98 protein-coding genes and 3 tRNA genes (2 of these 101 running past the window's edge) are annotated in these 115,343 nt (G+C 66.7%); 28 read left to right on the top strand and 73 right to left on the bottom strand.

Annotated features, from left to right (window positions below):
- From EYE40_RS00975 to EYE40_RS00925, 11 genes are all read right to left on the bottom strand, one after another.
- Nucleotides 1–263, bottom strand: partial view of an FHA domain-containing protein gene (locus tag EYE40_RS00975; protein WP_130980193.1) — the 5' end (the start) only. The gene continues 412 nt to the left of window position 1, outside the view; the window shows 263 of its 675 coding nt (coding positions 1–263); its start codon is at nucleotides 261–263; its stop codon lies off the left edge, out of view.
- 43 nt (nucleotides 264–306) lie between these two features.
- Nucleotides 307–2,676, bottom strand: a complete 2,370-nt coding sequence (locus EYE40_RS00970) for a transglutaminase TgpA family protein (protein ID WP_130980192.1) — start codon at nucleotides 2,674–2,676, stop codon at nucleotides 307–309.
- A complete protein-coding gene (locus EYE40_RS00965; protein ID WP_130980191.1) occupies nucleotides 2,673–3,938 on the bottom strand; it encodes a DUF58 domain-containing protein in 1,266 nt (421 codons plus the stop codon). The genes EYE40_RS00970 and EYE40_RS00965 overlap by 4 nt, the downstream gene beginning before the upstream one ends.
- Complete coding sequence (locus EYE40_RS00960) at nucleotides 3,935–4,903, bottom strand: AAA family ATPase (RefSeq protein WP_130980190.1); 969 nt, start codon at nucleotides 4,901–4,903, stop codon at nucleotides 3,935–3,937. The genes EYE40_RS00965 and EYE40_RS00960 overlap by 4 nt, the downstream gene beginning before the upstream one ends.
- 36 nt (nucleotides 4,904–4,939) lie before the next feature.
- On the bottom strand, nucleotides 4,940–10,492 hold the full coding sequence (locus EYE40_RS00955) for an Ig-like domain-containing protein (protein WP_130980189.1): 5,553 nt from the start codon (nucleotides 10,490–10,492) through the stop codon (nucleotides 4,940–4,942).
- Nucleotides 10,493–10,601: 109 nt separating this feature from the next.
- On the bottom strand, nucleotides 10,602–12,266 hold the full coding sequence (locus tag EYE40_RS00950) for a serine/threonine-protein kinase (protein WP_130980188.1): 1,665 nt from the start codon (nucleotides 12,264–12,266) through the stop codon (nucleotides 10,602–10,604).
- Nucleotides 12,266–13,354, bottom strand: a complete 1,089-nt coding sequence (locus tag EYE40_RS00945) for an FHA domain-containing protein (protein ID WP_130980187.1) — start codon at nucleotides 13,352–13,354, stop codon at nucleotides 12,266–12,268. Before EYE40_RS00945 ends, EYE40_RS00950 begins: the two co-directional genes overlap by 1 nt.
- Before the next feature lie 90 nt (nucleotides 13,355–13,444).
- Nucleotides 13,445–14,131: a hypothetical protein gene (locus EYE40_RS00940; RefSeq protein ID WP_130980186.1), complete on the bottom strand. Its 687-nt coding sequence runs from the start codon at nucleotides 14,129–14,131 to the stop codon at nucleotides 13,445–13,447.
- Nucleotides 14,131–14,373 carry a hypothetical protein gene (locus EYE40_RS00935; RefSeq protein WP_130980185.1) on the bottom strand — a complete coding sequence of 81 codons (243 nt, stop codon included), beginning with the start codon at nucleotides 14,371–14,373 and terminating at the stop codon, nucleotides 14,131–14,133. The genes EYE40_RS00940 and EYE40_RS00935 overlap by 1 nt, the downstream gene beginning before the upstream one ends.
- A 13-nt stretch (nucleotides 14,374–14,386) precedes the next feature.
- The gene (locus EYE40_RS00930; RefSeq protein WP_130980184.1) at nucleotides 14,387–15,496 is read right to left on the bottom strand and encodes a TerC family protein; all 1,110 of its coding nucleotides are present in this window, start codon (nucleotides 15,494–15,496) and stop codon (nucleotides 14,387–14,389) included.
- 168 nt (nucleotides 15,497–15,664) lie between these two features.
- Nucleotides 15,665–17,125, bottom strand: coding sequence for a protein kinase domain-containing protein (locus EYE40_RS00925; RefSeq protein ID WP_130980183.1), 1,461 nt, complete (start codon nucleotides 17,123–17,125; stop codon nucleotides 15,665–15,667).
- Nucleotides 17,126–17,272: 147 nt separating this feature from the next.
- On the opposite strand from EYE40_RS00925, the gene EYE40_RS00920 reads away from it, so the two are divergent.
- On the top strand, nucleotides 17,273–17,911 hold the full coding sequence (locus EYE40_RS00920) for a TIGR00645 family protein (RefSeq protein ID WP_240034655.1): 639 nt from the start codon (nucleotides 17,273–17,275) through the stop codon (nucleotides 17,909–17,911).
- 99 nt (nucleotides 17,912–18,010) lie between these two features.
- Here the strand turns inward: EYE40_RS00920 and EYE40_RS00915 are convergent.
- A tRNA-Glu gene (locus tag EYE40_RS00915) sits at nucleotides 18,011–18,086 on the bottom strand.
- A gap of 157 nt (nucleotides 18,087–18,243) precedes the next feature.
- Here EYE40_RS00915 and EYE40_RS15355 point away from each other — a divergent pair.
- Nucleotides 18,244–18,756 carry a hypothetical protein gene (locus EYE40_RS15355; RefSeq protein WP_154071835.1) on the top strand — a complete coding sequence of 171 codons (513 nt, stop codon included), beginning with the start codon at nucleotides 18,244–18,246 and terminating at the stop codon, nucleotides 18,754–18,756.
- Here the strand turns inward: EYE40_RS15355 and EYE40_RS00905 are convergent.
- The 3 genes from EYE40_RS00905 to EYE40_RS00895 all read right to left on the bottom strand — a co-directional run bounded on the left by EYE40_RS00905 (nucleotide 18,753) and on the right by EYE40_RS00895 (nucleotide 22,113).
- Entirely contained in the window at nucleotides 18,753–19,700 is a 948-nt protein-coding gene (locus tag EYE40_RS00905; protein WP_130980182.1) for a diacylglycerol kinase family protein, read from the bottom strand. The genes EYE40_RS15355 and EYE40_RS00905 overlap by 4 nt on opposite strands.
- 61 nt (nucleotides 19,701–19,761) lie before the next feature.
- Nucleotides 19,762–21,825, bottom strand: coding sequence for a copper-translocating P-type ATPase (locus EYE40_RS00900; protein ID WP_130980181.1), 2,064 nt, complete (start codon nucleotides 21,823–21,825; stop codon nucleotides 19,762–19,764).
- A gap of 6 nt (nucleotides 21,826–21,831) precedes the next feature.
- Nucleotides 21,832–22,113, bottom strand: a complete 282-nt coding sequence (locus EYE40_RS00895; RefSeq protein ID WP_130980180.1) for a metal-sensitive transcriptional regulator — start codon at nucleotides 22,111–22,113, stop codon at nucleotides 21,832–21,834.
- A gap of 59 nt (nucleotides 22,114–22,172) precedes the next feature.
- Here EYE40_RS00895 and EYE40_RS00890 point away from each other — a divergent pair, with 59 nt between their 5' ends.
- Nucleotides 22,173–22,808, top strand: a complete 636-nt coding sequence (locus EYE40_RS00890; RefSeq protein ID WP_130980179.1) for an MBL fold metallo-hydrolase — start codon at nucleotides 22,173–22,175, stop codon at nucleotides 22,806–22,808.
- Here EYE40_RS00890 and EYE40_RS00885 read toward each other — a convergent pair.
- From EYE40_RS00885 to EYE40_RS00835, 11 genes are all read right to left on the bottom strand, one after another.
- Entirely contained in the window at nucleotides 22,805–23,782 is a 978-nt protein-coding gene (locus tag EYE40_RS00885) for a hypothetical protein (RefSeq protein ID WP_130980178.1), read from the bottom strand. The genes EYE40_RS00890 and EYE40_RS00885 overlap by 4 nt on opposite strands.
- Nucleotides 23,779–24,417: a MerR family transcriptional regulator gene (locus EYE40_RS00880; protein WP_161972328.1), complete on the bottom strand. Its 639-nt coding sequence runs from the start codon at nucleotides 24,415–24,417 to the stop codon at nucleotides 23,779–23,781. Before EYE40_RS00880 ends, EYE40_RS00885 begins: the two co-directional genes overlap by 4 nt.
- A gap of 96 nt (nucleotides 24,418–24,513) precedes the next feature.
- Nucleotides 24,514–24,585 (bottom strand) — tRNA-Gln (locus EYE40_RS00875).
- Between the two features lie 30 nt (nucleotides 24,586–24,615).
- Complete coding sequence (locus EYE40_RS00870; RefSeq protein WP_130980176.1) at nucleotides 24,616–25,818, bottom strand: MFS transporter; 1,203 nt, start codon at nucleotides 25,816–25,818, stop codon at nucleotides 24,616–24,618.
- Nucleotides 25,815–26,696, bottom strand: a complete 882-nt coding sequence (locus tag EYE40_RS00865; RefSeq protein ID WP_130980175.1) for an NAD(P)/FAD-dependent oxidoreductase — start codon at nucleotides 26,694–26,696, stop codon at nucleotides 25,815–25,817. The genes EYE40_RS00870 and EYE40_RS00865 overlap by 4 nt, the downstream gene beginning before the upstream one ends.
- An 11-nt stretch (nucleotides 26,697–26,707) precedes the next feature.
- Nucleotides 26,708–28,195: a glutamate--tRNA ligase gene (gltX, locus tag EYE40_RS00860; RefSeq protein WP_130980174.1), complete on the bottom strand. Its 1,488-nt coding sequence runs from the start codon at nucleotides 28,193–28,195 to the stop codon at nucleotides 26,708–26,710.
- A gap of 40 nt (nucleotides 28,196–28,235) precedes the next feature.
- Nucleotides 28,236–29,216, bottom strand: a complete 981-nt coding sequence (locus EYE40_RS00855; RefSeq protein WP_130980173.1) for a YeiH family protein — start codon at nucleotides 29,214–29,216, stop codon at nucleotides 28,236–28,238.
- Nucleotides 29,213–30,442 carry an MFS transporter gene (locus EYE40_RS00850; RefSeq protein ID WP_130980172.1) on the bottom strand — a complete coding sequence of 410 codons (1,230 nt, stop codon included), beginning with the start codon at nucleotides 30,440–30,442 and terminating at the stop codon, nucleotides 29,213–29,215. The genes EYE40_RS00855 and EYE40_RS00850 overlap by 4 nt, the downstream gene beginning before the upstream one ends.
- Before the next feature lie 2 nt (nucleotides 30,443–30,444).
- Nucleotides 30,445–31,215, bottom strand: coding sequence for a fumarylacetoacetate hydrolase family protein (locus EYE40_RS00845; protein WP_130980171.1), 771 nt, complete (start codon nucleotides 31,213–31,215; stop codon nucleotides 30,445–30,447).
- Nucleotides 31,212–32,324 carry a branched-chain amino acid aminotransferase gene (locus EYE40_RS00840; RefSeq protein WP_130980170.1) on the bottom strand — a complete coding sequence of 371 codons (1,113 nt, stop codon included), beginning with the start codon at nucleotides 32,322–32,324 and terminating at the stop codon, nucleotides 31,212–31,214. The genes EYE40_RS00845 and EYE40_RS00840 overlap by 4 nt, the downstream gene beginning before the upstream one ends.
- A 47-nt stretch (nucleotides 32,325–32,371) precedes the next feature.
- The gene (locus EYE40_RS00835; RefSeq protein WP_130980169.1) at nucleotides 32,372–33,427 is read right to left on the bottom strand and encodes a 3-isopropylmalate dehydrogenase; all 1,056 of its coding nucleotides are present in this window, start codon (nucleotides 33,425–33,427) and stop codon (nucleotides 32,372–32,374) included.
- Nucleotides 33,428–33,532: 105 nt separating this feature from the next.
- Here EYE40_RS00835 and EYE40_RS00830 point away from each other — a divergent pair, with 105 nt between their 5' ends.
- Nucleotides 33,533–33,796 carry a DUF6458 family protein gene (locus EYE40_RS00830; protein WP_130980168.1) on the top strand — a complete coding sequence of 88 codons (264 nt, stop codon included), beginning with the start codon at nucleotides 33,533–33,535 and terminating at the stop codon, nucleotides 33,794–33,796.
- 146 nt (nucleotides 33,797–33,942) lie between these two features.
- Here the strand turns inward: EYE40_RS00830 and serA are convergent, their stop codons facing one another.
- Nucleotides 33,943–35,532, bottom strand: coding sequence for a phosphoglycerate dehydrogenase (gene serA / locus EYE40_RS00825; RefSeq protein ID WP_130980167.1), 1,590 nt, complete (start codon nucleotides 35,530–35,532; stop codon nucleotides 33,943–33,945).
- A 114-nt stretch (nucleotides 35,533–35,646) separates the two neighbouring features.
- Here serA and EYE40_RS00820 point away from each other — a divergent pair, with 114 nt between their 5' ends.
- Nucleotides 35,647–36,036 (top strand): DoxX family protein, encoded by a 390-nt coding sequence (locus EYE40_RS00820; protein ID WP_130980166.1) that lies wholly within the window; start codon nucleotides 35,647–35,649, stop codon nucleotides 36,034–36,036.
- On the opposite strand, the gene EYE40_RS00815 is transcribed toward EYE40_RS00820, so the two are convergent.
- The 3 genes from EYE40_RS00815 to EYE40_RS00805 are packed head-to-tail and all read right to left on the bottom strand — an operon-like array spanning nucleotide 36,033 to nucleotide 37,882.
- Nucleotides 36,033–36,356 carry a hypothetical protein gene (locus tag EYE40_RS00815; protein ID WP_130980165.1) on the bottom strand — a complete coding sequence of 108 codons (324 nt, stop codon included), beginning with the start codon at nucleotides 36,354–36,356 and terminating at the stop codon, nucleotides 36,033–36,035. The two genes, EYE40_RS00820 and EYE40_RS00815, sit on opposite strands and share 4 nt — an antisense overlap.
- Entirely contained in the window at nucleotides 36,353–36,748 is a 396-nt protein-coding gene (locus EYE40_RS00810) for a hypothetical protein (RefSeq protein WP_130980164.1), read from the bottom strand. The genes EYE40_RS00815 and EYE40_RS00810 overlap by 4 nt, the downstream gene beginning before the upstream one ends.
- A gap of 3 nt (nucleotides 36,749–36,751) precedes the next feature.
- Nucleotides 36,752–37,882: a mannitol-1-phosphate 5-dehydrogenase gene (locus EYE40_RS00805; protein ID WP_130980163.1), complete on the bottom strand. Its 1,131-nt coding sequence runs from the start codon at nucleotides 37,880–37,882 to the stop codon at nucleotides 36,752–36,754.
- Nucleotides 37,883–38,000: 118 nt separating this feature from the next.
- Here EYE40_RS00805 and EYE40_RS15350 point away from each other — a divergent pair, with 118 nt between their 5' ends.
- Nucleotides 38,001–38,162: a hypothetical protein gene (locus EYE40_RS15350; RefSeq protein ID WP_154071834.1), complete on the top strand. Its 162-nt coding sequence runs from the start codon at nucleotides 38,001–38,003 to the stop codon at nucleotides 38,160–38,162.
- Nucleotides 38,163–38,177: 15 nt separating this feature from the next.
- Here EYE40_RS15350 and EYE40_RS00800 read toward each other — a convergent pair whose 3' ends face one another.
- The 14 genes from EYE40_RS00800 to EYE40_RS00735 all read right to left on the bottom strand — a co-directional run bounded on the left by EYE40_RS00800 (nucleotide 38,178) and on the right by EYE40_RS00735 (nucleotide 59,910).
- Nucleotides 38,178–42,911, bottom strand: coding sequence for a carboxypeptidase-like regulatory domain-containing protein (locus EYE40_RS00800; RefSeq protein ID WP_130980162.1), 4,734 nt, complete (start codon nucleotides 42,909–42,911; stop codon nucleotides 38,178–38,180).
- 99 nt (nucleotides 42,912–43,010) lie between these two features.
- A complete protein-coding gene (locus tag EYE40_RS00795) occupies nucleotides 43,011–46,241 on the bottom strand; it encodes a lamin tail domain-containing metallophosphoesterase family protein (protein ID WP_130980161.1) in 3,231 nt (1,076 codons plus the stop codon).
- Between the two features lie 56 nt (nucleotides 46,242–46,297).
- Nucleotides 46,298–46,918, bottom strand: a complete 621-nt coding sequence (locus tag EYE40_RS00790; RefSeq protein WP_130980160.1) for a Pr6Pr family membrane protein — start codon at nucleotides 46,916–46,918, stop codon at nucleotides 46,298–46,300.
- 301 nt (nucleotides 46,919–47,219) lie between these two features.
- Nucleotides 47,220–48,245 (bottom strand): ketol-acid reductoisomerase, encoded by a 1,026-nt coding sequence (gene ilvC, locus EYE40_RS00785; RefSeq protein WP_130980159.1) that lies wholly within the window; start codon nucleotides 48,243–48,245, stop codon nucleotides 47,220–47,222.
- 30 nt (nucleotides 48,246–48,275) lie between these two features.
- Nucleotides 48,276–48,782 carry an acetolactate synthase small subunit gene (gene ilvN, locus EYE40_RS00780; protein WP_130980158.1) on the bottom strand — a complete coding sequence of 169 codons (507 nt, stop codon included), beginning with the start codon at nucleotides 48,780–48,782 and terminating at the stop codon, nucleotides 48,276–48,278.
- 4 nt (nucleotides 48,783–48,786) lie between these two features.
- The gene (locus tag EYE40_RS00775; protein WP_130980157.1) at nucleotides 48,787–50,592 is read right to left on the bottom strand and encodes an acetolactate synthase large subunit; all 1,806 of its coding nucleotides are present in this window, start codon (nucleotides 50,590–50,592) and stop codon (nucleotides 48,787–48,789) included.
- A 37-nt stretch (nucleotides 50,593–50,629) separates the two neighbouring features.
- Nucleotides 50,630–52,360, bottom strand: a complete 1,731-nt coding sequence (ilvD, locus tag EYE40_RS00770) for a dihydroxy-acid dehydratase (RefSeq protein WP_130980156.1) — start codon at nucleotides 52,358–52,360, stop codon at nucleotides 50,630–50,632.
- Nucleotides 52,361–52,471: 111 nt separating this feature from the next.
- A complete protein-coding gene (gene mnhG, locus EYE40_RS00765; protein ID WP_130980155.1) occupies nucleotides 52,472–52,885 on the bottom strand; it encodes a monovalent cation/H(+) antiporter subunit G in 414 nt (137 codons plus the stop codon).
- Entirely contained in the window at nucleotides 52,882–53,172 is a 291-nt protein-coding gene (locus EYE40_RS00760; RefSeq protein WP_130980154.1) for an MrpF/PhaF family protein, read from the bottom strand. The genes mnhG and EYE40_RS00760 overlap by 4 nt, the downstream gene beginning before the upstream one ends.
- On the bottom strand, nucleotides 53,169–53,741 hold the full coding sequence (locus EYE40_RS00755) for a Na+/H+ antiporter subunit E (RefSeq protein WP_130980153.1): 573 nt from the start codon (nucleotides 53,739–53,741) through the stop codon (nucleotides 53,169–53,171). Before EYE40_RS00755 ends, EYE40_RS00760 begins: the two co-directional genes overlap by 4 nt.
- Complete coding sequence (locus EYE40_RS00750; protein WP_130980152.1) at nucleotides 53,734–55,296, bottom strand: Na+/H+ antiporter subunit D; 1,563 nt, start codon at nucleotides 55,294–55,296, stop codon at nucleotides 53,734–53,736. Before EYE40_RS00750 ends, EYE40_RS00755 begins: the two co-directional genes overlap by 8 nt.
- Nucleotides 55,293–55,814 carry a Na(+)/H(+) antiporter subunit C gene (locus EYE40_RS00745; RefSeq protein ID WP_130980151.1) on the bottom strand — a complete coding sequence of 174 codons (522 nt, stop codon included), beginning with the start codon at nucleotides 55,812–55,814 and terminating at the stop codon, nucleotides 55,293–55,295. Before EYE40_RS00745 ends, EYE40_RS00750 begins: the two co-directional genes overlap by 4 nt.
- Nucleotides 55,811–58,678, bottom strand: a complete 2,868-nt coding sequence (locus EYE40_RS00740; RefSeq protein WP_130980150.1) for a Na+/H+ antiporter subunit A — start codon at nucleotides 58,676–58,678, stop codon at nucleotides 55,811–55,813. Before EYE40_RS00740 ends, EYE40_RS00745 begins: the two co-directional genes overlap by 4 nt.
- A gap of 53 nt (nucleotides 58,679–58,731) precedes the next feature.
- Nucleotides 58,732–59,910, bottom strand: coding sequence for a RimK family alpha-L-glutamate ligase (locus tag EYE40_RS00735; protein WP_130980149.1), 1,179 nt, complete (start codon nucleotides 59,908–59,910; stop codon nucleotides 58,732–58,734).
- Between the two features lie 23 nt (nucleotides 59,911–59,933).
- On the opposite strand from EYE40_RS00735, the gene EYE40_RS00730 reads away from it, so the two are divergent.
- Entirely contained in the window at nucleotides 59,934–60,398 is a 465-nt protein-coding gene (locus tag EYE40_RS00730; RefSeq protein ID WP_130980148.1) for an ATP-dependent zinc protease family protein, read from the top strand.
- 66 nt (nucleotides 60,399–60,464) lie between these two features.
- On the opposite strand, the gene EYE40_RS00725 is transcribed toward EYE40_RS00730, so the two are convergent.
- From EYE40_RS00725 to EYE40_RS00715, 3 genes are all read right to left on the bottom strand, one after another.
- Entirely contained in the window at nucleotides 60,465–60,746 is a 282-nt protein-coding gene (locus EYE40_RS00725; protein ID WP_240034653.1) for a GIY-YIG nuclease family protein, read from the bottom strand.
- A 149-nt stretch (nucleotides 60,747–60,895) separates the two neighbouring features.
- Nucleotides 60,896–61,711, bottom strand: a complete 816-nt coding sequence (otsB, locus tag EYE40_RS00720) for a trehalose-phosphatase (RefSeq protein ID WP_130980146.1) — start codon at nucleotides 61,709–61,711, stop codon at nucleotides 60,896–60,898.
- The gene (locus EYE40_RS00715) at nucleotides 61,711–63,213 is read right to left on the bottom strand and encodes an alpha,alpha-trehalose-phosphate synthase (UDP-forming) (protein WP_130980145.1); all 1,503 of its coding nucleotides are present in this window, start codon (nucleotides 63,211–63,213) and stop codon (nucleotides 61,711–61,713) included. Before EYE40_RS00715 ends, otsB begins: the two co-directional genes overlap by 1 nt.
- A gap of 92 nt (nucleotides 63,214–63,305) precedes the next feature.
- Between EYE40_RS00715 and EYE40_RS00710 the strand changes: the two genes are divergently transcribed.
- The 3 genes from EYE40_RS00710 (at nucleotide 63,306) to EYE40_RS15465 (ending at nucleotide 66,801) form a co-directional block, all read left to right on the top strand.
- Nucleotides 63,306–64,274, top strand: coding sequence for a magnesium transporter CorA family protein (locus tag EYE40_RS00710; RefSeq protein ID WP_130980144.1), 969 nt, complete (start codon nucleotides 63,306–63,308; stop codon nucleotides 64,272–64,274).
- Nucleotides 64,275–64,452: 178 nt separating this feature from the next.
- On the top strand, nucleotides 64,453–65,466 hold the full coding sequence (locus tag EYE40_RS00705; protein ID WP_130980143.1) for a hypothetical protein: 1,014 nt from the start codon (nucleotides 64,453–64,455) through the stop codon (nucleotides 65,464–65,466).
- Between the two features lie 255 nt (nucleotides 65,467–65,721).
- Nucleotides 65,722–66,801: a hypothetical protein gene (locus EYE40_RS15465; RefSeq protein WP_154071833.1), complete on the top strand. Its 1,080-nt coding sequence runs from the start codon at nucleotides 65,722–65,724 to the stop codon at nucleotides 66,799–66,801.
- 210 nt (nucleotides 66,802–67,011) lie between these two features.
- On the opposite strand, the gene EYE40_RS00695 is transcribed toward EYE40_RS15465, so the two are convergent.
- From EYE40_RS00695 to EYE40_RS00680, 4 genes are all read right to left on the bottom strand, one after another.
- Nucleotides 67,012–68,802, bottom strand: coding sequence for a YhgE/Pip family protein (locus EYE40_RS00695; protein ID WP_130980142.1), 1,791 nt, complete (start codon nucleotides 68,800–68,802; stop codon nucleotides 67,012–67,014).
- On the bottom strand, nucleotides 68,799–71,759 hold the full coding sequence (locus EYE40_RS00690) for an MMPL family transporter (RefSeq protein ID WP_130980141.1): 2,961 nt from the start codon (nucleotides 71,757–71,759) through the stop codon (nucleotides 68,799–68,801). Before EYE40_RS00690 ends, EYE40_RS00695 begins: the two co-directional genes overlap by 4 nt.
- 4 nt (nucleotides 71,760–71,763) lie before the next feature.
- A complete protein-coding gene (locus EYE40_RS00685) occupies nucleotides 71,764–72,345 on the bottom strand; it encodes a TetR/AcrR family transcriptional regulator (protein ID WP_130980140.1) in 582 nt (193 codons plus the stop codon).
- 70 nt (nucleotides 72,346–72,415) lie between these two features.
- Nucleotides 72,416–73,573 (bottom strand): SLC13 family permease, encoded by a 1,158-nt coding sequence (locus tag EYE40_RS00680; RefSeq protein WP_130980139.1) that lies wholly within the window; start codon nucleotides 73,571–73,573, stop codon nucleotides 72,416–72,418.
- A gap of 163 nt (nucleotides 73,574–73,736) precedes the next feature.
- On the opposite strand from EYE40_RS00680, the gene EYE40_RS00675 reads away from it, so the two are divergent.
- The gene (locus EYE40_RS00675) at nucleotides 73,737–73,931 is read left to right on the top strand and encodes a hypothetical protein (protein ID WP_130980138.1); all 195 of its coding nucleotides are present in this window, start codon (nucleotides 73,737–73,739) and stop codon (nucleotides 73,929–73,931) included.
- A 2-nt stretch (nucleotides 73,932–73,933) separates the two neighbouring features.
- A complete protein-coding gene (locus EYE40_RS00670) occupies nucleotides 73,934–74,464 on the top strand; it encodes a hypothetical protein (RefSeq protein WP_130980137.1) in 531 nt (176 codons plus the stop codon).
- Between the two features lie 53 nt (nucleotides 74,465–74,517).
- Here EYE40_RS00670 and EYE40_RS00665 read toward each other — a convergent pair whose 3' ends face one another.
- The 5 genes from EYE40_RS00665 to EYE40_RS00645 are packed head-to-tail and all read right to left on the bottom strand — an operon-like array spanning nucleotide 74,518 to nucleotide 79,543.
- Nucleotides 74,518–75,267 carry a FadR/GntR family transcriptional regulator gene (locus EYE40_RS00665; RefSeq protein ID WP_130980136.1) on the bottom strand — a complete coding sequence of 250 codons (750 nt, stop codon included), beginning with the start codon at nucleotides 75,265–75,267 and terminating at the stop codon, nucleotides 74,518–74,520.
- A gap of 2 nt (nucleotides 75,268–75,269) precedes the next feature.
- Entirely contained in the window at nucleotides 75,270–76,058 is a 789-nt protein-coding gene (locus EYE40_RS00660; protein ID WP_161972327.1) for a 3-oxoacyl-ACP reductase, read from the bottom strand.
- A 14-nt stretch (nucleotides 76,059–76,072) separates the two neighbouring features.
- Complete coding sequence (locus tag EYE40_RS00655) at nucleotides 76,073–77,434, bottom strand: aldehyde dehydrogenase family protein (protein WP_130980135.1); 1,362 nt, start codon at nucleotides 77,432–77,434, stop codon at nucleotides 76,073–76,075.
- Nucleotides 77,431–78,186 (bottom strand): gamma-glutamyl-gamma-aminobutyrate hydrolase family protein, encoded by a 756-nt coding sequence (locus EYE40_RS00650; protein ID WP_130980134.1) that lies wholly within the window; start codon nucleotides 78,184–78,186, stop codon nucleotides 77,431–77,433. The genes EYE40_RS00655 and EYE40_RS00650 overlap by 4 nt, the downstream gene beginning before the upstream one ends.
- Nucleotides 78,167–79,543, bottom strand: coding sequence for a glutamine synthetase family protein (locus tag EYE40_RS00645; protein WP_130980133.1), 1,377 nt, complete (start codon nucleotides 79,541–79,543; stop codon nucleotides 78,167–78,169). The genes EYE40_RS00650 and EYE40_RS00645 overlap by 20 nt, the downstream gene beginning before the upstream one ends.
- Before the next feature lie 124 nt (nucleotides 79,544–79,667).
- Between EYE40_RS00645 and EYE40_RS00640 the strand changes: the two genes are divergently transcribed.
- Nucleotides 79,668–81,179, top strand: coding sequence for an amino acid permease (locus EYE40_RS00640; RefSeq protein WP_130980132.1), 1,512 nt, complete (start codon nucleotides 79,668–79,670; stop codon nucleotides 81,177–81,179).
- A 54-nt stretch (nucleotides 81,180–81,233) separates the two neighbouring features.
- On the opposite strand, the gene EYE40_RS00635 is transcribed toward EYE40_RS00640, so the two are convergent.
- Together EYE40_RS00635 and EYE40_RS00625 are read right to left on the bottom strand one after the other, a co-directional pair.
- The gene (locus EYE40_RS00635; protein ID WP_130982671.1) at nucleotides 81,234–82,397 is read right to left on the bottom strand and encodes an alanine racemase; all 1,164 of its coding nucleotides are present in this window, start codon (nucleotides 82,395–82,397) and stop codon (nucleotides 81,234–81,236) included.
- A gap of 169 nt (nucleotides 82,398–82,566) precedes the next feature.
- Nucleotides 82,567–83,202 carry a LysE family translocator gene (locus EYE40_RS00625; protein ID WP_130980131.1) on the bottom strand — a complete coding sequence of 212 codons (636 nt, stop codon included), beginning with the start codon at nucleotides 83,200–83,202 and terminating at the stop codon, nucleotides 82,567–82,569.
- A gap of 49 nt (nucleotides 83,203–83,251) precedes the next feature.
- On the opposite strand from EYE40_RS00625, the gene galE reads away from it, so the two are divergent.
- Both galE and EYE40_RS00615 read left to right on the top strand, forming a co-directional pair.
- The gene (gene galE / locus EYE40_RS00620; protein WP_130980130.1) at nucleotides 83,252–84,235 is read left to right on the top strand and encodes a UDP-glucose 4-epimerase GalE; all 984 of its coding nucleotides are present in this window, start codon (nucleotides 83,252–83,254) and stop codon (nucleotides 84,233–84,235) included.
- A gap of 36 nt (nucleotides 84,236–84,271) precedes the next feature.
- On the top strand, nucleotides 84,272–84,754 hold the full coding sequence (locus EYE40_RS00615; RefSeq protein WP_130980129.1) for a GNAT family N-acetyltransferase: 483 nt from the start codon (nucleotides 84,272–84,274) through the stop codon (nucleotides 84,752–84,754).
- Nucleotides 84,755–84,840: 86 nt separating this feature from the next.
- Here EYE40_RS00615 and EYE40_RS00610 read toward each other — a convergent pair whose 3' ends face one another.
- Together EYE40_RS00610 and EYE40_RS00605 are read right to left on the bottom strand one after the other, a co-directional pair.
- Nucleotides 84,841–87,255 (bottom strand): hypothetical protein, encoded by a 2,415-nt coding sequence (locus EYE40_RS00610; RefSeq protein WP_130980128.1) that lies wholly within the window; start codon nucleotides 87,253–87,255, stop codon nucleotides 84,841–84,843.
- An 89-nt stretch (nucleotides 87,256–87,344) separates the two neighbouring features.
- Nucleotides 87,345–88,463, bottom strand: coding sequence for an FAD-dependent oxidoreductase (locus EYE40_RS00605; protein WP_130980127.1), 1,119 nt, complete (start codon nucleotides 88,461–88,463; stop codon nucleotides 87,345–87,347).
- Between the two features lie 68 nt (nucleotides 88,464–88,531).
- On the opposite strand from EYE40_RS00605, the gene EYE40_RS00600 reads away from it, so the two are divergent.
- From EYE40_RS00600 to EYE40_RS00590, 3 genes are read left to right on the top strand one after another with little or no spacing between them, the layout of a single operon-like run.
- Nucleotides 88,532–89,572: a GNAT family N-acetyltransferase gene (locus EYE40_RS00600; protein WP_130980126.1), complete on the top strand. Its 1,041-nt coding sequence runs from the start codon at nucleotides 88,532–88,534 to the stop codon at nucleotides 89,570–89,572.
- A 58-nt stretch (nucleotides 89,573–89,630) separates the two neighbouring features.
- Complete coding sequence (locus EYE40_RS00595; RefSeq protein ID WP_130980125.1) at nucleotides 89,631–90,875, top strand: hypothetical protein; 1,245 nt, start codon at nucleotides 89,631–89,633, stop codon at nucleotides 90,873–90,875.
- Nucleotides 90,872–91,237, top strand: a complete 366-nt coding sequence (locus EYE40_RS00590; RefSeq protein ID WP_130980124.1) for a hypothetical protein — start codon at nucleotides 90,872–90,874, stop codon at nucleotides 91,235–91,237. The genes EYE40_RS00595 and EYE40_RS00590 overlap by 4 nt, the downstream gene beginning before the upstream one ends.
- Before the next feature lie 20 nt (nucleotides 91,238–91,257).
- Here the strand turns inward: EYE40_RS00590 and EYE40_RS15715 are convergent, their stop codons facing one another.
- Complete coding sequence (locus EYE40_RS15715; protein WP_275669393.1) at nucleotides 91,258–91,389, bottom strand: hypothetical protein; 132 nt, start codon at nucleotides 91,387–91,389, stop codon at nucleotides 91,258–91,260.
- A 68-nt stretch (nucleotides 91,390–91,457) separates the two neighbouring features.
- Nucleotides 91,458–91,533: transfer RNA gene (locus tag EYE40_RS00585), tRNA-Lys, on the bottom strand.
- Between the two features lie 82 nt (nucleotides 91,534–91,615).
- Between EYE40_RS00585 and bcp the strand changes: the two genes are divergently transcribed.
- On the top strand, nucleotides 91,616–92,095 hold the full coding sequence (gene bcp, locus EYE40_RS00580) for a thioredoxin-dependent thiol peroxidase (RefSeq protein ID WP_130980123.1): 480 nt from the start codon (nucleotides 91,616–91,618) through the stop codon (nucleotides 92,093–92,095).
- On the opposite strand, the gene EYE40_RS00575 is transcribed toward bcp, so the two are convergent.
- A complete protein-coding gene (locus EYE40_RS00575) occupies nucleotides 92,075–92,452 on the bottom strand; it encodes a hypothetical protein (RefSeq protein WP_240034652.1) in 378 nt (125 codons plus the stop codon). The genes bcp and EYE40_RS00575 overlap by 21 nt on opposite strands.
- A gap of 258 nt (nucleotides 92,453–92,710) precedes the next feature.
- Here EYE40_RS00575 and EYE40_RS00570 point away from each other — a divergent pair, with 258 nt between their 5' ends.
- Nucleotides 92,711–92,959: a WhiB family transcriptional regulator gene (locus tag EYE40_RS00570; protein ID WP_130980122.1), complete on the top strand. Its 249-nt coding sequence runs from the start codon at nucleotides 92,711–92,713 to the stop codon at nucleotides 92,957–92,959.
- Nucleotides 92,960–93,069: 110 nt separating this feature from the next.
- Here the strand turns inward: EYE40_RS00570 and EYE40_RS00565 are convergent, their stop codons facing one another.
- On the bottom strand, nucleotides 93,070–94,566 hold the full coding sequence (locus EYE40_RS00565) for a sensor histidine kinase (RefSeq protein ID WP_130980121.1): 1,497 nt from the start codon (nucleotides 94,564–94,566) through the stop codon (nucleotides 93,070–93,072).
- A gap of 187 nt (nucleotides 94,567–94,753) precedes the next feature.
- Here EYE40_RS00565 and EYE40_RS00560 point away from each other — a divergent pair, with 187 nt between their 5' ends.
- The gene (locus EYE40_RS00560) at nucleotides 94,754–96,025 is read left to right on the top strand and encodes a hypothetical protein (RefSeq protein WP_130980120.1); all 1,272 of its coding nucleotides are present in this window, start codon (nucleotides 94,754–94,756) and stop codon (nucleotides 96,023–96,025) included.
- A 23-nt stretch (nucleotides 96,026–96,048) separates the two neighbouring features.
- Here EYE40_RS00560 and EYE40_RS00555 read toward each other — a convergent pair whose 3' ends face one another.
- Nucleotides 96,049–96,729 (bottom strand): DUF2290 domain-containing protein, encoded by a 681-nt coding sequence (locus EYE40_RS00555; RefSeq protein WP_130980119.1) that lies wholly within the window; start codon nucleotides 96,727–96,729, stop codon nucleotides 96,049–96,051.
- Nucleotides 96,716–98,887, bottom strand: a complete 2,172-nt coding sequence (locus EYE40_RS00550) for a DEAD/DEAH box helicase (RefSeq protein WP_130980118.1) — start codon at nucleotides 98,885–98,887, stop codon at nucleotides 96,716–96,718. Before EYE40_RS00550 ends, EYE40_RS00555 begins: the two co-directional genes overlap by 14 nt.
- 104 nt (nucleotides 98,888–98,991) lie before the next feature.
- On the opposite strand from EYE40_RS00550, the gene EYE40_RS00545 reads away from it, so the two are divergent.
- Nucleotides 98,992–99,813 carry a hypothetical protein gene (locus EYE40_RS00545; protein WP_130980117.1) on the top strand — a complete coding sequence of 274 codons (822 nt, stop codon included), beginning with the start codon at nucleotides 98,992–98,994 and terminating at the stop codon, nucleotides 99,811–99,813.
- Here EYE40_RS00545 and EYE40_RS00540 read toward each other — a convergent pair.
- From EYE40_RS00540 to mtrA, 7 genes are all read right to left on the bottom strand, one after another.
- Nucleotides 99,810–100,250 carry a DUF488 domain-containing protein gene (locus EYE40_RS00540; protein ID WP_130980116.1) on the bottom strand — a complete coding sequence of 147 codons (441 nt, stop codon included), beginning with the start codon at nucleotides 100,248–100,250 and terminating at the stop codon, nucleotides 99,810–99,812. The genes EYE40_RS00545 and EYE40_RS00540 overlap by 4 nt on opposite strands.
- 288 nt (nucleotides 100,251–100,538) lie before the next feature.
- The gene (secA, locus tag EYE40_RS00535; protein WP_130980115.1) at nucleotides 100,539–103,328 is read right to left on the bottom strand and encodes a preprotein translocase subunit SecA; all 2,790 of its coding nucleotides are present in this window, start codon (nucleotides 103,326–103,328) and stop codon (nucleotides 100,539–100,541) included.
- Nucleotides 103,329–103,504: 176 nt separating this feature from the next.
- Nucleotides 103,505–104,212: a ribosome hibernation-promoting factor, HPF/YfiA family gene (gene hpf / locus EYE40_RS00530; protein WP_130980114.1), complete on the bottom strand. Its 708-nt coding sequence runs from the start codon at nucleotides 104,210–104,212 to the stop codon at nucleotides 103,505–103,507.
- Nucleotides 104,213–104,306: 94 nt separating this feature from the next.
- Complete coding sequence (locus EYE40_RS00525; protein ID WP_130980113.1) at nucleotides 104,307–104,981, bottom strand: ComF family protein; 675 nt, start codon at nucleotides 104,979–104,981, stop codon at nucleotides 104,307–104,309.
- A 62-nt stretch (nucleotides 104,982–105,043) separates the two neighbouring features.
- Entirely contained in the window at nucleotides 105,044–106,708 is a 1,665-nt protein-coding gene (locus EYE40_RS00520) for an LpqB family beta-propeller domain-containing protein (protein ID WP_161972326.1), read from the bottom strand.
- Nucleotides 106,709–106,721: 13 nt separating this feature from the next.
- Nucleotides 106,722–108,323, bottom strand: a complete 1,602-nt coding sequence (gene mtrB / locus EYE40_RS00515) for an MtrAB system histidine kinase MtrB (RefSeq protein ID WP_130980111.1) — start codon at nucleotides 108,321–108,323, stop codon at nucleotides 106,722–106,724.
- 7 nt (nucleotides 108,324–108,330) lie between these two features.
- Nucleotides 108,331–109,017, bottom strand: a complete 687-nt coding sequence (mtrA, locus tag EYE40_RS00510) for an MtrAB system response regulator MtrA (protein ID WP_130980110.1) — start codon at nucleotides 109,015–109,017, stop codon at nucleotides 108,331–108,333.
- Between the two features lie 164 nt (nucleotides 109,018–109,181).
- On the opposite strand from mtrA, the gene EYE40_RS00505 reads away from it, so the two are divergent.
- The 6 genes in view from EYE40_RS00505 to aqpZ are tightly spaced (at most 43 nt apart) and all read left to right on the top strand, a layout consistent with a single transcriptional unit that may run on beyond the window.
- Nucleotides 109,182–110,432 carry a hypothetical protein gene (locus EYE40_RS00505; protein WP_130980109.1) on the top strand — a complete coding sequence of 417 codons (1,251 nt, stop codon included), beginning with the start codon at nucleotides 109,182–109,184 and terminating at the stop codon, nucleotides 110,430–110,432.
- Nucleotides 110,429–111,082 (top strand): DUF4129 domain-containing protein, encoded by a 654-nt coding sequence (locus EYE40_RS00500; protein ID WP_130980108.1) that lies wholly within the window; start codon nucleotides 110,429–110,431, stop codon nucleotides 111,080–111,082. The genes EYE40_RS00505 and EYE40_RS00500 overlap by 4 nt, the downstream gene beginning before the upstream one ends.
- The gene (locus EYE40_RS00495; RefSeq protein ID WP_130980107.1) at nucleotides 111,079–112,260 is read left to right on the top strand and encodes a DUF4350 domain-containing protein; all 1,182 of its coding nucleotides are present in this window, start codon (nucleotides 111,079–111,081) and stop codon (nucleotides 112,258–112,260) included. Before EYE40_RS00500 ends, EYE40_RS00495 begins: the two co-directional genes overlap by 4 nt.
- A gap of 40 nt (nucleotides 112,261–112,300) precedes the next feature.
- Entirely contained in the window at nucleotides 112,301–113,257 is a 957-nt protein-coding gene (locus EYE40_RS00490; protein WP_130980106.1) for an AAA family ATPase, read from the top strand.
- Nucleotides 113,258–113,260: 3 nt separating this feature from the next.
- A complete protein-coding gene (locus tag EYE40_RS00485; protein ID WP_130980105.1) occupies nucleotides 113,261–114,577 on the top strand; it encodes a DUF58 domain-containing protein in 1,317 nt (438 codons plus the stop codon).
- Between the two features lie 43 nt (nucleotides 114,578–114,620).
- Nucleotides 114,621–115,343 carry the 5' portion of an aquaporin Z gene (aqpZ, locus tag EYE40_RS00480; protein ID WP_130980104.1) on the top strand. Its footprint extends 12 nt past the window's final position, so only the first 723 of its 735 coding nucleotides appear in the window; it begins with the start codon at nucleotides 114,621–114,623; its stop codon lies beyond the right edge, outside the window.

The following is a 115,343-nucleotide window of genomic DNA, read 5'->3' as shown; positions in this document are numbered from 1 at the left end:
GCCTCGGGCTCCTCACCGACCACCTGCGGGACACCGACCGGCAGGATCGCGGCCCCGGGAGTCGGGAACAGGGCGGAGTTGATGAGCGGGGCATCCGACGTCTCGACACCTCGGCTGGGCGCCACCTTGTAGGTGACGGTCTCGAGCCCCGGCGGCAGGTGGATAACCTCGGGCTTCTCCACCTTCTCAGGCTCAGCGGCTGCGGGCGGCGGCGTGATGAATCCGGGCGGGGCGCCGATGAGGAAGGGGTTCTCCTCGCTCATGGTCGTCTCCTTTGCCGTTGCGTAGCGTTTCCCATCGTACCGATTAGGCGCGGCGCTTGCCCCTGCGTGGCAGTCGCTCCGACTCGGCGGCGGCCCGTGCGACGAGCGAGGCGAACCAGGCGCGTGCCGTGCTCACCCGGTAACGGGCGAGCAGTCGCCGACCCTTCGTCACGGTCGCGCGCGCGGCCTCGACCGCGCCCATGGCCTCGGTCCAGATGTCGACGGACCGCTCCGGCTCGATCGTCTCGCCACCGAATACGAGTTCGTCGGTGCGCCGCGCGATCAGCGGAAGCGGTGCGCCGGCCTCGCCGACCTGCGTCACGAGATCCGTAGCGACACCCTTGCGAGTGCGATTAGCCGGGATGACGTAGCCGAGCTCGGAGAACCGGTCGACGAGTTCATCCCACGCGCCGGCCGCCGCGACGTCACCGCTGGCCGCGTTGCGCCGTTGCTTCTCGCGGCGGCTCTTGATGAGCATCACGAGCAGCAGCGGCACGAAGACCAGCAGCGCAGGGATGAGCAGGGAGACGAGCACCACCCAGACCCATCCCGGAATCTGCAGGAACCAGTCGTCCTCCTTTTCGCTGTCGTCGATCTCGACGCCGGCGACCAGGTCGTTCGGGTCCTTCTCGGTGCGCGGGGGCTGGCGCACCTGCGGCTGCGGCTCCGACTGGGGCTTGGGGTTCTGGTCCTGCGGGATATCGGTGTCGTCGGGCGTCGGGTAGAACGGCACCCAGCCGACGCCCTCGAACGCGACCTCGGCCCACGCCGTGACGTGCGCGCCGAGCACCTTCACCTCGCCGCCCGAGGTCTCGATCTTCGGGTCGAAGCCCATGACCACACGGGCCGGATAGTTGAAGCTGCGGGCCATGAGCGCGAACGCGGAGGCGTACTGCTCCTCGTCGCCGATGAAGGGCTCCCGCGTGATGAGGTCGACCATGCGGTCGGCGCCGTGGCCGGCGCGCGAGTTCACGGCGTCGTCGGCCGCGCCATGGCTCAGGTAGCCGGTGGTCTGCAGCGCAGTCTCGATCGCCCGAAGCTGCTCGATGGGGGTCGTCGCGTCGCCCGCGAGCTCCTTCGCCTTGGCCGTGAGCACGTCGGGGATGTTGGACACGGGCGGCAGCGCGAGGCCTGCGACCGGGACATCCAGAAGCTCATCGGTCTCGTAGTCGCGCTGCAGCCTCGCGGTGAGACTGTAGCTGTCGCCCTCGCTCAAGCCCGAGGTGAGTACTGCCGTGCCGGTTGCGGGGTTGTAGCGCAGCGCCTCGGCCGCGGCCTTCGCCTCGGAGCCCGCGAACTCGAGGTTCGAGATGTAGCCGATGTCGGGGATCCAGTAGTCCTCGTAGTCGTCGACGGTGATGGTCAGTTCGCTCGCGCCGTCTATCGTGGCGAGCGGTGCACGAGGGAAGTTGCGCCCGACGAGGCTGAACGCGCCCGAGCCGTCGCTCGCGACCTCGGAGCCGGCGACGCCCCAGATGATGCCGTCGTAGGTGTCGAGGGTGGCGAGGCGCAGCTTCTGCCCCGGCTTCAGCCCCTCGACGGTAAAGAGCGTGGTCTCCTCGAGGGTCTTGGTGTACTTGCGGTACGCCGCGAGCGGGCTCGGGTAGTTGAGCGGCTCGAACGGCGGCTGCACCTCTTCGCGCAGCACAAAACGGTTGTCGGGTGCGGGGGCCAGCAGCGCCCCGCCGAAGATTCCGACGACGATGGATGCCACGACCAGCACGCTCGTGCCGACGATCTTGTTGCGCAGCAGCAGTCGGTTGCCCTGCGCGCCGACCTTCGAGGTGACGGTGTGCCGCCAGCCGAGCCAGACGAGCGCGAGGGCGGCGAAGGTGATGCCGCGGAGGGCGGCGAAGAAAGGCTCCTCGGTGCCGAACAGCACACCGACGATGTAGAGCGCGAGCGGGCCGAGCAGCAGGAGGCCTGCGCGCCAGGCCGTGCGGCGGCGCACGGGGAGCCAGCGCACGGCGAGCGTTGCGGAGACGACACCGACGAACCAGGTCGCGACGTAGGGCACGGCCGTGACGTATTCGGGCAGGCTAACGGGGGCGCGCAGGGTGAGCACGTCGGCCCAGCCGAAGATCGTGCCGATCGAGAGGGAGGCGAGCGACTGCAGGGTCGGCAGGAAGCCGAAGAGCGCGACACCGGGGGCGGCGAACGCGCTGCCGAACAGGAAGAACGCGATGATCGCGAGCAGCATCGTGGTGATCGCGCCGAGCCGCAGGAAGTACGCGCCGATGGCGGCTGCGGTTCCGACGAAGAGTCCGCCGAGGCCGGCGAGGATCCAGCCCTCGTCCTGGTACGCGGTCGCGAAGCCGAGGATGCCGATCGTGGACAGGATGGTCAGGACGACGACGTCGACGATAGCGCGCCCGCCGATGCGGGTTTTCGCGGGGGTGATCGGCTCGCTCATCGCACCCTGCCCATCAGTCGGGGCAGGTCGGAGAGCGCACCCACCGTGACGAGAGTGAGACCGGAGACACGACCGACGCGGGAGGGAGCACCGAACTCGGCCCGGAAGCCGATCGTGTTCACCTCCTTGCCGAAGAGTGACTCGACCGCACGCACCTCGACGGGGGCGACGCGGGAACCGGTGACGAACATCGCGACACTCGGCGGGGGCAGGCGCAGGGTCGCCTCGCGGGCGAAGGCACGCGCCGATGCGTACGGGGAGTGGATGGGAGCCAGGCGGCACATGTCATCCAGAAAGGCCGTTGCGTTCAGCGAGCGCAGCGGAACGGTGTCGCTCACGACACTGAGGCGCGTGCCATCCCGAAGCACCTGTGCACCGATCGAGGCGGTGATCGACACGGCCAGTTCGAACTCCTCATCGGAACCGTAGGCACTGCGATCGGTCGAGTGCATCATCGTCAGCTGCGAACGGCGGGTCTCCTCGAACTGGCGCACCATCAGCTGACCGGTGCGGGCCGACGTGCGCCAGTGCACGTAGCGGCGGTCGTCGCCGGGCTCGTAGGCGCGCAGCGCGTGGAAGGAGATGTCGTTGTTGGTGATCTTCTTGGTGATCTCGCCCTCGAGGTCGCGGATCAGCCCGGCAGCCGACGGCGCGAGACGCGCGGTGACCGGGTGCACGAACAGCTCGACCGGGTCGGTCCAGCGCACCGTGCGGCGCAGCAGCCCTAGCTGGTCGCCGCGCACCGAGACGGCCGGACCCGCGACGATGACCGCCCGCTTGTGGGTGGGCACCGCGAAGAGCTCCTCGTGCGATGCGCCCGCATCGAGAGACGGGATGACGAACTCCGCCACTCCCGCACCCACCGGCAGCTCGAAGCGCGACGGTGACGACTTCTTCGAGCCGCGGTTGGTGACGTCCATCTGCCCGAGCGCCCGCTCCCCCGCGACCACACGGCGCGGGTTCAGCTCGATCTGCACGGCGAAGGCGGAGCGCCCGAAAATGAAGAACACCGAGACCAACAGGCCACCGAGCAGGGTGACGGCGACGTAGACGAACTCCTGCCAGCCGAAGGCGAGGCCGACCCCACCGAGCACGAGAACGACGAGCAGCACGAGCCATCCGGTGCCACTCACGACCGACAGCACTGGCGCGAGAACGGCCCAGACCCGGCGCGCGAGAAGCGCCAGAACGTTGCCGGAGACGCGCGCGACGCGGAGCGCCGTCGTCGAGTATCCCCGGAGTCTCGTGCCGAAGGAGGTCATGCGGCGCGGTAGGCGGGCGGTGCGATCGAGACGAGGATGCGGCTCACGATGTCTTCGGCCTTGACGCCGGCGAACTCCGACTCGGGGTCGACGATGATGCGGTGAGCGAGCACGGGGACCGCGAGGTCGCGAACGTCATCCGGAGTCACGTAGGTACGACCCGCGGAGATGGCCCACGTCTTGACGGCACGGGAGAGCGCCATGGCGCCGCGCATGCTCACGCCGAGGGTGACGTCTTTGTCGGTGCGGGTGGCCGTCACGATCTCGCTCAGGTACTGCATCACGCTCACGTCGACGAAGACCTCGGAGGCCAGCTGCGACATGGTGGGGATTGAGCTCGACGCGATGATCGGGGTGATCTTCGAGGCGCGGGCGCGGTTGCCGGAATCCATCAGCAGGGTCACGGCGGTTGCGTGGTCGGGGTAGCCGAGGCTCGTCTTGATGAGGAAGCGGTCGAGCTGCGCCTCGGGCAGCGAGTAGGTGCCCGCCTGCTCGATCGGGTTCTGGGTCGCGATCACCATAAACGGGCTGCCGACGGAGTGGCCGACACCGTCGACCGTGACGACGCCCTCCTCCATGACCTCGAGCAGCGCGGACTGCGTCTTCGGGCTCGCGCGGTTGATCTCGTCGGCGAGCACGATCGAGGCGAAGATCGGTCCCTTGTGAAACTCGAAGAGACCCTTGCCCTGGTCGTAGATTGTGACGCCGGTGACGTCGGAGGGCAGCAGGTCGGGCGTGAACTGGATGCGCGAGTTGGTGCCGTCGAGCGTGTTGGCGAGCGCCTTCGCGAGCACCGTCTTGCCGGTACCCGGGAAGTCCTCGAGCAGCACGTGCCCGTCACTGAGCAGCGCCGTGACCACGAGGCGGATCACCTGGCTCTTGCCGAGGATGGCCTGGTCGACGTTGCCGACGAGCTTGTCGAACGCGTCGGCGAACCAGGTCGCCTGCTCCTGCGTTACGGGCATTTCTCTCCTTGATCGGGGTGTACAGAAAAACTGGGGTCAGCAGGCGGGAGGGTTGCCGTTGACGGTGATGGTATCGCCCTTGACGAGCCAGCCCTCACCGCGCGTGTAGCCGTCGCCTTCGAATTCGTACCAGGGGCCGCGACCGCTCGACGTGTTGTAGGTCGAGTAGCAGAAGACCGTGATCGCGTTGTTGACGAAGCCGTGCGCCGACGAACAGGTGGGTCCGCTCGGGTTGTAGTGGGATGCGGAGAGCCCACTTCCACTCCGTCTTTCCGGGCACGAACCCGCACCCGCATTGGCACTCCATGACGTGGGGGCGGGAACACCGGGAGTCGTGACCGAGCGGCTCGCAGAATTGCTCACGCCGCCGACCGTCGCGGTGACGGTGAGCGTGTAGCTGCTGCTCGCGCCGCCGGTGAAGCTGAAGGTGTGCGGGGCGTTCTGGTTGCCGCTCGGACCGCCGCTCACGCTCCATGAGTAGGTGGGATTGGCGCCGCGCGCAGTCGCCGCCGTATACCCGCCGTTGACCGTGTAGTCGCCCGGTCCACCGGGTGCCGACAGGGTCACTCCCGGCTGACCCGGCTTGGGCGTCGCGCCACCGGATCGACCCGAGGGGTTTGAGTCACCACCGGTCGCGAGAGCCACCACCGAGAACGTGTAGGCGGTACCGACATTGCCGGCCCAGGTCGCGTTCGCGGCGCCCGCGGTCTGTCCCGTTGCGGCCGCCGTGCTGCCCGCCCAGACCGTCCAGGTGTAGCCCGTGATCTCACCACCGTTGGCCCCCGCACCATTCCACGACATGTTGACCTGGCCGTTGCCCGAGTCGGTCGCCGAGAGGTTGAGCGCTGTCGGCGCCGTCGCCTGCCCCTTGGGGCGTGCTGCATTGCTCTCGTCGGAGATCGTGCTCGGTCCGAGCAAATTGTGCGCGACGACCCGGAAGCGGTAATCGGTGCCGTTGGTCAGGCCGGTCACCGTGTGGCTCGCGGAGTTGCCCGGCACGGTTGCCGTTCCGCCGCCCGCGCCCTGGGCCGGAGTCCAGGTCACCGTGTAGCTGTCGATGGGCTCGCCGTTGGTGTCCGGGGTCCTCCAGGTCACGCTCGCGCGCAGGTCACCCGGGGTCGCAACCGGCGGATCCACCTTGCTCGGCACGTCGCGCACCGTCAGGAGGTAGCGACCCTGAGTGTCGCGGGTCGGGTCGTCCGTCGCATCCCGAACCGTGTAGACCACGCTGACCACACCGATGAAGGTCGGCCCGGGCACGATCGTCACATTGCCGTCGGGCGTGTGGCTGACGGTCGCACCGCTTTGGGCGGCATTGTCGATGCGGGCGTCGGTGAGCCGCAGCGGCTCGTTGGTCGCGGCGAAGGGGTTGTAGTCGTTCGCGAGCACGTTGAGCGCGCCCTGCTGCACGCCGCGCTTTCCCTTGGCGGCGTCCTCGACCGGCTGCGAGAGCGGCTTGGTCGAGCGCACCGTCGACACGGTGACGACGCCCGGCACCTCGAAGTCCTCGTACTTGATCACAAAACGCAGGGTCGTCTTCTGCCCCGGCTGCACACCGCGGTCCGACCTGATGAGCAGATTGCCACCGCTGATGTTCGCCTGGATCGCCGAGGTTGCGCCGCTCAGTCCCTCGTAGCGCAGCTGCCCGATCACCGAAGGATTGGGGTGCGAGCTCGAGGCGCGCAGGTCGACGGTGGTCTCCGGCTCGCCCGCCTCGATCGTCACGTTCTGGGTCGTGAACTCGGGCGGGGTGTCGGTGAAGTTCGGGTCACCGACGCTGAAGCCGAAGACGATGGTCGCCTTGTTGCCGTTGATGTCGTCGGCATCCTTGCCGTCCGTCACCTCGAAGGTGATGGATGCCGCGCCCCGATAGTCCTCGAGAGGAGCGAAGCGAATCGTGCTCTTGTCGACATACGGGCTCGAGCCGTCGCTCCGTGGCGCCTTGACCGTGCTCTTGGCCGTGATCACCGCGGGCCGACCGGAGGGGACGACGAGCAGGTCTTCGAGCTTCCACTCCGTCTCGCTGTTCATGTCGACGACGACATCACCGAGGTCGGTGCGTAGGTACGGCGGTGGTGAATAGCTCGCGCTGACCTTGGGCGGGATCACGATGAACGCCGTGCCGCTGAGGTTGTCCTCTTCGTTGGTCACGCGATAGGCCACTGCCGTGCGCAGCTCCTGCGGCGTGACCGAGACGGTGCGGGTGTCCTGGTCGAAGGTCGCGATATCGGCGTTCGGGCCCTCGAGCGAGATGATCAGGTCTTCGTCGAGACCCGACGGGTTGGCGATGAGACCGTCGAGGTCGACCACCACGGCGTCGCCCTCGAGCACGTCGTCGATCGGCACGTAGTAGTCCTCGGCCGTCGGGTAGATCGGCTTGGCGTCCTTGGTGACCCGAACCTGCAGGAAGGCCTGGTCAACGCCGCCCTTGCCGTTCTCAATCTGGTACCGGATCGAGAAGGTGCCCTCGACGTCGGGCGCCTGCAGTACGACCTTGTTGCTCTTCGAGACCCGGGCGTCGATGCCCTTGTCCACCTCGACGAGCGGGTCGGTCACCGAGAGCGAGGCGCCGTTCGGGTCGGAGTCGTTGAGCAGCACGTCGACGGACGCGGTACGACCCGGACGGATCTCCACACTGTCGTCGACGGCGTTCGGCGGTTCCTTCGACTCACCCTGCGGGATCACACCGATCTGGATCACGCCCTGCGCCTTCGCGCCGAAGGTGTCCTCGACCTCGTAGCGGATGGTGTCCGTGCCGGTGTTCGTGACATCGGCCTTGTAGATGAAGGAGTTCTCGGTCTGCTCGCTGGGCACGCCCTTGGTGGGCGGCTGTACGAAGCGGGTCAGCATGACCGAGTCGCCATCCGGATCGATCGTGTCGAGCGGGATGGTGATGAGCACCTTCTCGCCTGCGAACACGCGCGCGGTCTGCGGTTCGGGCAGCGGCGGCTGGTTGCTCTCGAGATCGGGAGCCTTGACGACGAAGGTGACGGTCGCGGTCGCGGACTCACCGAACTTGTCTGTCACGCGATAGACCGCGGTGTAGTCACCGGGTTCGCGCGGCGCCTGGTAGCGCACGTTCTTGCCGTTGACGAAGGCGAGGCCGCCACCGGTGTTGCTCACGTCGACGAGGTCGGGGTCGAGGATCAGCTGCGAGTCATCGGGGTGGTAGTCGTTGCTCAGAACGTCCACGCTCACGATGTCGCCGGCGCGCACGCTCACCGCCTCGTCCATCGCGACGGGAGGCTGCCGGTTGACGATCGGAGCGACCGGCACGACGGTGACCCCCGCGAGCGCCGTATTCGCACCGTCGGAGATCGTGTAGGTGAACTGGGTCTGTTCCGTCAAAGCAGAGGATGACGTGATGCGGATGTTCGTGTTGTTCAACACTTCGACCGAGAGTCCGGTCGCCGTGCTGTCGGTGTCGGTGCCCTGGATGGCCAGCACCAGGCCGGTGGGCGAGACGTCGTTGGCGAGCACCTTCACGACGGTCGGCTCGTTGGCCCGCAGGTAGGCGGTGTCCTTCACGGCGATCGGCGGCAGGGGTTCTTTCGGCTCCTCGCGCACGTCGACACGGACGAGCCCGATGCTCGACTTCGCTCCCGCGCCCACCCCGTAGAAGAAGTAGTAGGTGCCCGCCTTGGGGGCGGAGAAGCCCACGGTCTGGCGCTCGAGGTTGGGTGAGACAGTTGCGTTCTTCGGCAGCTTGTCGACGTTCAGCAGCACGAGGTCCTCACCCGAGGGCGTGACGTCGTTGTCGATCGGCTTGATGACCACCGTCTCGTTCACAAAGACCTCGGCGTAATCGGGAGTGCCGATCGGCGGGAGGGTTCCGGGTGCCTTGACGTCGACGAGGAAGGTGCCGGTCATGGTGAGGTCGCCATCGCCGACGACGAGCCGCACCTCCTTCTCACCCAGCTGGGAGGACTTGCTCTCGAAGGTCAGGAAGCCGTCGGGGGTGAAGCGCACGTCGTCGCCGCTCACCGGGGCGGCAGAGATGAGCGTCAGGTCGTCGCCGTCGGGGTCGATCCAGTCGGTGAGCACGTTGTAGTTGATGGTGCCGCGTGCCTCGACGCTGACACTCGTGGTGCGCTTCTCCTCGGGTGCCGTATTGGCGGCGGCATTCGGCACGACCCGAAGGGACACGTAGGCCTCAGCGACGCCGTCCCGCCCGTCGTCGACCGTGTAGCGGAACGAGGCGGTGGAGGTGCCCTCGGCCGGAGTGAACTGCAGTGCGCGGCCACCGTCGATGTAGTCCAGCACCCCAACGCTCTCGTCGAGGGCGCTCGTCGCGGTGATCGTGAGCACATCGCCATCGGGGTCGGTGTCGTTCTCGAGTACCGGCAGGATCGTGGTGCGGCCGGGGCGCAGGCCGAACTGGTCGTCGCGGGCCAGCGGCACGCGGTTCTGGTCGGTGCGCTCCGCGAGGGTGTCTTCGAACGACTGGGTCGACGACTTCTCGTCGCCCTCCTCGGTCTCGTCTTCGAGCGGCGGGGTGACCTCGTCCCAGTTCTCGACGAGACGCATCTCGTTGTCGACCAGCCAGACGTTTCCGTTGTTCAGGTTGTTGAGTGCGATGACCGACTTGTTGACACGGAACTCGACGATCGAACCCTGGGTCGGCTGCGGGATCTTGTCGGATACGGCCTTCTCGTCGTCGCAGGAGAGCAGGTACTGCTGCGCACCGCCCCACGCGCCGTGCGCGCAACCGTCGAGCCAGACCGGCGAGGAGACGCCGTTCGGGTCGACGAGCGGGCTGTCGATCGGCGCCTTGGAGAGCTCGGGGGTTCCGCCGCCGAGCGGCACGCGCAGCAGTCCGTCGCCGGTCGCGACGATCACCTGGTCATTCGGCTTGCCGGGCTGCTGCAGCTTGAGGCCGGTGTTCTCGCCGAGCTCGGTGCGGGTGCCGTCATCCGTCACCAGCACGTTCTCGTCGGTGTCGAGGATCACCGCACGCTCGCCCACCGCGGTGAGCTGGTGGGCGGCCCCGAACTCAAGCTGGCGTTCCGTCGGCTTCGCCCCGACGCCATCGATGGTGAACAGTGTCTGGTCGGTGCTGGATGTCGCGAACACCCGTCCCTCGGGCGACACCGTCACCCGCGCGCCCTTGCCCAGTTCAACGGCCGGCGGATCGCTCGGGCTGAAGTCGAGCCCGTTCGCCACGTCGACGACCCACAGCTCGCCCTTCGCAGGCGAGAGGATCGCGAGGCTCGTGCCGCCCAGCACCACAGTGGAAGAGGCGGGCAGGTCGACGCGCTCGACGAGGCGCGTGAACGCGGGATCGATGCGTTCGAGCGACCCGGAGACGTTGTCGACCAGGAAGACGTTGGTGCCGTTCTGCACCACGTCGAGCCCGTTCGAGGCGGCGGAGACCGCGCCGTTGAGCTCCTCGATCTGGCGATTGAGGCGGCCGGCCAGGAACTGCTCGCCATTGGTGACCCACACGTCACGGGTAGTGAGGTCGACGTCGGTGATCGGGAAACCCTCGTGCAGCACCGCGAAGGTAGTGGGTACACCGATGACGACGAGGATCGCGGTGGTGGACGCTATCGCCTTACGGCTGCGCTTCCACCAGTTCGAGACAGCCACCGCCTAGAGCTCCGAGTTCCGTGTGACCCCTACGGGGGTGAGACCAGTCGTTCTCACCTTAACAGAATCATTCCTTACAGCGGGACAGGAGCGGGCTGTCAGGAAGGCGCTACTCGGGGTAGCAGATCTCTAACGGGACGGCCGAGAGATCGCCCGCACGGGTGATGTACACCTCGATGCACTGGCGCTGCCCGGCCGCGAGTCCGTCGATGGTCACCGACGCCTCGGCGAGTGGCATCAGGCTGCCCGGCTGTTCCGAACGCGCATAGCGGTAGGTGTCACCATCGAGCGGCTCGGGGTTCGACCAGGAGTACGTGACGCTCGTGCCGTTCGCGGACGGGGTGGCCGTGCCATCCACGGGCTGCGGCACGATCTCGCCACCGATCGCAGAACCCGGTCCGCCACCAGGCGGGGTGTTCGACGGCTGGGTCGCCTCGCGCAGGCCGCCGCCCGCGCCGAGGATCGCCGCCGTGACAACGCCACCCACGATCAGCACCGCGGCGGCCGACACAAGCCCGACGACGAGTCCCCGCGTGGATTTAGGTGCACTGGATGCCGCGGGCACAGGTTCCGCGACAACCGGCGCCGGGCGCGGCCGCACGATCGTCTCCTCGTTACCGGTGAGGGAGGCGGAGCCGGTGAGCGAGGGTTGGGCAGGCGCGACCGGAGAGGCGGGCACCGCCGGCGGGGCGATGACCGTGACAGGCCGGATACGAGTCTCCTCGTCCTGCTGCGGGGACGGCGCCTGCGCGTTGATGGTCGACACCGAGCGCACGCGGGTCTCGTTGTCGTCAGCGCCCGGTGCGGGATCGGCGACACGGGGCGCCTGCACGATGTCCAGATTCGGCACCTCGATGCCGGTGGGCGTGTAGCCGAGCTCGAGCTCCACCCGCTGCAGCGCGCGGGCGAATTCGACGGCGCTCGCGAAGCGGTCCTCGCGGCGTGTCGCCATACCTTTCTGCAGCACGGCGAGCAGGGAGCGTGGAACGTCATCCCGATCGATCGGCGTGATCTGGCCGTGCTCGATGCGCGACACGAGGTCGAGAGCGCCGTTCGACTTGCCGAAGACCTCGAACGGCGTGCGGCCGGCGAGCAGGGTGTGGATCGTGGCGGCAAGCGAGAACACGTCGGAGCGCACGTCGGGTTGCGGGTCATCCTCGAACATCTCGGCGGGCGACCACGGGATGCTCATGCCGACCGACTGGCTGCCGGTCTCGCCTGCCGCATTGGAGGTGCCGGTCGAGTCGATGTCGCCGACCGCGGCCCCCACGGTCGGAAGGTCCTCATCGACCGCCGAGGCGATGCCGAAGTCGGTGAGCGCGGGCCAGCCGTAGTCGTTGGTGAGCACGTTCGCGGGCTTGATGTCGCGGTGCAGGATGCCCGCGGAGTGCGCCGTCGCGATTGCGCTCGACAGGCGTACGCCGGTACGGAGCGCGTCGGCCACGCTGAACGGCTCGCGCTTGTACAGCTCGGCGAGACTTGGGCCCGAGCAGTACTCCATCACGAAGTAGGGCCGGCCGTCGCGCGCGACATCCGCGTGGTAGATCGTGACGATATAGGGATGCGCGGACAACTGCGCCATCAGGTTCGCCTCGGCGACGAACGCCGCGCGGCTCGCCTCCCCGAGTTCATCGGAGAGCAACACCTTCACGGCAACCCGCCGCTTCGGGAGACGCTGCTCGTAGAGGAACACGTCGGAGAATCCGCCCGCGCCGAGCAGTCGAACGTGCTCGTAGCCCTCGATTGCCGGAGGCGAGGAGGGCGCGCGGCGCATCAACGCTCCTGCACGGTGATCGTGATGCCGCCGCCGAGATCGACGACCGTGCCAACGAGCACGGTGGTCGGCTCGCCCTGGCGCAGGCGCTGCGGCGGGCGTCCCGGAATCGCGATGGAAGTGCCGTTGCGCGAGTGCAGGTCGGTGACGGTGACCGAGTCGCCCTCGACGGCGAAACGTGCGTGATTGCGCGAGATGTCCTCATCGCCCGGGATCGGCACGAGCAGCGGGGACTCCCCCGCACCGCCCGGCATCACACTCGGCGCGCGTCCGACGACGATCGGGATCTCGAGATTCTCGGTGAAACCGGTCGAGAACTGCAGGCTGTAGCGCGGCACGCTCGGAGCCGCGGGTGCGACCGGAGCCGTGGTGCGGCGCGAGCGCAGCTGGGCACGGTCGACGCTCATGATGGTGGCGCCGTCGTGGTCGGGATCCTCGACGGGAACCGGCGCGACGTGCGTGCCGTTCGCGGGCGCGATGCGCGGCCGCACGATGGTGGCGTCGAACGGGTCGTCGGTCGGCGCCTCGGCGGCAGCGCGCTCGGCGCGGCTCGGCATCACAACCGTGTGGTCGTCGAGCTCCTCGGGATCCTCGGGCTCGGGGGCTGGCAGCGCGGCCTCCACGACCGGCACGGCGACAGCGCCGGCGACCTCGAGCGTCACCGAGGTCGCCCACGCCGCACCCGTGCCCAGCGGAAGCGGGGCGCCCGTGGCATCCCCGGTCGTCGTCACGGTGAATCGGCTGGCGGCCGCAATGCTGCGTTCGACCCAGGTGCTCGCGCTCGAACCGTCGATCACCACCGCGCCCGCGGGCGTCTCGACGCCGAGTGATGCCGCCCCGCGCACGATGCAGAGCAGGGCGAGTGTGTCTGGCGCCACACCGGGCGTCCAGGAGACGAGGGCGAACGACGGCGTCGCACCGAGGCCGCTCGCGGTCAGCTCGTCGAGCACGGCCTGCGTGCCATCGACGGCGAGCTGCGTCCAGATGCGGTCGGCGGATGTCGCGGCGCCCGCCTCGACGAGCAGCACACGGTCGGCCGTGGCAAACGCCAGCCAAGTCCGCTCGGCGGTCGGAGCGTAGTGGAGCATGGTCCAAAGCTCCTCAGCCTGGCTGGTGGAAAGGGATCGTACAAAACGGGTTCCAGACTAAGGGAACAGCGGGGTGCGACCCAAGTTGCCTCAGGCGAACACCCGTTTCACCATGTCGGACGTGTAGCCGTACGGGCCCTGGCCGTACCAGCGGGTCGCGAACCAGAGCCCGTCGCGCAGGAAGTGCGACTCGCCGGTCTTCGTTCCGTCGGCGTCCGTGCCCTCGGTCACCCAGCGCTGTCCACCGTTCTCGCTGAGCCGGGTGAGCCCGAGCTGGCTCGCCCGCTGTTCGACTGCGGCAGCGAGCTGCGGCGTCGCCTCGGCCACAACCGTGAGCACACCGCTCTGCTTGCCTCCGGCCGAGTCCAGCCAGACGCACTCGATGAGCGGCCGCTGGAGCATCAGCTCGCGCAGGGTCTGGTCACCCGAACCACTGTCGACGATGTCGGCCGGGGTCGCCTCGAGCTGCAGGCGCAGACCGGCGTCGATGAGCGTGCCGACCATGGCGGCGCTGTACAGCCCACTGCACTCATTCGGCACCCGGCTGTCCCGTTCAGGAACTACTGCGGTCGAGGTGGGTCGCGGCGGCGGCGGAGAACTCGCCGACCCGCCAGGGCTGGCCACCGGCGTGGAGTGACTCACCCGGAACTCGACGATCTGCGTGGCTCCCAGGAGCGCGAGGCCGTCCACAATGACGGCCGCACAAACGGACACGATCCAGGCGACGACGACGCGGCCGCGGCTGGGCCGGGCGTGCGCCACGGCGACGTCGGCCATCAGCCCCTCCCGCCCAGCTGGAGCGGCCAGAGCAGCGACGCGATCAGCATGACCGCAGCGATCACCAGACTCCCGACGAAGATCGCCGTCGGCCACGGGTAGCGGGCGAACAGCCGATCCGATCGGCCGAGCACCCGCCCGCGGTGTTTGTCGCCCTCGGCGGCGTCGAAATCGGTGAGCCAGTCCAGATCCCCGGGCGGCACCGGCGGCTCGTCGTGCTGGACGTCGGTCGGCGGTGCCATGGGCTGCTCCTTGCTATTCGGGGGTGGTCGACTTGTCGGGAGAAGTGGATGAAGCAGTGGCGTCGGTAACGGCGGTCGCGGAGGTGCTGCCGTCGCCGGGGGTCGGCTCGTCGGCTGCTGTGGCCTGCACGGGCGCGGGCGCGCGCCGGGCATCCACTCGCAGCTTGACGAGGCTCGCGATCGTCGCGATGGCCATCGAGGCGAGGATGACGCCGAGCGAGGTCCAGGTGTCGATCTCGGGCGCCCACTCGATGTGCTGGCCGTTGTTGATGAACGGCAGCTCGTTCTCGTGCATCGCGTGCAGCACGAGCTTCACACCGATGAAGGCGAGGATGAACGCGATGCCGTACTTGAGGTACACGAGCTTGTCGATGAGGTCGCCGAGCAGGAAGTACAGCTGTCGCAGGCCCATCAACGCGAAGACGTTGGCCGTGAAGACGATGAACGGGCTCTGGGTGATGCCGAAGATTGCCGGGATCGAGTCGAGCGCGAAGACGAGGTCGGTGGTGCCGAGGGCGATGAACACCACGATGATCGGCGTGAACACCTTCTTACCGTCGATGACGGTGCGCAACTTGCCGCCGTCGTAGACGTCGGTGATCGCGATGCGGCGACGCAGGAACGCGATGAGCTTGTTCTCGGTCTCCGCCTCGTCATCGTGGTTGGTGAACGCCTGGTTCGCGGCGGTGTAGAGCAGGAACGCGCCGAAGATGTAGAAGACGAAGCTGAACTGCTCGATGACGACGGCACCAAGGATGATGAAGATGCCGCGGAAGATCAGGGCGAGGATGATGCCTACCATGAGCACCTCCTGCTGGTACTTCCTCGGCACCGAGAAGCGCGCCATGATGATGACGAACACGAAGAGGTTGTCGATCGACAGGCTGTACTCGGTCACCCAGCCGGCGATGAACTGCCCGGCGTGCTCCGCATCGCCGATCACGAGCATCAGGCCCGCGAAGATCAGGGCCAGCAGCACGTAGAAGCCAACCCACAGCGCAGACTCACGGGTCGAGGGGATGTGCGGGCGCTTGTAGGCGAGGATGAGGTCCGCGGCGAGGATCAGCAGGAGAACGACGAACGAGCCGATCTCGAACCATGCGGGCAGGGCGAGGGTTTCCATGAAATCCGTTTCGGGGAGGAGTGGGCGTGCAACAGCTCGAAAGTCTCTCCCGCAACCACAGAAGTGATTGCCGCCGTGTCCGGGGCCGCTGCGCTGCAACCCGTGTTGACGTTCACGGCGAGGTGGGATACTCCCCTTCGCCCTTCCAGCTTACCGGCTCCGCGGCCGCTATCCGGTGCGTCCGGCCAACTGTGCGTCAAGCCTCAGCTCGAGGTCGTTCATGACGAGAGCCGCGAGGTCCTCGAGGGTGGCGATGTCGTCGGCAGAGAAGGTGCGCGGAGTGGCATCCAGAACACAGAGCGTGCCTAGCGCGAAGCCCTCGCGGGTTCGCAACGGAGCGCCGGCGTAGAACCGCATGCCTGAGTCGAGAGTCAGCTGGTTGTCGCGCGAGCGCGGGTCGAGGTGGGTGTCCTCGATGACGAGCGGGGTGCTGCGTTCTATCGCGGTCGAGCACAGCCCGGGCTGGCGCGGCACCTCGTCGAGGTCAAGGCCCAGATTGGTGCGAAAACGGATGACGTCGCGCTCCACCGAGCTCACGAGCGCGACCGGGGTGCCGAGAAGGCGTGCGGCAAGGCCGGCGACCCGCTCGATCGTCGAGTCGGCGACACCGTCGAGGGAGCCGTAGCGCTTCACCGCGGCGAGCCGCGCCTCCTCCCGCTCCTCCGCGGTCGGGAACTGGCTCACCGAGACCTGCTCGGTGGTGAGGATGGCTGGCACGGTCAGCTGCGTCGCGGACGAGACGACCACCGGCATCGGCTGGGTGTTCGCGGCACGGTGCTTGCCGAGCTCCTCGACCACGAGACTGCGCAGGGACACGATCACATCGCGCACCCGCGGACGGTCGGCGGGCTCGCGGGCGGTCATGGCGGAGAGCAGCACGTCCCAGCCGAACGGGAGAGTGTCGGGGATGCGGGGATCGCGGGCCAGGCGCTCTGAGACCGACTCCAGCGGCTGGCCGGGGAAGGCGAGCTCGCCGGTGAGCGCCTCGAGCAGCACGAGACCGAGCGAGTACACGTCGCTCGCCGGGGTCACCGGCTCACCCCGCGCCTGTTCGGGACTGAGGTATGCGGCCGTGCCCACCGTGCGCCCGTTGATGATCGCCTCCTGCGCCCCGCTGAACACGGCGATGCCGAAATCGGTGAGCTTGGCGCGCGGTCGAACGTCATCGTCGCTGTACTCGACCAGCAGCACGTTCGCCGGCTTCACGTCGCGATGCACCACGTCACGCGAATGGATGTACTCGAGCCCCTCGGCGAGGTCGAACCCGAAGTAGGCGACCTGGCGCGGAGACAGCGGGCCTTCGAGCAACTTGCGGCGCAGGTCCGTGCCCTGCACGTACTCCATCACCAGGAAGATGTGCGGGTCATCGGGCGTGGAGTGGTCGACGCCCGCGTCGAGCAGGGGGACGAGCGCATGGTGGGTGAGGCTCGCGAGCACCTTGAGCTCCTGCTTGCCCACCTCGATCTGGCCCGGCGCGGTGGCCTGGAAGATCTTCACCGCGACGTCGCGGTCGAGCTGTTCATCCCGCGCTCGGAAGACGGAGGCCATGCCGCCTCGCGCGATCAGCTCGGTCGGTCGGTAGCGCTCGCGGAGGAGGATGCTGCCGGGGCCGCTGGTGGGTGTGTCCATCGGGCGGTCCCTTCTCGCTGAGACTGGTCGGTCTTGTATATCCTTCATCCTGCTGGGTGAATAGTGCAAACCCTTGCGTTTGGATGCGCTGCATGTCGTAATAGTCGGTCAGCCGAACCCCCAGACAGCGCACTCTAAGATCGCTGTGTGAGCGAGATCCCTACACCCAGCCCCCGCCAGTTCCGCGACCAGTCACCGTGGGTGGCCGGCGTCGGCTACCTCATCTTCTTCAGCCGGTGGCTGCAGGCGCCCCTCTACCTCGGCCTCATCGCCGCCCAGGTCATCTACGTCGTGGTCTTTATGACCGAGCTGTGGCACCTCGGCGAAGAGGTCTTTGGCGGCCTGTTCACCGGCGAGGGCATCCATATCGACGAGGCGGACATCATGCTCGCCGTGCTCGGCCTGATCGACGTGGTCATGATCGCGAACCTGCTGATCATGGTCATCATCGGCGGTTACGAGACCTTCGTCTCCAAGATCAAGATCGACGGACACCCCGACCAGCCCGAGTGGCTCTCCCACGTCAACGCGAACGTGCTCAAGGTCAAGCTCGCCATGGCAATCATCGGCATCTCGTCGATCCACCTGCTCAAGACGTTCATCGCGGTACACGACCTCTCCGACAGCAACCCCGCGACCGAGGACGGCACCACCTATACGTCGGACGGCGTGTTTTGGCAGGTCATGATCCACCTCGTGTTCATCCTGTCGGCCGTGGCCCTCGCCTGGATCGATAAGATCTCGCAGTCCGGCCCGCACCCGCGCGCCATCCCCGCGAGCTCGTAGCGCGCAGAACGTCACGAAAAGCAAAAAGCCCGTTCTCGGACAATCGAGAACGGGCTTTTGCTGTGTTTGTGACAAACAGGTTTGTGACAAACACGGTGTTGGTGACCCCAACCGGATTCGAACCGGTGTTACCGCCGTGAGAGGGCAGCGTACTAGGCCGCTATACGATGGGGCCGTCAGAGCAACTAGACGAGTATGCCATATGACTGGCGCCCTCACCAAAACGAGCGTGGGTTTCCCGATCGACACCCCAGAACGCGGGGACGATATCCGCTCGCGCTCCGGTTACGATGACAATTACACAGCTCTGTTACGTCATCCGAAGAGGAACCATGCGATCCGCCCTGCGCCACTCAGTCATCGTCAGCACGCTCGCCGCAGCGGCAGTGCTCCTCTCCGGGTGCTCCCTCCTCGGACTCGGCGAGATCGAGCGCGACGCGAGCGGCCAGGTGCTCGAGAGCACGGTCATCGACTCCCCCGACCTGCTGCCGGGCGACTGCTTCTCGTACATCGGTGACGGCACGGATCTCGCGACGGTCACCGTCATCCCCTGCACCGACGATCACACCTCGAAGGTGCTGGCCGAGGGCCAGCTCACGACCGCGCAGGTCGAGGCGGCCGGTGGACTGCAGAACGCGGTCTCGGGCGCGTGTGACGAGCCGTTCACGACCTTCAAGACCGCCCTCACCGAGAGCGGGCTGAAGACCAAGCAGCAGTTCTTCGTGAGCAAGCAGACCGTCGACGAGGTCGAGGTGCAGGCCTACTCCTGCGTCGCGCTCGACCCGAAGGCCCCCGAGGCGGCTCCCACCGATGTCGAGACCGGCGAGGCCGAGACCACCGACTAGACGGTCGACTCCGTGCTCTCGGCGGCCAGCACCCTCAGCGCCCCGGGCATCATCTCGATGTCGATAGGCAGGGGTCCGACCCTCTCGCCATCCGCGTAGGCGACGACACCCTCCGCCTCGATCACGACGCGCCTGGCCCGGTGCACGGCGACCCGCGGGTCGCTCAGGTGCTCGCCCTTGAACACGCGCGGGAAGACCCTGAGGAACGCCGTTCGGGACAACGGCTGGACGACGAGCACGTCGAACAGGCCGTCATCCAGAATCGCGTTCGGGGTGACCTTCATGCCGCCGCCGAGCGAGATGTTGTTGCCGACCGAGACGAGCGCGGCCTCGGTCACCGTCTCGACACCGTCGAGCACCAGGCGGTAGCGGATCGGCCGCAGCTTCACGAGCTCGATGCCGAGGGCGAGCAGGTAGCGGCTCGGTCCCTTGGGGTGGCGCAGGATGTTTGCGCGCTCGTTCACGATCGCGTCGAACCCGGCCGAGAGCACACACGCGAACCAGGTCGTGGTCGGCTCGCCCGTCTCGTCGTTCTCGTGGTGCACGAGCCCCGCGTCGATGATGCGCGGCGGCCTGCCGAGCGCGTCGACGAGGTACTCGATCGCAGCCTCGGTGTTGCCGATCGGGATGCCCAGCCCTCGCGCCATGTCATTGCCCGTGCCCGACGGCACGATGCCGAGAGGCACGCGCGTCTTCGCGACGAGATTGGTTCCGAGGCTCACCATGCCATCGCCACCGACCACGACGAGGGCATCGGGTTTGGCGGCAACCGCCCGGCGGCCCGCCGCGACGAGCTGTTCGAAGTCGGGCTCGGTCAGGCTCGTCACCTCGTGGCCCAGTGCGCGGAGCGTTGCCACGACGGCCGGCCCGACCTCGCGCCCCTTGCCGAACGACGCTGTGGGATTGATCGCCACCACAATGGACAGGGGCTTCTTCGCGGGCATGGGGATCATTATGCCGCTGTCGCGGAACCCGGGCGCGCGGCTCGGGTGCGGCTGCCGTTCACTAGAGCTTGAGCCTCCGCAGCAACTGGGCATTGAGCGCCACCACGACTGTCGACGCCGACATGAGCACCGCGCCGAGCGCGGGCGACAGCAGCACCCCTGCACCGAACAGCACGCCCGCAGCGAGCGGAATGCCGATCGCGTTGTACCCCGTCGCCCAGAACAGGTTCTGCTGCATCTTGCGGTAGGTGGACCGACTCAGCGTGATCGCCGCGAGCACACCGCGCGGGTCGCTCGACGCGAGCACGATGCCGGCCGATTCGATCGCGACATCCGTGCCCGCACCGATCGCGATGCCGACGTCGGCCTGTGCCAGGGCCGGAGCGTCATTGACACCGTCGCCCACCATAGCCACCCGGGTACCGTCCGACTGCAGCTTCTTCACCACGTCGGCCTTCTGGCCCGGGAGCACCTCGGCGAAGATCTCGGTGATGCCGAGCTTCGCGGCGACAAACGCTGCGACCGCGTGCGAATCGCCCGTGAGCATCGCAACGCGGATGCCGCTCTTGCGCAGCTTCGACACCGCCTCGACCGACTCCGGGCGGATCACGTCGGCGAGCGCGATCGAGCCGAGCACGCCCGACTCGTCCACGACGAACACCACGGTCTTGCCCTCGCCGGTCGCGGCGCGCGTCGAGTGCACGAGATCGACCCCGATGCTGAGACCTCGCTCGGTCACGAGGCGCTGGCTCGCGACGGTGACGCGACGATCGCCGAGGTTCGCCTCGGCGCCACGGCCCGCCAGGTTCGCGAACTGTGTTGTGCGCTCGATCCTCAGCTTCCGCTCCTTCGCCTCAGCGACGATCGCCCGTGCAATCGGGTGTTCCGACTTTGCTTCGATGGATGCCGCGAGCGCGAGCACCTCGTCCACCTCGAGCCCGGCTGCCGCTGTGACCTGCGCCACGCCCTGGCGACCCTCGGTCAGCGTTCCGGTCTTGTCGAACAGCACCACCTGCACGGTGCGGGCGTCCTCGAGGGCTGAACGGCTGCGCACGAGGAGGCCGTTCTTCGCCCCGATCGCGGTGGAAAGCTGCGCGACCAGCGGGATCGCGAGTCCGAGTGCGTGCGGGCAGGCGATGATGAGCACGGTTACGACGCGCTCGATGACGAACGCCGGGTCATCGGGAGAGATGAGCGCCCAGGCGATCAGGGTCAGCACGGCGGCGCCGAGCGCGATGTAGAAGAGCCAGGCGGCTGCCCGGTCGGCGAGCACCTGCGCGCCGGACTTGCTCGCCTGCGCCTCGGCGACCAGCTTCATCACGCCCGCGATCGCCGTGTCCCCGCCGGTCTTCGTGACCCGCACAGTGAGCGAGCCGTCGCCGTTGATGCTGCCCGCGATGACCGATGCGCCGACGGTCTTGCCGACCAGCGTCGACTCGCCCGTGAGCAGCGCCTCGTTGACCTCGGATTCGCCGTCGGTCACCTCGCCGTCCGCGGGGATCGCCGAACCCGGTCGTACGAGCACGAGGTCGCCGACCTTGAGCTCCGAGACCTTCACGGTCATCTGGTGGTCCCCGTGCATCATCGTCGCTTCGTCGGGGATGAGTTTTGCCAGTTCACCCAGCGCGTTCTGCGCGCCCATGATCGCCGACATCTCGATCCAGTGGCCGAGCAGCATGATGGTGATGAGGGTGGCCAGCTCCCACCAGAAGTCCATGCCTGGGAAGCCCAGGGTAACCGCGAGGCTGTAGCCGAAGGCGACCACGATCGCGAGCGAGATGAGGGTCATCATCCCGGGCTGCTTCGCCCGCAGTTCCTGCAGGCCGCCTTTCAGGAAGACGAGTCCGCCGTAGAAGAACAGCACGATGCCGAAGACGGCCGGGATGTACTCGCTGAACGGGAAACGCGGCCCGCTGAGACCGAGGATGTCCTGCAGCCCGTGCGAGAAGACCATCGTGGGAATCGTGAGCACGAGGCTCAGCCAGAACTTGCGCTTGAACTGAGCGGGGTCGTGGTGCGAGTGGTCGCCGTGCCCCGCATGCTCGTCGTGGTCGTGGTGCTCGTGCCCGGTCGCTGAGCCTGTCGAAGCGTGGTCGTGCTCCATCGTGGAATGGTCGTGTGACATGGGTGCTTACTCTCCGCGGTTGTTGTTGAGTTCGTAGACCTTGAGCAGCTCATCCACCGCGTGCTCCTGCTGTTCGCCGCCAGCCGCGAACATGTCGCTCACGTGCGTGCGCAGGTGGTTCTCGACGAGCAGCTTGTTGAGGCTGCGCAGCGACTTCTGGATGGCGAGCGACTGCGTGATGATGTCCATGCAGTAGTCCTCGTTATCGATCATCTTCTCGAGGCCTCGCATCTGGCCCTCGAGGATGCGAGTGCGGTGGAGTGCGCGCTTCTTGATATCTGCGATCATGCCCAACAGCATACCCCCCGGGGGTATTCCGCGCCAGCGCTCGTCGATAGGCTTCGACCATGAAGCTCACCAAGCACGAACACGCCTGCCTTGTCCTCGAGAAGAGCGGCGACGTGCTCGTCGTCGATCCGGGCAGCTTCACGATGCCCCTTGACGACCTGCGTGGCGTCGTTGCAATCGTCATCACCCACGAGCACCCCGACCACTGGACCCCGGAGCAGCTCGACCGCATCCTCGAGGTGAACACTGATGCGAGGATCTTCGGCCCGGCCGGAGTTGCGGCCGCGGCATCCACCTACAACATCACGGTGGTCGCAGACGGCGACACCCACGAGGTCGGCGCCTTCACGCTCGCCTTCTACGGGGCCAAGCACGCGATCATCCACTCGAGCATCCCGGTCATCGACAACGTGGGCGTGCTCGTCGACGACACGCTCTGGTACGGCGGCGACTCCTTTACGATCCCGCCCGTGCCGGTCGACACCCTCGCGGTTCCCGCCGGCGCGCCGTGGCTGAAGATCGCCGAGAGCATCGACTACACGATCGCCGTCGCCCCGAAGCGCTCGTTCCCGACCCACGAGATGGTGCTCTCGGTCGCTGGAAAGACCATGTCGAACGGTCGCATCGAGGCGGCAACGCGCCAGGGTGGCGGGGAGTTCTTCCCGCTCGAGCCCGGCGAAACGCTGGACCTCTAAGCGGGGTCGGCCACGGCTGGCGCCGACCGAGTCGGCGCGAACAGCACTGCAATAGCTGCGACGAGGGATGCAACAGCCACCGCGACCCCCGCGACGAGCACGGCGCCCGAGGGCTGCACGATGGACTGCCCGCTAAGCGCCTGCCAGGTCAGCACAGCCAGCGTGGAGCTGAAGCTCACGATCGCGACGAGCACCAGCCGCGCGCGCACCCGGCCGTCGGCGAGCCGGGGGACCCGGCTCGCGAGCAGCTCGAGCCCCACGACGAGCAGCGGGAATACCTGCAGCGCGTGCATCCCGACGAAGTGCGGGATGCGGAGGTCACCGGCGACCGTGCTCCAGCCGAGGAGGAAGAGGCCGGGTCCACCGTCGGCCACACCCACGGCATGAGCTCCGGCGATGCCCTGGAAGCTGGCCAGCTGCTGGGCGCTCGGCGAGGTCATCAGGAATGCGAGGCCCATCCCGATCACGGCCAGAACGGCGCCGGCTCGAATAGCGAGGCTTCTCGCGGGATCACCGAGGTCGGTGCGGAGCAGCGCGATTGCGGCGACGAGCGTCATCGCCCAGACGACGACGATCGATACCGCCATCGTCGACCACAGGGCGGCATGGAAGGGGGTCGAGACGTTGAAGTGGCTCGTGAGGCCCGCGGCCGCAGCGCCCACGATGATGACCATCTCGATGACGAGCCCGATCACGCTGACCGTGCCGATGATGCGGCCGAGGCGGGCGCGTTTCTGCAACAGGCCGATCACCCACGACAGGGAGACCGCATATATGCCGACCGAGATCGCGAATTTAAGCGGCTTGATCCAGAGGTTCACGCCGAGTACCTCGCGAGTGTCGACGAGCGAGCCGACCAGTGCGATAACCGCGAGCACCCCCATTGCGGCGGCGAGCCACAGCAGGGGTCGGTGCCAGGTGCTGGTGGCCGGGATGATGGTGGGTGAACGAGTGATGGTGGCGGTGGTGGTCATTGCGCTTCCTCGCATTCTGAACCGGTGGGGTCGAAGAGGGTGTGTGATCGCTGCTCCTGGGCGATGCGGCGGAGTCCGGCAAAAAGAGAATCGCCGAGCACGGTGCCGACGACGACGGTCTCGACCTGGGTCGAGCGATCGGGTGACGCGATGACCGAGTCGAGGTCGGCGGCCGCGACTATCTCGGCTGCGCGCAGGTACTCCCCCGCCGTCTGGCGCAGGTGGCCGAGGCCGAGGCTCTCATAGCGGGAGAGCACGCGGGCAGCGGTTGCACGTCCGGGATTGTTGGGGTCGATGCGCCAGCCGCGCTCGGCGATCAGGTCATCGATGGCTCGGGCGGAGGCCGCGTCATCCTCGTCGGGAAGAACAGCGGGGAGCGCCTGCTGGGCGATGCCGAAGGCCCAGTCGAGCGGAAGCTCCGTGTTGTCGATGGCGGCGAGTACTGCCCGCACGGCGGTGACGCTCAGGCCGCCGACGTCGAGCAGGGCGCGCACGAGCCGCAGCCGATCGACGTGACTCTCGTCGTAGGCGGCCTGGTTGGGGCTGGTGCGCTCCCCCGAAGCGAGCAGTTGCTCACGCAGGTAGAACTTGATGGTCGGTACAGCGACGCCGCTGCGCTCGCTCAACTCTGCCATTCTCATAATCGATAGTGTAACTATCGATAGCGGTTGTGTCTATAAGTAGGCGGACAACAAAAAAGCCCGCTCGATGAGCGGGCCTTGTCAGGAAAGCTGGGGTACCTGGACTCGAACCAAGAACAAAAGAATCAGAATCTTCCGTGTTGCCAATTACACCATACCCCACCGGTTCCGGGCTAAGCCCGGGCCGACTGTCTACTTTAGCGCATCTATCGGCACTCGCGAAACGCGCCCCGGCAGTACCGCGAGCGAGCACGCTGCGGTGACCGTGACCGCCGTCAGAACCATCCAGAGAATGGATGTCCCGCCCGCGACTTCCGCGATCAGTCCCGCAGCGACCGTGCCGCCCGCCGCGCCCACGTTGATGGCGGACACCGCCCACGCGTTCGCCTCAGTGAGCTCCTGCGGCCGCGTGATCTTCTGCACGAACTCGAAGACCTGGGCGAGGGTGGGCGGCAGCATGACCCCGGCGAGCACAGCGAGCAGCACCCAGACGATCTCCGGCGCCCCGAATAGGGCGAGTGGCAGGTAGCCGAGCGCGAGCAGCGCGCCGTAGCCGGCCAGCAGGCGGTACGGCGGCAGTGCCGAGGGGCGCAGCGCTGAGACCGTGGCCCCGATGAGCGCACCAACGGCGTTCGCAGAGAGCGCCCAGCCCGCCAGTTCCGGCAGTCCGCGCTGTTCCCCGTAGGCCGTGACGGCGATGGTGATCATGCCGAGCGGAAAGCCGACCCCGAATTGGAACAGCACCACCCGGCGGAAGACGCCGTCGCGAACGGGCGACCGGCGCGGTCCCGACTCCACAGCCACCGGCTCCATCGTGCGGGAGAACCGGTCGAGGGCGAACGCGAGCGTGCCGCCGAGCCCGAGGGCTGCGGCGAAGAGCAGGTTGCCCGTGGCGCCGAAGGCGGTGATACCCAGCACGGTGAGCAGGGGGCCGGCGATGAAGACGAGCTCCTGGGCTCCGGCGTCGAGGCTGAAGGCGGCCTTGAGTTGCGGGCCATCCGGCACCAGCCTCGGCCAGAGGGATCGCAGCGCGGGCTCGAGCGGTGCCGTGGCGAGCCCGGACAGCAGGGCGCCGGCGAGGCCGAGAGCCGGGGCATCCGCTGTGCTGGCGGCCATAACGACGAAGCCCGCGGCACCCGCCACGCCGGAAACGACCAGCACGAGGGTCTGCCCAGCCGAGTCGATCCAGCGGCCGAGCAGCGGCTGGCCGATCGCCCCCGCGACCACGTAGACCGCGGTCATGGAGCCTGCGAGCGCGAAGTCGCCGCCCTGAAGGCGCACGAGCTGCACGATGGCGAGCGCCGCCATCGCCGTAGGCAGGCGACCGACGAGCGAGGTGACGAGCAGGTAGACCGTGTGCGGCGTGCGGAGAACGCTGCCCAGCGGTGACGTCACGCGAGCAGGTCGCGATTGACCGCGGACGCCACGCGCGCGCCGGCACCGGCCGCGACGATGAGCTGCTGCGGTCCGGGCGCGGTCGAGTCGCCCGCGGCGTACACGCCGGGCACACTCGTGCGTCCGGAGTCGTCGATCTCGAGCCAGCCCTCGGCCGTCGTCGCGAGCCCGAGGGATGCCGCGTAACCCAGGTTGGTCGAGTACATCGGCCGCACGAATGCCGCGCTGCGAGGGATGACGTCCCCGTCGGCCAACACGATCCCGCTGAGGCCGTCCCGGTCTCCCGCGACATCGGCCACTGCACGTCGATCGACGCTCACGCCCCGTTCAGCGAGCCGGGTCTCCTCGTCGGCGGTTATCCGACCCACAGCGTTGGTGAAGACGATGAGGTCGCGGCTCCACTGGGAGATCAGCAGCGCGCGCTCGGCCAGGTCGTCCGTCTCGCCGATGAGGGCTATGGGGGCGTCGGCGTACTCGTAGGCGTCGCATTCCACGCAGCTGTGGATGCTGGTGCCGTAGAACGTGCGCAGGCTCGGCAGGGCGGGGAACTTCTCGGTGAGACCCGTCGCGATGACCACGGCGCTGGCTTGGTACGAGGCCCCGGCGGTCACCACGAAGCCGGGCTCGATGGCGCTCACCACGGCCTTCGCGAAGGTGGCACCCTCGTAGGCCTCGAGCTCCTCGCGGCCGAGGCGGCGCAGCTCGAGCGGCGAGATGCCGTCCCGCGTGACAAAGCCGTGCGAGGCGAACGTCGCCGCATTGCGCGGACGGTTGCTGTCGAGCACAAGCACCTTCCGGCGGGCGCGCACGAGGTTGAGCGCGGCGCTCAGCCCCGCGGGGCCGGCGCCGATGACGACGACGTCGAACTGCTCGGTCACAGGCCGCTCCGTCACAGCACGGCGCGCAGTCTCGCGAGTCGCGCGAGCGACGACTCCTTGCCCAGCAGCTCCATCGACTCGAACAGCGGCGGGCTGATGCGCTTTCCGGAGATGCCGGTGCGCAGCGGGCCGAACGCGTTGCGGGGCTTGAGGCCGAGCCCGTCGATGAGCGCGGCGCGCAGGGTTGCCTCGATCTCGTCGTGCCCCCACTCCGCGAGCTGCTCGAGCGCTGCGATCGAGGCGTCGAGCACGTCGACTGCTCCATTACCGGGGAGGGCGTCGGCGTCAAACTCGAGAGCGTCATCCGACGTGAACAGGAAGGCCAGCAGGCCGCCCGCCTCACCGAGCAGCTGCATGCGCTCCTGCACGTAGGGCGCGATGCCTGCCAGCAGGTGCTCGTGCTGGGCGTTGCCCGCCTCGAAGCCCGAGTCACTCAGGTACGGCACCAGGCGGGCCGTGAACTCCTCGACCGGCAGCAGTCGGATGTGGTCGCCGTTCAGCGACTCGGCCTTCTTCTGGTCGAAGCGCGCGGGATTCGGGTTGACGTCGACCACGTCGAACGCGGCGACCATCTCGTCGATCGAGAACACGTCGCGGTCGTGCGTGAGCGACCAGCCGAGCAGGGCGAGGTAGTTGATGAGACCCTCGGGGATGAACCCGCGGTCGCGGTGGTGGAACAGGTTCGCCTCGGGGTCACGCTTCGAGAGCTTCTTGTTGCCCTCCCCCATCACGTACGGCAGATGTCCGAAGCGCGGGATGACGTTCGCCACCCCGACCTCGATGAGTGCCGTGTACAGCGCGATCTGTCGCGGCGTCGACGAGAGCAGGTCCTCGCCGCGGAGCACGTGGGTGACACCCATGAGCGCGTCGTCGACCGGGTTCACGAAGGTGTACAGCGGGGCGCCGTTGGGGCGAACGACGACGAAGTCGGTGAACGATCCCGCGGGGAAGGTGATCTCGCCGCGCACGAGGTCGTCGAAGCTGAGGTCGGTATCCGGCACGCGCAGGCGCAGGGCGGGCTCGCGGCCGTCGGCCTTGTAGGCGGCAACCTGCTCGGCGGTCAGCTCGCGCTCGAAGTTGTCGTAGCCCTGCTTGGGATCGCGACCGTTGGCCACGTTACGGGCCTCGATCTCTTCGCCGGTCGCGAAGCTCTCGTACAGGTGGCCCGAGGCCTTGAGCTGCTCGATGACGCCGAGGTAGATGTCGGTGCGCTGCGACTGGCGGTACGGGCCGTGCGGGCCGCCGACGTCCACGCCCTCGTCCCAGTCGATGTTCAGCCAGCGGAGCGCGTCGAGCAGCTGCTCGTAGCTCTCCTCGCTGTCGCGTGCGGCGTCGGTGTCCTCTATGCGGAACACGAGCTTGCCACCCGTGTGACGCGCGTAGGCCCAGTTGAACAGGGCGGTGCGGATGAGCCCGACGTGCGGGGTTCCGGTCGGCGAGGGGCAGAAGCGCACGCGCACGTCGGCGCCGGTCGCGGTGCTGAAGGTAGGAGTAGACATCGCGAGCAATCTTACCGGCGACGACCCGCGCATCCCGAGTTCAGCTGAGGTGCACGAGGGCGAGCGCGAGGCCGAGGATGAGCAGCCACGAGACCACGCCCGCACCCACCGTGCGGGCACCGCTTCGGGCGAGGGTCTCGAGGCGCAGCGATGCACCGATCGCGAACAGCGCGGCAGCGAGCAGCACCGACTGCAGCAGGTCGGCGATCGCCAACACGGCTTCCGGCACTGGCAGGACGCTGCGCACGAGCACCATCGCGATGAAGCCCACGATGAACAGCGGCACGATCGGCGGTCGCTTCGTGCCGTCTTGCCGCGCCGGTGCCGTGAGGGCGGCTACGGCAACGATCGGGGCGAGCATCAGCACGCGGGTCAGCTTGATGACGACAGCCGCGGCGAGCGCGGCCGCGCCCGCGACCTGCGCCGTCGCGACGACCTGCCCGACGTCGTGCACACTCGCGCCCGTCCAGCGGCCGAAGTCGACCGCGTCCAGCCCGAGCAGCGGTGCGAGGGCCGGCAGCACAACGATCGCCGCGGTTCCGAGCAGCGTGACGAGGGCGATGGGCGGCCCGGTGTCCTTCTCCGAGGATCCACGCGCCGCCGCCATCGCGCCCACCGCGGAGACCCCGCAGATGCTGAAGCCCGCCGCGAGCAGCAGCGGCTGGTCGCCGCCCAGCCGGAACGCTTTGGCGACGAGCCAGGTCAGGCCGAACGAGAGCAGCACGAGCACCACGATGCCGAGAATCGCGACCCAGCCGAGGGCGGCGATCGCCTCAAGGCTGAGCTTCAGCCCGAGCAGCACGATACCCACCCGCAGCGGGCGCCGGGATGCCACGGCAAGCCCCGGCCTGAGCGCACCGTCGAGGGCGACTCGCGCGCGCGGAACGCATCCCGTGATCACACCGAGGACAAGAGCCACGGTGAGCCACGGCACGACGGGGACGACGAGATGAACGATGTAGCCCGCGCCCGCTGCGGCAAGCGCGACCGCGAGGCCGGGAAGCCAGGCGGCGCGGGTCATGCGAGGTCGCGGCGAGAGCGCAGCACCAGGCTCGCCACGACCACCACGGCGACGAGCACGCCGCCCGCGATCGAGAGACCCGGGTATCCGGATGCCGCGAGCACCGGGCCCGCGAGCGCTCCACCGGTCGCGCCCGCAAGACTCATCACGAGATCGTTGCGGCCCTGGTTGCGCGTGCGCAGTGCGGAGGGAGTGGACTCGGTCACGAGCGCGGATCCCGCGATGGTCGCCGCGCTCCATCCGAGCCCCACGAGCGCGAGCCCCACCGTCACCCACAGGTGCGAGTCGGAGCCGAGCGCGGTGGCCAGCACACCGAGGGCGAGCAGCCCCTGGCCGATGAGCACGGTCTGCACCTTGCCCAGGCGGTCGGCGAGGATTCCGAAGACCGGGGAGAGAGCGAACATGCCGGCGACATGCAGGCTGATCGTGATGCCGACGAGGGTGAGCGACGCCCCGTGCTCGGTGAGGTGCACGGGCGTCATCGCCATGATCGCCACCATGACCGCGTGACTGCACGAGACGGCGACCACCGCGAAGATGTAGAACCGGCGCGGCTTGCCGTCCGACTCGGCCGTCGTCTTCGTCGCGGTGAGGCTCAGCTCGTTCGCGAGCAGTAGCGGGTCGGGGCGCAGCACCGTGAGGTACACGACCACGGCGACCAACTGGGTGAGCAGCGTGAGCACAAACGGACCGGTGAGGTGCGGAAGGCCGAGGGCGAAGCCGAGCGCCTCCCCCGGCTCGAGCAGGTTCGGACCCACCACGGCGCCGATCGTCGTCGACCAGACCACGACGGAGAGGTCGCGGCCGCGGTGCTCGGGAGCCGCGAGGTCCGTCGCCGCAAAACGCGCCTGCAGGTTGGCGGCGTTACCCATGCCGATGAACGCGATGCCCACGAACAACAGGGGAAGCGAGGGGACCGCCGCCGCGAGCACCGTGAGAGTCGCCCCGACCGCAGCCAGGGCCGCGCCCGTGCTGAGCGAGAGGCGGCGTCCCGAACGCTGCGCGAGGCGGGCCAGCGGGATCGCGGCCAGCGCTGCACCCAGCGTGCTCATGGTCGAGGCCATGCCCGAGAGCGCAGGTGTGCCCGACAGCTCGGCGAAGAGCAAGGATCCCATCGACACCGTCGCACCGAACCCCAGTCCGCCCAGGATCTGGCACGCGACCAGCGCGAGCAGGGTTCGACGGTGCACGGCCCGAACCCGGGCGCGGGCATCCAGTGCCGACATTGCTATGCGCGGTCGCGCGCGGGATTGCTGAGCGTGCCGATGCCCTCGATCGTGATCTCGACGGTCTGACCGTCGAGGAAGCCGCCGAGACCCGCGGGCGTACCGGTCATGATGATGTCGCCGGGCAGGAGCGTCCAGACGTCGGAGACGAACTCGATGATCTCGGGGATGCTGTGGATCATCTCGCTCGTGTTGCCCTTGCGGCGCGGTTCACCGTCGACGAAGGTCGTGATCTCGACGTTCTGCGCGTCGAGCTCCGTCTCGATGTACGGGCCGATCGGGGCGAACGTGTCGAAGCCCTTGGCCCGCGCCCACTGCCCGTCGGTCGCCATCAGGTCGCGCGCCGAGACGTCGTTGCCGATCGTGTAGCCGAAGACGTAGTCCGCGTAGTCCGCGGCCTTCACCTGCTTCGCGATCTTGCCGATCACTACGACCAGCTCGCCCTCGTGCACGATCTTGCCAACGCCGACCGGAAGCTGGATCGCGTCACCGGGGCCGACCACCGCGGTGTTCGGCTTGAGGAAGATCAGCGGGGCCTTGTGTCCCTGGTCGCCCATGTCGGCGGCGTGCGCCGAATAGTTGAGGCCGACGCAGACCACCTTCGAGCGCGGGATGACGGGCGCCAACAGCTTGACGTCCGCGATCGGAACACGCTCCTCGAGCGGTTGAAAGCCCGCGAACATCGGGTCGCCGGCGAGCACCACGAGGTCGTCGCCGTCGACGATGCCGAAGCGGGGGTCGCCGCCCTGCTGGGAAAAACGCGCTACCTTCATGCGTCTAGCCGAACCATCCAGCCGCGGGTGTCTTCGCGACGCCCGTACTGGATATCGGTCAGCTCCTCGCGCAGCGACATGGTGAGCGGTCCGGCCTCGGCATCCGCCGATCCGATCGTGAACTCGGCACCCTTGATCTGGCTGATCGGCGTGACCACCGCTGCGGTGCCGCAGGCGAACATCTCGACGATGTCGCCGGATGCCACACCCTCGCGCCACTCGTCGATGCTCACTCGTCGCTCCTCGACCTTGTGCCCCCTGTCGCGGGCGAGATCGAGGATCGAGTCACGCGTGATGCCCTCGAGGATCGAATCGGACTTCGGGGTGACGAGTGTGCCGTCCTTGTAGACGAGCACCACGTTCATGCCGCCGAGCTCCTCCACGTACTTGCCCTCGGCCGAGTCGAGGAACAGCACCTGGGCGCAGCCGTTCTCGGCTGCCTCCTGCTGGGCGAGCAGCGAGGACGCGTAGTTGCCGCCCGTCTTCGCGGCACCCGTTCCGCCCTTGCCCGCACGCGCGTAGTCGGTCGACAGCCAGATCGACACGGGGGCAACACCACCGGTGAAGTAGGCGCCCGCCGGGCTGGCGATCACGTAGTAGTTGACCTTCTTCGCGGCGCGCACCCCGAGGAACGCCTCCTTCGCGAACATAAAGGGTCGTAGGTAGAGGCTCGTCTCGGGTGCGGACGGCACCCAGTCGGCATCCACCGCGAGAAGCTGCTTGAGCGAGTCGATGAAGTACTCGGTCGGAAGCTCGGGCAGCGCGAGGCGCTTCGCGGAGCGCTGCATACGCGCGGCGTTCGCCTCGGGGCGGAACGACCAGACCGAGCCGTCGGCGTGACGGTAGGCCTTCAGACCCTCGAAGATCTCCTGCGCGTAGTGCAGCACGGCAGCGGCCGGGTCGAGCGCGATCGGGCCGTAGGGCTGCACGCGGGGGCGGTGCCAGCCGCCGTGCTCCGACCAGCAGATGTCGACCATGTGGTCGGTGAAGTTCTTGCCGAACCCGGGGTCGGCGAGGATCGCGTTGCGCTCCTCCTCGCTCTTCGGGTTCTCGTTGCGGGCCACGCTGAAGGTGAGGTCGCGCTGGGCCATCTGGAGGAGGTTCGTCATGGTGCGGCTTTCTATCGAGGCTGCTGTCAAGCTTACGTGTGGGGCGGTTACAGGGCTCCGGCAATGGCATCGCCGATGGCGGCGGTGCTGCGTGCGCTGTCTCCTCGGGCGGCAAGGTCGACTGACACCGCCGCACGAACCCGCGCCGCTGCATCCGCCAGTCCGAGGTGATCGAACAGGAGTGCAACAGACAGGATCGCCGCGGTGGGGTCGGCGAGCTGCTGGCCGGCGATGTCGGGCGCGGATCCGTGGACCGGCTCGAACATGCTCGGGAAGGTTCCGTCCGGGTTGATGTTGCCGGAGGCCGCCAGTCCGATGCCGCCGCTGATTGCGGCAGCGAGATCGGTGAGGATGTCGCCGAAGAGGTTGTCCGTGACGATGGTGTCAAACCTACTCGGATTTGTGACCAGGTGGATAGTCGCGGCGTCGACGTGCTGGTAGTCGACGGCGACATCCGGGAACTCAAGGGCGACGCGGTTGACGATGCGCTGCCACAGGCCGCCCGCGTGCACGAGCACGTTCGTCTTGTGCACGAGGGTGAGCTTCTTCGCCGGGCGCGACTGGGCCGTTGCGAAACCGAAGCGCACAAGACGCTCAACACCGAACGCCGTATTCACCGAGACCTCGTTCGCGACCTCCGCCGGCGTATCGATCCGGATGCCCCCACCGTTGCCCACGTAGGGACCCTCCGTGCCTTCCCGCACGACGACGAAGTCCACGAGTCCGGGCTCCCGCAGCGGTGACTGGATACCGGGGAACAGCGCCGTCGGACGCAGGTTCACGTAATGGTCGAGCGCGAAACGGAGCTTGAGCAGCAGGCCTCGTTCGATGATCCCACCCGTGAGGCGGGCATCCCGAGGATCGCCACCGACAGCGCCGAGCAGGATCGCGTCGTGCTGCTTGAGCGAGTCGATGTTCTCATCGGACAGGATCTCCCCCGTCGCGATGAAGTGTGCGGCGCCGAACGGGTACTCGGTGGTGTCGAAGGTCACGCCCTCGGGAGCAGCTGCGCGGACGACCTTGAGCGCTTCGGCGATGACCTCGGGGCCGATCCCGTCGCCGGGAATGACTGCGAGGGAGACTGTGCGGGGGCTGCTGGGCATGGCTCCAGATTACTGGGTTGCCGCCCTCGGCTCTTTCTGAGTGCTGCCTGTGAGCCTGCTGGCGGACACCCCCTTTCGAGGGTGCCCCGTGCCACGATGTTTCCCATGAGTATAGGAACCGGAATAGTCCTGCTGGTCATCGGCGCGATCCTAACCTTCGCCACGAGTTTCCAGGTCCCAGGCGTGAACCTCGTTCTGATCGGCCAGATCCTGATGGCCGCCGGAGCGATCGTGACAGTCATCGGCATCATCCTCGCAACGCGCAAGCGCCAGTCGGTCACGACCGTCCGCTCGGCCGTTGACCCCGCCAGCGGCGAGAACGTCGCCCAGCGCTCCACCAGCACCACCAACGACGGCCCCGTCGCCTAGCGACGACCCCCATGCTCGCGGGGATATCGGGCAGATAATTTCCCCGCGAACGAAGAAGCCAGGCTCTCTCGAGAGCCTGGCTTCTTTATTGTGTTCGTCACCAGCGCGTTCGGGATGCCCGCGCTCCCCGAACCAGCGCGAAAGGGCTACTGCGTGATGTCGATCTCGCGCAGGAGGTCGGCATCGATCGCAAGGCGCACCTTCTCGAGAAGACCCTCGGGAACGGGCTGGTCGACGGTCAGCACGCTGAGCGCCTGGCCACCCGCCTCGCGGCGGGCGATCTGCATTCCGGCGATGTTGATCGACGCGTCGCCGAACTCCTTGCCATAGACCGCGACGATGCCGGGTCGGTCGGTGTAGACCATGACGATGAGGTGCTGTGGGATCGGCAGCTCCACGTCGTAGCCGTTGATCTCGACGATCTTCTCGATCTGCTTGGTGCCGGTGAGCGTGCCGGACACCGAAATCTGCGATCCGTCGCTCAGGGCGCCCGAGATGGTGAGCAGGTTGCGGTATTCCTCGCTGGCCGACTCGGTGAGCAGGCGCACCGTGACACCGCGCTGCTCGGCGAGCAGGGGCGCGTTGACGTAGCTGACCGACTCGCTGACCGTGTTCGAGAACAGGCCTTTGAGCGCGGCCAGCTTGAGCACGCTGACGTCGAGTTCGGCGATCTCGCCGCGCACCTCGACGTCGACGCTCGTGACGGGGCTGTCGGCGAGGCCGGCGAACACCTGGCCGAGCTTCTCCATGAGCGGGATGCCGGGGCGCACGAGCGGGTCGATGACGCCTCCGGCGACGTTGACGGCGTCGGGCACGAGCTCGCCGCCGAGGGCGAGGCGCACCGAGCGGGCGACGGAGACGCCGGCCTTCTCCTGGGCCTCGTCCGTGGAGGCGCCGAGGTGGGGCGTGAGTACCACGTTGTCGAGCTCGAGCAGGGGGGATCCCAGCGGCGGTTCGTTGACGAACACGTCGAGGCCCGCGCCCGCGATCCGGCCGGATTTGACTGCCGCGTAGAGCGCATCCTCATCGATCAGTCCACCGCGAGCCACGTTGACGATGAACGCCGTGGGCTTCATGAGCGAGAACTGGGCCGTGGAGATCATGCCGGTCGTCTCGGGTGTCTTGGGCATATGGATCGAGATGAAGTCGGACTGCGCGAGCAGCTCCTCGAGGCTGAGCAGGGTGACGCCGAGCTGCTGCGCGCGAGCGCTCGTGATGTAGGGGTCGTAGGCGACGACGTTCACGCCGAAGGCCTGCAGGCGTGCGGTGATCAGCGCGCCGATGCGGCCGAGGCCGATGATGCCGACCGTCTTCTCGTACAGCTCGACACCGGTGTACTTGGAGCGCTTCCAGGTGCCGGCGGCGAGCGACGCGTGGGCGGCCGGAATGTGACGCGCGAGGCTCAGGATGTGGCCGACCGTCAGCTCGGCCGCGGAGATGATGTTGGAGGTCGGCGCGTTGACGACCATGACTCCGGCATTGGTCGCGGCCGGGATGTCGACGTTGTCGAGGCCCACTCCCGCGCGCGCGATGACCTTGAGGTTCTTCGCGACGGCGATCGCCTCTGCATCCACGTTGGTCGCGGAGCGGATCAGGATCGCGCTCGCCTCCGGCAGCTCCGCGAGCAGCACGGCACGGTCGGTGCCGTCGATGTTGCGGATGTCGAAGTCTGGGCCGAGGGCCTCGACTGTCGCGGGTGAGAGTTCTTCTGCGATGAGCACGATCGGCTTGGCCACGAATCGTTCCTTCTGTGTGAGGCGGGGGTTCGCCGCGCGTGACGCGACCCTGCGAGTTTAGTCCAGTGGTGAGGCGCGGCCCGCCGGGTTACGTCCCGCTGCGAGAATGATGCGATGGATGCACCGGCGCTCGCCCAACTGATCCTCACCATCGCGCTCGCCGCGGTCTTCATCGGGATGGGGATCAACCACTTCCGCCCGGGTCCCGCGAAGATCATGGCGAAGATGATCCCGCCCTACCTGCGGCGTGAGGGCTTGCTCCGCCCCCTGAACCTCGTTTACTTCACGGGCGTGTGCGAGGTGCTGGGCGGCATCGGACTTCTGGTGCCGCAGACCCGGCTCGCGGCGGTCATCGCGCTGATCGTGTTCCTCGTGGCGGTATTTCCGGCAAACGTCTACGCCTCGCAGCACAAGGAGACGTTCCGCTCGCTCGCCATCCCGTTCTGGCCGCGGCTCGCAGGGCAGGTCGCGCTGATCGCGGCGCTCGTAGTGACGGTGCTTTAGACGAACAGGATGAACCGGTAGATGTCGAAGGTCAGCACGGCGACGACGGACAGTCCTACGAAGAAGAGCAGCACCTTGTCGATGAACGAGCGCTTCCATCCGAGCCACAGCGCAAGCCCGAACAACAGCACGGGCAGCGCCAGGTTCGCGATGAGGAGCCACCACGGCACATCCGCCTGATCGACGTACACCTGTGGGAATTGCAGGAGATTGCCGATGGCCTCCCACACGTCATAGGCGTAGAGCAGGCCGAACAGCACGATCACGGCTATCGTCAGCCAGCCGAAGCGCTTCTTCGCTTCCACGGTCTCGTCGGTCATACCGCGCCTCCCAGCAGGAAAGGCCAGGGCACGAGAACTATCGCGCCCACCAGCAGCAGTATGAGTCTTACGGCCGGCCGAACACCTCGGGCGAGCACGAACACCGCAGCAAACCAGAGAGGGGCCGCCGCGATGGCGAGGAACTCGCCGAACTGGTACATGACCTCGTCGAGCACGGTCTGGGCCGGGGATGGGCTGCGCGCGACGGCGATCGCCCAGCCGATGGTGAAGAGCAGGTAGGCGCCCGCGAGGATTCCGTAGCTCACCAGCAGGAACGAGCTGGTCGGTGCGTTGGTCGACTCAGCCGCTACCGCGCCGCGGGGAGCCTTCTCCACGGGATCAGGCTCGTCGCCGTCCCAGCGGAAGGCCGCCTCGTCGTCATCCACAGCCATGGGTCAGCGGGCGAGACGCAGTTCGACGACCTCGACGAGGTGCGGGAAAAGAGGATGCTGCGGCTCGAGCCCCGAGATGGTGGCAGCGATCTCGACCGCGGGTGTGCCGCTCGCGAGCAGGGCCTGCAGTTCGACGCTCTCCGTGTCGTCGGGAACATCGAAGCGAAGGGCTGCGCCCATCGCGTTGAGCAGGTCCCAGGCCGGCAGCCCGAGCTCCGCCAACTGGGCGGCGGGCCCGATGAACCGCTCGTTGCGGCTGAGCTTGCGCAGAGGGTTGCGTCCGACGCGCTCGCAGGTGTCGGGCAGGTGCGGGTTGGAGATGCGCACGAGGGTCTTCTCGATGTATTTCTGTTGCTCGTCGGGCAGGAATCCGTGCTTCTTCACGAGCAGGGTCTTGGTCTCCTCGAGCACGGCGCGCACTTCAGCCTGCAGCTCGGGGGTCGCAAGCGCCTCGCGGATCGACACCCAGCCGCGGTCGATGCCGTGGTAGGCGGCAGCGGCGTGGGCCGTGTTGACGGTGAACAGCTTGCGCTCGATGAACGGTGCGAGGTCGTCGACCCAGGTCACGCCGAAGATGTCGGGGGTTTCACCCTTGAACGGCGTGCGGTCCACGACCCACTCGAAGAACGACTCGATCGTGACATCCAGCCCACCGTGCTGTTCGGGCACGATGCGGTCGATGGCGCAGTTCGCGAAGACGGCGTGGTCGACCGGGCCGAGCGCGCGCACCTCAGTGGCCAGTAGGTCGGTGCCGTTGATGGCGTTCTCGCACGCGATGATCACGAGCGGTGCGGCGTCAGCGGCACGGGCGGCGAGGCCGGCCGCGATGACGGGGGCGACGAAGCGGAGGATGCGGGCACCGACGGCGGTTGTGACGATGTCCGCTTTGGCGATCTCGGCGATGACGTCGGCCTCGTGCGACTTGGAGTTGATGGCGCGGTAGCCGTCGACGACGTGCGTCTTCGCGTTCTCGCCGACCTCGATGACCTCGTAGCTCGACTGCGACTGGAGCGCGCCGATCAGCTCCTCGCTGACATCGGCGAAGACCACTTCGTAGCCGCTCGCGTGCAGGAACTGCGCGACAAAGCCGCGCCCGATGTTGCCGGCACCGAAGTGCACTGCCGTCTTCGTCATGCCTGAATTCTAAGCGCGGATGGGTCACCCCAGCGCCGTGTACCACGCCGAACGCAGGAATGCCTGCCACCCGAAGAGGGGCATGGAACGTTTTATGCCGCACCCGCACAATGGGAGGATGACGACAGACCTGCGCGAGGGCACCACCGCCGGCATCCGTGCCGACTACGCACCCCGCGCCAACGCCCACCGCCTGCGCGCCTTCGCCGTCGCCGTGGTGCTGTCCCTCGCACTGTGGGCCGCGATCGGCTGGGCCATTCTGCAGCTTCTCGACCGCTAGCCAGCGGCACCTCCGCTAGTTCAACAGCACGTCCGCCGTCGCGAAGGTCGCCGGCCGGTATCCGATCCGCGTCGCCGTGAACACCGCACGGTAGGTCGTTCCCAGGTCTACGGCTGTCGTTGTGTGGGTCACTCCCGTCGCACCGGTGATCGGGCTGGCCGCTCCCCCGCTCACCGTGAACCACCGCACGGAGACGGTGAACCCGGGCGGAAGCGCGCCGAGACCCGCGGTGAAGGTGCCACCCAGGCGCGAGATGCTCGCCAGCTTCGCGGGCGTCGGAGCGGTTCCGTAGTCGATGGCCACACGGTTGCTCTCGGCTACAACCGGCGTGAAGTAGGGCTTCGACGCGGTCACCCGCACAAAGACGCTTGCGCCGGCGAGCTCGGGGGTGGGAGAGAAGGTGGAGCCCGTCGCACCCGCGATGGCGAGAGCCCCGCCATCCGCTGTGAACCACTGGTAGGAGTGGCTGGTGCCCGGGCTGTTCCAGCTGCCCGTGGTCGCGGACAGCTTGCCGTCGACCACGGCCGTTCCCGATACAACGGGCCGAGCGGTCGCCACCAGTGGTGTGATCGACGGGATGCGGTACGGCAGCGCGAAGGACCGGCTGGTCGTCGCGTAACCCGGGGAGCCCTTGGTGATCTGCACGGCAACCGTGGCTCCCGTGTCAGCCACGGTGAAGGGGTAGAGGACACCGGTGGCGCCGGGGATGGCCTTGCCATTGCGGGTCCACTGATAACCGGTGGTGACGGCGTCGAGGTCCCAGAACATCGGGTTCGCGACGGTGGCCGCCGAGGCGACTGCTGCATCGGCGATGAGCTCGGCTCCGATGCCCGACAGGAACGCGGCTCCCCTGCCGGTCTGCGCGGCGACCGTCTTCGTCGCTGCGGCATAGCCCGCCAATTGCGCCGTGAGGGTGACGGTGATGCGTTTGCCCGCGTGCGCGGCCACGTTGAGCTTCGGTGCCGTCACCACCGTCGCGATGCCGGTGGCTCGGTCGTAGATGTTCCACGAGGTGACGACGGCTGTCGGCTTCTTCGACCAGGTCGGCGCGGAGACGGAGAGAACCGTGCCCTTCTTGCTGACGACGGGTTTTTTGGTGGCGACGAAGGTACCGGGCTGCACAACGGTCGAACCACCGCGCAGCGCGCTCGCGAGACCCGGCACGGATCCCGTCACGGTGACCGTGAGCGTCTGGCCCTGATCGGACGGCACAGGGGTGTAGGTGGCCTTGCTGCTGATGACCGTCGAGCCGCGCTTCCACTCATAGGCGAAGCTGGCGGGTTCCGACCACGTGCCGCCCGGGGTGGCTGTGATCGGCACACCGACCACGGCGTCGACGCCCAGAACCGGATCGAGTCCGGGGTTGAGCCCGAAGCCCGGAGCTACGACATCCGTTTCGACAATGGAACCCGAGCTGTTGTAGCCCTCACGGTGCCCGTACACGTACACGGCGAGGGTGCGACCGACGTAGGCGCGCGCCGGGGTGTAGGTCGGGTTGACCGCGCCGGGGATGTTCTTGTACGAGCCGGCGTCGCTGTATGCCCACTGGTAGCTGACGGCGGCGGGCTGCACACCCGTGAAGGTCGCACCGCCGACGCTGAGCGCCTGGCCGACGCGGATAGCACCGCCGGGAACGGTGAGAGTTCCGGGGCTCGACATCGAGAGCCAGGCCGGCGAGGTGCCGACGACCCAGGTCTGGTCGTTGCCGTACTTCGGTCGACTCATTGTGACGAAGGCGAGAACCTGGCGGCTCTCGAGTCCGGCGGCAGGCACGGTCAGCCCCGTTCCGGGAACGGCAATCGTGGATCCCCCAGGCTGGTTCGCAGACCACTGCACCGAGGTCAGGGTCGCCGCGCCCTCGACGAAGGTCGGCAGGGTCAACCGGTAGACGTCACCCTCAGTGCTGATCTCGCCCGGCACCTTGATGTGCAGGCTGCCGTTGCCGACGACGCCAGCTCCACCGACGACGCTCGCCGGGGCGTAGTTCAGTTTTGTGCCGTGCACGATCACGCGCAGCTCCCGACCGAAGTCGACTTCGGTGGGGGTATAGCTCGCGGATTTCGCCGCGGCAATGGTCGTCCACACACCGCCGGTCGCGCGCGACTGCCAGCTGTAGGTCGTGGCGACACCGGGCACCGTCCACGATCCGGGGGCTGCCGTGAGCGGCTTTCCGACGGCCGCCGAGCCGGCGCCCGTCACATTCAGAGGTACATCAGGTGCGGGATGACGCACCACGACGCTCGCGTTCGTGGTGAGAACCCGGGGCGCGAAACCCGCGGTGCGCGCGGTGACGACCACTCGAAGCGAGCGACCGATGTACGAGTCGGGTACCACGAGCGTCGCCGCGGTCCTGCCCGCGAGCGCCAACCATTTCTTGCCCTTCAGGTACTGCCACTGCCAGTTGACGGTGGTGTCGCTCGAGTTGGTGTCCGACGACCAGACCGGCACGGGTGCGGTGAGCGTCGACGGGGACACGGTCGCGGGCAGGGTGGTGGCTCCGGTCGGAGCACCCGCCGTACCGACCTGCGCGGTGACCTGTGATGTTCCCGAAACGAAGCCGCCCTGCGTCGCCGTCACGAGCACCCGCAGCGCACGTCCCGCGTACGGCTTGACGTTGAGCGAGGAGGCGCTCACGCCCAGTCCGACCCAGGCCTGCGCCGCCGGGTCGAAGATGCTCCATGCGTACGAGAAGTTCGAGCCGAGGGCCGACCACGTTCCGGGGCTGGCCGTCAACACCGTGCCCTTCCTGGTCACCGAGGGCAGCTTCACCACGGTCAGCGTGCCCTGCCCGATGACGCCGATATAGTACGAGCCGATCGTCGATGTGTACCCGGCGCGCGACGCCGTGACGCGAACCAGCATTTCGGCTCCCTGCTGGGCCGAGGAGGGCGTGTACGACGTCCCGGTGCCGAGAATGGCCCCGTCGCAGTCCCCGTTGTCGTTGGTGTCGACGCACCACTCGTATCCCACGGTGGTTCCGGGCAGGGAGTAAGTGCCGGCGGTGGCGACGATCGGCGTGCCGACCTTCCTCGCCGTGGTAAAGGCCGGCGGTGTGATCACCGCGGGCGCTGCGCCGGTCGCCACCGTGACCGGCGCCGAGTCCGAGCTCTGCCAGGGCCGAGTCGTGAAGAAGTGGTGGATGCGGGCCGAGACCTGCGCCCCCGCGTCCGCGCCGGTGAGCGTGTAGCTGGTGCCGATCGCCCCGGGGATGGCCCGACCGTTGCGCAGCCATACGGCGAGGGTCGGCGCGCTGAAGAACTCCGTGTCGCTGACCGGTTCCTTGTAGACGGGCGGCACAGCCGTGAGGGTCTGGCCGACCTGTGCGGTGCCGGTGACGGTTGTCGGCGTGAACAGGGCGGGCTCGTTGCCTGCGTTGACCGCCGTGGCGAAAAGACTGCTGCCGAGCGGCGTCGACTGCCCCGCGACAACGGTGACGGTGGTGATCGCCGGATACCGGTTGCCGTTGAGCGTCGTCGAGAGCCGAACCTCCTCCGCCGAGGAGCCGGCCTGGATCGCCCAGATGCCTTCACCGAGCCCACCGACCGTGAAGGTGCCATCGGCGGCGGTGCGGGTGAGTTCGGTACCGGGAAGCTGGGCGGAATTTCCGTCGTAGGTTCTGCGGGCGAAGATGGGAACGTTCGCCGCGGGAAGGAATCCCGGGTACTCGAGAACCGTGCCCGTGACGCTGCCGGCCTCGGTCAGGGTCTGTGTGCCCACGGACTGCACAGCTCCGGCCGTGACCGTGAAATGGTTCGCCTCCCACAGGAGGTTGGTTCCCCCGAGAAGCGTGGTTCCGTAGCGGGGGTCGAGGGGAACCCCCGCTACGGTCTTCTGCGGCGGATCGAATCGCAGGGTGTAGTCGACACCGGGCAGAAGTCCTGTCGCCGTGAAAACGCCGGTCGGTCCCGTCACCGTCGAAGTGACGGAGGTCGCGAAGTTGTAGTTGCCCGGGGTGCCGACGAGGCGCAGCACGGTCACCGGGATCCCGGCGAGTTTCGGCACGGCAACGCCGTCGTGCAGCCCGGCAACGGTGCCGCTGACCCCGCCCGTCGTCGGTGCGGTGAAGGCAAAGCTCGTAGCGAGGCCACGGGTGACGCGAACCTCCGTCGCCTGCAGCAGGGTCTGCACACCACCCGAGTAGACGGGCGGGAAGGCCGCACCTCTCGCATACAACCGGTATTGGCCGGGGGTGAGAGCGAGGCCCGCGACGCCGGTCTTGCCCGTCACCGCTGAGCCGCGTGCCGTCCACTCGTCGCGGTCATTGCGCGCGAAGGCCGTGACGCTCACACCCGCGACTGCCGTGTTGGTGAGCCCCTTCACCGACACGGAGAGGGTGCCCGGCGCGACCAGTCCGGCGCGCAGGTAGCTCGTCCGGTTCTCGCTGACGGTGAACGTGTCGGCCGCCGCGATTGTTGTGGCTCCCCCAAGAAACTGCATCCCGTGCCCCGAAAGAGCCCCGAACTCGAGGGTGTACTCGCCCGGCGCGACGCCCGGAATACTGAAGGCTCCAGACGCGGTGGTCACCCTTTGAGAAACATGGCGGGCGAGATCGCTGCCGTCTCCCGCGATTGCAACAAGCTGCACACTCACGCCTTTTCCGACGGCGCCGGTGCTTAGCGTCACGACCCCGGCAACACTTCCCGAAACTGCGGCACTCGCCGCGACGGGGCTCAGCAGCGCGGCCAGCAGCGCGAGCACAACGGCGATGGCACCCGCGCCGAGGGCGCGGGCCGGCAGCAACTTCGTCATAACTACAACCCCCAGGGCCACCGGTCACGCGCCGGTTGCCACATTCGAGGGCAAATCTATTCCTCGGCGGGTTCTGGTAGGGAGGGGGTTATTCGTTAACTACCGCGAGCTGGCGGCCGCCACCGCGCCGACCTCGAGTGCTGCGGTGTGCACCCGCTTCGGGTGCTGGAAGGTGACGCGTGCCTGGAACTCGTCATCCGTGGCTGAATAGCGACCCTGCAGGCCGGACTCGATGATGCGCCACGGACGCGCATTGGACGCGGAGAGCGGGGTGCCGTTGTCGGCCACGAACTGCTTGTAGTCGTACTCGTGGCTCGCATTCGCGGCGAGGCGCACCGAGAAGGTGTCGACCGCGATGGTGCCCGCGTCGAGGTCGAGCTGCAGCAGGCGCTGGAAGCCGGTCGCCCGCTCCCCCGTGTGCGTGCGGAACTCCTGGTAGTCGGCGAGCAGCTCGACGACCGTGTGGCCCTCGATGTCGCCGGCGTTCTCGGTGACGAGGGATCCGATGCCGTGGAAGTGGCCGGAAAGCACGACCGTCACGTTGCGGTTGGGGGCGATCACACGGTCCCACAGCTCCTGCCCGCGCGATACCCAGCGCGAGGTCGACGAGCGGTGCGCCTTCTCAAACTCGGTCTTCGGCGTGACGTGCTCGTGCGTGGAGATCACGACATTGTGGCCGGGATGCGAGGTCACCACCTGCTCGGCCCAGGCGATCTCCCGCTCGCCGTAGGCGTAGGGCAGCGACAGCATCAGGAACCGTGCGCCACCGCGCTCGAAGGTGGAGAAGTTGGCCGAGTTATCGTCCGGCGCGATGGATCCGCCGTACCACTCAGTGCCCGCGTAGCGCTCCGGGCCGAAGTACTCGTTGAACAGGCTGTCGTCGACACCCCGCTTGTTGTCGTGGTTGCCGGGGAGCACGCTGTTGGGAACGCGAGCGGCATCCAGAACCGCTTGCATCTTCGATGCGGTCTCGAACTCGCGACGTGCGCGCACCTCGTTCTGGTCGGGGTCCACCCAGTTCTGCACGAGGTCGCCGGTGTGGGTCGCGAAGGCGATCTTGCGGTCGTCGGCATTCTGGGCGATCCAGCCAACGACGCCCGCGTAGACCTCGGGATAGCTCTCCGAGAGGTACTGGGTGTCGGTGAGGTGCGAGATCGCGAAGTCGTAGTCCTCGGGGGCGGCGAGCGCGCCATCGCGGCCATCGAGAAGGGTCGCTTCGATGCGTGGCCCGTCCTGCACAAGCAGCGTCACCCTCTGAGCCCGGATGTCCCCGCTCCCCAGAACCCCGCCGAGCGACAGTCCCGCGCCCGAGCCGGCATCGAGGAGGCGCCAGGTCGAAGCACTCCAGTCCCACACCGACAGCTGCAGCTCGTTGCGCGCGACGCTCGAGCCGCGCCACACCACTGACGAGCCCATTCTCAGTTTCGTCGCGTCGATGACGAGGCGCTGGTAGGGCGAGAGCCAGCCGTCGTCGATCGCGTCGACCGGCTTGCTCGCGTCGAGCCGACGTTCGCCCGGGCCGGTGCGCTTCACCAGGGGCCCGTCTGACGCGCCGGCCCACGCCTCGATCACGCGGGCGGCGCCGTCGGTCGCGGGCAGCGGCTTCTGCTCGGCCACCGAGACGGGGCGAACCGTCGCACCCTCGATCTCGAGCGGCTGGGCGGCGGTGATGGGCTCGGCGGCTTCGACGAGCGCGGCGCTGCCCGGGGTGGACTTCGCCGCCACGAAGTCCGTAGCGTCATCGCCCGTGAACGCGGTGCGTTGGAACGTCTCGCCGAGCATACGGTCGACCCCGTAGGTGGTCAGCGCGACGCCCTTCGTGCACGGGCTGTCGGTGACGTTGCTCGAGTCCATCTCGTTCGCCGCGTAGATGCCCGCACTGTCGACCCGGATGCCGCGAGCGTCCTCCACCCAGATACCCGCTCCGAGAAAGTTGAGCGCAGTGTCGTAGGTCGCGTCGGCGTTGCCCGCTTCGTCGGTACCGGCGCGCGCGGCGAGCCAGGTCTTGCCGGGCTCGAGCACGGTGCCTGCAGGGACGGTCGCCTGCAGGTCGGGACTCCGCGAGCCGGTCAGCTCGCAGCGCCTCAGCGTCCAGCCTCCGATATCGACGCGAGTCGCCCCGAAGTTGGACAGTTCGATGAAGTTGCGCTGGCGCATCCCGGGCAACTGTCCGGCGGGGGCCGGATCGGTCCCGATCTCGCTCAGGGCGACCCCGCGGGTGGCCGGGTAGCGCAGGTGTCGCGCGAGAATACTGTTCGCGATCGTGGCGTTGGCGCGGCCGGGTGTGCGCGGCGCGATGATGAAACCGTCGGCGGTGCGCTGGTGCGACTCCCCCGCGACCGCGTCGAGCACCGCGGGGAGCTTGTCGTCGCCGTCCTGGCACGCGCTGTCCGCCTGGGTGGCAACACTCACGCGGTCGACCAGCCGGTCGTCGGACGTCCGCAGCAGCACGCCGAACTCGATGTTCGCGAGGGGCGTACGGTACGTGGCATCCACCCGGCCCCGATAGCTTTGTGATGCAGCAACCCAGCGCTCCCCCGGCCGAAGCACGGTGCCGTTCTCGACGACCAGCTGCCGCGTGTTCTCGCGCAGCCGCCCCTCGGCCGTACAGCGGAACAGCTGCCAGCCGGAGATGTTCTCGTCGACCGTTCCGGTGTTCTGCAGCTCGACGAAGTCGTCGTTCGGGCCGTCGGGGCCGGCACCGGTCAGCTCGGAGATGACCACGTTGGAGCTCGCCCGCGGCTGCCCTCGTGTTGCATTCCTCCCGGCGATCGTCGCGGGAGCCTTCACGAAGTCCGCAGCCTGGTCGCCGGTCGCGGCCACCCGCTGCCAACTCTCGCCGAGCGAGAAGTCGAGGCTGTTCGGAAGGTTGCGGCCGAAGGTGCACTCGGTCTGGGTCTGCCACGGCTCGTTCGGGTAGACGGCGACGGCGTCGACGCGCTCCCCCTCGGGGTTTTCGAGCCACAGGCCCACGCCCTCGCTCGAGAACGGCTGCGTGGTGTGTTGGTCGCCGGCCATGCCGACCTTGCTGAACGTGAAGATCTCACCCGGCTTCAGGATGACGCCAGCCAGCTCACCCTCGGTGCGTCCCGTGTTCGCCCGCAGCCCCATCGCGCTGCAGCGGTAGACGCTCCAGCCGGTCAGGTCGACGGCGTCGTCGCCCCAGTTGCGCAGCTCGAAGAACGAGTCGGAATCTGACCGCTGCCCGCCGTTGGCTATCTCGTTGATGAGCACGGTGCCGTGTCCGCCCCCGCCCGTCGCCTGAGCCGGCGGACCTCCCGACAGGACGGTGGTTCCAACCAACAGGGCGACGAGCGCGGTGCGGATCACGCGTCAAGCGTGCGGGGGCCGCGTGAACCGAGTGTGGCCGTGAGTCACACGGGGGGTTAATTGCTGGCTCTACCCCGCCGCGAGTACGCGATGGCGAGCGACGCGATGCCCACCACCAGGGCGGCGATCGCGAGCACGTAGATCGCGATGCTCAGGATGCCGGTCGCGGGCTCGAGGAACGGGTACGGAAACCACCCCGTCGCCGCCCCCTTGAGGAACGTGTAGACGAGCCAGGCGATCGGGTACACGATCACGATCCGCAGCGCCTTCCACCGCAGCGGCAAGCGGCCCGGCGAGAGCAACCAGTCCACAAGAATCGCGATCGGCACCCACACGTGCATGAGCTCTCCGGGCCACGGGAGCCCCACGTACCCCTCGGCGGGGATGCCACGCAGCAGGCCGTTATAGACACCGGCCGTGACGATCGCGTAGGTGAGCACGGACATCCGCACACTCGTCAAAAATGGCCCGTCGAGTGGATGACGCAGCGCGACCACCCCGCCCCACACCAGCACGGCGGCAGCAAGAAAACTCGACTGGATGGTGAAGAAGCTGTAGTACTCGCTCGCCACCATGTCGTTGTGCGTGATCTTGTCGACGATCTGGTAGCCGAGGGCGATGAGAAGGGTCGCGGCGATGGCCAGGCGGAACAGGCCGGCGAGGGTTCGGGATGTCACGTGTTCACGCTACCCGCGAGTTGCCGCAAGTGGCCCGTGCTCGTGTGCGCCCACGGGCACTTTGCGGCAACTCACGCGAGGTTCGGGATGCCCCTGCCACGAGTTGCCCAAAAACGTCCCCTGACTCGGGGTTTGGGCAGCAGAAGTGGGCAACTCGGCGGGTCAGACGCACAACGGCCGCCCCGCGCGATGCGGGACGGCCGTGTAGTGGTGCGGAGCCGTCGGCGTGGCGGAGCGAAGCGGAGACACTGACAAGCACAGTGTCGGCTTGCCGACTGCGCCGACGGCGCACCAGCGAGCTCTAGCGAGCTGCGGAGCCGTCGGTGTAGTCGGCGTCCTGCTGCTTCCACGCGAAGAGCGAGCGCAGCTTCTGGCCGGTAGCCTCGATCGGGTGCGCGGCACCCTTCTCGCGGAGGGCGAGGAACTCGGGGGCTCCGGCGTCCTGGTCGGCGATGAAGCGCTCGGCGAAGGCACCCGACTGGATGTCCTTGAGCACTGCCTGCATGTTGGTCTTGACCGAGGGGTCGATGACGCGCGGGCCGGAGACGTAGTCGCCGTACTCTGCGGTGTCGGAGACGGACCAGCGCTGCTTGGCGATGCCGCCCTCCCACATGAGGTCGACGATGAGCTTGAGCTCGTGCAGCACCTCGAAGTAGGCGATCTCGGGCTGGTAGCCGGCTTCGATCAGGGTCTCGAAGCCGTACTGAACGAGCTGCGAGGTTCCGCCGCAGAGAACGGCCTGCTCACCGAACAGGTCGGTCTCGGTCTCTTCGGTGAAGGTGGTCTTGATGCCGCCGGCACGCAGGCCGCCGATCGCCTTGGAGTACGACCAGGCGAGGTCCCAGGCGGAGCCCGAGGCGTCCTGCTCGATGGCGACGATGACGGGAACGCCACGGCCGGCCTCGTACTCGCGGCGCACGGTGTGACCCGGTCCCTTGGGGGCGACAAGGAGCACGTCGACACCGGCGGGGGCGGTGATGTAGCCGAAGCGAATGTTGAAGCCGTGGCCGAAGACGAGCGCCTTGCCCTCGGAGAGGTTCGCGGCGATGTCGTCGGCGTACAGGTGACGCTGGCTCTGATCCGGTGCGAGGATGACGATCACGTCGGCCCAGGCCGCCGCCTCAGCCGAGGTGAGCACCGTGAAGCCGGCCTCCTCGGCCTTGGGCTTCGACTTCGAGTCGGCCTTCAGGCCGATGACGACCTCGACACCCGAGTCGCGGAGGTTCTGCGCGTGAGCGTGGCCCTGCGAGCCGTAGCCGATGACGGCGACCTTCTTGCCCTGGATGAGCGCGAGGTCGGCATCTTTGTCGTAGAAAATCTCGGTCACTTTTTTATCTCTCTGTTCGTTGGTTGATCGTTAGTTCTTGAAGACGCGCTCGGTGATGGACTTGCCACCGCGACCGATCGCAAGCAGGCCACTCTGCGCGAGTTCCTTGATGCCGAAGGGCTCCAGGATGCGCAGGAGGGCCTGGGTCTTGCCCGAGTCGCCGGTCGTCTCGATGACGAGGGCGTCGGGTGCGACATCCACAATGTTGGCCCGGAAGAGCGACACCGCCTCGAGCACCTGCGAGCGCGTGGTGTTGTCGACCCGCACCTTGATGAGCAGGTGCTCACGGGTGACGGACTGGGCGGGATCGAGCTCGACGATCTTGATCACGTTGATCAGCTTGTTGAGCTGCTTGGTGACCTGCTCGAGCGGCAGCTCCTCGACGTCAACGACGACGGTGATGCGCGAGAGTCCGGGGATCTCGGACGCACCGACGGCGAGTGACTCGATGTTGAAGCCGCGGCGGGCGAAGAGCCCGGCGACGCGGGTCAGCAGACCCGGTTTGTCCTCGACGAGGAGGGAAAGTACATGACTCATGTGATTACTCCTCTTCCCACTCGGGGGCGTGGTCGCGGGCGTACTGCACCTGGCTCATGCCGACGCCCTGCGGCACCATCGGCCAGACCATGGAGTCGCGCGAGACGATGAAGTCGATGACGACGGGTCGGTCGTTTGTGTCGAGCGCGAGCTGGATGGCCGCGTCGATCTCCTCGGGTTTGGTGACGCGGATGCCGAGGGCACCGTACGCGTCGGCCAGCTTCACGAAGTCGGGGATCATCGCCGTGCCGTGCCCGGTATTGAGGTCGGTGAAGGAGTGGCGCCCGTCGTAGAACAGCGTCTGCCACTGGCGCACCATGCCGAGCGAGGAGTTGTTGATGATCGCGACCTTGATCGGGATGTTGTTGATGACGCAGGTCGCGAGCTCCTGGTTGGTCATCTGGAAGCAGCCGTCGCCGTCGATGGCCCACACCACGCGGTCGGGCTGGGCTACCTTCGCACCCATGGCCGCAGGCACGCCGTAGCCCATGGTTCCGGCGCCGCCGGAGTTGAGCCACGAGTTGGGGCGCTCGTACTTGATGAACTGCGCCGCCCACATCTGGTGCTGCCCGACGCCCGCGGCGTAGACGCCCTCCGGCCCGGTCATTTCACCGATGCGCTGGATGACGGCCTGCGGGGAGAGCAGTCCATCGTCGGGGAGGGTGTACCCGAGCGGGAACTCCTTCTTGAGCTTGGTGAGGCGCGCCCACCACTCGGTGATGTCCTGGTCGCCGGACGCGGAGACGTCTGCCCACGCGGCCGTGAGGTCAACGATCACATCCCGAGCGTCACCCACGATCGGCACGTCGGCGGCGCGGATCTTGCCGATCTCTGCCGGGTCGATGTCGACGTGCACGATCTTGGCGTTCGGGGCGAACTCGCTCGTCTTGCCGGTGACCCGGTCGTCGAAGCGCGAGCCGAGGGCGATGATGAGGTCGCTCTCCTGAAGTCCGAGCACCGCGGGCACCGTGCCGTGCATGCCGGGCATGCCGAGGTGCTGCGGGTGCGAGTCGGGGAATGCACCGCGGGCCATAAGCGTCGTGACGACCGGCACACCGGTCTTCTCGGCGAGCTCCAGCAGCTCGGCGGATGCCTGCGAGCGGATCACGCCCCCGCCCACATAGAACACGGGACGCTCAGCCTGGAGCAGCAGCTCGGCCGCGGCCAGGATCTGCTTGCCGTGCGCCTTCGTGACGGGGCGGTAGCCGGGCAGGTCGAGCTTCGGCGGCCAGATGAACGGCGCCGAGTTCTGCTGGGCGTCCTTCGTGATGTCGACGAGCACGGGTCCGGGGCGGCCGGTCGAGGCGATGTGGTACGCGCTCGCGATGGCCGCGGGCACGTCGGCCGCGTTCTTCACGAGGATCGAGTGCTTGGTGATCGGCATCGTGATGCCGATGATGTCGACCTCCTGGAACGCGTCGGTTCCCATGAGGGTCGAGAAGACCTGGCCGGTGATGGCGAGCAGCGGCACCGAGTCCATGTAGGCGTCGGCGATGGCGGTGACGAGGTTGGTCGCACCGGGGCCGGACGTCGCGATCGCGACACCCACCCGGTTGGACGAGGCCGCGTAGCCCTCGGCCGCGTGACCGGCACCCTGCTCGTGGCGCACAAGGATGTGACGGATGTCGGTGTCAGCCATCAGCTCGTCGTAGAACGGGATGATGGCACCGCCCGGCAGTCCGAAGACGTCGGTGATGCCCAGGTTCTTGAGCGAGCGCAGCACGGCACCGGATCCGGTGAGGATCTCCGGCTCCGGGCTCTTCGGCGCTCGGGCCTTCGCTGTGGGCACGGGGATGAATTCCGTGGACATGGATGAATCCTTCTGGACGATGGTGGAAAACCCGGGTCTAACCCGTGACTGCGCCCTCCGCAGCGGAGCGCACGAGCTTCGAGTACTTGGCGAGAACGCCACGGGTGTAGCGGGGAGGAAGGGGAGCCCAGCCGTTTCGGCGAGCTTCGAGCTCAGCCGGATCGACAAGTAGGTCGAGCGAGCGAGCTGCGATATCGACCCTTATTAGATCACCATCGCGCACGAATGCGATTGGACCTGCGTCCACCGCTTCGGGAGCTATATGGCCGATACACAGTCCGGTTGTGCCGCCTGAGAACCTGCCGTCCGTCAACAGTAGTACATCTTTTCCGAGGCCCGCACCCTTGATGGCGGCGGTGATGGCGAGCATCTCGCGCATTCCGGGGCCGCCCTTGGGGCCTTCGTAGCGGATGACGACCACCTCGCCCGCCTTGATCGTTCCCTCGGTGAGGGCGTCGAGTGCCCCGCGCTCGCGCTCGAACACGCGGGCCGGACCCTCGAAGGTCTCGGCGTCGAAGCCCGCGGTCTTCACCACGGCACCCTCGGGCGCGAACGAGCCCTTGAGGATGGTGAGGCCGCCGGTCGCGTGGATCGGGTTGTCGAGCGTGCGCAGCACTTCGCCGTCCAGCGGTTCCGGGCCCAGGTCGGCCAGGTTCTCGGCGAGCGTCTTTCCGGTGACGGTCAGCGCGTCGCCGTGCATGAGCCCCGCATCCAGAAGCGCCTTCATCAACACGGGGATGCCACCGTGGCGGTCGACGTCGTTCATCACGTACTTGCCGAAGGGCTTGAGGTCTCCGATGTGCGGGATCTTGTCGCCGATGCGGTTGAAGTCGTCGAGGGTGAGCTCGACCTCGGCCTCGTGTGCGATTGCGAGCAGGTGCAGCACGATGTTGGTCGAGCCGCCGAGCGCCATGCCCACGGCGATGGCATTCTCAAAAGCCTTCTTGGTAAGGATGTCGCGAGTCGTGATCCCGAGGCGGAGCAGGTTGACCACGGCCTCGCCGGAGCGGTGCGCGTAGTAGTCGCGTCGGCGGTCGGCGGCTGCGGGGCTCGCGGATCCGGGGAGCGACAGGCCCAGCGCCTCGGCGACGGATGCCATCGTGTTGGCGGTGTACATGCCACCACAGGCGCCCTCGCCCGGGGCGAACGCGCACTCGATGCGCTTGGCGTCCTCCATGCTCATCTTGCCGGCCTTGACCGCACCGACCGCCTCGAAGGAGTCGATGATGGTGATGTCCTTCTCGGTGCCGTCGCTGAGCTTGACCCAGCCCGGAGCGATCGAGCCCGCGTAGAGGAACACGCTCGACAGGTTGAGCCGCGCGGATGCCATGAGCATTCCGGGGATCGACTTGTCGCAGCCGGCGAGCAGCACGGAGCCGTCCAGGCGCTCGGCCTGCATCACGACCTCGACGGAGTCGGCGATGACTTCGCGGGAGACGAGCGAGAAGTGCATGCCCTCGTGGCCCATGCTGATTCCGTCGGAGACGGAGATGGTGCCGAACTGGAGCGGGTAGCCGCCGCCGCCGTGCACGCCCTCCTTGGCCGCCTGCGCGAGGCGGTCGAGGCTGAGGTTGCAGGGAGTGATCTCGTTCCACGAGCTCGCGATGCCGATCTGGGGCTTGTCCCAGTCCGCGTCGCCCATGCCGACGGCGCGGAGCATTCCGCGGGAGGTCAGCGCCTCGATGCCGTCGGTGACGGTGCGGGAGCGGGGCTTGATGTCGATCGTGTTCTTCTCGACAGCGGTGTTCTGGGCAGGCGTTTCCGACATGTTACGAGTCTAGAACTCTCGGGCGCTTCGGGATGACGCGCGGTGGAGCCATGACAATCGCGCCAGCGATTGCGCGACCCCAGCGCCGACTGAGCCTGCGAAGGAGGGTAGCTACTTCCCCGTCTTCTTCCGCACGCTCTTCTTCACGGCGAGACCGCCCTCGGCCTTCTCGTCCTCGGAGGCGCGATCCACGGCCTCCTCGAGTTCATCGACGAGCAGGGTGCCGGGCTTGAAGTTGCTGGTGCGGTAGCCGGCGCGTCCCACCATGTGTGCGGAGATCGGCGCCGTGAACATCTGGAACAGCAGCACCGGGATCAGCGCGAGCAGCGTCGTCCAGCTGCGGGAGTCGAGAGCTACGGCCGTCACCACGAACAGGAGTCCGAGGATCTGCGGCTTCGTGGCGGCATGCAGGCGGCTCAGGGCATCCGGGAAGCGGAGCAGGCCGATACCGGCGGCGAGAGTGAGGAAGGCGCCGAGCAGGAGGCAGACGGCTGCGGCGAGGTCGAGGGCGTCATCCAGAGTCATTTGGGCTGGTCCTCCGGCTTGTCCTGCTTGCTCACGTAGCGGGCTACGGCGATCGTGCCGAAGACCGCCGTCGCGGCGATGACCACAAGGATCGGGATAGTGCGCGTGTGGTGGTTGTAGACCATCTCAGCGCCCAGCACGAGGATCGTTGTGGTGACCAGCACATCGGAGGCGATGACCCGGTCGAGAATGGACGGGCCGGTCACCATGCGGTAGAGCGCGAGCAACGCTCCCGCGGCAAACAGCACGGTCGTGAGCACGGTGATCACCGTGAGGGCTATCGTCATGGCTTCACCCGATCCATGTCGTCGCGCGACCCGAACGCCTGCACGAGGCGCGCCTCGGTCAGCAGGGCGTTATCCCGCGCCTTCTCGACCTCGGCGGCCGAGGTGACGCCGAGGGTGTGCAGGTACAGGATGCCGCGCGCGCGATCCGCCTCGACCACGATCGAGCCCGGTATGAGGCTGAGCGCAATCGCCGTGATCGTCATGATGAAGTCGGAGCGCGTCGCGAGCTGCACCCCGATGACCGCGTTCGATGTCACGCCGCGCGGCGCGAAGGCCTGGGCCGCGACCTGGAACGACGCCACCACCAGCTCGCCGAAGAAACGACCGAGAAAGACCAGGAACCAGAACGGGTGAAACCGCCCCGAGAGCTCGACGGCCGGCAGGTAGAACACCCGCGTCACACCGAAGGCGAGCACGATGCCGGTCACGATGGTGAGCGGGGTGAGTGAGCCCCACAGCAGCATCCAGAGCACTACGAGCACCACGAGCAGCGGTGTCTGCTGCAGCAGGGTGATGCGGTGCGCCTTTGTGTCGATGGCCTTCGTCTCGGTCGCCTTCTGGTCAGTCATTGCTGCCCTCCCCGAAGATCAGGTCGACGTAGAAGCCGGGGCCCTCGAGGTTCTCCCCTGCGCGGGCGGCAATGCCGTAGAGCGGTCCGGCGAAGATCGTGAGGGCGAGGCTCACCGCGACCATGCCGCCGGTCGCCGCGATCATCAGCTTCGGAGTGGTGCGGGTCTCGACGACGGCCTTCTCGTTCGGCGCCTCCGACACGTTGGCGAGCAGGTCGGACTCGTAGTCGGCAACGTCGGCGGCCGGCCGCCAGAACGCCATGTTCCAGACCCGGATCAGCGCGTACAGGGTCAGCAGCGAGACGAGCGCACCCGCCGCGATGAGCGTGTACGACAGCACCGTGCCCTGCTCGGCGGCCGCCTCGAAGAGCGCGAGCTTGCCGACGAAGCCCGAGAACGGCGGGATCCCACCCAGATTCAGGGCCGGAATGAAGAAGAGGATGCCGATCGCGGGCGCGGCTGCGAGCAGTCCGCCGAGCTTGCTGATCGAGGTCGTTCCGCCCTGGCGTTCGATGAGTCCGGTGGCGAGGAACAGGGTCGTCTGCACGACGATGTGATGCACGATGTAGTAGATCGCCGCAGCGGTACCGGCGGCCGTGCCGAGCGCCACCCCGAGGATCATGTAGCCGATGTGGCTCACGAGGGTGAAGGACAGCATCCTCTTGATATCGGCCTGGGCGACCGCGCCCAGCACACCGACCACCATCGTCAGCAGGGCAAGCACCATCAGGTAGGGGTTCAGCTCCGAGCCCGGGAAGATCACCGTCTCGGTACGGATGATCGAGTAGACGCCCACCTTGGTGAGCAGGCCCGCGAAGACGGCGGTCACGGGAGCCGGCGCGGTCGGGTAGGAGTCGGGCAGCCAGAACGACAGCGGGAACACCGCCGCCTTGATGCCGAAGCCGACAAGCAGCATCACGTGCAGCAGGATCTGCACGTCGACCGGGATCTCGGCCATGCGCTGCGAGATCTGCGCGATGTTGACCGTGCCGACGGCCCCGTAGATCATCGCGATCGATGCGAGGAAGAACATCGACGAGACGAGGCTCACGACGATGTAGGTCACACCCGCGCGGATGCGCGCCTCGGTACCGCCGAGCGTGATGAGCACGTAGCTCGAGACGAGCAGGATCTCGAAGCCCACGTAGAGGTTGAACAGGTCGCCGGCGATGAACGCGTTGAAGACGCCGGTCGCGAGGATCAGGTAGGTCGGGTAGTAGATCGACACCGGTGTCTCGTCGTGGCCGTCGGCCAGGCCCTGCCCGAAGGAGAACAGCAGCACGGCGAGCAGCACGATCACCGAGACGACGACCATCAGCGCACTCAGTCGGTCGACGACGAGCACGATGCCCCACGGTGCCTCCCAGCCACCGACCTCGACGACGAGGGGCGAACCGCCGTCGACGACGATGAGCAGCACGATGCCGACGATGAGCACACCGACCAGGGCCACCAGGGTGACGAGTCGCTGCAGGCGGGGACGCTTCGCGAGGATCAGCGCGGCCGCGGCCCCGATGAGCGGCAACAGCACCACGAGGGGAACGAGGGCGGTCATTTCTTCGCCCCCTTCGTCTTCTCGCGTGGCGGTTCGAGGTGGTGCTCGAGCTCGGCGGCCTCGCTGATCGCTGCCTGCGCACGGGTTCCGAATTCGGTGTCGCCCTCGGTGCCGTCATCCCGCTCCTCGAACAGCAGGCTCTCGCTGCCGACCCGCATCGCCACGTCGTCCTCGTCGTCGTCGAGGTCGTCCTCCTTGGCGAGTCGCCACGAGCGGTAGATGAGGGCGAGCAGGAACGCGGAGACCGCGAAGGTGATGACGATGGCGGTGAGGATGAGCGCCTGCGGCAGCGGGTCGGTCATCTCCTCGGCGCCGTATTTGCTATCAGCACCGACCCCGTCCTCGACGATCGGGGCGACTCCAGCCGCGCCCGCCATGATCAAGATCAGCAGGTTGGTGGCGTTGCCGACGAGCAGGAAGCCGAGCAGCACACGCGTCATGCTGCGTTCGAGCATGAGGTAGATGCCGCACGCGTAGAGCACGGCCATCACGACGAGGAGCACCAGGGAGACACTCATGACTTCACCGCCTCCGCTTCCTCTTCCTGCTGGCGGTCGACCTCAGCGCCCAGGCTGCGCAGCACGTCGAGCGTCAGGCCGATGACCACGAGGTAGACGCCGACATCGAAGATGGTGGATGTCACGAACTCGACGTGACCGAACAACCAGATCTCGGCCTCGAAGAACGTCGAGGTGAGCGCTTCTACCCCGAAGAACAGCGGAACGAGCGCCGTGCCGACAGCGAGTGCGAGCCCCGTGCCCAGCAGCTTGCCCGCGTCGATGGGCGCAGCGGCGCCCAGCTCGAAGCGTCCACCGGCGAGGTAGCGCGCCACGAGTGCAAGCCCCGCGACGAGCCCGCCCGCGAAGCCGCCGCCGGGGGCGTTGTGCCCCGCGAACAGCAGGTACACGGAGACCACGATCATCGAGTGGAACAGGAGCCGCGCGACCACCTCGAGCAGGATGGAGCGGTTGCGGGGGGCGAGGGTGCGTCCGGCGAAGAGCCACGAGGAACGGCCGTCGGGGCCGGACTCGGCCGACGCGCGCAGCCGTACGGCGATGTCTTCGCGAGCCTTGCGCCGCGGCATCCGGGGCAGGTTGTTCGCACGGCCGCTGATGAAGATGAGGCTCGCGACACCGGTTGCCGCGGCGATGATCACGGACAGCTCGCCCATGGTGTCCCACGCGCGCATGTCGACGATCGCGACGTTGACCACGTTCCGTCCGTGGCCGCCCTCGTAGGCGAGTTCCGGCCACTCGAGCGAGATCGGCAGGCCGGTGCGGGCACCCAGGGCGACGACAGCGATGACGGCGATGAGGATTCCGACCGCGGAGCCGAGCAGCGCGCGGCGCACCCGGTGAACGCTGCCGTGCTTCTCGCCGAGACGGGCGGGGAGGCGACGCAGCACGAGCACAAAGGCCACGAGTGTGACGACCTCGACGAGGATCTGGGTCAGGGCGAGGTCGGGTGCACCCTGCAGGGCGAACAGCACCGCCATGCCCGAGCCGGTCACGCCGACCAGCACAACGGCCTGGTAGCGCTTGCCCGCGCGGGTGGCGGCGAACGCGGCGATGATCATGACGAGTCCGATGGCGGCCTGCGCGGGGTAGTCCCACGGGCGGATCTCGGTCGGCCAGCTGCGATTGAGGGCGAGGGCGACGCCGGTGACAGCGACGAAGACGAGGAAGATCACGCCGAGGTAGAACGGCAACGAGCCGCGCTGGGTCAGGCTCGTGGTGCGCGCTGCGAGCCGGTCGATGAAGCGCATCGATGCCCAGTAAGAGTTCGCGGCAGACACACCGCCACTGAACCGGGACTGGAACGCCTCCACGCGCGAGCGCTGCCAGAACAGCGCGCCACCCGCCAGGATCGTGAACGCCGAGATCGCGAGTGCCGGCTCGAGGCCGTGCCAGAGAGCAAGATGGTAGGGATGCGCCACGGGCTCGAACTGCTCCGCGTAGCCCGCGAGCCAGCCGTCCACGAGAGGGGCAAGCAGGCCGAGCACCAGGCCGCTCGCACCGAGGATCGCCGGAGCCACGAGGAAGCCCGGGCTCTCTGTGACGGGTCGCACCTGCTCGACGTCCTTCTTGCGGCAGAACGCACCCCAGAAGAATCGGCAGCTGTAGGCGACGGTCAGCACGGAGCCGATGACGATGCCGCCGAGCGCGACCCACGCGAGCGGCGATTCGGTGGTCGCCTCGAGCAGGGCCGTGAGCACTCCCTCCTTGGCGACGAAGCCGAGCAGCGGCGGCAGGCCCGCCATCGAGGCGAGGGCGAGTGCGGTGATCACGGCGAGGATAGGCGCCTCGCGGCCGAGGCCGGAGAGGCGGCGCAGGTCGCGGGTGCCGGCGCGGTGGTCGACGATGCCGACCACGAGGAACAGCGTGGACTTGAAGAGCGCATGCGCGAGCAGCAGGGCGAGACCGACGAGAGCGGCGTCGCGTGTGCCCCAGCCGACGACGATGGTGAGGAAGCCGAGCTGGCTGACGGTGCCATAGGCGAGCATCAGCTTGAGATCGCTCTGGCGCAGCGCCGTCCAGCCGCCGATGAGCATGGTGATCACACCGAGCACAACGAGGGTCTCGCGCCAGCCGGGTGAGTCCGCGAAGCCGGGCGCCATCCTCGCGATCAGATAGATGCCGGCCTTCACCATGGCGGCCGCGTGCAGGTACGCGCTCACCGGGGTGGGAGCTGCCATCGCGGCGGGGAGCCAGAAGTGGAAGGGGAAGATCGCCGACTTGGAGAGGGCGCCGACGAGGATCAGGAGTACCCCGGCCACGACGAGTCCGCCCTCGGGCGGAGCGTCGAGCAGGGCCGAGATCGAGGATGTGCCGGCGGTGACCGCGAGGATCACGAGACCGACGAGCATCACGAGTCCGCCCAGCGTGGTCACGAGCAGGGCCTGCAGGGCTGCGCCGCGACTCGTCTTGCGCGCGGTGTAGTGGCCGATCAGCAGGTAGGAGAGCACGCTCGTGGCCTCCCAGAACACGAACAGCAGGTAGACGTCATCCGCCAGCACGAGTCCGTACATGGCTCCGGCGAAGGCGAGCAGGATGCCGGAGAAGCGGCCGAGGCCCTCCTCATCGCGACGGAAGTAGCGCGAGCAGTAGACGAACACAAGGGCGCCAACACCGGTGACGACGAGGGTCAGCACCCACGACAGCACGTCCATGCGGAAGGCGAGAGCGAGATCCAGCTCGGGAACCCACGGCAGCGATTCGGTGACGTCCCCGCCTGCGAGCACCGCGGGCGCGACCATCAGTGCATGCACGAATGCCCCTGCGGGCACGAGGGCACCCACAAGGAAGACGCCACGGCCTGCGAATCTCGTGACAAGGGGAAGCGCCACCGCAACGACGCCGAACAGAAGAAGGAGGGTGATCACTGATTACCTCCTTGCCCCAGTCTACCAAAAGCGGTCAGACCAACGACTGACGGTTAGCCCGCGTCTTTCGGCAGCTTCCGAACGCGAGCGCGGCTGCGTCGGTTGGGGATCATCGAGCGCATCTCCTCGAGCTTTCCGAAGCAGAGCAAGCGGTCGCCCGCCTCCAGCACCTCGCCGCGACGCGGGTTCGGGATGACGTTCGCGCCGCGATGCAGCGTCAGCACGGTGATGTCCTTCTCGCCCAGTCCCGACTCGCCAAGCTTCATCCCGACCAGGTCCGCGCCCGAGTTCACGACGATCTCGGCGACCCCGTAGCCGGTGGACACGGCGAGACGCTGCCGCACGTCGATGTCGGGGAACGCGACCTCATTGGCGATGTAGTCGATGATCGCCCCGGCCACGTCGAGCTTCGTCGCCGCCTCGATACCCTCGAGCCCGGGCGAGGAGTTGACCTCCATCACGAGCGGGCCGTCCGCGCCCTCGAGCATGTCGACACCGGCCACGCGCAGGCCCATGATCTGGGCCGAGCGAACGGCGACCCGCTCGTACTCCGGGGGCAGGTCGATCGCCTCGACCGTTCCGCCGCGGTGCACGTTAGAGCGGAACTCGTCACCGATCGCCGAGCGGCGCATGGCAGCGACGACGCGGTCGCCGACGACGAGGGCCCGGATGTCCCGGCCGCGGCTCTCCGCGATGAAACGCTGGATCAGCACGTTCTGGTTGGTGGAGTGCAGTGTCTCGATGATCGCCTCGGCCACCTTCGCCTGCGGGGCGAGGATCACGCCGATGCCCTGAGTGCCCTCGAGCAGCTTGATGACGACGGGCGCGCCGCCCACCCGGTCGATCGCCGGCCGCACGTCGGCGCGGTTGCGCACAAACGCCGTCGCCGGCATCGCGATGTTGTGGCGGGACAGGATCTGCGTCGCCCGCAGCTTGTCGCGTGCGTTGCTGATGCCGTTGGCGGTGTTGGGCGTGTAGACGTCCATCTGCTCGAACTGGCGCACAACGGCGGTGCCGAAGTAGGTGATCGAGTTGCCGATGCGCGGCAGGATCGCGTCGTACGACGACAGCGGACGACCACGGAAGTGCAGGTCGGGCAGGTCGCCGGTGAGGTCGATCGCGAACCGCAGCGTATTCAGTACCTTGACGTCATGCCCGCGCTGCACTGCCGCCGCCCGGAGACGAGTTGTGGAGTACGAGTGCGGGGCACGCGACAGAATAGCGATTTTCATGGGGCCCCTGCGATGATGGTGGAATGGCGAAGCCCTCCCATTCAAACACCATTGCGGGGTGGCGAGAGTGGATCGCTCTTCCCGAGGCCGGTGTGCCGTGGATCAAGGCCAAAATCGATACCGGCGCCAAGACGTCATCCCTTCACGCATTCGACGTCGAGGATGCCGGCAAGTCGGTCGCGTTCTGGGTTCACCCCTGGCAGGAGTCGGTCCAGGACGCCGCCCGGATCGAACTGCCCGTGCACGACCGCCGGGTAGTGCGCAGTTCGTCGGGCCACGAGGAGGAGCGCATCGTTGTGCTGATGCCGGTGACGTTGGTCGGTCGCACCATCGACGCGGAGCTCACCCTCACCAACCGCGACTCGATGGGGTTCCGGATGCTGATCGGCCGAGAAGCGCTGCGCCAGGGGTTCGTCGTCGACCCGTCGGAATCCTTCCTCGGCGGCAGGGCTCCCCGCGAGATCCGCCTCGCTAACCGAGGTCGCTGAGCGCTCTCGCGGGCCGCCCGCGGCCAACCGAGCTGATTGAGTAGGCCGCCCGCGGCCGTATCGAAATCACGCCTTGGGGAACACCTTGCGACTGAGGCCGATCAACGCGTCGTACTCCCCGGCGATGAGCGCCTCGCGCTTGCGCCTCGACCAGCCCTGCACCTGCTTCTCGCGGGCGTATGCGTCGGAGACACGGTCGTACTCTTCGGCGTAGACGAGCTCGATCGGCAATCGAGTGCTTGTGTACTTGCAGCCATTGCCTGTGGAGTGCTGCCAGAGCCGGTGGTCCAGGGAGTTACGGGTGCTCCCCACGTAATAGCTGCCGTCGGCGCAACGAAGGATGTACATGAACGCCATCGGAGAAGGGTGCCCGGTTGGGCGTGGGCGCGGCTCACGTCATCCACAGGGCGGGGTTTCGATACGGCGCTGGAGCGCCTACTCAACCTGCTAGCGCAGTTTCGATACGGCGCTGGAGCGCCTACTCAACCAGCCAAGCGTTACTGCTCGTGGACGTCGCCCTCGCGGAGGTCGGCGAGCAGGCTGAGGGCGCGCGCGATCTCGGTCGGCCCCTTGACCCGGTAGTTGGCGAGCGTCGAACCCTCGCCCGCCTTGAGGCCGAGGTCGTCTGCACCGAGGGCCGCGAAGCCGTCCTCGTCGGTCACGTCGTCGCCCGCGAAGAACACGGCGGAGGCACGGGTGTACTCGCGCAGGTGCTCGATCGCCTCGCCCTTGGTCGTCGAGCGCACGGAGAACTCGAGCACGTTCTTGCCGTTGCGCACCGTGAGGTCGTCGAGCTCGGCGGCCGCCTCGCTGCGCGCCACGAGGTGGGCGACGCGGGAGTTGTGCTCCGTCGCGAGGCGCGTGTGCAGCGCGAAACCCGCAGGCTTCGGCTCGAGCCAGACCTGGTCGATCGAGTCGGCAACCTCCGCGAGCACCTCGTGCAGGAGATCCACGCGCTTGAGCTCGGCGGTGTTCAGGGACAGGTGATCGGCGGGATCGTCGAGCCGGATCTCGATACCGTGCGAGCCGATCAACAACGCGTGGTCCGGCAACTGCGACACGTGTTCGAGGCTTGCGAGGGAGCGACCCGAGACGAGGGCGACGCGGGTGCGGGGCATCCCGAGCAGGCGCAGCACGGCGGCTCGCGCCTCGGGCAGAGCGCGTGCGCGGTCCGGTTCATCCACCTCGGGCGCGAGGGTGCCGTCGAAGTCGAGGGCGACGAGCAGGCGCGGGGTGCGCGCGAGTTCGCGCAGCGCACCGACGAGCGGCTCGGGCAGTCGCGAGAAGCGCGGAGGCGTGTCGACGTCGACCATCAGCGCGCCGCCCGGGGGCGTTCGATGGTCCACTCGAGTTCGCCGAGCGGGCTGTCGGCGTAGTCGTCTTGCGCGGCACGCGATTGGGCGAGGGTGGTGAGGAAGGTGGACGACCAGCGGGACACGTCGTACTCGAGCACACGTTTGCGCAGCGAGCGCATCCTCGTCGCACGCTCCTGCTTGGGCATCTGGATCGCCTGCAGGATGCTCTCCTTGAGGCCGTCGATGTCATGCGGGTTGATGCGCAGCGCGCGCTTCAGCTCGTCGGAGGCGCCGGCGAATTCGCTGATGATCAGCACACCGTCGTTGTCGAAGCGGGCGGCGCAGTATTCCTTGGCGACCAGGTTCATGCCGTCGCGCAGGGCGGTGACGAGCATGACGTCAGCGGCGAGGTAGAGCGCGACCATCTCGTCGCGCGGGTAGCCGTGGTGGTGGTAGCTGATCGCGGTGTGGCTCATGGTGGCGAAGTCGCCGTTGATGCGGCCGACCGTCAGCTCGATCTCGTCGCGCAGGTCCATGTAGGCCTTCACGCGCTCGCGGCTCGGGCTCGCGACCTGCACGAGGGTGACGTCTTCGACGCTAACGCGGCCCTCGGTGAGCAGTTCGCCGAAGGCCTTCAGACGGTGGCCGATGCCCTTTGTGTAGTCGAGTCGGTCGACGCCGAGCATGATCGTCTTCGGGTTGCCGAGGCCCTCGCGGATCTCCTGCGCGCGAGCCTGGATGTGCGGCTGGCGGGCCAGCTCCTCATAGCTCGAGGCATCGATCGAGATCGGGAACGCCTTCGCGATGACGCGACGAGTCGCCTGCCCCTCGGTGACGACCTCGATAACGGGATTACGCGTCACGTTGGTGGTGAGTCTTCGCACTGCGCGGGAGAAGTTGGACGCATCCGCCACCCGCTGGAAACCGATCACATCGGCACCGAGCAGCCCCTCGATGATCTGCGCGCGCCACGGAAGCTGCGAGTAGATGCCGTAGGGCGGGAAGGGGATGTGGTTGAAGAACCCGATGGTCAGGTCGGGGCGCTGCTCGCGCAGCATCTTCGGCACGAGCTGCAGCTGGTAGTCCTGCACCCAGACGGTTGCGCCTTGCGCGCTGATCGCGGCGGTCGCATCGGCGAAGCGCTGGTTGACGGCGACGTACGACTCCCACCACTCGCGGTGGTAGCTGGGGGCCGCGATCACGTCGTGGTACAGCGGCCAGAGCGTGTCGTTGCTGAAGCCCTCGTAGTAGTTGGCGATCTCCTCGACGGTAAGCGGCACCGGCACGATGCGGATGCCCTCGTTGTCGAAGGGGTCGAGGGCGACGTCGGGCTGTCCGGCCCAGCCGACCCAGGCGCCGTCCTTCTCGCGCATGACCGGCTCGAGCGCGGTGACGAGGCCACCGGGCGAGCGGGTCCAGCCGGGGGTCCCATCGGGCGCGGTCACCCTGTCGACGGGAAGGCGATTGGAGACGACAACGAAGTCGTAGTCGTGGTCTTCGGAGGTTTTCGAGGCAGTCATGGAGTTGCGTTGTTTCGTCTCGGTCGTGCAGCACAGCCGGGTCGGTAAGCCGTGTCAACTTTATCAGTCGCCGCGCGGCTAGCATTTCCCCCATGGCGACTACTCGGCTGTACAAGAACGGCGTGCTCGCCCTCGACGACTTTCCGGTCGCCGACATCTCCGACCACATCGCGCAGAAGGGTTGCGCGGTCTGGGCGGACTTCATCTCCCCGACCGAAGAGGACCTTGCCGCGATCAGGGAGGAGCTCGGCCTGCACGAGCTCGCTGTCGAAGACGCCGTGCACGACCACCAGCGCCCGAAGCTCGACCACTACGACTCGCACCTGTTTCTCGCCGCCTACTCGGTAAAGCTCGATCCCGATACCGGCGAGCTGCACCGCACCGAGGTCAAGGCCTTCATCACCCCTACCGCCCTCGTCACCGTGCACGACGGCAGCTTCGACATCGCCGACGTGGTCCGCCGGTGGGACGATGACAGGGAGCTCGCGAAGAACGGCGTCTCCTACCTGCTGTGGGGCCTCCTCGATTCGATAGTGGATGGGCACTTCGATGCCGTGCAGCAGCTCGACGCCGAGATCGAGTCCCTCGAAGACGCCCTCTTCGACGAGCGCCCGCGCGATGGCGAGGTGCAGCGCCGGTCGTTCGAGCTGCGCAAGAGCCTCGTGCTGCTGCGACGCGTGGTGCTTCCGATGCGGGAGGTGGTGAACACCATCCTGCGCCGCGACCTCGAAGTCATGTCCCCCGCGATGCAGCCGTACTTCCAGGACATCTACGACCACGTGCTGCGGGCGACGGAGTGGACCGAGTCGCTGCGCGACCTCGTCACAACGATCCTCGAGACGAACATCTCCATCCAAGGCAACCGGATGAACCTCATCATGAAGAAGGTCACGAGCTGGGCGGCGATCATCGCCGTTCCGACCGCCATCACGGGGTTCTTCGGACAGAACCTGCAGTTCCTCGGATACGGCACGGGATGGGGTACCTGGCTGTCGCTCGGGCTCATCGCCGTGACATCCCTGTCCCTGTATCTGTCGTTCAAGAAGCGGGACTGGCTCTGAGCGCTGGCTGGACGAAAGCTGAGTGATTCGCCGAACCGTTCGGTACACCCCCCCTTCCGGGGGGTAGGTTCTTTCTTGGCCGTCGCTTACCTAGCTATCCGGCCATAAAAAAACCCGCTCGTACGACCCATCTCCGTGCGAATAACCGCGCCCGAACGCGCGCTGAGGAGATTCACCCGTGAAGATCACCCGGGCCACTTTGGCCAGCCTTTTTATCGCCACCCTTGCGGTGGGAGCGCTTGCCCTACCGGCAAGCGCGCACACCCCTTCGGCGAGCGCCGACTGTGAGAACGTCACCGTCCACCTCGTGTCATACCAGACCACCAACGAAGACCCGACGCCGAATGTCGTGAAGGTCAGCGTTGGTGGAACCGAGGTCGCCAACACCCGCTTCGGCGGCTCGTTCGACGCGAAGTACTCGCTCGGCGACAAGACCGTCGCTCACGAGTGGGTCGTGCAGATCGATGCGCTCGGCACCCAGTACGACCGCAACTTCTACGGCACCAGCACACCGTGCACGCCGCCGCCCGTGCAGCTCACGGCGAGCGCCGCGGTGAACGTCAAGGCCGCCACCTGCGATCTGGGCGAGCAGCTCGAACTCGGCGCGATCGAGAACGCCTCGTGGAGCGAGCCGGTTCTGACCGGCACCACCTACTCGGTGACCGCGACGGCCACCGAAAACGCGCTCTTCGAGGACGGCAAGAACACGCACCTCTTCGAGGGATCCCTCGCCGAGAAACTGCCCGAGAGCGAGTGCGTCACCACTCCCCCGCCGACGACACCGATCAAGCCGGCCGACACCGTGACGTCGAGCTTCGTCGATGACGTCGACTGCGACACGGACACCGTGACCCGCACCACCACAACGGTCACCACCGGCACCGTACTGAACACCGCGGGTGACGCCTGGGTGCCCACCGCACCGGTCAGCGCAGTCACGACAGCCGTGACCCCCGCGACCGCCGTGCAGTGCCCGAACGTGGTCACCACACCCGTCGACCCGCCCACGACGCCGACCGACCCGCCCGTCACACCGGTCGACACTCCCGTCGTTCCGACGGCTACCGGAGTCACCGGCGGACTCGTCACCACGGGTGTCGACCTGCAGGCCGGACTGATCGCCGCGGGCGCTCTTCTCGCAGCGGGAATCGCGCTGCTGATCGTGCGAGCACGCCGCCGCATTACCGTCTAACCGGCAAAACATGAGGGGGGTGGGTTCTACCCACCCCTCCTCCACAGATCAAGCAGTTGAGCGAGTTTTAGTTTCATATTGACGCGTCCCCCGAATAGGGGATATGTTCATCTCGCTTGCCGTCGCTCTACCTACAATCCCCGTTCCGGCACGCACCCGATCACGAGCCTCCCCCGGGCTCTGGTCACCGCGTAGTCCCCCGGCTGCGTGATTGCTCGCGCCCTGAAACGGCGCTATCCCCTGGAGCACACACAAGTGAAGACCCGTCCCCTGATAGCGGCTGCCCTAACGGCCGTTATCGCCTTCAGCATGACCCTGCTCGCCTCCCCCATCACAGCATCAGCACACACCCCCAGCGTCAGCTCCACCTGTTCGACCCTCTCGGTCAAACTCGAAAGCTACCAGTCGAGTCGCGATAAGCCGACCCCCAACTCCGTGCGCGTCACCATCGACAACACCGTCATTGCACAGGACTGGTTCGGCAAGTCCTACAACCGCCAGTTCACGTTCTCCAACCAGGCAACCGCCCACCGCTGGGAGGTCGTGGTCGACGCGGTCGATCACGGCTTCGACCGCACCTTCACCGGCACGAGCACCCCGTGTACTCCGCCACCGCCTCCTCCTGCGGTTCGGGATGCAGCGGCAGCCGTCACCACGACGCCCTCGGCCTGTGGCACGCCGAGCACCCTCGTGCTCGGAGCCATCGCCAACGCGACCTGGGGCACGCCGACCGCGACCACCGGGCTGGCCAACTACTCGGTGACCGCGACGGCCACCAGGAACCATCTGTTCGCCGACGGCAACCCGACCCTCGTGCTCACCGGAATGCTCGCCGGTCCGCTGGATCCGAAGAAGGCGCCGTGCGTCACGCCGCCGCCGACCCCACCGACTCCACCCACCCCGCCGACTCCACCCACTCCCCCGACTCCACCCACCCCGCCGGTGCCGCCCGTGCCTCCGGTACCGCCGACCCCTCCGGTGCGGCCGCTCGCGACCACGGTCTCCGTGCCGACGTCGACGGTGAGCTGCTCGACGTCCACGGTGCAGGTGCGCACCGTAACGACGACGACCGACTGGGAGCTCGATGTGCCCAGCAACACCTGGGTCAAGGCGAAGCCGATCACTATCGTCACCGTCGCATCCCACGCCGCGAGCGTGCGTGAGTGCCCGGTGCTCAGAACCCCCGTGGGCGGTGGTGGAGGCGGCGCAGCATCGGCTGCCACAGGCCTCGCGCACACGGGCTTCGACCCGACGCTGCCGCTGCTAGGTGCGGCACTGCTCGTCCTCCTCGGCCTTGGCGCCGGGGTATGGGCAAGGCGTCGAGTGCAGCCGTAACACCCAACGGCTGCATCCAGCAGCGGCCGGCCCCGTCCACGTGGTGATCTCCGTGGGCGGGGCCGGCCGTCGCTGTGCGGTGTGCGGTGCCCGACGCGCCGCTCGCCCGGGTTACTGTCGCCCGCCCGGGTCACAACCCGGGCGAGCGTCTGCACACCGGGCGACGAACAGCCCCACGGTCAACGCCGTTTGCCGCTCAGGTCCGGCGCGTTACGCCGTGACCGGAACCAGCCCGAGCGAGACGGCCCGTCGCGTGCGGCGCATCGCGAACAGTGCGACAGCGACCGAACCCGCGCCGAATGCGAACAGTGCTACCGCAGCGAGGATGACGCTTCCCGTGTCTCCACCCGAGATGATGCCCTGCATGCCCGAGACGCCATAGCTGAGCGGAAGGAATGGGCTGATCACCTGGAACGGTTTCGCGAGCAGCTCGATCGGGTAGAAGCTTCCCGTCGAGGTGATCTGGATCGCGAGCAGGAACAGCGAGATCACGAGACCCGCGCGGCCGAATCCGATCGTGAGCAGGTAGTGGAACGCCGTGAACGCGAGCGCCATGAGCAGTGAGAAGCCGAGAGTCGCGGGCAACAGCGACCAGCTCACGCCCAGGCTTACATGCAGCAGCACGACCAGCAGCAGGGCCTGCGCGACAGTCACAATGCCGGCGCGCACGAGCGAGGCGAGCACGAGCCGGCCATTGTTCGCCGTGGAGGCGAGCAGACGGTTCGTGGTCGGGCGCAGCACGAGGAATACGGCGAGGGCGCCGATCCAGAGTCCGAGAGGCACGAAGAACGTCGCGATGCCCTGGCCCACATCCGTCACGGCGTTGTCGGTCGTGACGTCCACGGCCACCGGATCAGAGGCGACTTCTGCGGCAGTCTTCGACGTGTCTTCATCGAACACGGGAACCGCCTCGGCGCCGTCCGCAAGACCGGTCGAGAGTTCGCCGGCTCCGTCCGCGAGCTTGGCTGCACCCGACTCGAGCTGGGTGGCACCGCTGCGCAGGGCGGCCGATCCACCGGAGATTTGCGCTGCACCGGACGCGCTCTTCGAGATGCCGCCCTGGATGCCGTAAACCGCAGTGCCGACGCCGGCGACGAATTTCTTGCCGCTGGCGCCCTGCGCCGAAACGCCCTGCAGCCCCTGTGTTGCGAGATTCAGGGTATAGACCTCGGTCGGGGTGAGGGGGGTTCCGGCCTGGATCTTGGCGTTTATGGGCTGAATGATCGCGTAGAGCTGGCTGATCCCCGACGTGTACTGGCGCGCCCCGGCGGTGAGCTTGTCGAGCCCCGCGGCTCCCGTGTTCAACGTGCCCAGTCCCCCAGCAAGCGAGTCGACGCCACCGGTGTATTTGTCGACGCCTTCAGAGTAGGAGCCGATGCCGTCGGTGAGACCCTCGGCACCGTCCGCTAGCTCCCCCGCACCGTCCGCTGCCGTTTGCAGCGCCTTGCCGACGTCGCCGAGGCCCGAGTACAGCCCCGTGATGTACTGCGCGGTGATGGCGTTGCCGAAGGTGGCCGCCATGGTCGAGCCGACCTGCTCGGCGACCGCACCACCCAGGTAGGAGTGCGCGTCGTCGGTGCGGATCGCGATGTCCGCCTTTACCGGGTCGTCGCCCGAGATCGACAGGATCGATTTCGAGAAGTTCGACGGCACGGTGAGGATCGCGTACACCTCGCCGTTGGCGAGCGCCTCCTCGGCGTCGTCGGCGTTGGTGATCTTCCAGTCGAAGCCCTCGGCGTCGCTTGCGGTGAGCTCGGTGACGAGCTGGCGACCGGCGAACACGTTCTGCTCGGTGCCGTCCGCCGCGGTGGTCGTCACAAGGGAGTCCTCGTTGACGATCGCGGCCGGAATGTTCTCGAGCGCGTTGTCAGAACCGGAGAGCGCTCCGACGAACAGACCGGCGAAGGCGAGCGGCACGAGCACCACCGCGCCGAGTGCGCCCCAGCGCAGCCACTGCCTGCGGCGGGCCGGGGGGTTGGTGGTGAGAGCGAGCTGGCTCATCGGGCGTCGCCTTTCGTGAGGACTTCAGATTCGAGGGCGAGGTGTCGCGCAGACGCCTCCAGTTGGTGTGATTCGTCGAGATCGAGCACGGCAACCTCGCGACGGGCCATCGACACGTCGAGTGCGCGGGCCGGCACCGGAGTGCCGATCACGACGGTCGTCGTGGCAGGGGCGAGCAGGTCGATCGCCGTGATGAAGGCCCGCTCGTCCTCGGTCGACGCGAAGGCGTCGAGCTGGTCGAGCATGACCACCGGAGTCCGCTCGCACAGGGCGAGGGCCGCCAGCGTGATCGCGCGCTCGAGCTGCGGGAGTTCGAGGAGCGTGCTCTGGGCCGTGATGCGCGAGTTCGTGGCATCCGTCACCTGCTCGATCGCCGAGTTGATGCGCTCGAGCCAGCGCTCACTGCCGCGCCCGGTTCGGAACATGCTGTACCAGGGCTGCGTGAGTTCGATGCGCTCGGCCAGCAGTTCGCCGACGGTGACCGAGGCCTCGGTGCGTTCGGTTCCCCCGAGGTCGGCGAGGGCGACGAGCCCTGCGACGCTCGCGGCTTCTGAGGGCAGCGGATGTCCCGCCACCTGCGCCAACCCGGCAACCGGGTCGAGGCGTCCCCCGAGCGTCGCGGCGAGAAGCCGTCGCTCGCCGGGCTCGCCCGACGCGACCACGAGGGACCCAGGGCTCACGCGGAAGGTGAGCGGCCCGATCGGGTTGGCACGCGACCCGACGACGAGGTTCTCTGCGCTGATGACGGCCCCGTCCTGGCCGCGCGCCCACTCGACGGCGTCGCGGTGCTCGCGCAGCTGCTCGCCCTCGACGTCGACGTTGGGCAGCAGGTTGGAGAGCCAGCGCGGCATCCACCAGGCGGCTTTGCCGAGCAGGGTCATGATCGCGGGCACGAGGGTCATGCGCACAAGGAACGCGTCGACGGCGATGCCGACGGCGAGGCCCAGGGCGATCGGCTTGATCGCGCCGGAGCCCTCGGGCACGAAGGCGAAGAACACGAAGAACATGATGAGCGCGGCGGCGGTGACCACTCGGGCGCCGTTGGCGAATCCGTGGGCGACGGCGTAGCGCGCGTCGCCGGTCTTGACGAACTCCTCGCGCATCCCGGAGACCAGGAACAGCTCGTAGTCCATCGCCAAACCGAAGAGTACCGCCATGAGAAGGATGGGCAGGAAGCTGAGGATCGGGCCGGGCACGTCGATGTGCAGCAGGTCGGCGAACCAGCCCCACTGGAAGATCGCGACGACGACACCGAAGGAGGCGCCGACCGAGAGCAGGAAGCCGAGCGCGGCCTTGATCGGCACGAGCACCGAGCGGAAAACCATCATGAGCAGCAGGATCGACAACCCGACGACGATCGTGCCGAACGGGATGAGCGCGTCACTCAGGCGGTTGGAGATGTCGATGCCGATGGCCGTCGCACCGGTGACGGTGATGGGGGTGTCGTATTCGTTCGCGATGGTGGGGCCGAGGTCGCGGATCTCCTGGACGAGCGCCTTCGTCTCCTCGGAGTTCGGCGCGTTCTCGGAGACGACCTGGCAGATGGCCGTGTCGAGCGTCTCGTCGGGGAGGCACTGGCCGACGTAGGCGACGCCGTCGAGTCCCTCGAGGTCGGAGCGCACGCCCTCGAGGTCGTCGAGGATATCGATGGTCTGGGTGATGTCGACAGACACGATGAGCGGGCCGTTGAACCCGGCACCGAAGCCGTCGGCGATGAGGTCGTAGGCCTCGCGCTGCGTGGACGCGGCGGGCTCCGAACCGTTGTCGGGAAGGCTGAGCTGCAGGCTGAACGCGGGGATCGCGACCACTCCGAGAAGGGCGACGACACCGATCGTGGCGAGCACGGGAACCTTCATCACGCCCTTGACCCAGCGCATGCCCATGGTGGTGGTGCCGGTCTCGCCATCATGCGCGACCGCGCGCTTGTACGCCCGGCTACCGGGCTTCGGCGCGAGCCGGCCCTTGGCGAGTCCAAGCAGAGCGGGCAGCAGGGTCGTGGCGATGCAGATCGCGACGAGCACGGCGAACGCCGCGCCGACACCCATCGTGCTGAGGAAAGGGATGCCAACCACGAGCAGACCGAGCAGCGCGATGATGACGGTGATGCCTGCGAAGACGACGGCGCTTCCGGCCGTGCCGACCGCCATGGCGGCGGACTCCTCGGGATCCTCGCCGCGGGCGAGTTGCGTTCGATGCCTCGAGAGGATGAACAGCGCGTAGTCGATGCCGACCGCGAGGCCGATCATGAGCGCGAGGAGTGGTGCCGTGCTGGACACGCTCGTGAAGGCGGCGACGGTGGTAATGCCGCCGACGACGATGCCGACTCCGATGAGGGCGGAGAGCAGTGGCATCCCGGCTGACACCAGCGAACCGAAGGTGATGAACAGCACAACGCCCGCGAACACCACGCCGAAGACCTCGATGATCGTGATGCCGAAGGTATTGTCCTGGAAGACCTGGCCACCGAAGGCGACCTCCATGCCTGCGTCCTCCGTTATGGAGCGGGTGTCCTGCAGATCTGTGAGCATCTCGTCGGTGACGTCGGTTGCCGCACCGTCGAACTGCACGCGGATGAAGCTCATGTTTTCGTCGTCGGAGATCGCCTTGCCGGCGTACTCGCTGAACGGGCTGACCACGGCCTCGACGCCGTCGAGCTTCTCAATCGCGTCGGCCTGGTCCTCGATCGCGTCCTTGTACTTGTCGTCGTTGACGGACGCGCCCTCGGGTGCCACGGTCACGACCTGTACGGCGGTGCCGGCGACGGCGGGGAAGACGGCACTCAGCTTGTCGAGGGCGTCCTGCGACTCCGTGCCGGGAATCGCGAAAGACTCCTGGGTCGAGCCGCCGAGGGCTATCGACCCGCCGAGTATGCCGACGAGCACCACGAACCAGACGGCGATGATCGTCCAGGCGCGGCGGTAGGAGAACCGACCGAGACGGTAGAGGAGAGTGGCCACGGGATTACTCCAGAGATGTGGGTGGACGGACGGGAACGGGTGCGAGCAGCTCGGTGAGGATGGTGATGAGAGCAGCTCTGATCTCGTCGTCCGGAATCTCGGTCTTGTGTTCGGTGCCCGGCTGCGAGCCGAGGATGTACGCGGATCCACCGAGGGCGATGCCAAAACGCAGTCGTGCCTCGACGGTCGGTGCGGCGCGGAAGAAGTAGTCGGCGAGGCGTTCGACAAGGGCGTTGGCGCGGTCGATCACCGGCACGTCGACGAGGGACGGCCCCTGGCTGAGGAAGGTGCTGATCTCGAGCCGGTGGCGCAGCAGGAAGTCGACGAAGTCGCTCACGAAGGCCGCGCGCCGGGAGTCGGTGAGTTCGGTGTCGGAGATCGAGTCGAGGATGTCGCTCATGAGGTCGATAGCGGGGCCCACCGCGGCCTCGAGCAGGGCCTCCTTCGACGCGAAGTGGTACAGCACACTCGACTTCGACATTCCGGCGATCTCCGCGATGCGCTGCAGCGATGTGCCCGCGTAGCCGGCGCGGGCGAACTCGGCGAGGGCGATGAGGCGCAGCTCTTCGTGGGTGGTGATCGACATAGAAGTCGATGGTAGCTGACCGATCGGTCAGCTCCTGTCCGATCGGTCAGTTTCCCAGACTATTTTGTGATTAGGGATGCACCAGCGTTAGCCCTACGGTCGCCGCCGCCACCGTGACCGGAGCCACGACGAGGCCGAGCAGCGCATATCTGCGCCAGGAGATCTCCACCCCGAGTGCTTTGAGGCGCTCGTGCCAGAGCAGGGTCGCGAGCGACGCCCACGGCGTGATGAGCGGGCCGACGTTCACCCCGATGAGCAGCGCGGCGATCCGCAGCGGCGAACCGGCCACCGGCTCGAGCGCGAGATAGGCGGGGAGATTGTTGACCAGGTTCGCGCCCACTGCACCCGTGCCCGCGAGCCGCAGCAGCTCGACGGGCCCCTCGCCGTCACCCGAGACGGCGGCGAGCACCGTGGCCAGGCCGAGCGCGTGCCCGGCCTCGACGACGAGGAAGAGCCCCGCGGCGAGCAGCAGGAGCTGCCACGGCAGCAGCGAGAAACGCAGCACGCTCGGGCGCCGCACGAGGAAGAAGCCACCGAGTACAACCGCGGCGGCAACGGCCGGCAGCCAGACCGGCAGCCCCGAGACGAGGAGCGGGATCACGAGCACCACGACGATTCCGCTCGCCCAGAGCAGCACGCGGTCCTCCCGCACCTCCTTCTCCGCGAGTTCGTAGCGCACCAGCAGGTCACGCCGGTAGATGAGGAAGAGCGCGAGTGCGGGAACGACCACGGCGATCGCGGCAGGCACGGCCATGAGCGCGGCGAATCCGGCCGGGCCCAGCCCGTTCAGTTCGTGCTCGGCGAGCAGGTTCGTGAGATTGGAAACGGGGAGCAGCAGTGACGCGGTGTTCGCCATCCAGACACTGGTCAGCGCAAAGGGCAGGGGCGACAGTCCGACGTGACGTGCGAGCAGCACGACCACCGGTGTGAGCAGCACCGCCGTAGTGTCGAGCGAGAGGAACACGGTGCTGAGCACGGACAGCGCGAGCACCAGCAGCCAGAGCAGCCAGCCCCGACCGCGTCCCCAGCTCGCGGTGCGCTCGGCAACCAGACCGAACAGCCCGGCTTCTGCGGCAAGCTCGGTGACCACGGTGATGGCGACCACGAACAGCAGGATCGGCCAGACGCGGTCCGCCACGGCGGCCGCCTCGGCGAGGGGCAGGATCCCGACGGCAACGGCAACCAGACCGAGCACAAGGAGGATGCCTCCGAGAATTGCTGAGCGCACGACATCCTCTCTTCGCATGTCAGAGTAGACCTTCGCACGGCTGATTGCGGCCTGAACGCGACCTGTGAACAGTTCGGGCGAATGGATGCCACGCACTAGCGTTAAATAGTTGGCCCGGCCCGGTTGCCGTGCCCGTTACAACAAGCAACATCGTGGAGGCGACATGCGCAGGTTCATTTTCAGCGGTACGGTTCTCAGCGCACTCTTCGGTGGCCTGAGCACCGTACAGGCATCCCGCAAGGGCCCGCGTGACTGGCGACTCGCCCTCATGTGGATCAGCTGGGGTCTCACAGTGGCGATCGCCGTCGGCACCGTCATCAAGGACAGTGAGAACGCCCCGCTCGACGAATTGGAGTAACAATGAATGGCTTCGGAAACTACGGCGGACACATCGCCCAGTTCATCGGAACGGCCGTCTGGGGCATTGTGATGCTCGCCCTTCTCGTCGTCGGGCTGGGGCTCGCGTTCCTGCTCGCACGCTTCCTGCTCGTCGCCACCAAGGCCGCGCAGCACTACCTCGACAAGAACGGCGTGGCCTCGACAAAGCCCGCCAAGCCCGCGCCGACCGGCCTGTACAGCCCGGGACGTCCCGCGGAGGAACCAGCCTCGAGCGTCGTTCCGCCCTCGACCACGCCGTCCGGTGGGCCGGAGACCGTTGTTCCGCCAGCAGCTCCTTCGGTGGCACCCGAGACCGCGACCACCGCGGTCCTCCCGCCCAAGGCCGCCAGGCCGAAGGCCGCAGCCCCGACCACTGGCGCACCCAAGCCGGCCACCACGCGCAAGTCGCCCACGGCCACGACCCCGATTCCTCCGGTCGAGCCGCCCACCGTGGTCTCGCCGAAGCCGGTCACCAAGCCGCGCACGCCGAAGACGCCTCCGCCCGCGGTCTAGGTTCTCCGGTTCACGGACGCCGTCCCAACTTCGGTCGGGGCGGGGTTTCGCGCTCAGCCCAGGAACCCGCGCAACAGCGCAGCCGAGCCCGCGAGGTGCTCGAGGGTCGCGGCCGCGGCACGATTCTCGTCGCCGGTAAGGATCGCGACGATGATCGCCTCGTGCTGCTCGTTCGAGTGCTCGATATTGCGCGTGATGAGCGGGATGTGGTCGAGCAGGTCGTTGACCGCCGTGCGGTTGTCCGCGATGAGGGTCACGAGCGAGGGTGTGCCGACGACCTCCGCGATGGCCAGGTGCAGGCGGGAGTCGAGCCGGCGGTAGTCCGTCGCGGAGGCTCCGGCGGTCTCGCGCAACCGTGTCCAGAGCATGTCGCGCTCGGCGGCGCTGAGCGAGCGGTTCGCCGCAGCCCTCGCGGCGCCCATCTCGAGAATCTCGCGCAGCCCCAGCACATCGTCGATCTCGGCCGGGGTGGGGGCGGGTGCAGCGACATCCCCTCGCTCGAAATCACCGGGAACAGGGATGGGGTCGCTTACGAATGTTCCGCCGTACCGACCACGACGGGACGCGAGAAAACCCGCTTCGGACAGTGACCGGATGGCCTCCCGCACGGTATCGCGCGACACCGAGAAGCGGCTCGCGAGGTCGCGCTCGGGCGGGAGGGCTTCGCCCGGCGCCACGAGCCCGAGTCGGATCGTCTGCAGCAGTCGCGCAACCGTGTCTTCGAAGGCGTTGCCATTACGCAGGGGTCGGTACAGCGACTCACTGACCAGACCCTCGTAACTGACTTCCTCCGCCGCGGCCATGGTTACAGCGGTGTCACGTAGGCGGAGCTGATGCCGCCGTCGACCAGGAAGGTGGAGGCGGTGATGAACGAGGCGTCGTCGCTCGCGAGGAAGGCGACGGCAGCGGCGAGCTCCTCCGCCTGCGCGAACCTGCCGACCGGGATGTGCACGAGGCGGCGCTGGGCGCGCTCGGGGTCCTTGGCGAACAGCTCCTGCAGCAGCGGGGTGTTGACCGGCCCCGGGCAGAGCGCGTTGACACGGATGCCCTGGCGCGCGAACTGCACACCCAGCTCTTTGGTCATGGCGAGCACGCCTCCCTTCGACGCCGTGTAGGAGATCTGTGACGTGGCCGAGCCCATGACCGCGACGAACGAGGCGGTGTTGATGATCGACCCGGACTGCTGCTTGACCATGTGTCGCAGTGCCGCGCGCGAGCAGAGGTAGACGCTCTTGAGGTTGACGTCCTGCACCCGATCCCAGGCCGGCAGCTCGGTGGTCTCGATCGAGTCGTCCTCGGGCGGCGAGATGCCGGCGTTGTTGAAGGCGATGTCGAGCGAGCCGTAAGTGGCGACGGCGGTGTCGAAGAGGTTGTTGACCTGGGCCTCGTCGGTCACGTCGACCTTGATGAACAGTCCGCCCACGGCGTCGGCCGCGGCCTGCCCGGATTCCTCGAATAGGTCGCCGATCACGACGGTCGCGCCTTCGGCGGCAAAACGCTGGGCGGTCGCGAAGCCGATTCCGCCCGCGCCGCCGGTGATCACCGCCACCTTGCCGGCGAGGCGCTGCGTGAGGTCGATCTTCGTGATGGTCATTCGGTTCCCCCTGGTCAATCGGTGCTGATGAAGACGTTTTTGGTCTCGGTGAAGGCCGAGGCGGCGTCCGGCCCGAGCTCGCGACCGAGGCCGCTCTGCTTGAACCCGCCGAAGGGCGTCGAGTAGCGCACACTCGAGTTCGAGTTGACCGACAGGTTGCCGCTGTCGATGGCGCGTGACATCCGGATGCCGCGACTCAGGTCCCGCGTCCACACCGAGCCACTCAGGCCGTAGATGGAGTCGTTCGCCAGCGCGATCGCGTCGGCCTCGTCGTCGAACGCCAGCACGCTCACCACGGGACCGAAGATCTCGTCGGTGACGACCCGATCGGTGCGGGATCCGGGCAGCAGTACGGTCGGCGCGAACCAGTACCCGTCACCGGTCGGGGCACTCCCCCGGAACGCGACCTGCGCGTCGTCGGGCACGTAGGAGGCGACCTTGTCGTAGTGGGCCTTTGCGACGAGCGGCCCCATCTCGGTGGCCTCATCGCCGGGGGCGCCGACCACGACACCCTTGACCGCGGGTTCGAGCAGTTCCATAAAGCGGTCGAGGGCGCTTCGTTCGACGAGGATGCGGCTGCGCGCGCAGCAATCCTGCCCGGCGTTCTCGAAGACGGCATAGGGCGCGGATGCCGCTGCCTTCTCAAGGTCGGCGTCGGCGAAGATCACGTTGGCGCTCTTGCCGCCGAGTTCGAGGGTGACGGCCTTCACCTGTTCGGCGCAGCCCGCCATCACCTTCTTCCCGACCGCGGTGGATCCGGTGAAGACGACCTTGCGCACGTTCTCGTGGGTGACGAAGCGGGTGCCGACCACGTCTCCGCGACCGGGCAGCACCTGGAACAGGCCTTCGGGAAGCCCCGCCTCGAGGGCGAGTTCGCCGAGGCGGATCGCGGTGAGCGGCGTCCACTCCGCGGGCTTCAGCAGCACCGCGTTGCCTGCGGCGAGCGCGGGCGCGAAGCCCCAGCTCGCTATCGTCATCGGATAGTTCCACGGCACGATGATGCCGACGACGCCGAGAGGTTCGAGAAAGGTGAGGTCGATGCCGCCGGCGACGGGGATCTGCTTGCCGATCATCCGCTCGGGCGCCGCGGAGTAGTAGTTCAGCACGTCTCGAACGTGGCCGGCTTCCCAGCGCGCCTGGCCGATGGGGTGGCCCGAGTTGAGCACCTCGAGCAGCGCAAGCTCCTCGATCGCTCCCTCGACAGCGAGCGCAAAACGGCGCAGCCCTGCGGCGCGTTCCGCCGGGGCGAGCGCCGCCCAGGCCTTCTGCGCGCTGAGCGCGTGCAGCACGGCGTCGTCGACCTCGGCGAGCGAGCGGTGCTCGACATCGCGGATCACCGACTCGTCAGCGGGGTTGATGAGTGTGGTCGAGGTCATGCGACGGTCACTGCCCGGTGCGCGCGGGCCGCTTCCACGAGTCCCGCGAACAGTCGCAGGTCTTCGGGCGTGTGCTCGGGATGCCACTGCACGGCGATCCCGAAGGGCATCCCGTCCACCTCCACGGCCTGCACCGTTCCATCGTCGGATCGCGCGGTCACGGTGAGGCCGTCCCCCACCGCATCGATGGCCTGGTGGTGGTACGACTTGCCGATCAGCGTCTCGCCGCCCCCGAGGAGGTCGCCGACCTGGGTTCCCGAGTCGACGAAGACCTCGTTGTCGGCGAAGACTCCGCCGCCGAGGCTGTACCGCTCGCTGCCGACGACGTCGGGCAGGTGCTGGTGGAGGGTTCCGCCGCGGTTCACGTTGAGCATCTGCAGCCCGCGGCAGATGCCGAGGAACGGCACCTCGTCTTCGATGGCGGCGGCCAGCAGCGCGTTCTCCCAATCGTCGCGGTCCTCGCGCGGCTCGTCGGTGGTGAGGAGTCGCTCCTGGCCGTAGAGCGCCGGGTTCACATCCTTGCCGCCCGCAATGATCACGCCGTCGAGTCGGCTCAGCACAGCGTGGGCGATCTCCGCGTCGACCGGCTGCGGCGGCAACAGCACGGCGATGCCGCCCGCGTTGTTCACCGCGTCGAAGTAGACGCGCGGGAGGTAGGCCGCCTGGGTGTCCCACACTCCGGTCTGCGCCTGCTCGAGGTAGGTGGTGACGCCGATAACCGGCTTGGCGGACTCAGAAACGTTCAAAACCACGGACTCTTTCCCAATCGGTGACCGCGGCGTCGTAGGCCGCCTGTTCGATGCGTGCGTTGTTCAGGTAGTGCTCGACCACGTCGGCGCCGAAGGCCTGCAGGGCGATCTCCGAGGAGGCGAACAACGAGGTGGCCTCGCGCAGCGACGAGGGCACGCGCGGGGCGTCCGAGCCGTAGGCGTTGCCTTCGAAGATCGGCTCCAGCTCGAGTTCGTGCTCGATGCCGTAGAGCCCGCCCGCGATGATCGCGGCGGTGGCGAGGTACTGGTTGACGTCTCCGCCAGGCACGCGGTTCTCGACGCGCAGACCGGATCCGTGGCCGACGACGCGCAGTGCGCAGGTGCGGTTGTCGAGGCCCCAGGCGACCGCGGTCGGCGCGAAGCTGCCCTCGACATAGCGCTTGTAGGAGTTGATGTTGGGGGCGAAGAACAGCGTGAGCTCGCGCATGGCCTTCAGCTGCCCGGCGATCCAGTGCTCCATGGGCTTCGAGAAGCCGTGCTCACCGTCGCCGGCCATCACCGCCTCACCCTTCGTCGAGCGCACCGAGAGGTGTATGTGGCACGAGTTGCCCTCGCGCTCGTTGAACTTGGCCATGAAGGTCAGCGACTTGCCGTGGCGGTCCGCGATCTCCTTGGCACCATTCTTGTAGATCGAGTGGTTGTCGCAGGTCGCGAGCGCGTCTGTGTAGCGGAACGCGATCTCCTGCTGGCCGAAGTTGCACTCGCCCTTGATGCCCTCCGAATACATGCCCGCCGCATCCATCGAGTTGCGGATGTCCCGCATCAGCGGTTCCATCCGGGTCGACGCCAACAGCGCGTAGTCGATGTTGTAGTCGCTGGCGGGGGTGAGCCCTTCGTACTTCTTCGCCCAGGCGTCGCGGTAGCTGTCGTCGAAGACGATGAACTCGAGCTCGGTGCCGACGAACGCCTCGAGCCCCTTCTCGGCGAGGAGTGACAACTGGTGCTTGAGGATCTCGCGTGGGCTCTGAACGACAGGGGTTTCATCCAGCCATGTCATATCGGCGATGACCATGGCCGTCGCGGGTAGCCACGGAACGAGGCGCAGCGTGTCGAGGTCGGGGATCATGGCCATGTCGCCATAGCCCTTCTCCCACGACGAGATCTTGTAGCCGTCGACCGTGTTCATCTCGACGTCAACCGCGAGCAGGTAGTTGCAGCACTCGGCGCCGTGAGCGGCGATCTCCTCGACAAACAGTCGGGCGGATGCGCGCTTTCCGACGAGTCGGCCCTGCATGTCGGTGAACGCCACTATCACCGTGTCGATCTCACGCTTGTCGACGAGCGCGGTGAGCTCGTCCATCGTCAGCATGCCGGAACGCGAGGTCGTCGAGGTGCTCATCCGACCATTACACCACAGCGTCACCAATGGAAGGTGGCCTTTCCGTAACGCGTTGTTTACACCCAAAGGTAGACACGAAGTACCAATAAACGGGAGGATCAACCACACGACCCTGGAGGATTGCATGGCAGACACCACAACCAAGTCATCGGGCGCTACCTATACGACCGCTGAAGCCGGCTACTTCGAGAAGCGCAGCCTCAAGCGCACTGCGGGGGTGTGGGGCCTCTGGGGCATCGGCATCGCCGCCGTCATCTCCGGCGACTTCTCCGGCTGGAACGTAGGGCTCGCCACGACCGGCTGGGGCGGCCTCTTCATCGCGATGATCATCATCATCGTTATGTACTTCACCATGATCTTCTCCATCGGTGAGATGTCGGCAGCGATGCCGCACACCGGCGGCGCCTATTCCTTCTCCCGGGCGGCCATGGGGCCGTGGGGCGGCTTTATCACCGGCCTCGCCGAGACCATCGAGTACGTGGTCACCACCGCCGTGGTCGTCTGGTTCTCGGCCGTCTACGCCGACTCGGCACTCCTCGCCCTCACCGGGATAACCCTCCCCGCGCCCCTCTGGTGGGCGATCCTCTACGTTGCCTTCATCGGTCTCAACTCGCTCGGCGCCTCGATTGGCTTCCGCTTCGCGCTGGTGGTCGCCATCATCTCGATGGCCGTCATCCTGCTGTTCGGGATCCTCGCCTTCGCGGGCGGTGCGGTGAACTTCGACAACCTGCTCGACATCGCCCCGACCGAGGGCAACTCGGCATTCCTGCCGTTCGGTGCGGCGGGAATCCTGTTCGCACTGCCGTTCGCCATCTGGTTCTTCCTTGGCATCGAGGAGCTGCCGCTCGCTGCGGAAGAAGCGACCAACCCGACGAAGGACATCCCGAAGGCCAGCGTCTGGGGTGTCATCACCCTCGCCTTCTTCGGCCTGCTGGTGCTGTTCCTCAACCCGGCGGTCACCGGCAGCAAGGCGATCAGCGAAGGCCTCGACAGTGGCGAGCCGCTGCTGGCCGGCTTCCGCGTCTTCCTTCCGGATGACGTCGCCGCCATCCTGTCGATCGCCGCGCTCATCGGCCTGCTGGCATCGCTGCAGGGCATCATGTTCGCCTACGGCCGCAACATGTACTCCCTCTCCCGCGCTGGCTACTACCCGAAGTTCCTGTCGCTCACCGGCAAGAAGCACCAGACGCCGTGGGTCGCCCTCGTCGTGGGTGGTGTGATCGGCTACGTCATCCTGCTGCTCGTACTCCAGGTGCTGCCGGCAGTGAACGAGGAACTCGGTGCCTCAGCGTCGGGCATCATCCTCTTCATCGCTGTCTTCGGAGCGGTGATCTCGTACATCATGCAGATGGCGTCCTACGTGATACTTCGCCGGAAGTTCCCGAACGCGGTGCGGCCCTACTCGAGCCCGACCGGAATTCCGGGTGCAGTGGTCGCCGGCGTGATCGCGTTCGCCGCGTTCCTGGGCATCGTGCTCGCGCCGCCGTTCCAACTCGCCGTGCTCACGTTCGTGGTGATCTTCGTGATCGGCATCGCGCTGTTCGCCCTCGTCGGCCGGCATCGCCTGGTGCTGTCGCCCGAGGAAGAGTACGCACTCTCGGGTGGCCTCAAGGATGGACCGGGGGACGTGGCCTAACCTGTCACCAGTACGGCCGGTCACGTGGGGTGGCCGGCCGTTCTGCTTTAACCGCTAGAAGAAGGTGCGGATGACGTCGACCACGCGCGGGTCATCCGTCGACGCAATCACCGGGATCAGCGTCCAGCGGTCCAAGGCCGAGCAGGGGTGGCTGAGCCCGAGGCGCACGACGTCGCCGATGGCGAGCTCGGCACTTGCAGGCAGGCGCAGGAACGCGTGTTGGTCGTTGAGGGCGGTCACCTGGCTTTCGGGAATATCGAGGGCGACGGGCATCCCCTCGTCCCACGGAAAGTCGCGGCGACCACCATCGAGCAGCGCGAGGCCCGGCTCGGGGCGCGAGACGACGCGCGCCCAGCCGTGCATCGCAGACCGCAGGGGCAGCGGGGAGATCGAGTCGTAGAAGCCGTCGTCATGCACCTGATACGCGCCCGATCGCAACAGCGGGATGCCGTCCACGCCCTCGAGCGCCTCCGCGACGAGTTCGACGTAAGCGCTGCCGCCCGCCGTCACGATCGGCTCGCGATCGTCGTAGTGGTCGCGCAGTCTCTCGTGCAGGCCGAGAAGGAGCCCGAGCCAAGTGCGCACCGCCTCCAGTGATTTCTCGGAGCGGTCGTGGGCGATCGATCCCTCGTAGCCGCCTACTCCCCGCACGGTGAGCGAAGGACTCTCGCGCACGGCGTCCGCGACGCGCACCGCTTCATCGATACTGCGCGCCCCGGTGCGGGCGCCCGGCGAACCGAGCTCGATGATCACCTCGACGGGGCGCGGCAGTTCACCGAGGGCGGCCGTCATCAGCTCCACCGTCCGGGCGTTGTCCACCCAGCAGACGAACTCGAACGCGGGGTCGCGCAGCTCCTCGGCGAGCCACGCGAGTGCCACCGGGTCGACGAGCGAGTTCGCGAGCATGATGCGCTCGAGCCCGTGCGCGCGGCCCAGCTGCACCTGCCAGGGGGTGGCGAGGGTGATCCCCCACGCGCCCGCGTCGAGCAGGTCCCGCCAGAGTTGCGGTGCCATGGTGGTCTTGCCGTGGGGTGCGATCTGCAGCGATCGGGCGCCGAGCCATCCACTCATCACCGCGGTGTTCGCATCGAGAGCGTCACGCGTCAGCGTCAGCAGCGGTGTCTGGAAATCGGCGAGGGTCGGCCCGGTCGCGAGGAACTGCTCGGCGGTGCTGCCCCACGCGGAGGGCGGGAAGGACTTGTGCTCTGGCCCGATCATCACGAGCCCACGCTAGCGCGACCGGGGAAGTCGCGAGCAAGACCGACGTCGCCGTGCAGACCACATGGGGCTGCACGGCGGCGACGTCCTGCCGAGCCGCACAACGGTGTTCACCGGGCTGCCTCTCCCCCGGATGCTGATCAAGATCGACGGGCTCGCTGTCGTGTAGCTAGCTCTTCGAGCCAGACGCCGCGAGGCCCACGCCGAGCCCGATCATCGCAACACCTCCGGTGGCGGCGAGCCGGGACATCCTCTTCGGGGATCGACCGAACCACTCGCGCGCGTAACCGGCACCGATCGCCCAGACGCTGTCGAGCAGCAGGGCCATGGTCGCGAAGATCGCGCCGAGTTCCAGCAGCTGCAGGGGCACGCTACCCACGCTCGCGTCGACGAATTGCGGCAGCACTGCGACGAAGAACACAATCGACTTGGGGTTCGTCACACCGACGACCATGCCCTCGAGAAGCGAACGCAGGCGGCCGATGGATGCCCCGCCCTCGGGAGCTTCGACGTGCCTGTTGCGGTGCCGGATCGCCTGCACTCCGAGATAGACGAGGAACGCGGCGCCCGCGAACTTGATCACCGTGAGGGCGACTATGGACTGCTCGAGCAGCAGGCCGAGTCCCGCGGAGATCGCCACCACCTGCGCGAACATGCCGACCGCGTTGCCCGCGACGCTGAGCAGGGCACCGACGCGACCGATAGAGAGGGCGCGGCCGACGACGAACAGCACACTCGGACCGGGCAGCGCGACGAGCACAAGCGCGGCGAGCGCGAAGGCGACGAGGTTCGCGACAGGGACCATGCTGCGATGCTAGCCGGTTCGCAAAACCCTCCGCGCTAGAATTCCGAGCGTGAAGATCCTCCTTACCGGCGGCGCCGGATACATCGGAAGCACCATCGCGAACGCCTGTGTCGACCAGGGGATCGAGCCGATCATCCTCGACGACTTCTCCAAGGGGCGACGCGACTGGGCCGGCAAGCACGTGTTCTTCGAGGGCGATGTCGCCGACGGCGACCTGATCGACAGCATCTTCGCGGCGCATCCCGACATCTCGGCGGTCATCCACTGCGCGGCGAAGATCGTGGTGCCCGAGTCGGTCGAGCAGCCGGTCGATTACTACGCGAACAACGTCGGCAAGGGCATCAGCATGCTGCAGCACCTGCGTCGCAACGGCTGCGAGCGCGTCATCTTCTCCTCCTCGGCCTCAATCTACAGCGTGAGCGCCGACTTCACCGTCGACGAGAACTCGCCCATCAACCCGACCAGCCCGTACGCTAATTCGAAGGCCATCTTCGAGAGCGTGCTTCGGGATGGCGCTGCGGCCGGCGAATTCCGCGCCATCGCGCTCCGCTACTTCAACCCGATCGGCGCCGACCCCCAGTTGCGCACCGGCCTCCAGGACCCGTTGCCCAGCCACGTGCTCGGCAAGCTGGTCACGGCTGCCCGCACCGGCGTGCCGTTCACCATCACGGGTATGGACTGGCCCACCCGTGACGGCTCCGGCATCCGCGACTTCATCCACGTCTGGGACCTGGCCCTCGCGCACGTCGCCGCGCTCAAGCGCTTCGACGAGGTCGCCACCCCGTCGGCGCCGTACGCGGTGCTCAACATCGGCACCGGCCTCGGCACCACGGTGAAAGAGTTCACCGACATGTTCATCGAGGTCTCCGGATCCGACCTCGAGGTTCTCGTCGGACCGGCCCGCCCCGGCGACGCGGCCGGCGCATACACGACCAGCGACCGTGCACCCCAGGCGCTCGGCTGGACCCCGCAGCTCACGATCGAGGACGGCATCCGCGACTCGCTGCGCTGGGCCGAGAAGTTCGCGGGCTGATCGGAATACGTCGACGCCCCTCGGCCTTCTACCCACGTGACCACCGACAGACTCATCCACACCACACCGCTTGATCCGCTCGTCGTCGAGGTGCTCGCCGACCTCGAGCGCGAGTACGACGACCGGTACGGCGACATGTTCGGCCAGCCGGCGTCAACGGAGATCAATCGCTACCCCGCCTCCACCTTCTCCGCGCCGGACGGCGACTTCGTGGTGCTCGTGCGCGACGGTCGGGCGGTCTCGGCCGGGGCGTTTATGCGGATGAGCGAGACGACCGTCGAGGTGAAGCGCATGTGGACCCACGCGGACTTCCGCGGTCAGGGCCTTGCCCGGCTGATCCTCGCCGAGCTCGAGGCCGAGGCCGCCCGACGCGGCCACTCGATCGTCGAGCTCAGCACAGGTCCGCGCCAGCCGGAGGCAGTGCGCCTCTACCTCGCCACCGGCTACACGCCCCTGTTCGACACGTCGCTGACCGCCGACGAGATCGTGTTTCACTACTTCCGCAAGGAGCTCGCCTAGCCCCATGTCTGGCGCTCATACACCGCAGCTGGGGTCTGGGTAATTGACGAACCTAGCCTTTCCGCGCGGCGAGGAATCCCAGGCTCCTACCGCTGATTCTCAGAGTGGTTGTCAACCTCATCGGAGCCAACGGGGATGGAGACCGTTGCTGCCCTGCGTATCGGGTATCCATTCCACATCCGCGAAAATTCGCTTTCGAACCGCTGCGTGAATCGAAGGACTTCGTTTGGCTCTGCAAAACCTGCCGAGCGGACAATGTATTGCGGTTGATTCAGACCCGGCAGTCCCATCCAGTCGTAGCTTGATGGGCGCGCAAATAGATGCTCAACGCTTCGCGGACCGGAGAATTTGTGCTGACTACGGCCCCAAGCGTCGGACTCGAAACCGGATGGAGCACATAGCAAGCGCGCCAAACCGAGGTTCTCAATCTCCCTGACCGCGGTGCCAATCGCGTCGAGCGCGTTGGCCATTCGATCTATCTCTGGCGAGGTGCGTCGATAGTGCGAGTAGTCGTTTCGCACCTGATTGACCTCAACGGGAGAGATCATTTGATTCGTGATCTGAGAAAGTCCTTCTCGTAATCGCACCCTAGAAGCATCCGTCAGGTCTAGGTAAGGCACGGTCGACCGAAAAACGAAGGATTTCAACTCCGTCTTCCCTTCAAATTGAGGGAACGACCCTGCGCTTCGGGCAGATGCAGAGCGATCTTGCTCGAGACGAGCGAGCTCCTTTGAAAGGATCCCAAACCCACGTACCAGGGAGTATAGATCCATCTTGTCTGACGTAAAGTCGAAGTTCTCATGTTCGTTGCCGGACAGGTCATGAGCGACTTGAAGCCGAGAAAGGCCGAGCAATCGGTCATGCTCATTGTCGTAGCTGAACGGCGAGAACTCAGAAGTGTGGTCGGTCAGAAGCGCCCACGTCCCGAATGCGAGACTGTCTATGAGAAGGCCCTCGAGTTCAGTGAAATAGAGACTTGCTACTCCCCGAAACGTTTCGGATTCGCCAATGCCGGAAATTCTAGAGGATTGCGTCAGCGCAGAAATCCTTTGATGGAGGTCCCAAAAATATCCGTGCGGATCGTCCTCGAAATGCACGGCAAACCCAAGCTTCCAAAGAATGGTCTCGACGAGATCGCTATCAGATAGGTGCTCGCCATCTTCCAGGCCGACCTCCTCGCACGCCATTATCATGTTGGTCTTTCGTGCCAGGACCATTCGTCTCAGTGCGCTTCGCGGGTCGGTCGATCGGAAGAAATTTTCGAGCCGCTCGTCGAGGTCGTCAGAGTCGAAGCCACGGAGTTGCCAGTCGAGCTCTTCCGTGTCTGTGAGGTCGTCTTTGAGATAGAGCTTGTGTAGAAGCCGACGTTCTCGGAGCGAGGCGAATCCTGGATCACTCGAAACGAATCGCACCCCGAAATGACCCAACTCGGGGACCAAATTGAATGCCCCTGAACTCCTACGGATGTTGGTCACCGGACGACGTATCTCGCCTTTTGGTATGTGAATTTCTCCGGCTCGAACTAGATAGTCGAGTCCCTGCGTCAGCCACGATTCTTCAGCTAGCAGCGCGATTTGCTGCATTTCCGCGCGAGTCAGTTTGGCAACCATGTCGCGGGCTGAACCCGTCCCAAGCGCGTCCTTCACAACCTCGCGGAAAGCGCCCTTCGTGCTATCTAGGAGGTAGACAAGCAAACTCGAAAACTCGGTATCGCTGAGACAATCTCCAATCAGCGCAACGACTGTGCCGGAATGATGATCGCCATAGTACGAACCAGCAAAGTCCCGCACTTCAAGTGCTAGCCCCCACCAATCGGCTGTCTGATCGGATTCCTCATCCAGAATTCGATGAAGCTTCTTCCGCTCGTCATTGATAGTCGCGTCATATCCGGTGGTCAAACGAATGGGATGGACGGCGTTGCAGGTTGACTGCGCGCAGTGGAAAGCGGGGACTTGCCTGCTGAAATGCACAAAGCGAGACGTTGCACTGTTCAGAATTCCGTAGGGGCCAAGCACGAACGTGCCGTACTGGAACACTCCCGCCGGCACCTCGTCTATCAACCTGAAGGTCTCATCGAGTGTCAGCACGTCTTTTTCATCTTCAAACAAGACGGAGTACGCGTCGTATATGTCGCGGCCGTAACTGTAGGGAAATCTGATCTTGCGCTCGACCAACTGCGAAGAAATGGCTGATGCTAGTTTTTCGACATCCGTCAGTTCGACGTCGATGAACAGTTCTTTATGCCCAAACGTTAGAGCGCACATCAAGTGCGCCTCCATCGCGGGGATGTGCTCCTTACGGATAAGCCGATCTTTCATCTTCGCGCCCTCCGCGCTAAGAGCGAGCGCAGAGTTGATGTCGCCCGAGACGGCGTAGTCGTTTGGGATAATACAGTCGCCAAGAATTTGGAGAAGATCACTTATTTTGGAATAGCGCTCACGCCAAGCTGGATCGGCGTACTGAGTCGCGAGTTCCTTCGCCGTGTGTCCCAAAATGCTCACCCTCGTCATCGAAGTCGTGTGGATCGTCGGGACCAGCCAAACACGATTTACATTCGAATCAACATCCCAGTTCGGGGCTACTTTCAGATCTAGCGGCCCAGCGAGAACAGCGCGGGCGCCGCGCGGCGCTCCACCAGGTCGGCGAGCACCCGCCCGACCGCGGGCGTGAACTTGAAGCCGTGACCCGAGAAGCCTGCGCCGATCACGAGCGGCCCGATCCGGTCGAGTACGAAGTTCGAGTCGGGGGTGGTCGTGTACGTGCAGCTGATGGCGGCGAACTCGTCGGGGTCGACGCCGGGCAGCCAGTCTCGCGCGTAGCGCTGCAGCGCGGCGAGCTGCTGGGGCTCGGGCAGGAAGTCGCGGGCATCCGGATCGACCACCGGGCCGACCCCGTGCCAGCCGGCCTTCACACCCTCGCCCGGTGTGAGCATGCCGTAAATCGGCGAGCGCCAGTAGTCGTAGTCGGCGTCGCCCGCGGTCGGAGTGTGGTTGAAGCTCGGCCAGGCGATCGAAGCGTCGCGCACGGCGAAGTGCGCGGGCTGCTCCTGCGTGACCACGAGCCGGGGATGTGCCACGGTGCCGAGGAGCTTGTCGGTCCACGCACCCACGGTGACGACCGCCGTTCGGGCGGTGATCTCGTGCACGCCCTGCGGGGTCTCGTAGCGGAGAAGGACGTCATCCACACCTCGCACGGTGAGTTCGAGAACGCGCGCATTGTGCAGCACCGTCGCGCCGTGGGTCGCGGCCGAGCGCTGCAGAGCAGTCACGGCAGCGTCGGCATTGACGCGACCACCCTGCGGCGTGAACAGCACCCGTCCGTCGAAGCGGATGCCAGGCCAGCGTCGCGAAGCCTCGGCCGGGTCGAGGAACTCGGGTTCGAAGCCCGCGTGATCCATCGCTGCGAACGTGTCGTCGAAGTCGGGGTTGGCCCCGTGGTTCACGAGGCCGACGAGATCGAGCAGCGGAGTTCTGGTCTCCCGCTCGAGCTCGCGCCACGCGGGCAGCGCCTCGACCAGCAGGTCGACATAGTCCGGGTCGGCATAGGCGGTGTTGAAGTTTCGGGATGCGCCGTGCGACGCCCCGTTCTTGTGCCCCGGCCCGAACCGCTCGAGCAGCAGCACCTCGCGACCGCGCAGGGCGAGTGCCCGCGCCGCGGCCGACCCCATCGCGCCACCGCCGATGACGACGACCTCCACCTGCTCGAGCATGGATCCTCCGGTCGTTATCGAACTGTCGCCTCTCACGATATCGTCCGGGTCTAGGGTGGTTTTCCATCATGAACTTCACGGTTGAAGAACTCATCGTCCCCGCCGAGATCACTCCTGACTGGGTCGCCCAGGTCGATCTCCGCAACGACGTCATCGCCGAGTTCGTGGGCAACCGCGACCTGTCACGTGAGCCCGAGGAACTGCTGCCCAGGTGGCAGAACCCGCTCGAGGTCAAGCACGGGGTGCTCGCCCGGGTCGACGGCGAGATCGTCGGCCGCGGCGTGTACGAGACCGAATCGGACGCCTCGGCGGCGTGGGTCTCCGTGGAGGTCCTGCCAGAGTTTCGCGGGCACGGCATCGGCTCGGCCCTGCACGAGCAACTCGTGGCGTGGGCCCGTGAGGAGGGCAAGACCTCCATACAGAAGTACGCGACGGAGGCGTTCTCGGACACGACTGACGTCATCCCGTCGCCGACCGGCTTCGGCGCCGTGCCGCGCGACACCGCGTCGAGCGCATTCCTGCTGAAGCACGGCTACGTGCTCGAGCAGGTCGGGCGCATGAGCCGCCTGGACCTCCCCGTCGACGTTACGGCGCAACTCCAGCAGGCGCGGGATGCCGCCGGCCCCGACTTCACCGTGCTCACCTACACGGGCCGCACCCCCGAGCACCTGCTCGAGGACATGGCACAACTGCGGCAGAGCATGGGAACCGATGCCCCCAGCGCGGGCATGGACACCGCGAGCATCTGGACCGCCGAGCGCGTGCGGGCCGACGACGACGCGTACGAGCTGTCGCCCAGCACGATGGTCGTCGCGATGGTGCACCACGCACCTTCGGGTGAGGTCGCCGGCTACACCGAGCTGGACGTGCCACCCGAGACCGAACGTGCCGTGGCGCAGGGCAACACGATCGTCATGAAGGCGCACCGTGGTCACCGGCTGGGCATGCTGCTCAAGGTGGCGAATATCGCGGCTCTCGACGAGTTCGCGCCGGGGCATCCCGCCATCACGACGTCGAATGCTGTGGATAACGTTCACATGCTCGCCGTCAACGAAGCAGTCGGGTTCACCCCCTGGGCGACCATGGGCGCGTGGAAGACGGAGCTCTAGCTCGTTTGTCATTCGCGGGGATGACGCGCCTCGGGATGACGCGTGCTCAACTTATGGGATGATCTCCCGGCTGCTCGTCTCGCTCGTGTTGAGCGGAGCGTTGCTGATGACCGGGTGTTCACCTCTTCCGCAGCCTCCTGCCCAGTCCGTCGCGGCGGCGCGGGAGTTCGAGGCGGAGATCCGCGCACTGCCCGGCGTCACCAAAGTCGTCGCGGAAGTCGACGCGGTAGACGAAAAGGACAGGCCCGGCGAGTTCTACCTTCGTCTGGTCGTCACGGCGGCCCGTGCGGATGACCTGGCGACACTTCCCGATCTCATCGCGGCGGTTCCCTCGCCGACGGGCCTGCGACTCAGCAGCACGCTCTTTGTGCCGAAGGGTCCGGGCGTGGCCGCGGTCACCCTGGAGAATTCGCGGGAGGTAGAGCGAGCTGCGGTGCTGCGTGCGCTTCCCATGGTCGACTCGGTCAGGATGGATCCGACAAGCGATTCCGTGCAGGTCGCGTCAGAGATTCGAGTGGCCTCCGCGGTCGCCGCCCTTCGCGAATCCGGCACGCTCACTTCCGACCCCTTCGATGCGGTGTCGGTCAGTTGGGAGGGGTTCGACCTCAACGTCTCTGTCTCGGCCGCCGGACCCTCCGACGCTCTGATCGATTACCTCGAGGAGGCACGGCCTCGCGTCGACCGGATCAGTTCAGTGGAACCGCGCGAGCAGTCCCCGCGACCCCACCTGACGGTGAACGCATCCTCACCAGGGGTGATAGCGCGATCGCTCGCTGCGCTGACCGGCGACGAGACTCCGGGACGACCGCGAACCGTATTCTTCGTCCACTCCGACACGGAGAGCATCACCGGCTACGTCGGACTCCCCCTCGGCTCAGCCGAACCCGACGACCTGGCCCTCTTCGAACCCACCCCGGCCCCGATTGACGAAGTGGCCCGGGCGGCGCAGGTCGCGGCCGACACGGAGCTGCTCACGCAATTCCTCCTCAATTCGGCCGAAGCCTCCGGTGTCCCCGGAACTCCCGAGGTATTCGTTGGTGAGTGCTCCACCGGAGCTGACGGAGTGCAGGTGCAGGGCACCCTCCTGCTGCCCGTCTTCGAGTACGCGGATTCCGCCGAGCCCGCCTACAAAGCCGTCACACGGTTCTGGAAGGCGAGTGGCCTCGAACACACCGAGCAGGCGACGGGCACGTCGATCTACTCGCCCAGCACCGTGCAGCGGATTGAGCAGGCAACCATCCGTGGCACCACCGAGGGCGTTCGTATCACGGCGATGACGACGTGCCTGGAGCAGGGGAAATGAGCCGACTCGGACGGATCGCTCTCGCGACCACCGCGGGACTCTTCTCGATCGTCGTGGCCTTCGGAATCGTCATCCAGCAGAGCGTTGGTGATCCCGGCGAGAATTGCTACTCTAAGCAGTTTCCGCCGGAAGGGTTGCATCCCAGCCCCGAAGGCCAGTTCAACGGACAGGCGATCAGCTACTTCCCGTTCGGCATGGCCTGCAATTGGACGATGGCGGACGAGTCCAGCTACGAGCAACCGAACCCCAACCCTCTGCCGACGGTTTTTCTGTACGGCGGTCTGATCTCGGTGCTGTTCGGCCCGACGCTGATCACGCGCCGCATGCGCACAAAGGTCCCCTCCACCCCCTCGCCCGAGTGAATGACCTCGGACGTGGGGATTCAGACCGCCGTTCCCCGGTTCATGCCGGGCTGGATCATGAGCAGGTCGTCGCGCTTGTGCCTGCGGCACTCCTCGTCGACGCCGAGCGAGTAGCGAGCCTCGCGATCGAAGAATTCGTCACGGGGTTTCATGCTCCGACTGTACGGGACGCAAAACGACCGAGCGGGACACAAAAGGGCCCCGCCGAAGCGGGACCCGTTGGTGCACCCCCCCGGACTTGAACCGGGAACCCACTGATTAAGAGTCAGTTGCTCTGCCAATTGAGCTAGAGGTGCGTAGTTCGGGATACCCGAACCGACTAGCAAGATTAGCATGGGAAAAACCCCCTCGCGAACCGCAACTCAACCAGGAGCATCCATGACCGGAACACGACTCGAAACCGGTGCTGTTGCCCCCGCTTTCTCCCTCAGCGACCAGGACGGCAACGCCGTCGCCCTCAGCGACTTCGCCGGGCGAAAGGTCATCCTCTACTTCTACCCGGCGGCCTCCACGCCGGGCTGCACCACGCAGGCCTGCGACTTCCGCGACAACCTGAGCGCGCTCGAGCGCGAGGGCTACAGCGTGCTCGGTGTCTCGAAGGATCCGGTCGCCGACCTCGTCCGATTCCGCGACGAACAGCACCTGACCTTCCCGCTGCTCAGTGACCAGGACCTCGACGTGCACAAGGCCTACGGCGCGTGGGGCGAGAAGAGCCTCTACGGCAAGATCGTGACCGGCACGCTGCGTTCGACCTTCGTCATCAACGAAGACGGCACCGTGCAGCTCGCGCTATACAACGTGAAGGCGACCGGCCACCTCAGCATGCTGCGCAAGAAGCTAGGCCTCGTCGTCGCCTAGCGGCGGGCGAAGGTGCGCCCGCACCGGTGACCTGAAGAGCAGCACAAACACCGCGATCGCGGGCAGCAGCAGGATCCAACCGATGTCCGGTCGTGGCAGGAAGCCCTGAAAGCTGCCGAGCGCGACCGACACCAGAAGCACCTGCACGACGATGGATGCGCCTCGCGTCCACGACCCGCCGCGCCACGCGCCGACGACGATCGCACCCAGCCACAGGGCGGCCAAAGCCACCACGACGGTCAGCGCGATGGCGCTCGCGTAGCTCTCGGGCGCGGCCACGAGAAGCTCGAAGACCAGGAACACCGTGATTCCCACGAGGGCAACGAATTCGAGAGCGAGCACAACGACGAGCGCCACAACCTGAGGGTGACGAGGCCGTAGTGGCGGGGAGTCCCCGCTGTCCAGCACGCTATTGGGGGTCACGTTCACAGCCATATCCCATACAAAACCATTGATTTGCTTTCTCCGTTATGAGAGTCTATTGGAGGTTGATTTGACTCCTACAAGGTCGTGGGTGGATCCCAAACTCTTGCCCTTCCCATCCGAAGCACAGGGCATCACCCATGCAGACGCGTAGATTTTTTGGCGTGCGAGCAAACTACACCTAGGAGCATCATGGACTGGCGCGACAAAGCCGCCTGCCTCACGGCCGACCCCGAGCTTTTCTTCCCCGTCGGAAACACCGGACCGGCCGTCGACCAGATCGACAAGGCCAAGGCTGTATGCGGTCGTTGCACCGTCACCGAGATGTGCCTGCAGTACGCGCTCGAGACCTCACAGGACTCCGGCGTCTGGGGCGGCCTCAGCGAAGACGAGCGCCGCGCCCTCAAGCGTCGCGCCGCACGCGCCCGCCGCGCTTCCTAACCACAAATTTCTACGAAGATCACAACCGCCTAGCAGCAGCAACACGGCCCGCAGTCCCCTTACCCGGGGCTGCGGGTTTCTTCGTTGGCGGCGCGTTGTTCTCGGAGCGGCTAGGTGCGGGTCAGCCAGGTCGCCGGGATCTCGATGGTCACCTCGGTGCCCGAACCCATCAGCGTGTGCCAGTCGATGGTGCCGCCGAGCTCGCCCTGAATGAGCGTGCGCACGATCTGCGTGCCGAGACCCGAGCCGACCTTGCCCTCGGGCAGCCCCACACCGTTATCGCGCACCTTGACGCTGAGCATCACGTCATCCCGATGCGCGACGATCTCGACTTCGCCATCGGTCTTGCCTGCCAGGCCGTGCTCGACCGCGTTGGTCACGAGCTCAGTGAGGGCGAGGGCGAGGGGGGTGGCGTACTCGCTGGGCAGGTTGCCGAAGCTGCCGCTCGATTTGGGATGCACGGTGGTGTTGTGACTGGACGCGACCTCGGCGATCAGCAGCAGCACCCGGTCGAACACGACGTCGAAGTCGACGTTCTGGTTGAGGCCCTCGCTCAGGGTGTCGTGCACCACGGCGATGGCGGCGACGCGACGCATGGCCTGGCCGAGCGCCTCGCGCGCGACGTCGCTGTGGGTGCGTCGGGCCTGGATCCTGAGCAGCGATGCCACGGTCTGCAGGTTGTTCTTGACCCGGTGGTGGATCTCGCGGATCGTCGCATCCTTGGTGATGAGCTCGCGCTCCTGGTGCCGCACCTCGGTGACATCGCGGCAGAGCACCATGGCTCCGATGCGTTCACCGCGATTGCGAATCGGGATGGCGCGTACCGAGACGGTTACGCCGCGAGCCTCGATATCCGTGCGCCACGGTGCGCGTCCCGTGACGACGAGCGGCAGCGATTCGTCGACCACGAGCCGGCCGTGCAGCAGTCCGGTGGTGACCTCGGCGAGGGACTCGCCCTCGAGCTCGCCGGCGAAGCCCATGCGGTTGAAGGCGCTCAGCGCGTTCGGTGAGGCGAAGGTGACGTTGCCGTCGATATCCAGGCGAATGAGGCCGTCGGATGCGCGTGGGGCGCCACGGCGCGGGCCGGTGGGCGCCCCCAGGTCGGGGAAGTCGCCGCTCGCGATCATCAGGAACACGTCGTTGGCGCACTCGTTGAAGGTGAGCTCCTGGCGGCTGGGGGTGCGCGCCTCGCTCAGGTTGGTGTGGCGGGTGATGATGGCGACGGGCGCGTCGGAGACCTGCTTGCCGCTCGGCGAGAGCCGGCGCACGACGGGAACGGCGCGCACGCGCGTGGGGGTCTCCTCGTACCAGGTGGGTGCACCGGAGTCGATGATGCTACAGGTGTCGAAGCTCTGGGTGACCTGCTGCTTCCACTCGGGCTTGATGGCCTGGCCGACGAAGTCGCGGTAGAAGAGGGTGGCCGAGCTGGAGGGGCGGGCGTGCGCGACGGCGACGAAACTGCCCTCGGCGCTGGGCACCCACAGCACGATGTCGGCGAACGCGAGGTCCGCGATGAGCTGCCAGTCCCCGACCAGGAGGTGCAGCCACTCGATGTCGGCGTCGGTCGAACGCCCCTGGGCCTGGACAAGATCACTGAGCGTCGACACAGTCTCAGGCTAGTCGGTTACAAACTTTTGGCACGCTCGTCGCATGTTGCGCATGCAACTTTCGAATCGCGCCAAAGAATTAGCCCTCCGCATCCAGCCCGTGAACAAATCCACCATAATTTGACAATGCCCCACTTCGCGCCCATTCCACAACGAGAAGAGTCGAACTGGGGCCTGGAGGATCCACGTGTCACTGCGCCTCCTTTTCCACATTCGCATCAGCCGACTTGTTAGAACGCAACTGAATATGGATTCAAGGGAAGAATTAGAAGACCGGCGGGCTAAAGAGCGCGCGGATGCTGAGAAACGCGCCGCTGATGCGGAGTTTCAGCTAAGCGCTGAAGCCCACTCCAAGGCAAAGAAAGCCAGGCGCGCAGCCGCTCTCAACGTTCTGAAAGCGAAGTGGGGTCGGTGGCTTCGTGGTCATCGCTTGTGGTGGATGATCGGTTCCTTCTTCGTAGGCGTAGTCTTCGTTTTCGGCTCCTACTTCTCAGACGTGGCGTCTCCCGCCCGGGAATGGCGAAATCCGTGGCTCAGCAACCTACTTGTAAACGCCGGTACGGCTTTTGTACTCTTTGGCCTTTTCTATGTTTTGACGGAGCGGCTCTCTGCCCGAGTGAAGTTGACCGAGCGTGATGTGGGACAGACGCAGTCAGACTTGCAAAATATTGAAGATGATCGGCTGGCGCCAAGAACAGATTCAACCAGACGAGGAAATGGGCTCGCTGTAGAAGCCGAACGACCGGGGCCCCAAGATGACGACACGTTATCGCACTCCGCATCGATCGATGCAGCCCCATCGATCGCAGAGGTTGTGCAGGCAGGCATGGCGAGGCGCCGTCTCGAGGAAGAGGCGCTCTATGAGAAAGTGGCAACCCAGCCAACATCGAAGCTGGTTCACATGGCACTTATGAAAGCCAAGCTGTCCGGTGTTATCAGCTCCACGGGACCAAGATGCGAGCTAAGGGAAACCGACTTGCATGTTAGATTCTTGGCCTCGGTCGATAGTGCGCAGGTCATTCTGCAACTGGAGACGGCTGATGGGGTGATTCTTGCGACTCTTGCGTGGGGCGAAAGCAACGACGCTGGCGCGGTGATCATCGCACTGGGAACTGTCTTGATACGTCTAGATCTCTATCCTGGAGACCAGCTTTACTTCGGCAGTGATCTACTCACGCAACTCTCGGACTTATTGATGTATGCCTCTCGTTATCGACAGAGCGTCACAGGCGAGAGAGATATTCATGGTGTCATCGAAGTTCTCGATTCGGGATGGGTGATTATGGATCGTGGCATGGTGCCCAAGACCTATCGCGCGTACCTAGTCGCGTCATCGAGGTTGGACGAATCGGATTGGGCCAGCCACATTCGGAATAAGGCGTGGCCGGAGAGCCGGTACGTTGAGGAAGCGCTAGCTATCGCTCGCGGCCTGCACGGCGTAGTGCTCGACCAAGATTAATAGTCAGCGCATCCGCCTGCTATCTAAATTCCAGCGGGCACCGAAACGTGGATATTGCCCGTCAAGTCGACTAAAACATGCGGGTCAAATCTTCTATCCGGCTCGATATTGAGTGCAAGATTAGGCATAGCGGGAGATTGATAGAAGTGTCGGACGAGGAAGTCCATGAAGGCCCATGGCGTGACGGGAGCTGCTACGGGGATCCGACAGTGCTTGTACTGACCAAGGGTTAGGTGAGTCGCATGATGGTCTATCGATACTCCCTGACCCTGGCGGACATCAAAATCAAACCGCATTGGAACAGCTAGTCCTTGCGGCCCAATCACGTCTGCATACAAATGCTCGCGGAGATAGAGCTCCGAATCATTCTGAAACTCGACCAGATGGGGTGAAGGGAGAAACACAACACGGTGTCGACTCAGGCGGTGACCTTGGAACTCATAAGCGAAGTGGACCAGCGCCTTGTCTAACATGACGAAGTTAAAAGCTCTTCTTTCCGCCTGCTCGTTGTAAAGTGCGTCGTACGAGGTCGCGTTTATAACCGAGCGATTAGGCGGATGGGCCGTGGAGACCGTGGTCGTCGCGGCGCTGCGAGTGAGAGTCGGCCATTCTTGGTCATCCGTCAGGCCTATTCTCGCCAGTTCAACGGTCAGGCGATTGATGCCATCGCGCAACTCGGCCGCCGTGGGCTCACGAACCGTCACTTGAGAGAAGTCTTTCGATCAGCCGCGCGCGGACTTCTGGATCCAAATCCTCGGGGAACATTCGCTGTTCTTCGAGATCGTCAAGCAAGTCTCGCGCGGACTTCTTTCGCAATCTAATCGTCTCCGCAAGCTCCGGAGAGACATCGCGATGAAGCATCGTGAGTTTTTCCCTCTCGGTTGCAGTCGGGTACCTGAAGTGCAACTTGAAGTTCTCTGCTTTTGCTCGTTCAAATTCCGCAACGAGTAGGTCCATTTCATCACCTACGCCCACCACTCTCACCCACGCCTTACTGCGGGTGATAGCGGTGAAAAGACGATTCCGTATCGAAGAGAGGTTGTATATTGCCTCGACCCCCTCTTCGGCGTTTACGATGTAGACCATTCCAGCTTCGTTACCTTTGGCGCGATAAATGCCTGTAAAAGTGACCGATTTACCCTCTCGGTCGAAGAAGACGTCCGCCGATGTATCGATTCCGGCGAGATGGTTGGAGATACCTCTTTCTAGAAGGTCGGCTCGCAAAGGAGCGAGGTTCTTTCGTGCCGTAATACCATTTGGGTTGATGACGATGATGTCGTCATGCCGCAGCTCATCTTCACGAATATTCGATTCGATCTGAGCTGCCACCCACGCATTCTGGTCTTCCTTCGAGTCGAAGCGGTGAAACTGGATCAGATCGTCAATCGGCGAGTGCCGCTCCAGGAGGGGAGGGCTGGAACGCTCCGTCCGAGAGAGAACGACCTCCCTATTCTCTTCGAGCGGGCCCTGATCAACGTCGTACCCAATGTCCTCCCACAGACTCGCGTGCTCGAAAAGCTGAACCAATCCAGTTTCTTGCCCCGGGGGTGACTGACGATAAATTCCGAACCCTAGAGCGTGTGCTGTCACCAGAACTGGGCGCGAGTTTCGGTAGCACTTCTCGAGGACCACATCCCGCTTCGAACCCTCTGGGGATTCGAATTCCACTAGTGGCCTACCCAAGCGATCCGATCCAAAAACTTCTTCGGGCGAAGGAAGCCCACCGCCGTTGAGATTCTGAAGTTCGTCATATGCGTAAACAAGGCGCTTAGGCTCCTTGAGCATTAGGTGGCACATCTTCAAGAAACTAGCTGGCAGGTCCTGCGCCTCGTCGACGAGTATCGCGTCGTAGGTTTCTTCTATCTCTACAGTTTGCTTCAGCGCTGCGTTGCAAGCTCCGGCAAAGGCATTCGATGAGCCCCAGTGATTTGCCGCTTCGGAGAAGTTGAAATAGTTGGCTCCGCTCATCGCGCAAAATTCGCTGTATATGCCGCCACGCTCAGGATCTTTTCCGATGCCACCCCACGCATTGAGAATTCTGAGTTGCTTCCAGTCCGGTTCCTCGCCGGTCGCCTCGAAGGAAAAGCCGGAGATCAGACGTCGGAACTGATCCTTGAGCGATCGGGTGTTGAACGTGACCGCGATCTTCCACTCGGGATGTTGAGTGTGGAGATAGGCGGCCTTCATCGCCAGGACGACCGTCTTTCCGCTACCTGCCAAACCGCGGATACGCTGAACTCCGTCAATAGGTTCAATAACCGCTCGGCTTTGAAGTCCATCAAGCGTTGCTATCGAGCTCTCCAACTCGAGCAGACGCGCCCCGCGGGAAGTCGCGTTGCTGGGGCTCCTCGGAACTCTGGCCCGCCGCATCGGAAGCAGATTCTGAACCGCAGACAAAAGGACTTCGAAAATCGCCGTTTGGCTTGCGTCCGTTGGCAGCGCCGAAAGTGTTGCAAGAACACCATCTCCGTTGAGGACCGGGTAGTCCGCCGTTGAAAGGCGGGCGGCCAAGTCATCGCTAATGCCTGGGGCAAAAGTCACTGCTGAGATGTGCGGAATGAAATCACGGCGTGAATTTAGTTCTCGGTGCCCAGACAGACGAGATTTCAGCACCCGGACAAGGTCGTCTTGGCGAGTCTCGAAGTCACCTAACTCGTTCCCCTCAACTACATCGAACGCAACTACTCCGAATAGCGGCGAGACGAGTAGTGAGTCGATCGCGAACGCGTGTGAGTCACCGGCTACGACAGGGAAGCCTGTCGTCATTTCGCCACTGATCTCCGCTTGGTTTCGAAGAATCCTTACTAACTCGCCGGTAGCAACGGGCTTAGAGACAGCACCTTCGACAACGTTCACACTCATGCTCGAATGGTAGTTGTAAAAGCTCTTACTATTGCGGGAGACTCAGTCGTCGAGTTCGCGACAGAACGGGATTTGTTCCCACCACCCTAGACAAAGGCCGAAACGTGGCGATCCGTGGAGAAACCGCTCGCGTAGTCGTCACGGTGAAAACTTCACCCCAACCATCAGCCAAGTACGGAGACACAGTCTGCGTAGCCGGTATCCGCATCGATGGGGGGCGATCGGAATGGATCCGCCTCTATCCGATACCGTTTCGCTATTTTGGCGCGGAGCGAAAGTTTGCGAAGTACGACATCATCGAGTTGACGGTGCGCCGACGCCATGAAGACGGTCGCAACGAGAGTTACTCTCCGGAGTGGGACTCGATCGAGACGATCGAACATTTGCACACCTGGGCGGATCGCGTCCCGTATCTAAGAGATGTCGACCAAACATCGACCTGCGAACTCCAATCTGGCACTGCGGGCAATCCGAACGGCCCGTCGCTAGGACTCGTCCCGGTGCTAGATGTCAGCAAGATGGAGTTCGAAGATCATCCGGGATGGACTGTCGCAGAGCAAAGCAAGATCAGCAACGCGCTTTCACAAGTGGATCTCTTCGGGAACGGTTCCGTGCCGCCGCGCCTCGAATCACCGAGATTCAAGGTTAGATATCGATACCGCTGTTCAGACCCCCGATGCACTGGTCATCAAGGCCAGATCTTGGATTGGGAGATGACCGAGCTTCAGAGACACCTCAAGTCTGATTCGGATGCGACAGCGAAAAGGAAGATTACCCAGAAGTACTTGGAGATGATGTTCGCATCCAAGCGTCATACAAGTTTCTACATGGGCAACTTCGAAAACGCGAGACGCCGCGAGAAATTCAGTGTGCTCGGCGTTTACTACCCGGAAAGGTCGACTGCATCGACCCTAAGCCTCTTCTAGTCATCCAGCGCTCTTCTGACTTCAGCGAGCACTTCATGCCTATGACAAGCAAGTTCACTTTTTTCGAAACAAAGCACTGCCACATGTGTGGTTCGCGCCAACGAGGCAAGCATGTTCACAGCCGCTACGGCGTCTGGAGTGCCGAGCAGCTGACTGAACCTTGCCCGCGCTTGCTCGCCCTCTGGGGTGGAGGTCTCCGCGTATCCAGCGCGGTTGTCACGCGGGTTGCCCAATTGCGGCAGGTGCAGGTACGAGATGTTGTTTGCCACCATCAGCTCGCTTAGCCGCTTCTTGGAAAAGCCAGGCTTCCTAGAAATCGCGTTTAGCCGGACGTCAACGAGGACGGTGACACCCCACCCGATTAGTTGAGACGTCAAGTCTTCTACCGAGGCGCCCTCATATCCGATGCCGATTATTCCGGCGCTCTCATCCCACACGACTCAATCCTGTCATGGGTTGGATAGCCGCGATTCCGATCTACGTCGCGACTCCCGCCCAGTGCTGAAGAGTGCACCGAGACTGCCGTAAAGAGTAGTGCTGTCGCGCCGCCCACGCGACCGCGATCAATGCGCTCTGACTTCGGCTTCGCTTGATTTAGTCTCGGCTTCGCTCGACCATCGGCGAGCTAAACTCTGGGCACTAACGCGAAAATGCGGCAATCGGGGAGCCTGAGAACCAGAACTCCCCGATTGCCGCAATTCGAGGGGTGAAACTAAGGGGCGGGGCTACTTCTTGCCCTGGGCGCGACGCTGGGCACGGTTGACGGGAGCCTGCGCTTCGGGGGCACCGTCATCCAGCTTCTGGCCGAACGCACCGGTGCCGCCACCGGCCGGAGCCTGCGCGACAGCCTGCTGGCGCTGGGCACGAGCGGTCTCGGCCTTCTGCACCTGGCCGCGCTGGTTGCGCACCTCGACCTCGCCGTTGGCATCAGCAGACGGTGCCGAGTACGACAGCTTCTCGACCGGAGCGCTGTTGTTCTGCAGGCCGCGGGCCGCGATGGCGTTGGCGCCGTCTCCGGTCACCTCGACCTCGAGGTTGAACAGGAAGCCGACCGACTCCTCGCGGATCTGGCCCATCATGCTCTGGTACAGGGCGAAACCTTCGCGCTGGTACTCGACCAGCGGGTCGCGCTGTGCCATGGCACGCAGTCCGATGCCGTCCTTGAGGTAGTCCATCTCGTAGAGGTGGTCGCGCCAGCGGCGGTCGATGACCGAGAGAACGACGCGGCGCTCGAGCTCGCGCATCCCGGGCTCACCGAGCTGCTTGGTGCGGTTCTCGTAGGCGACGTGCGCGTCGGAGAGGATCTCGTCGCGCAGCATCTTCTCGCTGATCTTGCCGCGCGAACCGGCCTCCTGTACGACCTCGTCGATCGTGATGCCGACCGGGTACAGGGTGCGCAGCTCGGTCCACAGGGCGTCGAAGTCCCAGTCGTCGGAGTGGCCCTCGGCCGTGTGCACGTCGACGACCTCGGTCACGACGTCATCCAGGAAGCGCGTGACGCGATCCTGCAGGTCGTCACCCTCGAGGATGTGTCGGCGGTCACCGTAGATGGCCTCGCGCTGGCGGTTCAGAACGTCGTCGTACTTGAGCACGTTCTTGCGGATCTCCGCGTTGCGCCCCTCGACCTGCGACTGCGCCGACTGGATGGCCCGGCTCACGATCTTCGACTCGATGGCCACATCGTCGTCGATGCCGCCGCGGCCCATCAGGCTCTCGGCTGCGCCGCTGTTGAACAGGCGCATGAGGTCGTCCTGCAGCGACAGGTAGAAGCGGCTCTCGCCCGGGTCACCCTGGCGGCCGGAGCGACCGCGCAGCTGGTTGTCGATGCGGCGCGACTCGTGGCGCTCGGTGCCGAGCACGTAGAGGCCACCGACCTCGACCACCTTCTGGGCTTCGCTCTCGACGTCGGTCTTGACGGTCGCGAAGACGTCATCCCAAGCAGCTTCGTACTCTTCGGGGGAATCGATCGGGCTGAGTCCTTTGTCGTTCATCTGGGCGACGGCGAGGAACTCGGCGTTACCGCCGAGCATCACGTCGGTACCACGACCGGCCATGTTCGTCGCGACGGTGACGGCGCCGAGGCGACCGGCCTGGGCGACGATCGCGGCCTCACGCGCGTGGTTCTTGGCGTTGAGCACCTCGTGCTTGACGCCGCGCTTGGCGAGCATCTTGGAGAGCAGCTCGCTCTTCTCGACGCTGGTCGTACCCACGAGCACCGGCTGGCCGGCAGCGTGGCGAACGACGATGTCTTCGACGACCTGCTCGAACTTGCCCAGCTCGCTCTTGTAGACGAGGTCGGGCTGGTCCTTGCGCAGCATCGGCTTGTTGGTGGGGATCGCGACAACGCCGAGCTTGTACGTGCTCATGAACTCTGCGGCCTCGGTCTCGGCCGTACCGGTCATGCCCGACAGCTTGCCGTAGAGGCGGAAGTAGTTCTGCAGGGTGACGGTTGCGAGGGTCTGGTTCTCGGCCTTGACCTGAACGCCCTCCTTGGCCTCGATCGCCTGGTGGATGCCTTCGTTGTAGCGGCGGCCTACGAGGATGCGGCCGGTGTGCTCGTCGACGATGAGCACCTCGCCGTTCATGACGACGTAGTCCTTGTCCTTCTTGAACAGGGCAGAAGCCTTGATCGAGTTGTTGAGGAACGAGATCAGCGGCGTGTTGGCCGACTCGTAGAGGTTGTCGATGCCGAGGTAGTCCTCGACCTTCTCAATGCCGGGCTCGAGCACACCGACGGTGCGCTTCTTCTCGTCGACCTCGTAGTCGACGTCGGCGACGAGCTTCTTGGCGAGGCCCGCGAACTCGGTGAACCAGCGGTTCGCCTCGCCCGATGCGGGGCCGGAGATGATGAGCGGGGTGCGGGCCTCGTCGATGAGGATCGAGTCGACCTCGTCGACCACGGCGTAGTAGTGGCCGCGCTGCACCATGTCCTGGGCCTGCCACGCCATGTTGTCGCGCAGGTAGTCGAAGCCGAACTCGTTGTTCGTGCCGTACGTGATGTCGGCCGCATACTGCTGGCGACGCTCCTCGGGGTTCTGTCCGGAGAGGATGACGCCCGTCGTCATACCGAGCGCCCGGAAGATGCGTCCCATCAGCTCCGACTGGTAGCTGGCGAGGTAGTCGTTGACCGTGATCACGTGCACGCCGCGCGAGGCGATGGCGTTGAGGTAGGCGGGGAGCACGGCGACGAGGGTCTTGCCCTCACCGGTCTTCATCTCGGCGATGTTGCCGAGGTGGAGCGCGGCGCCACCCATGAGCTGCACGTCGAAAGGGCGCATGCCGAGGGTGCGGCGCGAGGCCTCGCGCACGGCGGCGAAGGCCTCGGGAAGCAGGTCGTCGAGCGACTCGCCGTTCGAGTAGCGCTCGCGCAGCTCAACCGTCTCGTTGCGGAGTTCGTCGTCGGTGAGCGCAATGAAGTCGTCTTCCAGCTGGTTGACGGCTTCCGCATAGTTCTTGAGGCGACGAAGAAGTCGTCCCTCACCTACACGAAGAACGCGTTCGAGAACGTTGGCCACGGGTACTCCACAACTGTTGCGTGTCCACGCGAGACGTCGCGGGACTCCTGAGTTCTGCACATCCGCACTGATCCGAGGTGTCTGTGACAGCCGTCGGATCAGTGCGGTGCAATCTTACTCAGCCCCGCGCTGGGTTTTCTCTGCGCGGGGCGCCTTTCGCCGTGGGCGTACCGGCTTCAGCGAGACGCAGCCGTGCGGTTCGACGCCTCGGTGCGTGCGACGTCGCGCGCGTCCTCGGCGTTCTCATCGAGGCCGATGATTCCGTAGTCCCAGCCCTTGCGGCGGTAGACGACGCTCGGGCGGTGGTTCTCCTTGTCGATGAACAGGTAGAAGTCGTGGCCGACGAGCTCCATGTAGTACAGCGCGTCGTCGACGGTCATGGGCTCGGCGGCGAACACCTTGGAGCGGATGACGACCGGCGAGTACTCCTCTTCGTCTTCCTCGACGGCGGCGCCGTCCACAACGGGGATGGCGCCGGTGCGAACCTTCTCGAGCAGCTCGGGTGCCGCCGGCGTGATGTCGACGACGCGGAAACCGTCACTGGATGCCTCGCGTAGCGACACCGGACGGTGCTTGCCACGGTGGACCTTCTTGCGGTCCTTGGCCTGGCGTACGCGCTCGATCAGCTTCGCCATGGCGAGGTCGAAGGCGACGTACTTGTCTGAGCCACTCGACTCGGCGCGCACGAGCGGGCCGGGTCCGATCAGGGTGAGTTCCACCCGGTCGTCGCCGCTCGACCCGCGAGTCTCGTGGTGACGGCTGACCTTGATTTCGAACGCGATGGCCTTGTCGGAGAGGTTGCCGATTTTCTCGGCCTTTTCAGTCGCGTAATCACGGAATCGATCGGTGACGCCCAGATTGCGTCCAGAAACGGAAATTTCCATGGTGACCTCCCAGCCGTAGGACGCGCTGCCTGGGGTACCAGGCGGTCGAACTTTCGCGCCTTTTCGTTCACCGTAGTCCTGCCTTGTGGCAAAGTCACGAGAACCTTCTGGGAGTCGTCGATGAGGCACCGAAACGCTTGGGGGTGAATGCTATGACGGCTGCTCCGCACACCTCGCCGCCCGCCGCCCGCACCGCGCGGGCCGCTTCGACGAGGGTCGCGCCGGTGGTGAGCACGTCGTCGACGAGCAGCACCGAGACGCCGGCGAGGGAGCCACGAGCGCGAAACGCACCCTCGCGGTTGGCCCGTCGCTGGTCGACGGTGAGGGTCTTCTGGCGGGCCGTCGGGGCCGCGGAGACGAGGCCGGCGGCCCGGCCGTATCCTGCGCGGCGGAGCAGGGTCGCGATTGGCAGGTACCCGCGGCGACGCCAGGCAGCGCGACCCGACGGCACTGCCAGGAGCTCGACGGCGACGTCGGGCGGCAGGGCCGCGAGGGCGTCGGTGATCGCGGCCGCGAGGGGGCGGGCGAGGTGCGCCGCGACATCCGTTCGCCCCTGCTCCTTGAAGAAGAGGATGCACCTGCGCACGACCCCCTCGTAACGCAGTGCGGCGCTCACGCGCGTTCCGTCGTGCAGGAGGTGCCGGGTGGGCTCGGCGACGAACGCCGGACGACAGCTCGCGCACAGAGCACGGTCGGCCTCACCGCAGCCGGCGCACTCGACCGGCTGCACAACGGCCCACGCGTCGAGCAGCGCCTCACGGATCCACATGGGTCAAGCGTGACGGCGCTCCGGGCAGCAGGGCGCGCCGGGAGACGATCTGTGCACACCCGCTACTGCTGGGTGGCGACGAAGGAGCCGGAATTGCCGGTGCCCTGCCAGACCGTTCCCCGCGGGTAGAACAGCTCCCCGCTGTCGGTGAGCACCCGCAGGCCGTCCTCGCCGCCGTTGCCGCCGACGATCGCGCTGCCGTCGGGCACGTTGCCGAGGTTCTCGCTCGGGCCGCCGATCATCCAGGTCGAGACCGTGGTGTCGTCGCCGCTGCCGGAGAGCGTTGCTACGGTGCGGTCGTCCACCCAGGTCGCGTCGATCGGCGTCGCGCCGCCGACCGGCAGGTCGACCAGTTCGCCGAGCGAGACCGGGATGGACTCGAGTCGGCTGATACCCGCCATGAGCAGGCGCGGGCCGCCCGCCGTGGAGAGGTAGAGCAGGATGCGGGCTCCATCGCGGGAGACGTCGATCGAGAGAACGCGGGCGTCGGCGGGCAGGTTGGTCTGCACTTCCTTGCGCTCGCCGTCGAGGCTGAACACCTGGATGGCGCGAGCGCTCGACCGGGGCGCCGACCAGATGAAACCGAAGGTGTCGATCGAGGGGACGGCCAGGCCGCCGCGCTCGTCGACGCGCAGCGGCTCCACGCGCCCGGGCCGCACAGCCCAGACGTTGCCGTTCGCGAGAACGGCCATCGCCGAACCGCCGCGGGATAGCGCTCCGCCCGAACCGTCGATCTCGATCACCTTGGCACTCAGCTGCCGGATCGGCGTGACCTCGTCGTTGGTGATGAAGCCGAAGTCGTTGCCCTTACGCACAAGCGGCAACGGGTTGACCTGCAGCGAGGAGCTCGCCGCGGTGCCACCCGAGTCGGGAATGCCGAGCGGCGATCCCTCGACGGTGAGAGCGACGTTGGTGACGCTCGCGAGGCTCGAGAGGCTGGCAGACAGCTGCTGCCGCATGCGTTCCCTGTCGCGTTCGTTGGCAGAGGATGCCACGTCGCTCAGGTCCACCGTCGCGACACCCGACTCGACGCTCACCCTGCCCTCGCCCACCACCGTTCCCGCCGGGAAGGCGGAGAGCAGGATGCCGTTGGCGTACCAGGCCGACGGCCCCGTGAGCAGCGAGGCGACAACGCGGAATGAGATGTCGGCACGGTTCGGGAACCAGCGGAGATCCGGCACGAGGTAGTTGAAGCTCGGGTCGAAGAAGTAGAGCGCGTGCTCGCGGAAGACCTGGGCGAAGTTGTCCTCGAGCAGAACGATGCCGGGCGGCGCCTGCGCGATGCGCCACTCGCCGTCCTCCTGCACGAACGTGAAGGGCAGGGTCGCGTTGGCGGACTCGCGCTCCTGCTTGTACTGCCCCTCGCGGTTGACCGAGGCCGAGGTGCGGAACGAGTAGTCGACCCGGGTCTCGGAGACGGTGACCGGCGTGCCGGCACCCGTGCGGATCGAGACGCCCGCATCGGGGTCCCACTCCTCGGCGAAGTCGGCGGCGAGGAAGCTGCGCGAGAGCCCGTAGTCGTTCTGCGGGTTGGTCGCGGCGAGCACGAAGTTGGTGACGATCTCCTCCTGCGTCGCACCCTCGCGCGGACCCTGCGGGGAGAACCCGATGGTGACATCGACGTCGTCGGTGATCTCGGGGCCGGCGACGGGACTGCTGGAAAGCGGGATGCCGCCGCATGCGGCGAGCGCGGACATCCCGACCAGCATCGCGAGAATCGAGGCCATGCGCCTGACAGGCTTATTCATCGGGACCCACCTCCACGGGCGGCAGTTCGAGTGGTGAGGACACGAGTTCGACACCACGCTGTCGCGGAAGGGTCAGGCGGAAGCAGGAGCCCTCGCCCGGAGCGGACCAGACCTCGAGCCAGCCGCCGTGCAGCGCGGCGTCCTCGAGCGAGATCGCGAGTCCGAGGCCGGTGCCGCCGGTGACGCGCTGGCGGGACGGGTCGGCGCGCCAGAACCGGTCGAAGACGCGTTCCATGGCCGCGGGCGTCATCCCGACACCGTAATCGCGCACGGCTATCGCGACGGCGGCTTTGTCGCTGTCGACGAACACCACGATCGGCTTGCCCTCGCCGTGGTCGATCGCGTTGCCCAGCAGGTTCTGCAGGATGCGGCGGATGCGGCGCGCGTCAACGTCGGCCTCGAAGTATCCGCCCGGCGCCTCGAGGCGCAGCTCGGAGCCCTTGGAGGTGGCGAGGGTGTCCACCGACTCGATCGCGTCCTCAACGAGGCGCACCAGACTCGTGGGCTCGGTCTCCATGTCGACGGCGCCCGCGTCGTAACGGCTCATCTCGAGCAGGTCGGCGAGCAGCAGCTCGAAGCGCTCGACCTGGGTGTGCAGCAGCTCGGCGGTGCGGGCCGTCGCCGGCGGGAAGGTGTCGCGCTGGTCGTAGAGCACGTCGCCCGCGAGACGGATCGTGGTGAGCGGTGTGCGCAGCTCGTGCGATACATCGGACACGAACCGCTGCTGCACCTGGGACAGCGCGGCGAGTTTGGTGATCTGCCGCTGCATGCTGTCGGCCATGCCGTTGAACGATCGGGCGAGCGTCGCGATCACGTCTTCGCCGCGCTCGGGGATGCGCACCTCGAGCTGCCCGGCTGCCAGGCGTTCACTCGTCTCGGCGGCCATGCGCACGGGACCGACGACGAGACGCACCACGATGTAGGTCACCCCGCCGATCAGGATGATCAGGGCGGCTCCGCCGAACCACAGCGTCTGCTGGATGAAGGTGAGCTGGTCCTGTGTGGAGCTGAGGTTGAAGACCAGGTACATCTCGTACCGGCCCGAGCGGGGCACGTCGAGAGCCGAGCCGACGATGACGCCGGGATCGGTGCTCCCGTCGGCCTGCGGCATCGGGATCGATTGCCAGTACAACCGACGCTCGGTGGAGTCGGCGACGAGCGCGCGCAGCTCCGGCGAGATGTCGCGCTCCACGTTGATGGCCTCGCTCACCTGGTCGATCGGCAGGTTGGCGCCCGGCTGCCCTTCCGTGCGCAGGATGGCTATGAGCGTGTCCCCCGGTTCCGGACTGGACGAGGCCTGCAGCGCGCCCTGCGACGCGAGGCTCATGGCGCGCTCGAGGTCGATGTCCTGGTTCTGCTCCGATCCGTCGAAACGGAACTGCGCCGCCACGTTGGAGCGCGCCGAACTCGCGAGCACCTGGTCGAGCCGCGACTCGAAGGCGTTGTTGCCCACGCTGAAGGACATATAAGTGCCGATCACACCCACGGCGATCGCCGAGAGCAGCACGGTGATCGCCACGGTGCGCAGTTGTAGGGATGACCGCCACAGGCCTGCGAGGCCGCGGAGCCACGCTCGCCAGTCGAAGTCACGCATGGTCTGCTCAGGCTGGGGTGGGGCCGCCGGCGCGATAGCCGACACCGCGCACGGTCATCACGATCTTTGGGTTGTCGGGGTCGAGTTCGACCTTCGCCCGCAGTCGCTGCACGTGCACGTTCACCAGCCGGGTGTCGGCCTTGTAGTGGTAGCCCCAGACCTGCTCCAGCAGCATCTCGCGCGTGAACACCTGCTGCGGCTTGAGCGCGAGGGCGAGCAGGAGTTCGAATTCGAGAGGCGTGAGGTTGATGCGCTCGTCGCCGCGGCGCACCTCGTGCCCCGCGACATCCAGAAGCAGGTCACCGACAGTGAGCGAACCGGTGGGCGAATCGGGCGTCGGACGCAGGCGGGTGCGGATGCGCGCCACCAGCTCCTTGGGATTGAACGGCTTGACGACGTAGTCATCGGCACCGCTCTCGAGCCCGCGCACGACATCGGACGTGTCGCTCTTTGCGGTGAGCATGATGATCGGCACCCCCGACACCTCGCGGATGCGCGCACAGACCTCGATGCCGTCGATGCCCGGCAGCATGAGGTCGAGCAGCACGAGGTCGGGCTTTGCGGCGTGGAAGGCGTCGACCGCACCCGTGCCGTCCGCGCAGAAGAACGGTTCGAAACCTTCGGTGCGCAGCACAATGCCGATCATCTCCGCGAGAGCGGTGTCGTCATCGACTACAAGAATTTTGGCGTTCATAGCCCTCATCATTGATCGGACCGGCATGTCGGGCATGCGGGAGCTTTCGCACAAGAGTAGCCGAGTGTGAAAGCATGAATAACGAGTACACCGTCATCGGCGTCACCAGGGGGCACAGCACAGTGACTGACAACACAGAATGGCACGCACCAGGGGGCGCACCCGTGCCTTCCCCGGACCAGCCGTTCGCACCGCCGGTCGCCCCCGGATTCGGACCGCCCGCCGCCTACGCCGCCCCGATCGGGCAGCCCGGCTGGACCCCGCCGCCGCGCCCGGGTCTCATCCCGCTGCGGCCGCTGAACTTCGGCACTCTGCTCGGCGCCTCGTTCCAGGTGCTGCGCCGCAACCCCCGACCCACCTTCGGTGTCGGCCTGCTGCTCAACGGCGGCGTGACCCTGCTGTTTGCTGCGGTCGTCGGCGTGATCGCCTACTTCACCTTCAACCGCATTCAGGCCGCGAGCGTCTCCGACCAGGACACCATCATCGCGGGCGGCCTCGGCACCGGGCTGCTCGCGAGCCTCGTACCACTCGTGCTGTCCCTCGTGGTGAGCGCGATCATCCAGGGCATCGTCTCGCTCGAGGTGGCGCGCGCGACACTCGGCGAGAAGCTGACCTTCGGCGGACTGTGGCGTCTTGCCCGCGGCCGCCTCGGCGCGCTCATCGGCTGGTCGTCGATCCTCACCGGTGTGCTGCTCGTGGCGATCATCGTGGCCGCGCTGCTGCTCGGACTCATCGCGGCCCTCGGCGGTGACCTCGGTGTCGGGGTCGCAATCGTGCTCGGCCTGCTGCTCGGACTGGGCGGTGCGGTCATCTCCGCGTGGATCGGCACGAAACTCTCGCTCGTGCCGAGCATCCTGATGCTCGAGCGGATCACGCTGATGCAGTCCATCCGCCGGTCGTGGACCCTCACCAACGGCTTCTTCTGGAAGACCTTCGGCACCCAGCTGCTCGTCAACGTCATCGTCAATGCCGCCGCCCAGGTGGTCTCGGTGCCGGTGTCGATCCTCGCCGGCTTCGCGACCGCGCTCACCAACCCGAACGGCGACGAGTCGGCGGCCATCGCACTGCTCGCCGTGACCTACGGCCTCTCGTCGATCATCGGGCTCATCTTCGGCGTCATCGCCGCGGTGGTGCTGTCAGCGGTCACTGCACTCATCTACGTCGATATCCGCATGCGCAAGGAGGGGCTCGACCTCGAGCTGTCCCGCTTCGTCGAGGCCCGCCACGACGGCGACACGAACGCGCTGAACCCCTACGAGCGGCTGGCCCAGAATGCGGGCTACCCCGCCCCCTCCACGGCGCAGTACCCGCCACCCACGACCGCGCAGTACCCGCCACCATCGGCGACACCTCCTGGATACGGCCCGCCGACCACCACGCCCATCCCGCCGACCGACCAGTCGCCCTGGGCATGAGGCCCCACCAGACCGTTCTCGCGAGCGTTCCCGTCGATCCCGATCGCCCCGAGGCGCAGCAGTGGCTGCTCGACGAGCTCGCCAAGCCCGAGTACCAGGCCGCCCGACCTACCTGGTTCGACCTCGCCGCGCGCGCGGTCATGGACTGGATCACCTCGCTCGAGGTCTTCGGCGTCTCCGGTCCGCCCGGGCTGGTACTGCTCGTGGTGCTGGGCATCGCGGTCATCGGGCTGGTGCTCGCCTTCCTCATCTTCGGCGTGCCGCGCCTCGGCCGTCGCAGCCGCGTGACCGGCAGCCTGTTCGGTTCGGATGACGATAGGGATGCCGCCGCCATCCGCCGCAGCGCGGAGAGCGCCGCGCGTTCGGGTGACTATTCGCTCGCGATCGCCGAGATGTTCCGCTCCATAGCCCGCGGCCTCGCCGAACGCACCGTGCTGACGACGAGCCCGGGCACCACCGCCCACGAGTTCGCGACGCAGGCGGGCCGGGCCTTCCCCGCCGAGGCCACAGCACTCTCCGCAGCCTCCGCAGCGTTCGACGGCGTGCGCTATCTCGGGCAGGACGGCACCGCCGAGCAGTATTCCGCGGTCTCCGCACTCGAGATCCAGCTGCGCTCGGTGCGTCCCCAATTCGACACGGTCGACGCATGACCACGACGCTCGACGGGCGGGTGATCACGCCGACGGTGTTCGCGACCATTCGCCGCTGGCTGTTCTGGGTGGGCGCGGCGGTGCTCGCCGTGCTGATCGTGCTCGGTGGGATTCTCGTGCAGGGCGCTGCGACCGAGCAGGAGTTCTTCTCGGCCACCAACCCCGGCCCCTCGGGCACGCAGGCGCTCGTCGAGGTGCTGCGCGACCGCGGGGTGGATGTAGTGGTGACCGACAGCCTTGCCGGCACTCTCGCCGCATTCGAGGGCGAGGATGACGCGACCCTGCTGTTCTTCGAACGCGACGTGTTCCTCGACGACACGAAGCGCGAGGCCGCGCTCGAGCTCGGCTCCTCGGTGGTCCTCGTGACTCCGGGATTCTCGTCGGTCGACGCTCTTGCCCCAGGCGTCACGCTCGCGGGCGCGACCGACGCAGACACCCTCGACGCGGGCTGCGCGCTGCCGGTCGCCGAGCGCGCGGAGACGATCAGCGCAGAGGGTGACGGCTACCGCCTGCTCGACGACGCGGAGGGCGTCACGGAGTGCTTCACCGACGGCGACGTGTCCTCCCTGCTGCAGCTCGACAACGACGACCGCACGATCTCGGTGCTCGGCGCCGCCGCCGCGCTCACCAACGAGCACATCGGCGAGGTCGGCAACGCCGCGCTCGCACTCGGCCTGCTCGGCGAGAACGACACCCTCATCTGGTACATCCCCGGACCCGGCGACGTCGACTCGTCCACCGCGACCCTCGGCCAGCTGAGCCCGCCGTGGGTGCTGCCCGCGATCGGCGTCGTGGGGCTCGCCGTGCTCGCCGCGGCGTTCTGGCGTGGCCGCCGCTTCGGTCCGCTCATCGTCGAGAACCTGCCGGTCACGGTGCGGGCCAGCGAGACCATGATGGGTCGCGCACGCCTCTACGCCTCGATCTCGGCGCGCCTCCGCGCGCTCGATTCCCTGCGCATCGGCAGTGTCACCCGGATCGGTGCGCTGTGCGGCCTGCCGCGCGCCGCGACCGTCGAGGAGATCGTGGGGGCGGCGGCCGTGGCATCCCGTCGGCCGATCGCCGAGGTTCGGCACCTGCTGCTCGAGGCGGAGCCCGCGAACGATCGCGAGCTCATCGCCCTCTCCGACGACCTTCTCGACCTCGAACGCAGCATCGCCGAGAACATCCGGCCGAGCTGACCACGCACGAGCAATGCTCCGCAACTGAAAGAATGGGCGAATGACTGAATACCACCTGCGCGAATCCTTTGCGGCAGTGCGCACCGAGGTCGGCAAGTCCGTCGTCGGACAGGACGCCGCCGTGACCGGCCTGATGATCGCGCTGCTCGCGGGCGGCCACGTGCTGCTCGAGGGTGTGCCCGGTGTCGCCAAGACGCTGCTCGTGCGCACCCTCAGCCACACCCTCAAGCTCGAGACCACGCGTGTGCAGTTCACGCCCGACCTCATGCCCGGCGACGTCACCGGATCCCTCGTCTACGACGCGAAGGCCGGCGAGTTCGTCTTCCGCGAGGGCCCGGTGTTCACCAACATCCTGCTCGCCGACGAGATCAACCGCACGCCCCCGAAGACGCAGTCGGCCCTGCTCGAGGCCATGGAGGAGCGCCAGGTCTCGGTGGACGGCGATAGCCGAAAGCTACCCGTTCCGTTTATGGTCGCCGCGACGATGAACCCGATCGAGTACGAGGGCACCTACACGTTGCCCGAGGCGCAGCTCGACCGCTTCCTGCTCAAGCTCGTGCTCGACGTTCCGGAGCGGGACACCGAGATCGAGGTGCTCACCCGCCACGCCGCGGGCTTCAACCCGCGCGACCTGGCCGCCGCGGGCGTGACCCCGGTGCTCGACGCGAGCCAGCTCGCCGCCGCGCAGGCCGAGGTGCAGCAGGTCGGTGCGAGCGCCGACGTGATCGCCTACGCCGTCGACCTCGCGCGTGCCACGCGCCAGAGCCCCTCCGTCAAACTCGGCGTGAGCCCCCGCGGAACGACCGCCCTGCTCGCCGCGGCCAAGGCCTGGGCCTGGCTCAACGGCTCAAGTGCCATCACCCCCGACCACGTGCAGGCCATGGCGCTGCCCGTGCTGCGCCACCGCCTGCAGCTGCGCCCCGAGGCCGAACTCGAGGGCGTCTCCGCCGACGCCATCCTGCGCTCGATCCTCCAGCAGGTGCAGGTTCCGATCTAGCCGATGGCCATCTCCGGAATCTTCGTCGCACTCGTCGCCCTCGGCGTGGTGCCGATCATCGTGACGGGCCAGCCCCTCTGGCTGCTGCTCTGGGTGATCGTGTGCATCGTGCTGCTCGTGATCGACCTCTCGATCGCCGGCTCACCGCGCGCGGTGCGCCTCTCCCGCGAGCTGCCAGCGGCGATCCGACTCGGCGAGACGGCCACGGCGCGACTGCTGCTGACGAACACCGGCCGCCGTACCGTGCGTGGCCTGGTGCGCGATGGATGGCCGCCGTCTGCTGGCGCCGGCCGCACCCGGCAGGCCGTGTCCCTCCCGAGCGGTGAGCGGCGCGCGCTGGAGACGCTGCTCACGCCCTTCCGTCGCGGCGAGCGGCACGCCGAGCACGTCACGGTGCGCTCGTTCGGGCCGCTGCACCTCGCCGCCCGGCAGGCCACGATCCGACTCGGTGGCGCGATCACCGTGTTGCCGCCGTTCAACGCCCGCAAGCACCTCCCCTCGCGGCTCGCCCGCCTGCGCGAGCTCGACGGCATGACGAGTGTGATGGTGCGCGGACAGGGCACCGAATTCGACAGCCTGCGCGACTACGTGCGCGGCGACGACGTGCGCTCGATCGACTGGCGCGCCACAGCACGCCGCACCGATCCGACCGGTGCTGCCGGACAGCGCCTCGTGGTGCGCACCTGGCGCCCCGAGCGCGACCGCCGTGTCGTCATCATCGTCGACAGCGGACGCACCTCCGCCGCCCGTATCGATAACGAACCCCGCATCGACACGGCCTTCGAGTCGGCACTGCTGCTCGCCGCTCTCGCGAGCAAGGCGGGCGACCGCGTCGACCTCGTGGTCTTCGACCGTCGGGTGCGCGGGCGCGTGCAGGGCACCACGGGCGCCGAGCTCATGAGTCGAATGGTGTCGACGATGGCTCCCATCGACCCCGAGCTGATCGAGATGGACTGGAGTGCGGTACCCGGGCTCGTGCGGTCGGTGACGTCGCAGCGCGCGCTGGTCGTGCTCGCGACATCCATCGACGCCGCCGGCGCCTCGCGTGGCCTGCTCTCGGTGCTGCCGCAGCTGACCCGCCGCCACACGGTCATCGTCTCCTCGGTCACCGACCCCGACGTGCTCGAGTCGACCCTGCACCGCGGCAACCGCGCGGAGGTCTACGAGGCCGCCGCCGCCGAACGCGCCCTGCTCGACGTGGCCCGGGTGTCGGCGGCCGTGCGCCAGCTCGGTGGCGAGGTCGTCACCGCGGCCCCCGCCGATCTTCCGCCCGCCCTCGCCGACGCGTACATCGCGCTCAAGGCCGCCGGCCGGCTCTAGCTTTCTGCATCACCCCACACCCATCACAGGAAGCAGCACCCCCATGACCACTCCCGTAGTGAACGCCGACGTCGAACTCGACGAGACACCCGGACTCCACCACCGCATCGCCGCCGAAGCCTTCGGTACCTTCGTGCTCGTCTTCGGCGTGATCGGTACCGCCCTGTTCGCCTCCGGCAACACCGGCCTGCTCGGCGTCGCCCTCGCGGTCGGACTCACGGTGATCGGCGCGGCCTACGCGGTGGGCCACATCTCCGGCGGGCACTTCAACCCCGCCGTGACGCTCGGTGCGGCAGCCGCCGGCCGTTTCGCCTGGAAGGACGTGGTGCCGTACATCCTCGCGCAGGTGCTCGGCGGCATCCTCGCTACCACGCTCCTGTCGGTCGTGCGCTCGAACGGTCCGGCGAACCTCGGCACCTTCGGCGATGTCTCCAACGGATTCGGGCTGCACTCCCCCGGCAACTTCACCCTCGTCGGCGTGATCGTCGCCGAGGTGATCCTCACCGCGATCTTCCTGTTCGTGATTCTCGGTGTCACCGACCGTCGCGCGCCGAGCGGCTTCGCCCCGCTCGCGATCGGCCTCACCCTCACCCTGATCCACCTCGTCGCGATCCCGATCAGCAACGCGTCGATCAACCCGGCACGCTCGATCGCGACGGCGATCTACGGCGGCGGGGACGCAATGGGCCAGCTCTGGGTCTTCCTCGTGGCACCCGTCGTCGGTGCTCTCATCGCCGGCTTCAGCTACAGCCCGCTGTTCGAGAGC

This window comes from Glaciihabitans arcticus (assembly GCF_004310685.1).
Taxonomy (GTDB): Bacteria; Actinomycetota; Actinomycetes; order Actinomycetales; family Microbacteriaceae; genus Conyzicola; species Conyzicola arctica.
The sequence above is the reverse complement of the archived record's forward strand: the minus strand, read 5'-3'. Positions and strand labels throughout refer to the sequence as shown.

Coding starts and splice junctions, on each gene's coding strand:
- EYE40_RS00900 (WP_130980181.1), bottom strand. CDS start 21,825: ATGTCACACGACCATTCCACGATGGAGCACGACCACGCTTCGACAGGC.
- EYE40_RS00800 (WP_130980162.1), bottom strand. CDS start 42,911: ATGACGAAGTTGCTGCCGGCCCGCGCCCTCGGCGCGGGTGCCATCGCC.
- EYE40_RS00675 (WP_130980138.1), top strand. CDS start 73,737: ATGCGCAGGTTCATTTTCAGCGGTACGGTTCTCAGCGCACTCTTCGGT.
- EYE40_RS15350 (WP_154071834.1), top strand. CDS start 38,001: ATGACGACAGACCTGCGCGAGGGCACCACCGCCGGCATCCGTGCCGAC.
- gltX (WP_130980174.1), bottom strand. CDS start 28,195: ATGTCTACTCCTACCTTCAGCACCGCGACCGGCGCCGACGTGCGCGTG.
- EYE40_RS00935 (WP_130980185.1), bottom strand. CDS start 14,373: ATGGCACCGCCGACCGACGTCCAGCACGACGAGCCGCCGGTGCCGCCC.
- EYE40_RS00640 (WP_130980132.1), top strand. CDS start 79,668: ATGGCAGACACCACAACCAAGTCATCGGGCGCTACCTATACGACCGCT.
- hpf (WP_130980114.1), bottom strand. CDS start 104,212: ATGGAAATTTCCGTTTCTGGACGCAATCTGGGCGTCACCGATCGATTC.
- EYE40_RS00970 (WP_130980192.1), bottom strand. CDS start 2,676: ATGAGCGAGCCGATCACCCCCGCGAAAACCCGCATCGGCGGGCGCGCT.
- EYE40_RS00685 (WP_130980140.1), bottom strand. CDS start 72,345: ATGTCGATCACCACCCACGAAGAGCTGCGCCTCATCGCCCTCGCCGAG.
- EYE40_RS00760 (WP_130980154.1), bottom strand. CDS start 53,172: ATGACGATAGCCCTCACGGTGATCACCGTGCTCACGACCGTGCTGTTT.
- otsB (WP_130980146.1), bottom strand. CDS start 61,711: ATGGTCGACGTCGACACGCCTCCGCGCTTCTCGCGACTGCCCGAGCCG.
- mnhG (WP_130980155.1), bottom strand. CDS start 52,885: ATGACTCTGGATGACGCCCTCGACCTCGCCGCAGCCGTCTGCCTCCTG.
- EYE40_RS00665 (WP_130980136.1), bottom strand. CDS start 75,267: ATGGCCGCGGCGGAGGAAGTCAGTTACGAGGGTCTGGTCAGTGAGTCG.
- EYE40_RS00885 (WP_130980178.1), bottom strand. CDS start 23,782: ATGACCACCACCGCCACCATCACTCGTTCACCCACCATCATCCCGGCC.
- EYE40_RS00880 (WP_161972328.1), bottom strand. CDS start 24,417: ATGGCAGAGTTGAGCGAGCGCAGCGGCGTCGCTGTACCGACCATCAAG.
- EYE40_RS00960 (WP_130980190.1), bottom strand. CDS start 4,903: ATGCCCGTAACGCAGGAGCAGGCGACCTGGTTCGCCGACGCGTTCGAC.
- bcp (WP_130980123.1), top strand. CDS start 91,616: ATGACCGGAACACGACTCGAAACCGGTGCTGTTGCCCCCGCTTTCTCC.
- EYE40_RS00835 (WP_130980169.1), bottom strand. CDS start 33,427: ATGCCCAGCAGCCCCCGCACAGTCTCCCTCGCAGTCATTCCCGGCGAC.
- EYE40_RS00595 (WP_130980125.1), top strand. CDS start 89,631: ATGATCTCCCGGCTGCTCGTCTCGCTCGTGTTGAGCGGAGCGTTGCTG.
- EYE40_RS00905 (WP_130980182.1), bottom strand. CDS start 19,700: ATGCCCGCGAAGAAGCCCCTGTCCATTGTGGTGGCGATCAATCCCACA.
- EYE40_RS00925 (WP_130980183.1), bottom strand. CDS start 17,125: ATGGACACACCCACCAGCGGCCCCGGCAGCATCCTCCTCCGCGAGCGC.
- EYE40_RS00890 (WP_130980179.1), top strand. CDS start 22,173: ATGAAGCTCACCAAGCACGAACACGCCTGCCTTGTCCTCGAGAAGAGC.
- EYE40_RS00490 (WP_130980106.1), top strand. CDS start 112,301: ATGACTGAATACCACCTGCGCGAATCCTTTGCGGCAGTGCGCACCGAG.
- mtrA (WP_130980110.1), bottom strand. CDS start 109,017: ATGAACGCCAAAATTCTTGTAGTCGATGACGACACCGCTCTCGCGGAG.
- EYE40_RS00645 (WP_130980133.1), bottom strand. CDS start 79,543: ATGAGCACCTCGACGACCTCGCGTTCCGGCATGCTGACGATGGACGAG.
- EYE40_RS00820 (WP_130980166.1), top strand. CDS start 35,647: ATGGATGCACCGGCGCTCGCCCAACTGATCCTCACCATCGCGCTCGCC.
- EYE40_RS00755 (WP_130980153.1), bottom strand. CDS start 53,741: ATGACTGACCAGAAGGCGACCGAGACGAAGGCCATCGACACAAAGGCG.
- EYE40_RS00965 (WP_130980191.1), bottom strand. CDS start 3,938: ATGACCTCCTTCGGCACGAGACTCCGGGGATACTCGACGACGGCGCTC.
- EYE40_RS00495 (WP_130980107.1), top strand. CDS start 111,079: ATGACCACGACGCTCGACGGGCGGGTGATCACGCCGACGGTGTTCGCG.
- EYE40_RS00745 (WP_130980151.1), bottom strand. CDS start 55,814: ATGAGTGTCTCCCTGGTGCTCCTCGTCGTGATGGCCGTGCTCTACGCG.
- EYE40_RS00695 (WP_130980142.1), bottom strand. CDS start 68,802: ATGAGCCAGCTCGCTCTCACCACCAACCCCCCGGCCCGCCGCAGGCAG.
- EYE40_RS00895 (WP_130980180.1), bottom strand. CDS start 22,113: ATGATCGCAGATATCAAGAAGCGCGCACTCCACCGCACTCGCATCCTC.
- EYE40_RS00725 (WP_240034653.1), bottom strand. CDS start 60,746: ATGTACATCCTTCGTTGCGCCGACGGCAGCTATTACGTGGGGAGCACC.
- EYE40_RS00730 (WP_130980148.1), top strand. CDS start 59,934: ATGGCGAAGCCCTCCCATTCAAACACCATTGCGGGGTGGCGAGAGTGG.
- EYE40_RS00775 (WP_130980157.1), bottom strand. CDS start 50,592: ATGTCCACGGAATTCATCCCCGTGCCCACAGCGAAGGCCCGAGCGCCG.
- EYE40_RS00715 (WP_130980145.1), bottom strand. CDS start 63,213: ATGACTGCCTCGAAAACCTCCGAAGACCACGACTACGACTTCGTTGTC.
- EYE40_RS00485 (WP_130980105.1), top strand. CDS start 113,261: ATGGCCATCTCCGGAATCTTCGTCGCACTCGTCGCCCTCGGCGTGGTG.
- EYE40_RS00570 (WP_130980122.1), top strand. CDS start 92,711: ATGGACTGGCGCGACAAAGCCGCCTGCCTCACGGCCGACCCCGAGCTT.
- EYE40_RS00810 (WP_130980164.1), bottom strand. CDS start 36,748: ATGGCTGTGGATGACGACGAGGCGGCCTTCCGCTGGGACGGCGACGAG.
- EYE40_RS00945 (WP_130980187.1), bottom strand. CDS start 13,354: ATGCTCCACTACGCTCCGACCGCCGAGCGGACTTGGCTGGCGTTTGCC.
- EYE40_RS00520 (WP_161972326.1), bottom strand. CDS start 106,708: ATGGCCTCGATTCTCGCGATGCTGGTCGGGATGTCCGCGCTCGCCGCA.
- EYE40_RS00845 (WP_130980171.1), bottom strand. CDS start 31,215: ATGAAGGTAGCGCGTTTTTCCCAGCAGGGCGGCGACCCCCGCTTCGGC.
- EYE40_RS00750 (WP_130980152.1), bottom strand. CDS start 55,296: ATGACCGCCCTCGTTCCCCTCGTGGTGCTGTTGCCGCTCATCGGGGCC.
- EYE40_RS00670 (WP_130980137.1), top strand. CDS start 73,934: ATGAATGGCTTCGGAAACTACGGCGGACACATCGCCCAGTTCATCGGA.
- EYE40_RS00950 (WP_130980188.1), bottom strand. CDS start 12,266: ATGCGCCGCGCGCCCTCCTCGCCTCCGGCAATCGAGGGCTACGAGCAC.
- EYE40_RS00830 (WP_130980168.1), top strand. CDS start 33,533: ATGAGTATAGGAACCGGAATAGTCCTGCTGGTCATCGGCGCGATCCTA.
- EYE40_RS00710 (WP_130980144.1), top strand. CDS start 63,306: ATGGCGACTACTCGGCTGTACAAGAACGGCGTGCTCGCCCTCGACGAC.
- EYE40_RS00550 (WP_130980118.1), bottom strand. CDS start 98,887: ATGAGTGTGAACGTTGTCGAAGGTGCTGTCTCTAAGCCCGTTGCTACC.
- EYE40_RS00940 (WP_130980186.1), bottom strand. CDS start 14,131: ATGGCCGACGTCGCCGTGGCGCACGCCCGGCCCAGCCGCGGCCGCGTC.
- EYE40_RS00930 (WP_130980184.1), bottom strand. CDS start 15,496: ATGGAAACCCTCGCCCTGCCCGCATGGTTCGAGATCGGCTCGTTCGTC.
- EYE40_RS00600 (WP_130980126.1), top strand. CDS start 88,532: ATGAACTTCACGGTTGAAGAACTCATCGTCCCCGCCGAGATCACTCCT.
- EYE40_RS00625 (WP_130980131.1), bottom strand. CDS start 83,202: ATGGTCCCTGTCGCGAACCTCGTCGCCTTCGCGCTCGCCGCGCTTGTG.
- EYE40_RS15355 (WP_154071835.1), top strand. CDS start 18,244: ATGCGATCCGCCCTGCGCCACTCAGTCATCGTCAGCACGCTCGCCGCA.
- EYE40_RS00850 (WP_130980172.1), bottom strand. CDS start 30,442: ATGTCGGCACTGGATGCCCGCGCCCGGGTTCGGGCCGTGCACCGTCGA.
- EYE40_RS00660 (WP_161972327.1), bottom strand. CDS start 76,058: ATGACCATCACGAAGATCGACCTCACGCAGCGCCTCGCCGGCAAGGTG.
- EYE40_RS00840 (WP_130980170.1), bottom strand. CDS start 32,324: ATGACGAACCTCCTCCAGATGGCCCAGCGCGACCTCACCTTCAGCGTG.
- mtrB (WP_130980111.1), bottom strand. CDS start 108,323: ATGCGTGACTTCGACTGGCGAGCGTGGCTCCGCGGCCTCGCAGGCCTG.
- EYE40_RS00605 (WP_130980127.1), bottom strand. CDS start 88,463: ATGCTCGAGCAGGTGGAGGTCGTCGTCATCGGCGGTGGCGCGATGGGG.
- EYE40_RS00590 (WP_130980124.1), top strand. CDS start 90,872: ATGAGCCGACTCGGACGGATCGCTCTCGCGACCACCGCGGGACTCTTC.
- EYE40_RS00815 (WP_130980165.1), bottom strand. CDS start 36,356: ATGACCGACGAGACCGTGGAAGCGAAGAAGCGCTTCGGCTGGCTGACG.
- EYE40_RS00525 (WP_130980113.1), bottom strand. CDS start 104,981: ATGTGGATCCGTGAGGCGCTGCTCGACGCGTGGGCCGTTGTGCAGCCG.
- EYE40_RS00635 (WP_130982671.1), bottom strand. CDS start 82,397: ATGATCGGGCCAGAGCACAAGTCCTTCCCGCCCTCCGCGTGGGGCAGC.
- ilvD (WP_130980156.1), bottom strand. CDS start 52,360: ATGTCGGAAACGCCTGCCCAGAACACCGCTGTCGAGAAGAACACGATC.
- EYE40_RS15715 (WP_275669393.1), bottom strand. CDS start 91,389: ATGAAACCCCGTGACGAATTCTTCGATCGCGAGGCTCGCTACTCGCTC.
- EYE40_RS00805 (WP_130980163.1), bottom strand. CDS start 37,882: ATGACGAAGACGGCAGTGCACTTCGGTGCCGGCAACATCGGGCGCGGC.
- EYE40_RS00655 (WP_130980135.1), bottom strand. CDS start 77,434: ATGACCTCGACCACACTCATCAACCCCGCTGACGAGTCGGTGATCCGC.
- EYE40_RS00735 (WP_130980149.1), bottom strand. CDS start 59,910: ATGAAAATCGCTATTCTGTCGCGTGCCCCGCACTCGTACTCCACAACT.
- EYE40_RS00855 (WP_130980173.1), bottom strand. CDS start 29,216: ATGACCCGCGCCGCCTGGCTTCCCGGCCTCGCGGTCGCGCTTGCCGCA.
- ilvN (WP_130980158.1), bottom strand. CDS start 48,782: ATGAGTCATGTACTTTCCCTCCTCGTCGAGGACAAACCGGGTCTGCTG.
- EYE40_RS00500 (WP_130980108.1), top strand. CDS start 110,429: ATGAGGCCCCACCAGACCGTTCTCGCGAGCGTTCCCGTCGATCCCGAT.